The 115343-nt window shown below is 40.4% G+C and carries 107 protein-coding genes, 1 other RNA gene, 3 pseudogenes and 1 riboswitch (1 of these 112 only partly in view); of the genes and pseudogenes, 80 read left to right on the forward strand and 31 right to left on the reverse strand.

What is annotated here, in order from left to right:
• Positions 1-4: 4 nt before the first annotated feature.
• Both AMD01_RS02785 and AMD01_RS02790 read left to right on the forward strand, forming a co-directional pair.
• Positions 5-1444 (forward strand): GntP family permease, encoded by a 1440-nt coding sequence (locus AMD01_RS02785; protein WP_053399855.1) that lies wholly within the window; start codon positions 5-7, stop codon positions 1442-1444.
• 310 nt (positions 1445-1754) lie between these two features.
• Complete coding sequence (locus tag AMD01_RS02790; protein ID WP_053399856.1) at positions 1755-2201, forward strand: hypothetical protein; 447 nt, start codon at positions 1755-1757, stop codon at positions 2199-2201.
• A gap of 145 nt (positions 2202-2346) precedes the next feature.
• Here AMD01_RS02790 and AMD01_RS02795 read toward each other — a convergent pair whose 3' ends face one another.
• The 3 genes from AMD01_RS02795 to AMD01_RS02805 all read right to left on the reverse strand — a co-directional run bounded on the left by AMD01_RS02795 (position 2347) and on the right by AMD01_RS02805 (position 5061).
• The gene (locus tag AMD01_RS02795) at positions 2347-2766 is read right to left on the reverse strand and encodes a hypothetical protein (RefSeq protein ID WP_053399857.1); all 420 of its coding nucleotides are present in this window, start codon (positions 2764-2766) and stop codon (positions 2347-2349) included.
• 109 nt (positions 2767-2875) lie between these two features.
• Positions 2876-3937 (reverse strand): FUSC family protein, encoded by a 1062-nt coding sequence (locus AMD01_RS02800; protein ID WP_245638867.1) that lies wholly within the window; start codon positions 3935-3937, stop codon positions 2876-2878.
• A 137-nt stretch (positions 3938-4074) separates the two neighbouring features.
• Positions 4075-5061, reverse strand: a complete 987-nt coding sequence (locus tag AMD01_RS02805; RefSeq protein ID WP_053399859.1) for a Gfo/Idh/MocA family protein — start codon at positions 5059-5061, stop codon at positions 4075-4077.
• Between the two features lie 274 nt (positions 5062-5335).
• On the opposite strand from AMD01_RS02805, the gene AMD01_RS02810 reads away from it, so the two are divergent.
• A complete protein-coding gene (locus tag AMD01_RS02810; RefSeq protein WP_053399860.1) occupies positions 5336-5563 on the forward strand; it encodes a hypothetical protein in 228 nt (75 codons plus the stop codon).
• A gap of 152 nt (positions 5564-5715) precedes the next feature.
• Positions 5716-6195 (forward strand): DUF2798 domain-containing protein, encoded by a 480-nt coding sequence (locus AMD01_RS02815; protein ID WP_053399861.1) that lies wholly within the window; start codon positions 5716-5718, stop codon positions 6193-6195.
• Between the two features lie 39 nt (positions 6196-6234).
• Here AMD01_RS02815 and AMD01_RS02820 read toward each other — a convergent pair whose 3' ends face one another.
• Together AMD01_RS02820 and AMD01_RS02825 are read right to left on the reverse strand one after the other, a co-directional pair.
• Positions 6235-6777 (reverse strand): CBO0543 family protein, encoded by a 543-nt coding sequence (locus AMD01_RS02820; RefSeq protein ID WP_053399862.1) that lies wholly within the window; start codon positions 6775-6777, stop codon positions 6235-6237.
• Between the two features lie 69 nt (positions 6778-6846).
• Complete coding sequence (locus AMD01_RS02825; RefSeq protein ID WP_053399863.1) at positions 6847-7596, reverse strand: MurR/RpiR family transcriptional regulator; 750 nt, start codon at positions 7594-7596, stop codon at positions 6847-6849.
• A gap of 220 nt (positions 7597-7816) precedes the next feature.
• On the opposite strand from AMD01_RS02825, the gene AMD01_RS02830 reads away from it, so the two are divergent.
• Together AMD01_RS02830 and AMD01_RS02835 are read left to right on the forward strand one after the other, a co-directional pair.
• A complete protein-coding gene (locus AMD01_RS02830; protein ID WP_053399864.1) occupies positions 7817-9283 on the forward strand; it encodes a glycoside hydrolase family 1 protein in 1467 nt (488 codons plus the stop codon).
• Between the two features lie 75 nt (positions 9284-9358).
• The gene (locus tag AMD01_RS02835) at positions 9359-10099 is read left to right on the forward strand and encodes an alpha/beta fold hydrolase (RefSeq protein ID WP_245638868.1); all 741 of its coding nucleotides are present in this window, start codon (positions 9359-9361) and stop codon (positions 10097-10099) included.
• A 32-nt stretch (positions 10100-10131) separates the two neighbouring features.
• On the opposite strand, the gene AMD01_RS02840 is transcribed toward AMD01_RS02835, so the two are convergent.
• The 4 genes from AMD01_RS02840 to AMD01_RS02855 all read right to left on the reverse strand — a co-directional run bounded on the left by AMD01_RS02840 (position 10132) and on the right by AMD01_RS02855 (position 11988).
• Positions 10132-10632, reverse strand: a complete 501-nt coding sequence (locus AMD01_RS02840) for a hypothetical protein (RefSeq protein ID WP_157052582.1) — start codon at positions 10630-10632, stop codon at positions 10132-10134.
• Positions 10633-10715: 83 nt separating this feature from the next.
• On the reverse strand, positions 10716-11264 hold the full coding sequence (locus AMD01_RS02845; protein WP_053399867.1) for a TVP38/TMEM64 family protein: 549 nt from the start codon (positions 11262-11264) through the stop codon (positions 10716-10718).
• Positions 11265-11288: 24 nt separating this feature from the next.
• Complete coding sequence (locus AMD01_RS02850; RefSeq protein ID WP_053399868.1) at positions 11289-11504, reverse strand: helix-turn-helix domain-containing protein; 216 nt, start codon at positions 11502-11504, stop codon at positions 11289-11291.
• A gap of 10 nt (positions 11505-11514) precedes the next feature.
• Positions 11515-11988, reverse strand: a complete 474-nt coding sequence (locus AMD01_RS02855; protein ID WP_053399869.1) for a DUF2975 domain-containing protein — start codon at positions 11986-11988, stop codon at positions 11515-11517.
• A 369-nt stretch (positions 11989-12357) separates the two neighbouring features.
• Here AMD01_RS02855 and AMD01_RS02860 point away from each other — a divergent pair, with 369 nt between their 5' ends.
• The 6 genes from AMD01_RS02860 (at position 12358) to AMD01_RS02885 (ending at position 21164) form a co-directional block, all read left to right on the forward strand.
• Entirely contained in the window at positions 12358-13350 is a 993-nt protein-coding gene (locus AMD01_RS02860; protein WP_053399870.1) for a galactan degradation operon transcriptional regulator GanR, read from the forward strand.
• A gap of 206 nt (positions 13351-13556) precedes the next feature.
• The gene (gene ganS, locus AMD01_RS02865; RefSeq protein ID WP_053399871.1) at positions 13557-14831 is read left to right on the forward strand and encodes an arabinogalactan oligomer ABC transporter substrate-binding protein GanS; all 1275 of its coding nucleotides are present in this window, start codon (positions 13557-13559) and stop codon (positions 14829-14831) included.
• A gap of 132 nt (positions 14832-14963) precedes the next feature.
• Positions 14964-16220, forward strand: coding sequence for a carbohydrate ABC transporter permease (gene ganP, locus AMD01_RS02870; protein WP_053399872.1), 1257 nt, complete (start codon positions 14964-14966; stop codon positions 16218-16220).
• 3 nt (positions 16221-16223) lie between these two features.
• On the forward strand, positions 16224-17075 hold the full coding sequence (ganQ, locus tag AMD01_RS02875) for a galactooligosaccharide ABC transporter permease GanQ (RefSeq protein WP_157052583.1): 852 nt from the start codon (positions 16224-16226) through the stop codon (positions 17073-17075).
• A gap of 25 nt (positions 17076-17100) precedes the next feature.
• The gene (locus tag AMD01_RS02880) at positions 17101-19158 is read left to right on the forward strand and encodes a beta-galactosidase GanA (RefSeq protein ID WP_053399873.1); all 2058 of its coding nucleotides are present in this window, start codon (positions 17101-17103) and stop codon (positions 19156-19158) included.
• A 56-nt stretch (positions 19159-19214) separates the two neighbouring features.
• Complete coding sequence (locus AMD01_RS02885) at positions 19215-21164, forward strand: glycosyl hydrolase 53 family protein (RefSeq protein WP_053399874.1); 1950 nt, start codon at positions 19215-19217, stop codon at positions 21162-21164.
• Between the two features lie 40 nt (positions 21165-21204).
• Here the strand turns inward: AMD01_RS02885 and AMD01_RS02890 are convergent, their stop codons facing one another.
• The 4 genes from AMD01_RS02890 to AMD01_RS02905 form a co-directional block, all read right to left on the reverse strand.
• Positions 21205-21825, reverse strand: coding sequence for a DUF2238 domain-containing protein (locus AMD01_RS02890; RefSeq protein WP_053399875.1), 621 nt, complete (start codon positions 21823-21825; stop codon positions 21205-21207).
• 144 nt (positions 21826-21969) lie between these two features.
• The gene (locus AMD01_RS02895; protein ID WP_053399876.1) at positions 21970-22842 is read right to left on the reverse strand and encodes a carbohydrate ABC transporter permease; all 873 of its coding nucleotides are present in this window, start codon (positions 22840-22842) and stop codon (positions 21970-21972) included.
• Positions 22843-22862: 20 nt separating this feature from the next.
• Entirely contained in the window at positions 22863-23750 is an 888-nt protein-coding gene (locus AMD01_RS02900; protein ID WP_053399877.1) for a carbohydrate ABC transporter permease, read from the reverse strand.
• Positions 23751-23811: 61 nt separating this feature from the next.
• Positions 23812-25056 (reverse strand): sugar ABC transporter substrate-binding protein, encoded by a 1245-nt coding sequence (locus AMD01_RS02905; protein ID WP_053399878.1) that lies wholly within the window; start codon positions 25054-25056, stop codon positions 23812-23814.
• A gap of 444 nt (positions 25057-25500) precedes the next feature.
• On the opposite strand from AMD01_RS02905, the gene bglX reads away from it, so the two are divergent.
• The 5 genes from bglX (at position 25501) to AMD01_RS02930 (ending at position 34034) form a co-directional block, all read left to right on the forward strand.
• Complete coding sequence (gene bglX / locus AMD01_RS02910) at positions 25501-27663, forward strand: beta-glucosidase BglX (RefSeq protein ID WP_053399879.1); 2163 nt, start codon at positions 25501-25503, stop codon at positions 27661-27663.
• Between the two features lie 18 nt (positions 27664-27681).
• Complete coding sequence (locus tag AMD01_RS02915) at positions 27682-31014, forward strand: GH36-type glycosyl hydrolase domain-containing protein (RefSeq protein WP_053399880.1); 3333 nt, start codon at positions 27682-27684, stop codon at positions 31012-31014.
• Positions 31015-31057: 43 nt separating this feature from the next.
• Positions 31058-32023 (forward strand): LacI family DNA-binding transcriptional regulator, encoded by a 966-nt coding sequence (locus tag AMD01_RS02920; RefSeq protein WP_053399881.1) that lies wholly within the window; start codon positions 31058-31060, stop codon positions 32021-32023.
• A gap of 287 nt (positions 32024-32310) precedes the next feature.
• Complete coding sequence (locus tag AMD01_RS02925) at positions 32311-33225, forward strand: oxidoreductase (RefSeq protein ID WP_053399882.1); 915 nt, start codon at positions 32311-32313, stop codon at positions 33223-33225.
• An 80-nt stretch (positions 33226-33305) separates the two neighbouring features.
• Positions 33306-34034, forward strand: a complete 729-nt coding sequence (locus AMD01_RS02930) for an esterase/lipase family protein (RefSeq protein WP_425415104.1) — start codon at positions 33306-33308, stop codon at positions 34032-34034.
• On the opposite strand, the gene AMD01_RS02935 is transcribed toward AMD01_RS02930, so the two are convergent.
• Positions 34024-34776, reverse strand: a complete 753-nt coding sequence (locus AMD01_RS02935) for a TrmB family transcriptional regulator (protein WP_053400105.1) — start codon at positions 34774-34776, stop codon at positions 34024-34026. The two genes, AMD01_RS02930 and AMD01_RS02935, sit on opposite strands and share 11 nt — an antisense overlap.
• Before the next feature lie 142 nt (positions 34777-34918).
• Here AMD01_RS02935 and AMD01_RS02940 point away from each other — a divergent pair, with 142 nt between their 5' ends.
• From AMD01_RS02940 to AMD01_RS02970, 8 genes and pseudogenes are all read left to right on the forward strand, one after another.
• Positions 34919-35680, forward strand: a complete 762-nt coding sequence (locus tag AMD01_RS02940) for a TSUP family transporter (protein WP_053399883.1) — start codon at positions 34919-34921, stop codon at positions 35678-35680.
• Positions 35681-35782: 102 nt separating this feature from the next.
• Complete coding sequence (locus AMD01_RS02945; protein ID WP_053399884.1) at positions 35783-36958, forward strand: oxalate decarboxylase family bicupin; 1176 nt, start codon at positions 35783-35785, stop codon at positions 36956-36958.
• Between the two features lie 57 nt (positions 36959-37015).
• Complete coding sequence (locus tag AMD01_RS24405; RefSeq protein WP_169775923.1) at positions 37016-37165, forward strand: hypothetical protein; 150 nt, start codon at positions 37016-37018, stop codon at positions 37163-37165.
• Between the two features lie 103 nt (positions 37166-37268).
• The gene (locus tag AMD01_RS02950) at positions 37269-37736 is read left to right on the forward strand and encodes an 8-oxo-dGTP diphosphatase (RefSeq protein ID WP_053399885.1); all 468 of its coding nucleotides are present in this window, start codon (positions 37269-37271) and stop codon (positions 37734-37736) included.
• Positions 37737-37789: 53 nt separating this feature from the next.
• A complete protein-coding gene (locus tag AMD01_RS02955) occupies positions 37790-38443 on the forward strand; it encodes an MOSC domain-containing protein (protein ID WP_425415105.1) in 654 nt (217 codons plus the stop codon).
• Positions 38444-39013: 570 nt separating this feature from the next.
• Complete coding sequence (locus tag AMD01_RS02960; protein WP_169775924.1) at positions 39014-39448, forward strand: STAS domain-containing protein; 435 nt, start codon at positions 39014-39016, stop codon at positions 39446-39448.
• A 329-nt stretch (positions 39449-39777) separates the two neighbouring features.
• A complete protein-coding gene (locus AMD01_RS02965; protein ID WP_053399888.1) occupies positions 39778-39978 on the forward strand; it encodes a cold-shock protein in 201 nt (66 codons plus the stop codon).
• A 263-nt stretch (positions 39979-40241) separates the two neighbouring features.
• Positions 40242-42338, forward strand: a pseudogene (locus AMD01_RS02970) (thioredoxin domain-containing protein).
• 36 nt (positions 42339-42374) lie between these two features.
• Here AMD01_RS02970 and AMD01_RS02975 read toward each other — a convergent pair.
• A complete protein-coding gene (locus AMD01_RS02975) occupies positions 42375-42626 on the reverse strand; it encodes a hypothetical protein (protein ID WP_053399890.1) in 252 nt (83 codons plus the stop codon).
• Between the two features lie 128 nt (positions 42627-42754).
• On the opposite strand from AMD01_RS02975, the gene AMD01_RS02980 reads away from it, so the two are divergent.
• The 6 genes from AMD01_RS02980 to rnpB all read left to right on the forward strand — a co-directional run bounded on the left by AMD01_RS02980 (position 42755) and on the right by rnpB (position 48793).
• On the forward strand, positions 42755-45034 hold the full coding sequence (locus AMD01_RS02980; protein ID WP_053399891.1) for a DEAD/DEAH box helicase: 2280 nt from the start codon (positions 42755-42757) through the stop codon (positions 45032-45034).
• Between the two features lie 138 nt (positions 45035-45172).
• Entirely contained in the window at positions 45173-46390 is a 1218-nt protein-coding gene (locus AMD01_RS02985) for a ribonuclease H-like domain-containing protein (RefSeq protein WP_245638869.1), read from the forward strand.
• A 343-nt stretch (positions 46391-46733) separates the two neighbouring features.
• Positions 46734-47027: a CotD family spore coat protein gene (locus tag AMD01_RS02990; protein ID WP_053399893.1), complete on the forward strand. Its 294-nt coding sequence runs from the start codon at positions 46734-46736 to the stop codon at positions 47025-47027.
• 97 nt (positions 47028-47124) lie between these two features.
• Positions 47125-47679, forward strand: a complete 555-nt coding sequence (locus AMD01_RS02995) for an SLOG family protein (RefSeq protein WP_053400106.1) — start codon at positions 47125-47127, stop codon at positions 47677-47679.
• A 270-nt stretch (positions 47680-47949) separates the two neighbouring features.
• Entirely contained in the window at positions 47950-48267 is a 318-nt protein-coding gene (gpsB, locus tag AMD01_RS03000; RefSeq protein ID WP_053399894.1) for a cell division regulator GpsB, read from the forward strand.
• Positions 48268-48404: 137 nt separating this feature from the next.
• Positions 48405-48793, forward strand: an RNA gene (gene rnpB / locus AMD01_RS23315) — RNase P RNA component class B.
• A gap of 123 nt (positions 48794-48916) precedes the next feature.
• On the opposite strand, the gene AMD01_RS03005 is transcribed toward rnpB, so the two are convergent.
• Together AMD01_RS03005 and AMD01_RS23855 are read right to left on the reverse strand one after the other, a co-directional pair.
• The gene (locus AMD01_RS03005; RefSeq protein ID WP_053399895.1) at positions 48917-49822 is read right to left on the reverse strand and encodes a TetR/AcrR family transcriptional regulator; all 906 of its coding nucleotides are present in this window, start codon (positions 49820-49822) and stop codon (positions 48917-48919) included.
• Positions 49823-49894: 72 nt separating this feature from the next.
• On the reverse strand, positions 49895-50059 hold the full coding sequence (locus tag AMD01_RS23855) for a hypothetical protein (protein ID WP_157052585.1): 165 nt from the start codon (positions 50057-50059) through the stop codon (positions 49895-49897).
• A 324-nt stretch (positions 50060-50383) separates the two neighbouring features.
• Between AMD01_RS23855 and AMD01_RS03010 the strand changes: the two genes are divergently transcribed.
• The 8 genes from AMD01_RS03010 to AMD01_RS03040 all read left to right on the forward strand — a co-directional run bounded on the left by AMD01_RS03010 (position 50384) and on the right by AMD01_RS03040 (position 60422).
• Complete coding sequence (locus AMD01_RS03010) at positions 50384-51973, forward strand: MDR family MFS transporter (protein ID WP_053399896.1); 1590 nt, start codon at positions 50384-50386, stop codon at positions 51971-51973.
• Between the two features lie 182 nt (positions 51974-52155).
• Positions 52156-53826 (forward strand): glycoside hydrolase family 13 protein, encoded by a 1671-nt coding sequence (locus AMD01_RS03015; RefSeq protein ID WP_053399897.1) that lies wholly within the window; start codon positions 52156-52158, stop codon positions 53824-53826.
• Positions 53827-54001: 175 nt separating this feature from the next.
• Complete coding sequence (locus AMD01_RS03020; protein WP_053399898.1) at positions 54002-55147, forward strand: THUMP domain-containing class I SAM-dependent RNA methyltransferase; 1146 nt, start codon at positions 54002-54004, stop codon at positions 55145-55147.
• Between the two features lie 285 nt (positions 55148-55432).
• Positions 55433-55609: a DUF3934 family protein gene (locus AMD01_RS23320; RefSeq protein ID WP_083446396.1), complete on the forward strand. Its 177-nt coding sequence runs from the start codon at positions 55433-55435 to the stop codon at positions 55607-55609.
• A 378-nt stretch (positions 55610-55987) separates the two neighbouring features.
• A complete protein-coding gene (locus AMD01_RS03025; protein ID WP_053399899.1) occupies positions 55988-56179 on the forward strand; it encodes a hypothetical protein in 192 nt (63 codons plus the stop codon).
• A gap of 202 nt (positions 56180-56381) precedes the next feature.
• Entirely contained in the window at positions 56382-58310 is a 1929-nt protein-coding gene (locus AMD01_RS03030; RefSeq protein ID WP_053399900.1) for an ATP-dependent DNA helicase, read from the forward strand.
• 117 nt (positions 58311-58427) lie between these two features.
• On the forward strand, positions 58428-58613 hold the full coding sequence (locus AMD01_RS03035; protein ID WP_053399901.1) for a hypothetical protein: 186 nt from the start codon (positions 58428-58430) through the stop codon (positions 58611-58613).
• 288 nt (positions 58614-58901) lie between these two features.
• Positions 58902-60422 carry a carboxypeptidase M32 gene (locus AMD01_RS03040; RefSeq protein ID WP_053399902.1) on the forward strand — a complete coding sequence of 507 codons (1521 nt, stop codon included), beginning with the start codon at positions 58902-58904 and terminating at the stop codon, positions 60420-60422.
• A 155-nt stretch (positions 60423-60577) separates the two neighbouring features.
• Here AMD01_RS03040 and AMD01_RS23325 read toward each other — a convergent pair.
• The 3 genes and pseudogenes from AMD01_RS23325 to AMD01_RS03050 form a co-directional block, all read right to left on the reverse strand.
• A pseudogene (locus AMD01_RS23325) lies at positions 60578-60730 on the reverse strand (IS5/IS1182 family transposase); the annotation flags it as partial.
• A gap of 305 nt (positions 60731-61035) precedes the next feature.
• Positions 61036-62007 carry a sugar phosphate isomerase/epimerase family protein gene (locus tag AMD01_RS03045; protein ID WP_053399903.1) on the reverse strand — a complete coding sequence of 324 codons (972 nt, stop codon included), beginning with the start codon at positions 62005-62007 and terminating at the stop codon, positions 61036-61038.
• Positions 62008-62051: 44 nt separating this feature from the next.
• Entirely contained in the window at positions 62052-63131 is a 1080-nt protein-coding gene (locus tag AMD01_RS03050; RefSeq protein ID WP_053399904.1) for a Gfo/Idh/MocA family protein, read from the reverse strand.
• Positions 63132-63432: 301 nt separating this feature from the next.
• Here AMD01_RS03050 and AMD01_RS03055 point away from each other — a divergent pair, with 301 nt between their 5' ends.
• Positions 63433-64152: a ThuA domain-containing protein gene (locus AMD01_RS03055; protein ID WP_053399905.1), complete on the forward strand. Its 720-nt coding sequence runs from the start codon at positions 63433-63435 to the stop codon at positions 64150-64152.
• Positions 64153-64302: 150 nt separating this feature from the next.
• On the opposite strand, the pseudogene AMD01_RS03060 reads toward AMD01_RS03055, so the two are convergent.
• Positions 64303-64533, reverse strand: a pseudogene (locus tag AMD01_RS03060) (transposase); the annotation flags it as partial.
• 118 nt (positions 64534-64651) lie between these two features.
• On the opposite strand from AMD01_RS03060, the gene AMD01_RS23860 reads away from it, so the two are divergent.
• From AMD01_RS23860 to AMD01_RS03120, 14 genes are all read left to right on the forward strand, one after another.
• The gene (locus AMD01_RS23860; RefSeq protein WP_157052586.1) at positions 64652-64798 is read left to right on the forward strand and encodes a hypothetical protein; all 147 of its coding nucleotides are present in this window, start codon (positions 64652-64654) and stop codon (positions 64796-64798) included.
• A gap of 143 nt (positions 64799-64941) precedes the next feature.
• A riboswitch (purine riboswitch) is annotated at positions 64942-65043 on the forward strand.
• A gap of 97 nt (positions 65044-65140) precedes the next feature.
• Positions 65141-65737: a xanthine phosphoribosyltransferase gene (locus tag AMD01_RS03065; protein ID WP_053399907.1), complete on the forward strand. Its 597-nt coding sequence runs from the start codon at positions 65141-65143 to the stop codon at positions 65735-65737.
• Positions 65734-67047 (forward strand): nucleobase:cation symporter-2 family protein, encoded by a 1314-nt coding sequence (locus AMD01_RS03070; protein WP_053399908.1) that lies wholly within the window; start codon positions 65734-65736, stop codon positions 67045-67047. The genes AMD01_RS03065 and AMD01_RS03070 overlap by 4 nt, the downstream gene beginning before the upstream one ends.
• 204 nt (positions 67048-67251) lie before the next feature.
• Entirely contained in the window at positions 67252-67674 is a 423-nt protein-coding gene (locus AMD01_RS03075; protein WP_053399909.1) for an RDD family protein, read from the forward strand.
• 394 nt (positions 67675-68068) lie between these two features.
• The gene (locus AMD01_RS03080) at positions 68069-68611 is read left to right on the forward strand and encodes a GNAT family N-acetyltransferase (protein WP_053399910.1); all 543 of its coding nucleotides are present in this window, start codon (positions 68069-68071) and stop codon (positions 68609-68611) included.
• A 210-nt stretch (positions 68612-68821) separates the two neighbouring features.
• Entirely contained in the window at positions 68822-69913 is a 1092-nt protein-coding gene (locus AMD01_RS03085; RefSeq protein ID WP_053399911.1) for a type III polyketide synthase, read from the forward strand.
• A complete protein-coding gene (locus AMD01_RS03090) occupies positions 69910-70449 on the forward strand; it encodes an isoprenylcysteine carboxyl methyltransferase family protein (protein WP_053399912.1) in 540 nt (179 codons plus the stop codon). Before AMD01_RS03085 ends, AMD01_RS03090 begins: the two co-directional genes overlap by 4 nt.
• A 44-nt stretch (positions 70450-70493) precedes the next feature.
• Positions 70494-70634, forward strand: coding sequence for a hypothetical protein (locus AMD01_RS24570; RefSeq protein WP_211263374.1), 141 nt, complete (start codon positions 70494-70496; stop codon positions 70632-70634).
• A 146-nt stretch (positions 70635-70780) separates the two neighbouring features.
• Positions 70781-74389: a dynamin family protein gene (locus AMD01_RS03095; RefSeq protein ID WP_053399913.1), complete on the forward strand. Its 3609-nt coding sequence runs from the start codon at positions 70781-70783 to the stop codon at positions 74387-74389.
• 17 nt (positions 74390-74406) lie between these two features.
• A complete protein-coding gene (locus AMD01_RS03100) occupies positions 74407-75165 on the forward strand; it encodes a nucleotidyltransferase domain-containing protein (protein WP_053399914.1) in 759 nt (252 codons plus the stop codon).
• Positions 75166-75198: 33 nt separating this feature from the next.
• On the forward strand, positions 75199-76038 hold the full coding sequence (locus tag AMD01_RS03105) for a sulfurtransferase (protein ID WP_053399915.1): 840 nt from the start codon (positions 75199-75201) through the stop codon (positions 76036-76038).
• A gap of 82 nt (positions 76039-76120) precedes the next feature.
• The gene (locus AMD01_RS03110; protein ID WP_053399916.1) at positions 76121-76498 is read left to right on the forward strand and encodes a hypothetical protein; all 378 of its coding nucleotides are present in this window, start codon (positions 76121-76123) and stop codon (positions 76496-76498) included.
• Between the two features lie 158 nt (positions 76499-76656).
• Entirely contained in the window at positions 76657-77112 is a 456-nt protein-coding gene (locus tag AMD01_RS03115; RefSeq protein ID WP_053399917.1) for a divergent PAP2 family protein, read from the forward strand.
• A gap of 68 nt (positions 77113-77180) precedes the next feature.
• A complete protein-coding gene (locus AMD01_RS03120) occupies positions 77181-77453 on the forward strand; it encodes a DUF6123 family protein (protein WP_425415106.1) in 273 nt (90 codons plus the stop codon).
• Between the two features lie 68 nt (positions 77454-77521).
• Here AMD01_RS03120 and AMD01_RS03125 read toward each other — a convergent pair whose 3' ends face one another.
• Positions 77522-77923: a reverse transcriptase-like protein gene (locus AMD01_RS03125; protein WP_053399918.1), complete on the reverse strand. Its 402-nt coding sequence runs from the start codon at positions 77921-77923 to the stop codon at positions 77522-77524.
• A 300-nt stretch (positions 77924-78223) separates the two neighbouring features.
• Here AMD01_RS03125 and AMD01_RS03130 point away from each other — a divergent pair, with 300 nt between their 5' ends.
• Positions 78224-78877, forward strand: coding sequence for a ribonuclease H family protein (locus AMD01_RS03130; RefSeq protein WP_053399919.1), 654 nt, complete (start codon positions 78224-78226; stop codon positions 78875-78877).
• Between the two features lie 25 nt (positions 78878-78902).
• A complete protein-coding gene (locus AMD01_RS03135) occupies positions 78903-79094 on the forward strand; it encodes a zinc-finger domain-containing protein (protein WP_285846507.1) in 192 nt (63 codons plus the stop codon).
• A gap of 84 nt (positions 79095-79178) precedes the next feature.
• Here the strand turns inward: AMD01_RS03135 and AMD01_RS03140 are convergent, their stop codons facing one another.
• Positions 79179-79451 carry a DUF2564 family protein gene (locus tag AMD01_RS03140; RefSeq protein WP_053399920.1) on the reverse strand — a complete coding sequence of 91 codons (273 nt, stop codon included), beginning with the start codon at positions 79449-79451 and terminating at the stop codon, positions 79179-79181.
• 136 nt (positions 79452-79587) lie between these two features.
• A complete protein-coding gene (gene cspD / locus AMD01_RS03145) occupies positions 79588-79788 on the reverse strand; it encodes a cold-shock protein CspD (protein ID WP_041096853.1) in 201 nt (66 codons plus the stop codon).
• Between the two features lie 288 nt (positions 79789-80076).
• Here cspD and AMD01_RS03150 point away from each other — a divergent pair, with 288 nt between their 5' ends.
• From AMD01_RS03150 to AMD01_RS03215, 14 genes are all read left to right on the forward strand, one after another.
• Positions 80077-80358 carry a hypothetical protein gene (locus AMD01_RS03150; RefSeq protein ID WP_053399921.1) on the forward strand — a complete coding sequence of 94 codons (282 nt, stop codon included), beginning with the start codon at positions 80077-80079 and terminating at the stop codon, positions 80356-80358.
• 158 nt (positions 80359-80516) lie between these two features.
• A complete protein-coding gene (gene bcbE / locus AMD01_RS03155; protein WP_053399922.1) occupies positions 80517-81752 on the forward strand; it encodes a bacillibactin exporter BcbE in 1236 nt (411 codons plus the stop codon).
• Between the two features lie 213 nt (positions 81753-81965).
• A complete protein-coding gene (locus AMD01_RS03160) occupies positions 81966-86144 on the forward strand; it encodes a tetratricopeptide repeat protein (protein ID WP_053399923.1) in 4179 nt (1392 codons plus the stop codon).
• 99 nt (positions 86145-86243) lie between these two features.
• Positions 86244-86594: a DUF1033 family protein gene (locus AMD01_RS03165; protein ID WP_053399924.1), complete on the forward strand. Its 351-nt coding sequence runs from the start codon at positions 86244-86246 to the stop codon at positions 86592-86594.
• Between the two features lie 233 nt (positions 86595-86827).
• Positions 86828-87646, forward strand: a complete 819-nt coding sequence (locus AMD01_RS03170; protein WP_053399925.1) for a M55 family metallopeptidase — start codon at positions 86828-86830, stop codon at positions 87644-87646.
• Between the two features lie 15 nt (positions 87647-87661).
• Positions 87662-88591 (forward strand): ABC transporter permease, encoded by a 930-nt coding sequence (locus AMD01_RS03175; RefSeq protein ID WP_053399926.1) that lies wholly within the window; start codon positions 87662-87664, stop codon positions 88589-88591.
• 3 nt (positions 88592-88594) lie between these two features.
• Entirely contained in the window at positions 88595-89539 is a 945-nt protein-coding gene (locus AMD01_RS03180; RefSeq protein WP_053399927.1) for an ABC transporter permease, read from the forward strand.
• 3 nt (positions 89540-89542) lie between these two features.
• On the forward strand, positions 89543-90541 hold the full coding sequence (locus tag AMD01_RS03185) for an ABC transporter ATP-binding protein (RefSeq protein WP_053399928.1): 999 nt from the start codon (positions 89543-89545) through the stop codon (positions 90539-90541).
• A gap of 61 nt (positions 90542-90602) precedes the next feature.
• Positions 90603-92222 carry a peptide ABC transporter substrate-binding protein gene (locus AMD01_RS03190; protein WP_053399929.1) on the forward strand — a complete coding sequence of 540 codons (1620 nt, stop codon included), beginning with the start codon at positions 90603-90605 and terminating at the stop codon, positions 92220-92222.
• A 126-nt stretch (positions 92223-92348) separates the two neighbouring features.
• Positions 92349-93449, forward strand: coding sequence for a dipeptide epimerase (locus AMD01_RS03195; protein ID WP_053399930.1), 1101 nt, complete (start codon positions 92349-92351; stop codon positions 93447-93449).
• Positions 93442-94353: a C40 family peptidase gene (locus AMD01_RS03200; RefSeq protein ID WP_053399931.1), complete on the forward strand. Its 912-nt coding sequence runs from the start codon at positions 93442-93444 to the stop codon at positions 94351-94353. The genes AMD01_RS03195 and AMD01_RS03200 overlap by 8 nt, the downstream gene beginning before the upstream one ends.
• Positions 94354-94385: 32 nt before the next feature.
• On the forward strand, positions 94386-95390 hold the full coding sequence (locus AMD01_RS03205) for an ABC transporter ATP-binding protein (protein ID WP_053399932.1): 1005 nt from the start codon (positions 94386-94388) through the stop codon (positions 95388-95390).
• Between the two features lies 1 nt (position 95391).
• The gene (locus tag AMD01_RS03210; protein WP_053399933.1) at positions 95392-96174 is read left to right on the forward strand and encodes a serine hydrolase; all 783 of its coding nucleotides are present in this window, start codon (positions 95392-95394) and stop codon (positions 96172-96174) included.
• Between the two features lie 71 nt (positions 96175-96245).
• Positions 96246-96455 (forward strand): holin, encoded by a 210-nt coding sequence (locus tag AMD01_RS03215; RefSeq protein WP_083446399.1) that lies wholly within the window; start codon positions 96246-96248, stop codon positions 96453-96455.
• A gap of 27 nt (positions 96456-96482) precedes the next feature.
• On the opposite strand, the gene AMD01_RS03220 is transcribed toward AMD01_RS03215, so the two are convergent.
• Positions 96483-97901, reverse strand: a complete 1419-nt coding sequence (locus AMD01_RS03220; protein ID WP_053399935.1) for a sensor histidine kinase — start codon at positions 97899-97901, stop codon at positions 96483-96485.
• Positions 97898-98590, reverse strand: coding sequence for a response regulator transcription factor (locus AMD01_RS03225; protein ID WP_053399936.1), 693 nt, complete (start codon positions 98588-98590; stop codon positions 97898-97900). The genes AMD01_RS03220 and AMD01_RS03225 overlap by 4 nt, the downstream gene beginning before the upstream one ends.
• A 156-nt stretch (positions 98591-98746) precedes the next feature.
• On the opposite strand from AMD01_RS03225, the gene AMD01_RS03230 reads away from it, so the two are divergent.
• The 4 genes from AMD01_RS03230 (at position 98747) to AMD01_RS03245 (ending at position 105275) form a co-directional block, all read left to right on the forward strand.
• Positions 98747-99496 carry an ABC transporter ATP-binding protein gene (locus AMD01_RS03230; RefSeq protein ID WP_053399937.1) on the forward strand — a complete coding sequence of 250 codons (750 nt, stop codon included), beginning with the start codon at positions 98747-98749 and terminating at the stop codon, positions 99494-99496.
• A complete protein-coding gene (locus tag AMD01_RS03235) occupies positions 99493-102099 on the forward strand; it encodes an FtsX-like permease family protein (protein WP_053399938.1) in 2607 nt (868 codons plus the stop codon). The genes AMD01_RS03230 and AMD01_RS03235 overlap by 4 nt, the downstream gene beginning before the upstream one ends.
• A gap of 83 nt (positions 102100-102182) precedes the next feature.
• A complete protein-coding gene (locus tag AMD01_RS03240) occupies positions 102183-102734 on the forward strand; it encodes a YdhK family protein (RefSeq protein ID WP_053399939.1) in 552 nt (183 codons plus the stop codon).
• 384 nt (positions 102735-103118) lie between these two features.
• Entirely contained in the window at positions 103119-105275 is a 2157-nt protein-coding gene (locus AMD01_RS03245; protein WP_053399940.1) for a type IA DNA topoisomerase, read from the forward strand.
• A 39-nt stretch (positions 105276-105314) separates the two neighbouring features.
• On the opposite strand, the gene AMD01_RS03250 is transcribed toward AMD01_RS03245, so the two are convergent.
• The gene (locus AMD01_RS03250) at positions 105315-106751 is read right to left on the reverse strand and encodes an alanine/glycine:cation symporter family protein (protein ID WP_053399941.1); all 1437 of its coding nucleotides are present in this window, start codon (positions 106749-106751) and stop codon (positions 105315-105317) included.
• Positions 106752-107076: 325 nt separating this feature from the next.
• On the opposite strand from AMD01_RS03250, the gene AMD01_RS03255 reads away from it, so the two are divergent.
• The 4 genes from AMD01_RS03255 (at position 107077) to AMD01_RS03270 (ending at position 110293) form a co-directional block, all read left to right on the forward strand.
• Complete coding sequence (locus AMD01_RS03255) at positions 107077-108279, forward strand: cytochrome P450 family protein (RefSeq protein ID WP_053399942.1); 1203 nt, start codon at positions 107077-107079, stop codon at positions 108277-108279.
• 226 nt (positions 108280-108505) lie between these two features.
• Positions 108506-109024: a PCYCGC domain-containing protein gene (locus AMD01_RS03260; RefSeq protein ID WP_245638870.1), complete on the forward strand. Its 519-nt coding sequence runs from the start codon at positions 108506-108508 to the stop codon at positions 109022-109024.
• A gap of 187 nt (positions 109025-109211) precedes the next feature.
• Entirely contained in the window at positions 109212-109787 is a 576-nt protein-coding gene (locus tag AMD01_RS03265; RefSeq protein WP_053399943.1) for a DeoR family transcriptional regulator, read from the forward strand.
• A gap of 38 nt (positions 109788-109825) precedes the next feature.
• The gene (locus AMD01_RS03270; RefSeq protein ID WP_053399944.1) at positions 109826-110293 is read left to right on the forward strand and encodes a FixH family protein; all 468 of its coding nucleotides are present in this window, start codon (positions 109826-109828) and stop codon (positions 110291-110293) included.
• A gap of 179 nt (positions 110294-110472) precedes the next feature.
• Here the strand turns inward: AMD01_RS03270 and AMD01_RS03275 are convergent, their stop codons facing one another.
• The 3 genes from AMD01_RS03275 to AMD01_RS03280 form a co-directional block, all read right to left on the reverse strand.
• Positions 110473-111618, reverse strand: a complete 1146-nt coding sequence (locus tag AMD01_RS03275; protein WP_053399945.1) for an amidohydrolase — start codon at positions 111616-111618, stop codon at positions 110473-110475.
• A gap of 126 nt (positions 111619-111744) precedes the next feature.
• Positions 111745-111894, reverse strand: a complete 150-nt coding sequence (locus tag AMD01_RS24410; protein ID WP_169775925.1) for a hypothetical protein — start codon at positions 111892-111894, stop codon at positions 111745-111747.
• A gap of 12 nt (positions 111895-111906) precedes the next feature.
• The gene (locus tag AMD01_RS03280) at positions 111907-112134 is read right to left on the reverse strand and encodes a DUF3892 domain-containing protein (protein ID WP_053399946.1); all 228 of its coding nucleotides are present in this window, start codon (positions 112132-112134) and stop codon (positions 111907-111909) included.
• Between the two features lie 139 nt (positions 112135-112273).
• On the opposite strand from AMD01_RS03280, the gene AMD01_RS03285 reads away from it, so the two are divergent.
• Complete coding sequence (locus AMD01_RS03285) at positions 112274-112951, forward strand: class I SAM-dependent methyltransferase (RefSeq protein ID WP_053399947.1); 678 nt, start codon at positions 112274-112276, stop codon at positions 112949-112951.
• Between the two features lie 42 nt (positions 112952-112993).
• Here the strand turns inward: AMD01_RS03285 and metA are convergent, their stop codons facing one another.
• Positions 112994-113902 (reverse strand): homoserine O-acetyltransferase MetA, encoded by a 909-nt coding sequence (metA, locus tag AMD01_RS03290; protein WP_053399948.1) that lies wholly within the window; start codon positions 113900-113902, stop codon positions 112994-112996.
• Positions 113903-114249: 347 nt separating this feature from the next.
• On the opposite strand from metA, the gene AMD01_RS03295 reads away from it, so the two are divergent.
• On the forward strand, positions 114250-115343 hold the 5' portion of the coding sequence (locus tag AMD01_RS03295) for a formate--tetrahydrofolate ligase (RefSeq protein ID WP_053399949.1). The gene runs 595 nt beyond the window's last position; 1094 of the gene's 1689 nt are visible here — the first part of the coding sequence; it begins with the start codon at positions 114250-114252; its stop codon lies off the right edge, out of view.

Genomic DNA, 115343 nt, shown 5'->3' on the forward strand with positions numbered 1-115343 from the left:
TTATATGGATTTATTAATTATCATTCTGGCATTAGGTTTGCTGATGTTAATCGCGTATCGTGGGTTTTCTGTGATCCTTTTTGCGCCGCTTTGCGCATTATTGGCCGTTATGCTAACAGAGCCAAGCTATGTACTACCGTTTTTCTCGAATATTTTTATGGAAAAAATGGTTGGATTTATTAAGAACTATTTCCCCGTTTTCTTATTAGGGGCCGTATTTGGTAAGCTAGTTGAAACATCTGGCGTTGCTGAATCCATTGCGAAGACGATTGTCCGCTTTGTTGGTGCAAAGAGAGCGATTTTAGCGATCGTTTTACTATGTGCCATCTTAACGTATAGCGGCGTAAGCTTATTCGTTGTTGCATTTGCTGCATATCCGTTTGCTGCTAATCTATTCCGCGAAGCAAACATCCCGAAACGTTTAATTCCAGGAACAATTGCTTTAGGAGCGGTTACATTTACGATGGACGCTCTGCCTGGAACACCACAAATTCAAAACGTTATTCCAACATCATTCTTTAAAACGGATATTTACGCAGCCCCTATCTTAGGGATTATCGGCGCTATTTTTGTATTTACAATTGGCATGCTTTATTTGGAGCGTCAGCGTAAAAAAGCGCACGCGAAGGGCGAAGGTTATTTTGGTGTAGAGAGTGGAAATGCAGAGCTTGCGGCATCTGCTGAAACAGAAGCAGCACAAGCATCTCTTTCTACGTCACCACAGCCAAGTGCATTGCGCCAGTGGCTCGCTTTTGCACCGCTTATCCTCGTAGGGGTTTCGAACAAATTGTTCGTCATGTCCGTCGTCAAATGGTATCCAAACGGATTTGATTTTTCTAAAATTGGTTTAGAGTCATTTGGAGTTGTTGACTTAAATACGGTTGCAGGGATTTGGTCTGTAGAACTAGCCCTTTTAATCGGAATTATCGCCACTATGATTTACGGATGGAAGAACATTATGGTAAACTTCCAAACGGGTTTAAACGCAAGTATTGGAGGAGCTTTGTTAGCTACGATGAATACGGCGTCTGAATATGGATTTGGTGGAGTTATTGCTGCACTACCTGGTTTTAGCGTTGTACGTGACGGAATTTCTCATACGTTTACGAATCCACTCGTTAACGGAGCCGTTACGACAAACGTATTAGCTGGTTTGACGGGTTCCGCATCCGGCGGGTTAGGAATCGCGTTAAGTGCGATGGGAGATAAATACGTAGAAGCTGCTCAAAAGTTTAATATTGATCCAGAAGTTATGCACAGGGTCATTGCTATGGCATCCGGTGGTATGGATACGCTTCCTCATAACGGAGCCGTAATCACACTCCTTGCTGTTACAGGCTTAACACATAAACAATCGTACAAAGATATTTTTGCGTTAACGATCATTAAAACGCTGGCATGTTTCTTCGTCATCTTATTCTATTCATTAACAGGACTTTACTAAACCGATCAAAAAGAACACCTTTTCAGCAAAAGGTGTTCTTTTTATTTGGTTGAAAATAAAAGTTAGAATATTCCTTATTATTAGGAGAAAAGGTTTATTTTTGGCTTGTATAAGCGAAAATAGACGAATTTTTTTTTACTAAGTTTTTTTAGTATTCTATAATGTTTTTATGCGTTTTCTCTGTAGAATTTTTGGTGGGAATTAAAAGGTACTTCATACATTTATGAAGCAATGCCGTAAGCGCTGAGCGTTTGTAGACAATGGAGGGGTTGTGGCCTTTATGTGTAAAAGGCGGTAAAGAGGTGAGAGAATGTATTGTAAAAAAAATAAGAACGTATCATCGAGGGATTCAAACGACAATCTTCAGTCAAAAGAGTTGCATACATATAAAGATGAAATGACTGAAACACACGCGAATGATCCACAGTGTGAGTGCTATGAGTTTCACTTTAAATTCTATCTCTCTGGAAAGAGCAAGGGATTGGTAATTAAGAAGCATTCTTATACGTTATTAAAAGATGAAAACGAAAAAATGATTCGAATGGCAAATGGCGTATCCTTAATTGGTAGGTTCGTGCTGACGAAGGAAGTACTTCAAGACATCAATAAATATATTGCTTATTTAAACAATACGTATGCATTAGAAGTGCCGATGTTAGATGTGCGAACGATTAGACGTACCTTTGCAAGCATTACAAGCTTTCCGACGACCATGTCAAAGTCCATCACGAAAGTCTACACAAGGAAACGAGGATAATGCGTTAAACGCATTTTTTTATTGCGCTCTATTTTTACCATAATGTACCTCTTTTTGATTTTTTTTCTTATGTAACTCTTGCTGAATTAATAGAAGAGGAGCTATTTATCTTTTATAAATAGCTCCTCTTCTATCACCCTAATAGTCATGATTTAAGATCCACAAAATGGTGGTTTGTAATAATGTTTTGTAGCTGTTCAGTCGTGATTTCAATAATGCCATCATCATATAACTGAATTAGTTGTTTTAATTTTTCTACACCGTTCGCATTGAGCACGCTGCTGTAAATGTCCGCAACGAGCTGTTGATCATCATGCTGATTTAACTCTTTAATAATGCTCGGTGGAAGCACATGTGAATTTTCCTTTATGAGTTTTAAATAGTAGTTAACTTGTTCTTGAGAGAGATAATAAAACTTGTGATCTCTAATCCCCTTTAGTTCCTTCTTTTGAATCAGTTCATTAATGCTGCGGCGAAGATTATCCGAATTTCTCGCTGTTTCTTTAATATTAAGCAATTTTAAGGCCTCAACCGCTACCTTACTTGTCGAAATATAGTCATTCATAATAATTTTAAACTCCTCATACTAAAAATCAGTTTCTTAAATAAATCTTCTAGTCTATCATATAGCGTTCACGAGCGAGATGCTAGTAATTGTAAGAAGTTTGCTCTTTTTATGCTTGATAATGGCTAGTTACCACTTTTTGATGACGAACCTCATGATGATGTAACAAGTGCAAATCCTGGATTAAGTGATGAATAGAAAGAAACTCGTATAAAATGGCTGTCTCAGGTACTAATCGCTGCTCACCTGCTAGTGCATTTTCGCATTTCATATGTTCTAGCTCTAAAAACCATTGTCGCAGCTCGCTTATTTGACGATACGTGTCAGGCTGAATAGAAAATGAACGGCTATATAAGCTCTCTTTTAATTGTTGAATAATGAACGTCAGAAACTTCATATGTTGATGGTCTAGTACAAGGTGGTGAGAAGGTAGGTAAACAACATTACCAATGTGGTAAAGAAGCTGACGAAGAATCATTAATTTTTTATATTCATAATGAAAAGCGCGGATGTCCTTGCGAGCAATTCGGTGAAATCGCCATTCTTTTTTCTGGTAGGAGCAAAGCTTTTCCACATCTTCTAAGCGTCGTGAAAGTGTTTGAAAGGCTTGACGAATATCTTTGTCAAACGGTTGGTTACAAAGAAGCTCCATACTTCTTTTTGTTAATAGATCTGCTGATTCATAAAAAAGCTGTTGGATTTTACTCGCGATCATTACTGAGTATTTTGGTGGTAATAACAGCACATTGACTAAGGAAGCGACAACTAAGCCGGTCGTCGTTGTTTCTAGACGTACGAAAAACGATGAAACATAATGCTGATGAACGGTTGCAATCATTAGTACACCTGTTAAGGTTGCAACAATCATTCCGTCGTTTAGCTTTAACTTATAGCAAGTAACAATTGTTAGAACGGCTACGAACGTATACGTGAAAACGCTATCGCCGAGCCAAAATGTAAATAACATGGCAATGGCTGTTCCGATCGCCGTAGCAGGAAAGCGAATAAACGCTTTTTTGATGGAGTCAATCGCGGTAGGTTCAATCGTCACAATCGCGGTGACAACAGCGAACATAGGGGACCAGTTCATGAGGTGGCAGATGAGGGCTGTTAAAAATACGGCAACTCCTGTTTTAATCGTTCTTCTTCCAGTAAACTGAAAAATGTTCATCGTACCCATGATGCTCAAATCCTTTTTTGTGGTTTATTTCTATTATAACGCAGTTTTGCTCGTACTTAGGAAAAAATCCATAAGGTTATAAAAAAAGCCCTCTCTTTTAAGGGAAGAGGGGGCTTTGACTTAGACCATTAGAGCATATCGTTCGGATAAACAAGCCCGATCTTGCGACGAATTGCGTCCATCGTTCGCATGGTAAGAAGTGATCGTTCATGAGAATTTGTAGGAGATTCAAGCTCACCCTGTTTGACTAGACGAACAAATTCAGCTAACTCGTAGTACATCCCTGGCAGCGACTGTTCGACTGTAAGATCTTCAACCGTTCCATCGTTGTAGCGAATTTCTACTTTTTCGGCTCCGTGAATTTTATCAATCATCATGCTCCCATGTTCGCCTTGAATTTCTGTTGGGGTATAGGAGTTTGTAATTTTTGAATACATGACGACCGCATCTCGATCAACGTATTGAAGCAACACGCTTCCTTGTCCGTCAACACCCGACTCCAGCATAAAAGCTGATGCCTCTATCTTTTCTGGTTCACCGAACAATGTAATCAGTGGGTATAAGCAATAAACGCCAAGGTCCATTAGAGCACCGTTAGCTAATTCAGGCTTAAACGCATTCAAGACGATGCCTTCTTTGTATTTATCATATCGCGATGAATATTGGCAGTAGCTTGCTACATATTTACGAATGGGACCTACCTTATGTATGTGCTCCTGAATTACTTTAAAGTTTGGGAGAAGCGTTGATTTCATTGCTTCCATGAGGACAACACGGTTTTGCTTTGCACACGTAATCATTCGTGATACTTCGTGTTCATTTGCAGCCAGCGGTTTTTCGCATAGCACGTGTTTGCCATTTTCTAAAAAAAGCACCGCTTGGTCAGCGTGGAAGGCATTCGGGGTTGCGATGTATACGGCATCGATGACATCGCTCTTCGCCATTTCCTCTAGGCTTGTAAACAAATGAGTGGCACGATATTTTTCTCTAACTTCTTTCGCACGTTCCTCTGTTCTTGAATAAACAGCCGTGAGCTGAAAATCTTCTACAAAACTAGCTGCTTCTAGTAAACGATCGGTAATCCAGTTCGTCCCTACAATTCCAAAACGAATCATTCCATCAACCTCTTTTCTAGCATTTTCTCCATTATAGCGCTTTTTTTCTTTTAGTTAAAATGCGGTAGTGATGAGTAAAAAGAGGTCAGCATTTGCTGATCTTTTTTATTTGGAAACAGTAAGTAGGTTAAAACACCTATCTTTAAAAAACAGAAATCTGCAAATTAAGACATATGAACTGGAAAATAAAAGGGTGATGTGCGTTATAATAGCAGGTAGATTGTAAAATGAACTGATTCAGTAAGCGTTTTGATTTCGTGGGAGGTGGTTTTGTATGAAAAAATACTTAGGAATCATTTCAGTCTTTATTTTACTCCTTGCTTTATTGGCCTCAAGTGGAGTACTTATACATACATCGGATTATGTTTCTAATACTATTTTAATAGCGGGTATTGTTCTCTCTTTTATTGCGATGTTGTTTAGTAAAAGAGGCGTGTGGAAAATTATTTCAATCGTTTTATTGGTCATTGTGTCTTTGTTTGCAGTAGCTTTTCTATCTTAACTAGACGCTTTAAAGAAAAACAAGTCATGCCGGTCAGGGATGACTTGTTTTTTATTGTCTTTAAATAGAAAAACGTTCACAAAATTGTCACTTACGAGGAGATTTTCTTCCTTGCTATACTAAGCTTCTATTCAAAAAAGGAGAGAGTATAGATGCCAAAAACAAAAAAAGAAGGACTTTATTTTGGTTTAATGATGTGTTTCGGAATGGCTGTTGTGATGGGAATGTACAACATGATTCGAAGTGGTCAATACGAACAGTTAACATTTGGACAGCTTGTTTTAGGACTTTTACTAGCATTTGTCGTTGCGTTTGTTGTGGAGCTAGTCATTGTAGGACCGTTTGCGAGAAAGCTTGCCTTTAAGCTACCGTTTACAAAAAAGAAAAAGGTAATCATGATCTTAACAATTTCGACGCTTATGGTCATTGGGATGGTGCTTTGCATGTCTGCCTTTGGTTTGATTATGTCACATTCTGCATTAGGCGGGGCGAGTTGGTCGGAGTATGGTGAAAACGTGTGGAAAAATTTCGTTGTTGCTTATCCACTACAGCTACTTATTATGGGACCTGTCGTTCGATTCTTGTTTGTGAAATTCGTTCAAAAAACAGCTCCTGTTTCACTTGGGTCATAATAAAAAGGAGAGATCTTTGAACAGATTTCTCCTTTTTGATTAATACGTTTTGTTATGTTTATACTGATCGATGGCATCACTAATGAGTTTTACTATCATTCCAAGTGCTAAAACGGTTAAAAATGAGTTCCAATACGACCATTGATTTAATTGGTACAAATCAAAGTGAACGAAAAGAGGAACGCCGATAAAGCCAATAATAGCCGACACGATAATGTGAGCAATTAAGAAAAAGCTCCATTTGCTAAAGAACTGGTATACCAACGTAATGGTGACCGGAATAATGGAAAAATCAACGGTATTAAAACGACTCGTGAAGATTAAAAGCTGATGAGGGTAGCTCCATAACCCAAAATATGTGCCGAATTCATCGACAAGTCCGGCTAACAAAAAGCTTATAAAAAACACGAGCCAAATAAAAACAACCCGCTGCCGATCAATAAGTAAACAAAGGAGAAGGACAAATAGGGCACTGATAATTAAAATAACCCACCAGTGCGGGCTGAATACATCTTGTTCGTACCAATAGCGAAGCTCTAAATTGTTAATTTGTGTTTTTAGTTGCTGAATCACTTCAAACATGCTTGATCACCTCTTCATGAGTATTGACGTAACAATAGAAGTTCATTCCATCATGAAGAAAAGCATGTTTTATTTCTGCTCATCAAGCTTGTACACGTTACGAGCAAGCGTCTCTAAAATATACATCACCGGAAGCTGGGTAGTAATGTTAATGGGCATATTCGCAATCGAAGTATGCTCCTCTGTTACATAGTAGGGAATGTTCACATCAGACATTTGTGCTAAGGTGCAGTTCGCATTGTTCGTAATACTAATTAACTGATTTCCTTGTTCTTTTAATCTTCTAGCTTGCTCAATCGTATGACTTGTTTCACCAGATACGGAGAGTGCGACGGTGATACTGTTATGCAAGTGATGCGATTGAATAGGAAAATAAGGATCGTTGATGTAAAGTGCAAATCTCCCAAGACTTGAAAAATAGCGAGCGCCATATTGAGCAAGAATGCCAGAGCTCCCAATCCCCACAAACAGCAAATTATCCTTCTTGTGAAGGGTCATCGCTGCTTTTTCCATATGAGTATGAAAATCTCCGTTTAACGTACGATCCATAAATTCTGATAGAAAATAGTTCATCTCTTTTAAAGGCTTTGAACGATCGTGCTGCTCAGAAAGATACATTTTCAGCTTTACTTTGAACTCGGTAAATCCATCACAGTTTAATTTTCGGCAAAAACGTAAAATCGTAGACGTAGATACATGGGACTCAGTCGCTAGGTCCCGAATTCTCATATAAACGACTTGCTCGGCATGTGCTAAAACGTATTTATATAAAGCATGCTCTAATTCATTAAAGGTCGAAATAATGTGAGTTGGAAACATTCTCATTCTCCTAGCTGTCGTTTATTTTTAATTATTGTATCAATGTTTTTGTTTGAAAGAAACACAGTGTTTTTTAATAGAAACAAATCCCTTTTCTAGACACCTGTTTCTAAATGGCTTTTCTTCATATATTTTCTTACGATAACGATTTAAACTGTTTTATAAGCAGAGGGGCTAAGGACCCATTCCAACTATTTATATAGATAAGGGGATACAGATTATGACAAAGCAGTTCACGCGTTTTCCAGAAGGATTTCTATGGGGTGGTGCAACAGCGGCTAACCAAATTGAAGGAGCATACAATATCGGTGGAAAAGGCCTATCAAACAATGACGTAATTGAGCGAATTAAGCCGGAGAATCGTAAAAAGCTAGAGCTTCCTTTTCCATCAACAGAAGAAGTTAGAGAAGCATTACGAGATGAAGATAACCGACATTTTCCAAAACGCCATGGAATTGATTTTTACCATCGCTTTAAGGAAGATATTGCGCTTTTTAAAGAGTTGGGGTTTAAAACTTTCCGTATATCGATTGCATGGACACGAATCTTCCCAAGTGGGGATGAGCAAGTACCGAACGAACAGGGGCTTGCCTACTATGACGAATTACTAGACGAGTTAGTAAAAAATGATATCGAGCCAATTGTCACACTCTCTCACTATGAAATGCCGCTTCATTTATCCGTAGAATACGGTGGGTGGTTAAATCGTAAAGTGGTGGATTATTTTGCACATTACGCTGAGACAGTGATTACTCGATATCGTCATAAGGTAAAGTATTGGGTTACATTTAATGAAATTAACTCCATTATTATGAGCCCTTTTATTAGCGGAGGGATTTTACGTGATAAGGTGAAGGATGGGAATGTGCTACAGGCTACTTATCAAGCTGCTCATCATCAGCTAGTAGCGAGTGCGAAAGCGGTAGAGGCTTGTCATCGCCTTGCACCTCAAGCTCAGATCGGCTGCATGGTGCTTGGAATGATTAATTACCCAAATACCCCGCATCCAGAAGATGTGCGATCTGCGCTTATGGATCAGCATAAAACCTTTTTCTTCACCGATGTTCAAGTGAGGGGACACTATCCGTTTTATATGAACCGTTTCTTTAGCGAGCATAATATCCGTGTAGAGATGTTGCCAGAAGACGCCCATCTTTTAAAAGAGAATCTCGTGGATTTTGTTTCTCTGAGCTACTACATGTCGACGGTGGCAGCGAGAACAGAAAGTGCTGGAGAGAAGGCCGCGGGCAACATCTTAACGAACTTGAAAAATCCGTATTTAGAGGCTTCTGACTGGGGATGGCAAATTGATCCTGTTGGCCTTCGTACGCTTTTAAATATGTTATATGAACGCTATGAAAAACCGCTTTTTGTTGTAGAGAACGGGTTAGGTGCATTTGATCAGGTTGAAGAGGATGGAAGCATTCATGATTCCTACAGAATTGATTATCTCAAACAACACATTGAACAAATGGGTGAAGCAATTCGTGATGGCGTAGATCTAATGGGATACACGGCATGGGGCCCGATCGATTTAGTGAGTTTTTCAACCTCCGAAATGTCTAAACGATATGGATTTATTTACGTAGATTTAGATGATGAAGGCAATGGAACGCTAAAGAGAAGCAAAAAAGATAGTTTCTATTGGTATCAGCGTGTCATTGAAACAAATGGAGAAGAACTGTAAAAAAAAGGAGCCTTTGTGGCTCCTTTTGTAGTATGGTAAAGAGAATACATGAAATCAAAGGGGGGCGTGGTAAGAGTGAGGGAAAATAAAGAAGGCCGTGAACGGTTTGTTGAAATAGATGGCTGCATTCTCTATGCACATATTGTAGGTGAAAAAGGTAACCATCCGACAGTAATTATGGATGCAGGATACGGTGATTACTCAAAAGCGTGGAAGAAAATTATTCCTGAGCTTTCAGAGCTCACTGAAGTCGTGATGTACGACCGAGCGGGCTTGGGGGGTAGTGAAAGCAGCTCTAACGAAAGAACGAGTGAGAAAATGATGATAGAGCTAAAAGAAATGCTTGTGAAACTTAACGTGAAGCCTCCGTATGTGCTAGTGGGCCATTCGTTTGGTGGAGTCAACATGAGATTGTTTGCAACAGAGTATGAAGATGAAGTAGCGGGGTTAATTTTAATCGATTCAACGCATGAAGACTATAGAGAACGATTTCTTCCGACGATGTCACTGGAATTCCGAGATGCTTATCAAAAGCAGTTTATTCACGAAGGAAGTTACGATGAATTCATGGAGAGTTTAAAACAGATGAAACAAAAAAGAAGAAAGTTGACTATACCATTAGTTGTTTTATGCGCAGGAAACAAAGCGCATTATTCGGCTGATTCACAATTGCTTTGGAATGAGATGCAGCGTGAGCTTCTCGCACTCTCTGAAGACAGTACTTTTACACTCGCGACTAATAGTGCACATTATATTCAACACGATGAACCAGAAGTCGTCATCCATACGATAAAGAAAATGGTACGAAGTTTTTGAAGTCCCTATTCCCAAAGAGGGAAAGGGAGTGTTTATGGCAACACGATTCGCTTTTTCCAAAAGGTCAAAGGGTCCATTGGATCTTCTCGAACGTGAATGTAGTAGATTTTTAATGAGCTAGGATCGATGCCTTGAGGAAGAGTGAAAGAAAATTGCATGCTTCTACTAGCCCTTACATCGAATAGTGTTAGAGAGGGCGTATTGATCTTTTGTTCATTCAGCCAATGACGAACTTCTGAGTCTAAAAAGGAGCGATGAAGGCTCTTATGGTTATGAATTCTTGGGCGTTTCATTGTAATAGGTACACCTTGTTTACCCGTATCAATTGCAATGAAATCAGTCGGAAAACGGTAGAAATCAAGAGGTTTTGACCAGTGACCCTTGACGGTATAAGTTTGGTTTTGTTGTTGAATCTCGAACGATACATCTTTCGGCGAAACATGATACCAAGAGTTGAAGAAGACAAACCCCACGAATGACATAACAATGAACACGGGTGAAAAAAGAAGAAGTGAGATCCAGCGCTTTTTCAACCTCCAAAAGGAAATACTTGAAATGATACAGAGAAATAAAACCAAAAGTACGATGATCATCATAAGATCCGTAATCCTTTCTATTAACGTAATCGTTTTAGTAACAGCACGAAGCCAGTGACAGCAAAAAGCGCCATCAATAGTTTTCCGGTTGTCGTGACATTCATCATTTCATTGACCGAAAATCCTTCGATTAAAATTGCTGGTATTTTTCCAAGAGAGCTAGCCGTTGCAAAAATCATGAGAGTCGTTTTACCAATTGAAGCAATAAAAGTAACAAGGCCAGACGGAACAAAGGGCATGAGGCGCAAACTTAAAGTAAGGAGAAATGACTCGCTTTTTGTAGCATGTAACAACCGTTGAATTTTAGGATGGGAAAATCCCTTTCGATCTTGAAGACTAGAAAGCCCTTTGCGGTACAGAAGGAAAGCTAAAATTGCGCCAATGCTTTCTCCTAAAAATGAAATCCACATGCCCTGTGCAAAGCCGAATACCGCCAAGTTTGCGGCGGTTAGAAAAACGCTTGGAACAACCCCGAGTATACTAATGACGATATTAAATGCAATGCTAAGTAAAACAGCAAGGTGTTTGTAGGTGTGAAAAAGTTCAATCGTATCATGTGTAAAATCCATTTCATACATCCTTTTGTTTAATCGTTAACACTCTTCATCGGAAACGTACTCCAAAATATCACCCGGCTGACAATTGAGTGCCTGACAAATAGCATCTAACGTCTGAATACGTATAGCCTTTGCTTTTCCATTTTTTAAAATCGAGATATTGGCCATCGTAATACCTACTCGCTCAGACAGCTCTGTGACGCTCATTTTTCGTTTGGCAAGCATCACATCAATGTTCACTACAATACTCATCGTAACCACCTCAAATCGTTAACTCATTTTCTGTTTTTAAGTTTAGTCCGCTCCGTAGCAGTTCGTGTAGTAGCATTGAAAGGAGCGCGATGGAAATACACGCAAATAAAATGATGGCACCCATAACGGCGATTCCAGGATGTAAGGCATTTGAAAAAGCTAAGTAGCTCATTCCTGCTATGTATAAAACGACGATGGCAACTGCACAGTTTTTAATAACGCACAGTGAGTAGAGCGATGCTGCTGAAAAAGCATACTGTTTCTCAATAAAATGTAAAAGTCGAAACGCTTGGTACAGGGCAATGTAAAATGGAATAAGCGTTATGTACAAGCCAAGCAGTAAGGGTAAGCGCAGGTGTGCGTAGTCAGGGTTTGATGTAGCTAATTCTTTTGAGACAGTAGGTAACCAAAACACAGATAAAACCAAAATAAGAATGCCAATAAAAAAGAGCGCGCCTTTCAAGAAGCCGGTTTTAAATTTCATATATTTTCCTCCTTTTTCTGTATAATAGCTTAAAATTTATCGTTTTACAATAAAAAATTATTGTTAATATCTATATTGACCTTAATATTAGAAGAACTGAAAGGGAAAATCAGTGTCTCTTATTTTAGCCATCTATATAAACATGGTATGTAAATGAATAAAAGCGCACCTTTAGCGAAGTGGTTTTTCTATTCTATCGAGGAGTATCACATGAATGAAATAGGAGAGGTTGATACTTAGATTTAGAAAGTAAAGTAGTTTCATTTATACTATTGACTTCTGTCTATCGATAAGTAAAAATAAGTAAAAGGAAGTAAAAAAATTTACTTATATAGATTAGTTAAACGAAAAATAAGGTGGAGAGTAGCTATGGCAACGATTAAAGATATCGCTGAAGCAGCGGGATATTCGATTTCCACGGTTTCACGTGTGTTAAATAATGACCCAAGTTTGTCCGTGCCTGATGAAACAAGAGAGAAAGTATATGAAGTGGCAGAAAGGTTGAATTACCGGAGAAAAACGGTTCGGCTGTTGGTGAAGAATATTGCTTTTTTGTACTGGTTAACAGATAAGGAAGAGCTCGAAGACGTGTATTTTAAGGAAATGCGTTTGGAAATTGAGAAGCTCGCTCGAAAATACAATGTTGAATTAACGACGTATAAGATAGCAGACGGAATTGAAAAAATTCCAGACAATATCGAAGGTTTTATTGCGGTGGGAATTTTCTCTGATCAAGAGTTAGCACACTTACATAGTCTGACCCCGAATGGCGTATTCGTCGATTCAACGCCTGACGCGTATTCATTTGATTCTGTTCGACCGGATTTGGCGCAAACGACGATTCGAACAATTAAGTATTTAATGGAAAAGGGGCACACAGAGATTGGTTTTATTGGAGGAACGTATCATAACCCTAATACAGATCTTGATGAGATGGATATACGAGAACGCACATTTCGTACGTATATGAGTAGTAAGGATAAGTTGAACGATGCGTATATTTTTTGTCGAAGAGGATTTTCTGTTGAGAACGGCGTGTACTTAATGAATCAAGCGTTGGACACACTAGGAGATAAACTTCCTACCGCTTTTTTTATTGCTGCGGATCCGATTGCAGTGGGATGTTTGCAAGCGCTGAACGAAAAAAGAGTTTCAATTCCAGATCGTGTAAGTATAATTAGTGTCAACAATATTAGTATCGCAAAATATGTTTCCCCACCGTTAACTACGTTTAATATTGATATGAAAGAAATTTGTAAAAATGCGATGGAAATGCTTATTGAACGCGTAATGGAAAAAAGAAAAAGTAGTAAAACGCTTTATATAGGAACGGAACTTGTTACAAGAAAAAGTACAAACTAAAGAAGTGTGTACGCTATATATTACTCTTCAAGACGTCTATTAACAAATAGGCGTTTTTATTTTTTTAGTATAAAAAACGAATTGATTAGTAAAATATTTTACTAAATTTAGTTAAAAAATTTATTTACATGTTTTTCTTACGGTGCTATATTTAGTTTTAGAAAGCGGTTTCAAATTATTGGATGTAAATGAAAGGATGAGGTGGCATGAAAAAGTCCAAAAAGTATCTAGGGCTTATAGGTGGATTGGCGTTGAGTCTTTCTTTAACAGCTTGTGGACCGAAAGATGATGGGAAAGTAAACTCCGTGTCAAAAGAAGATTCAAAGAATAAGACACTTCTAGTTTGGGAAGATCAGCAAAAGTCTTCAGGAATTAAGGAGGCAATTGCTCAATTTGAGAAAGAGCATCATGTAAAAGTGAATGTCATGGAAAAGCCGTATGCAAAGCAAATTGAAGGGTTACGATTAGATGGCCCGGCAGGAACGGGTCCTGACGTTCTTACGATGCCTGGTGACCAAATTGGAACAGCGGTAACAGAGGGGCTTATTAAAAAGTTGGATGTAGGTGATGATATTCAATCTCTGTATACAGATGTGGCAATGGATGCTGAAAAGGTCGACGGATCGGTATATGGATTACCAAAAGCAGTTGAGACGACTATGCTCTATTACAATAAAGATCTCATAAAAGAAGAGGAACTACCGAAAACACTTGATGAATGGTATCAATACGATAAAAAAGTAACAAAAAACGGGAATTATGGATTTCTAGCTCTCTTTGATCAGATCTATTACGCACAAAGCGTAATGGGTGGGTACGGAGGTTATATTTTTTCAAAAGATAGCAAAGGAACATACGACCCAACAGACATTGGAATTAATAATGAGGGAGCGATACAAGGAGCAGAAGTTATTCAAAAGTTTTATAAAGAAAAGTTATTTCCTGCCGGTATTGTAGGTGCACAAGGAATTAACGTACTTGAATCACTCTTTACGTCAGGAAAAGCAGCAGCCATTATCTCTGGGCCTTGGAATATCGAGCCGTTTACAAAAGCAGGAATTAATTTTGGGGTGGCTAAACTCCCTCAACTTGAAAATGGGCAAAACATGAGCTCATTTGTCGGTGTGAAAAGCTACAACGTTAGCACGTATTCGAAAGAGCCAGAGCTTGCTCAGCAGCTTGTTGAGTTTCTAGCAAACAAAGAAAATTCGAAAAAACGCTATGAAGTAACGCAAGAAGTACCTGCGGTCAAAGAATTAGCTGATGACCCAGTCGTTACTAAGAGCGAAGCAGCTCAGGCAGTAGCTCAGCAGTCACAGTTCTCGGAATTAACCCCTAATATTCCAGAGATGAATGAAGTATGGACGCCAACAGATGCTGCTCTACAGACAATTGCAACTGGAAAAGCGAATCCAAAAGAAGCACTGAATCAAGCAGCGAAAACGATTAAAGGTCAAATTAAGGCAAAGCACGGAAAATAATAAAACGTTAGGGGCCCCCTTATTATAGCCCCTGCTAGACTCTTATCACACGCATTATACAATTCTTCCGTAAAGAATGAGAGCGTGTGATAAAGAGTATTAGAAACGGTATTCGTAAAGAGGTGAAAGGTTGTGCAACATCGTCAGAAAGCTACTTTATTATCAATCATTCCAGGTGTTGGTCAGCTTTACAACAGGCAATGGATCAAGGGAAGCTTATTTTTACTCTTAACAGTATCCTTTATCATTGTCTTTAAAGACTTATTCAATATGGGCTTTTGGGGATTAATAACTCTTGGTACTCAAGTTCCCCGCGATAACTCTATTTTTTTATTAGCAGAAGGAATTATTGCGCTCATTGTCACCGGATTTGGAGTTAGTTTTTATTATATAAATTTACGTGATGCGTATCAAAATGGACAAAAACGAGAAAGGAATGGAAAGGCTAGTTCGCTAAAAGAAGATTATCATAATTTAATTGAACAAGGTTATCCTTATCTCATTAGTGGTCCGTCTTTTCTTCTATTAATTTTTGCTGTCATTTTTCCTATTTTATTTAGTTTTGCTCTTGCGTTTACAAACTATGACTTGTATCATTCCCCACCTGCTCATTTAGCAGATTGGGTAGGATTAGATACCTTTAAGCAAATCTTCACGGTAGACATATGGCGCTCAACCTTTTTTGATGTTCTCGGTTGGACTGTGATATGGACCCTTGTTGCATCTACCGTTCAAATAGCAGTGGGAATATTTTTAGCTGTGCTGGTCAATCAAAAGGATTTAAAGTTTAAGCGATTTTACCGAACGATACTTGTTCTTCCGTGGGCAGTACCAGGATTTGTGACAATTTTGATTTTCGCTGGATTGTTCAATGACAGCTTTGGGGCAGTAAATAACACAATTTTAGCAGTATTTGGCATTGATCCAGTTCCTTGGATGACCAATGCAGCTTGGTCAAAGCTAGCGCTTATTCTAATGCAAGGGTGGCTAGGCTTCCCCTATATTTTTCTTGTCACAACAGGTGTATTGCAGTCAATACCAGAGGACTTGTATGAAGCAGCGACTATTGATGGTGCGTCCATTACAGCAAAGTTTCGCCACATTACGATGCCAATGATTTTATTAGCAATGGCTCCTATTCTTATTACGCAATACACATTTAACTTTAATAATTTTAACATTATTTATCTGTTCAATGGTGGGGGACCAGCAGTACCAGGGTCAACCGCTGGTGGAACGGACATTCTCGTTTCGTGGATTTATAAATTAACGATGCAGTCTAGTCAGTATTCACTTGCGGCAGCTTTAACCATTTTACTATCCGTTTTTGTTATTGCCATTGCTTTATGGCAATTTAGACGCACAAGTTCGTTTAAGGAGGGAGCTTAACAGATGTTAAAAGGGATGAAGAGCAAGCGTTTCTCGCGACTTGTCATATCATATCTAATTTTGACGTTCGTTGTAGTGGTCATCATTTATCCACTGCTTTGGACAATAGGAGCAAGTTTTAATCCTGGCAATAGTCTAGTGAGCACCTCCATTATTCCGAAAAACCCGACGTTGGATCACTATAAGGAACTATTTTCAGGAAATAAAAGTCTCCAATATGTTCATTGGTATCTTAACTCATTGAAGATAAGTGTGTTTACAATGATTGGATCAGTTATTAGCGTGTCCTTTACCGCTTATGCGTTTTCCCGATTTCGTTTTAGAGGAAGAAAAAATGCCTTAACGCTTTTTTTACTCCTGCAAATGATTCCGCAGTTTTCAGCGCTAATTGCCCTTTTTGTACTAGCTCAAATGCTAGGAATGATCAATAGTCATTGGTTATTAATTCTTCTGTATATTGGCGGGACAATTCCAATGAACACGTATTTAATGAAAGGGTATATGGACTCCATTCCAATGGAACTGGATGAGAGTGCGAAGATGGATGGTGCAAGCAACACGAGAATTTTCATGCAGATTTTAATGCCGCTATCAAAGCCAATGATTGCAGTTGTGGCGATGAATGGTTTTACAGGTCCTTTAGGTGATTTTGTCATGGCCTCTACTATTCTCCGAACTCCTGATTCATACACGCTACCTATTGGACTATATAACCTTGTCAACGAGGTAATGGGAGCAAGTTATACGACATTTGCTGCGGGAGCTATTCTCATCAGCATTCCGATTGCGATTATTTTCTTAGTGCTACAACGAAATTTCGTTTCAGGGTTAACCGCCGGCGGAACGAAAGGATAAAACAGCTTGTATAAAGGAGAAGAATATGTCAAACCGTCAAAAAACCTATACAACAGATGCTAGATTTATGCTCCATGGTGGTGATTACAATCCAGACCAGTGGCTCGATCATCCGGATATTTTAGCTGAAGATTTAAAATTAATGAAGCTTTCACATACCAATACATTTTCCGTGGGTATTTTTGCATGGAGTGCGTTAGAGCCAGAAGAAGGTGTGTATCAGTTTGAGTGGCTCGATGAAATTTTTCGAACGATTGATGAGAATGGCGGGAGAATTATTTTAGCAACTCCAAGCGGTGCAAGACCTGCTTGGTTATCGCAAGCGTACCCTGAAGTCCTTCGAGTGAATGACTCTCGAGTGAAACAGCTTCACGGGGGAAGGCATAATCATTGTTTTACGTCACCCGTCTATCGTGAAAAGACAAGAAAGATCAATGAGCTGTTAGCAGCGCGATACGGAAATCACCCGGCTTTACTCATGTGGCATATTTCAAATGAATACAGCGGTGATTGCCATTGTTCTCTTTGCCAAGCGGCATTTCGAAGCTGGCTACACGAAAAATATAAGGATTTAAAATCGTTGAATGATGCATGGTGGGGTCCTTTCTGGAGCCATACGTATACAAATTGGTCACAGATCGAGTCGCCGTCTTCTATCGGGGAAAGTGCGGTTCATGGTCTGAATTTAGATTGGAAGCGATTTGTAACGGACCAAACCATCTCATTTTTTGAAAATGAAATTGTTCCGATTAAAGCCATTACACCCAATATCCCTATTACAACGAACTTCATGGCGGATACACATGACTTAATCCCGTTTCAATCCCTTGATTACAGCAAATTTGCGAAGCATATGGACGTAATTAGCTGGGATGCTTATCCTGCTTGGCATAACGACTGGGAAACAACGGCAGATCTAGCGATGAAGGTAGGGTTTATTAATGACTTGTATCGCAGTCTAAAGCAGCAACCTTTTTTATTAATGGAATCAACGCCAAGTGCCGTAAATTGGCATAGCGTAAATAAAGCAAAGCGACCAGGTATGCATCTGCTTTCTGCGATGCAAATGGTTGCACATGGTTCGGATAGCATTCTGTATTTTCAATGGCGGAAATCTAGGGGATCATCAGAGAAATTTCATGGTGCTGTCGTAGATCACGACAATAGCCCAAACAACCGTGTTTTTCAAGACGTAGCAACCGTTGGGAAGGCGCTAGAGAAGCTGTCAGAAGTTGTGGGGACAAATCGTAGCAGTAATGTAGCGATTTTATACGATTGGGAAAGTCAGTGGGCGCTAGACGATGCACAAGGGTTCGGTTTAGAAACAAAAAGATATCCGCAAACGTTACAACAGCATTACCGCACTTTTTGGGAGAGAGATATTCCGGTAGATGTCATTACAAAAGAGCAAGATTTTACCTCTTATAAACTTCTTATCGTTCCTATGCTTTATTTAGCAAGTGAGCAGACGATTTCACGATTAAAAGCATTTGTTGAACAAGGAGGAACGCTTGTAATGACCTACATGAGTGGGGTTGTTAATGAGTCTGATCTTGCTTATTTAGGTGGATGGCATAAGGATCTACAAGACATTTTTGGCATGCAGCCACTTGAAACAGATACGTTTTATCCGGCGGATGAGAATGCTGTGGAATATGACGGAAAGTCTTATAGAGTGAAGGATTACGCTACCATTCTCAACCTTCAAACAGCTACTGAAGAAGGTCAATACAAACAGGATTTTTATGCCGATACCTCAGCGGTTACAAAACATAGTTATGGTAAAGGATGTGCGTACTATATAGGCGCCCGTCTTGAAGATACTTTCCATGAAGCGTTTTATGAAAAGATCATAGAAGAATTATCCTTGAAATTAGAAGCAGTGATTGATCATGGTAAGGGCGTATCCGTTCAATGCCGATATGACGATGAACATGAGTATATCTTCATTATGAACTTTACAGAAGAAAAACAGGTTGCCACGATTCCAAATTCGATGAAGAACGTACTCTCCGGGGAAAATGAAGAGGGAGAAATCATCTTAAACGTTTATGAGACACGTGTTCTGAAACGAGAGCGTTGAATAAATCTATGTGCTAAATTCATGTTGTTCTAAATAATGAATGAAGGTGAGAAAAAATGAAGAAAAAAATCGGGCTGTCGGCAGTCGTACTTATGGCTTCATTATTAACAGCTTCTATTAGCTCATCAGCAGAAACAACATCAAGCCGCCCTGTTAGCGCAGATATTTTTGTTGAAAAAGTAAAAAATCTGAAATCGGATTTTATAAATGGTGTTGATATTTCAAGTATTGTGTCACTCGAGCAGAGCGGAGTGAAATTTTATAGCAATTCTGGGAAAAAGCAGGATATCATGAAAACGCTCCGCCAGTCAGGCGTCAATTATGTTCGTGTTCGCGTTTGGAATAATCCGTACGATACGAAAGGGAATGGCTATGGCGGTGGAAATAGCGATTTGAAAAAAGCAATTGAAATTGGTAAAAGGGCGACAGCGAATGGAATGAAGGTACTCGTTGATTTCCACTATTCCGATTTTTGGGCCGATCCTGCAAAGCAGCAAGTTCCTAAAGCATGGAAGAGCTTCAACTTTGAGAAGAAGAAACAGGCTCTTTACTCCTATACGAAAAAGAGTCTAAAAACGTTAATTGATCAGGGAGTTAACGTCGGCATGGTTCAGATCGGCAATGAAACGAACGGAGCCTTTGTTGGTGAAAAAGATTGGACAAAAATAAGCTCATTATTTAATGAAGGCAGCAGGGCGGTGCGATCGTTCAATCAACATATTCTCGTTGCCCTTCACTTCACGAACCCTGAAACAGAAGGAAGATATCGGAATATTGCTCTTATGTTAAAAGAGAACAAAGTAGATTATGACGTATTTGCAAGTTCTTATTATCCGTTTTGGCACGGAACGCTGTCTAATTTAACAGCGGTATTAAAAGACGTGGCGAACATTTCTGGAAAAAAAGTGATGGTGGCGGAAACGTCCTATGCATATACCGCTAGTGACGGAGATGGCCATGAGAATACGGCTCCTAAGAAGAGTGGGCAGACGCTGTCATATCCTATTACGGTTCAAGGACAAGCGCATTCTGTGCGTGACGTTATTCAAGCCGTTTCAGATGTCGGTACACCGGGAATTGGGGTCTTTTATTGGGAGCCGGCTTGGCTTCCAGTTGGAAAGCCTGGTCATTTAAAGCAAAATAAAATGAAGTGGGAGAAATATGGATCTGGATGGGCATCTAGTTATGCCAAGGAATACGATCCAGAAGATGCAGGAAAATGGTTTGGTGGAAGTGCAGTCGATAACCAGGCACTATTTGATTTTTCGGGTCATCCACTTTCGTCATTGAACGTATTTAAGTACGTTCGTACAGGTGCGGTCGCGCCCCTAAAGATCGATGAAATAAAAGAAGTTTCTGTAAGTATAATTGAGGGGAAAGAACTGGTGTTGCCAAGTTCCATAATGGCTACATACAATGACGGAACTCAGAAAAATGTAGCAGTGAACTGGGATCAACAAATGGTGCAACAAGCTCTAAAAGGTGGTGCGGGTCAGTACGACATTACGGGCACTGTGCAAGGTGGAATGATTGCTAAAATGATGTTGAACATACATCCTCGCAATCTTGTTGCCAACTCAAGTTTTGAAGAGGAAGATCGCACGAAGTGGAACATTACGTATGATCCAGGAACGTTACCTCATACAGATTTTCAATGGAAAGAAAGTGATGCGAAAACAGGTAACTATTCTCTACATTTTTATTCGGATCAGCGCGTTGGTTTTAACGTCGAACAAACCATTACGAATCTAGAGTCTGGGTATTATGACCTTTCAATGTTTTTACAGGGAGGAAATCCAGGCGTATCTGAGATGTATCTGTATGCGATAGTAGATGGAAAAGAATATAAAGCAATGACAGAAGTAAATGGTTGGCTTAATTGGAGTAATCCGAAGTTAAGTCACATTCCTGTTGCAAATAGAAAGATTACAATCGGAGCACGTATAAAGGCAGATGCAGGAGCATGGGGAACGTTAGATGATTTTGAATTGTATAAGGAAAAGTAAACTAAAGCTGTAATAATAGAAAAACACGCCCACAATGGAATTAAAACCATCGATAGCGTGTTTTTTTGTTTAATTGCTTTGTATGAACATAGCTTAATAGAATGAGTGACACAATCGCCCCGATAAGAGCAAAAAGCATATCCCACTGGGTGTCCCACACATCTCCCTGTGTACCAAGAAAAGCCTCGGCTGCTTTTCCAGTCATTAAAGCAACACCGAATTCAATTAACTCGTACATGGCGCTGATCGCAAGGCAAATACTGACGACGATAAAAGAAAGCCATCTGCTTCCTTTAAGCGGAGAGTTACGCCATAAAATTTCCCGAATAATAATCGCCGGAATAAATCCTTGCGCAATGTGACCAAGTCGATCATAGTAATTTCGGTCTAAATCCATTACGTCCTGTAGCCATGTGAATAGCGGCATTCGCGCGTACGTGTAGTGCCCACCAACAAATAAAATCACGCAGTGGATGAAAATTAACACATAGGCGAGCGTGGTGAATTGAAAACGATCATATGTAACGAGTAATAAAAGGAGTGCAATGAGTGCGGGAGTGACCTCAAGCCACCATGTAAACCGATCGACGGGTGAGATGGCCGACCAAATAAGCGCGGCTGCATATAAAATAAGTAAAAATAATTCCTTTTTTCGATTCATGGTTTGTCATCCTCTCGGTAAAATAGCTTTGCGTGATCTATTTATCTTAGCATAAATTACCATTTTTATGTGTGGAAGTATGACAGATATTGGAGGGGAAATAAAATGCCCAGCTGTTTTGTCGTAAAGCAGCTGGGCGAGCGATTATTTCATGCCTGACATGTTATAGCCATCGATGATGTGTTTTTGGAAGAACATAAAAATAATAATGATCGGCACGACCATGAATGTGGAACCTGCCATTTGAAGAGCAAAGTTCCCTCCATATTGACCCTTTAGCAAGGACAATCCAACAGAAAGCGTATAGAGACTTTCATCGTTAGCGATAATTAATGGCCATAGGAAGCTATTCCAGCCAGCGATAAAGGTTAAAATCCCTTGTACGGCAAAAATAGGTTTACACATTGGAATAACGATACGAACAAAAATTCGAAATTCGCTTGCACCATCAATTCTTGCTGCCTCAATTAATTCATCTGGAATTGTGGACATGAATTGGCGAAACAAGAAAATACCAAAGGCACCAACGAGACCAGGAAGCACAATCCCTGCCATCGTGTTTGTTAAATGCATTTCGTTTAATAATAAATACACCGGAATCATTGTAACTTGACCTGGAATCATCATGGTTGCGAGTACGAGATAAAAAAGCTTGTCTTTACCTTTAAATTTATACTTAGCAAACGCATAGCCAGCCATTGCGTTTAAAAATAGCCCGAAAAACGAGCAAAGAACAATAATAATCGTATTTTTCAAGTAACCTGCAAAGTTCATGCTCTCAAATAGCATTTGAAAGTTCTCAAGCGTAAATTCTTTTGGGAGCAGGGTAGGAGTAAGCTTCATCACTTCGTTCTCAGGCTTAAAAGCAGATAAAATCATCCAAATAAATGGAATCAAGAATAGTAAGCCAGCAATACTTAAAATAATTCCAACAATCCATTGTGACACGCTGCGCTTTGGTCGCTGGTTTCGTTCTTTTGTACGAACGATTTGGGCTTTCAGTAGTTTCGTTTCCATCTAGTAGTTCACCGTCCTTCTTACAGGCTAGTTTTTCGATTTTGTAGTTTGAATTGAACAAGGGTAATAATAATAATGGCGATAAATAAGATAAAGGAGCCCGCTGCAGCATATCCAAAGTTGCTTAATTGGAAACCATTTCGATAGATAAACAACGCAACAGATGTTGTACTATCTAATGGTCCGCCATCGGTCATGACAAATGGTTCCTCAAAAAATTGCAACCAGCCAATCATCGTCGTAATCGAAACGAAAAAGATGGCGTAGCGAAGTAAAGGCACCGTAATTTTTGTCAATTGTTTCCAATGATTAGCACCGTCAAGCTGTGCTGCTTCATAATACATTTTTGGTATCCCTTGAAGCGCCGCAAGAAATATAATCATGTTAACTCCAATCGCTCGCCATAGAGCTAATAAAATGAGCGAAATCTTAGCGACAAGGGGATCTTGTAGCCATGGAATAGAGGGGATGTGTAGCAAGTTCAGTATGTAATTGAACAATCCAAATTGTGGATTGTATAAGTAGCTCCATACGACGGCTACAGCCACTACATTTGTAATAGAAGGCATGTAAAATACCGCTCGAAACAGTTGGAAGATACGAGATTTTCCAAAGTTAATTAAAAGAGCAATACTTAATGAACAAATAATGACTAGGGGAACACCAAATACAACATAAAACAAGGTATTCAAAATGGATTTAACAAATAGAGGATCAGTTAACACATCTTTGTAGTTTTGAAAGCCAATAAATTTAATCGTTGACCAATCAGCAAGGCCTGCTAAATTAATATCAGTAAAACTAATAATGAGAGCAATAAAAATGGGAAAGATTGAAAATAGGGCTAACAAAATAATTGTTGGTGCAATAAAGAAATACGGTGCTTTCATGTTCATAAAGCTTTTCATCGTGAGCTCCTTTCCGTTGTGCAGGAGACAAGGGATACCCACTTGTCTCCGCACCCGCATGTTATTTTTCTAGTAGCTTTTCAGCCGTTTTATTAAAGCTATCCATTTCTTTTTGGACACTCGTTTGACCACGATAGATTTTCTCAAAACTCTTAATGTAAGCTTGTGCAATAGATTCATACTGTTTAATAACAGGAACGGGTTTTGCCGCATCCATTTGTTCCCCAATTACCTTATAAATCGGATCGTCTTTAAGTGAAGGATCTTCCCACGCTTTTTTCGTTGAAGGCAAGGTGTTAGTCATCTCTTTCCACTTCAACTGTGTTTCAGGTTTGTTCATGTACGCAATAAATTTTAAAGAAGCATCTTTTTTCTTTGTATATTGAAAGACTGATAGGTTAGAGCCGCCTAAAACAGACAAATTATTTTCTTTTGCTGGAAGAACAGCCGTTGCCCATTTTCCTTTTAGTTCAGGAGCTTGATCATTAATTAACTTAATCATCCATGGACCGCTGATAAACATTGGAACAATAGCGTCGCCACGGAACGACTGAACAGCATCCATGCCCAAATCAGTTGGAGCTAAATCGTCTTTATAGAAGCTATTTAAATAAGATACCGCATCGACAAATTCCTTTTGATTAAACAGCGGTTTGTTTTTATCGCTGATCAGTTCGGAGCCATTCTGACGTGCAAACATAAAGGATAATGATTGTTCTTTTGGGTCAAGGCTAATGCCATATTTTCCTTTTCCGCGATCACGCAGCTTTTTGGCAGCGTCATATAGTTCGTCCCACGTTTTTGGTGGTTGATCATAACCTACTTTCTTTAACAAATCTTTTCGGTAAAAGAGTACACGAGTGTCAATATACCAAGGAACTCCCACAACTTTCTCGTCAAACTTTGTCGTTTCAATAGCCCCATCAAAGTAATTAGCAGCATCAAGTTCAGGGTGCTTTTTTAAATATGGCGTTAAATCCATGAGTGCATTCGCAGATGCGAATTCAGGCATCCATGTGGTTCCCATTTGTACGACATCAGGACCACTTTTAGAGGCTACCGCTGTTAAGAGCTTATCGTGAGCAGTTCCCCAAGGAATGGCTTGTACTTTAACGTCAATTTTAGGGTTTTCTTTTTCAAATTGAGCGGCGATTTTCGGCAATGACTTTGCTTCTTCACCCATTCCCCAAACGGTAATCGTATTTTGATCACTTGCGTCGGACGACGAACTTGATGAACATCCAGATAATGCACTAGACACGAGCACTGTACCTAGTAAAGCAGCTGCCATGAATTTCTTTTTCATATAAACCCCTCCGAATTGAATAATGAAAATTAATTTTGCTGCAGGTTTAAGCTCTTATTCCTTCACATCCTTTTGGTGAAACGTTTCGAAAAAAAAGATAAAAAAATATACAAAAACGTTTCACCATTAAAATAACAAAAACCTATTTTGAAGCAAGAAACGTTTCGATAGAGTCATTATAAGTGAATTTGAAATCGTTTTCAATGATATTTTTTAAATGTTTAAAGAGTTTAACCCTCTAATTATATTTAAAACGAGGAAATTATAATTGTAATAATCTAGAAATAGATAAAAATTCATATTTTTAGATACAAAAATAAAAACGTTTCTATTTGACGTTGACTCTAAAAATGTAAGCGTTTATAATTTTGGTATAACAGTTTTCGAAACGTTTCACTAAATGAAACAATGTAGCGTAAGGAAAATTCAGTGGGAGGGGTTTATATGAGTAAACAGCATCAGCTTGAGGAACTTTTACAACAAATGACGCTTGATGAGAAAATTGGTCAGCTTATTCAGCTTGCAACGCCTTTTTTCAAGGGAGCTGGCAATGATGGACAAATTACGGGGCCAATGGAAGAGATGGGAATTAGTGAAGAAACGGTGCGCAACAGTGGATCCGTACTAGGTGCTGCAGGAGCAAATCAAACCATCCATATTCAAAAAACACATTTGGAAGAAAATCGACTACATATTCCCTTGCTTTTTATGGCTGATGTTGTCCACGGATATAAAACCATCTTTCCTGTTCCTTTAGCAGTGGGTTGTTCGTGGAATCTCGAGCTAGCGGAAAGAAGTGCTGAAATTGCAGCGAAAGAAGCAGCCGTTTCAGGCATACACGTAACGTTTGCTCCAATGGTAGATTTGGTACGAGATCCTAGATGGGGACGTGTAATGGAATCAACGGGCGAGGATCCGTATTTAAATAGTCAGTTTAGCAGAGCGCTTGTCAGAGGGTTCCAAGGAAGTAATTTAAAAAACGATACGCTAAGTGTTGCTGCATGTGTAAAGCATTTTGCTGGGTACGGTGCTGCAGAAGGCGGACGTGATTACAACACGGTAAATATGTCGGAAAGACAATTGCGTGAATCATATCTTCCAGCCTATAAGGCAGCATTGGATGAAGGTTGCGAAATGGTTATGACCGCTTTTAATACGATTGATGGGGTGCCAGCAACAGGAAACGAATGGCTCATGAGAGAGCTCTTGCGAAGTGAATGGGGATTTAATGGTGTTTTGATCTCAGACTGGGGAGCAGTGAAAGAACTGATTCCTCATGGCATAGCCGAAAATGAAAAAGAAGCAGCTTCTAAAGCGCTTCGCGCGGGCGTTGATATCGAAATGATGACCGCTTGCTATGATCGTTACTTAAAAGAGCTAATTGAAGAGGGTGTTGTAGAAGAGTGTATTTTAGATGAAGCTGTCATGCGTATTTTAACACTAAAAGAAAAATTAGGACTGTTTGATAATCCTTACAGAGGAGCTTCTGAACGATTAGAGAAAGAGGTTATTATGTGTGAGGAACATCGTAGACAAGCACGAGAGCTAGCTGAAAAATCATGCGTGTTACTAAAAAATAACGGTATTCTTCCACTGGATAAAGAGAAAAGAGTTGCGGTTATTGGTCCATTTGCAAACAGTGACGATATTCTAGGACCTTGGTCTTGGCTAGGGGACAGAAAACAGGCAGTCACTCTTTATAATGGAATGCAGAAGAACAGTGCTCACCTTACATTTGCGCAAGGGTGCGAGATTGAGAGAGTTACTAAGGAACAGTTGAAGGAAGCCATACGTGTAGCAGAGCAAGCAGATGTAGTCGTCTTAGCGCTTGGTGAGCATTCGGAAATGAGTGGAGAAGCAGGATGTCGAGCAGACATTCAGTTGCCACTTGCTCAGCTTGAGCTCATAAAAGAGATGCAAAAAATAAAGAGGCCTATTGTAACGGTATTGTTTAACGGACGACCGCTAGACCTACATGGGGTAATGGAAGAGTCTGATGCAATACTTGAAGCCTGGTATCCCGGGACTGAAGGTGGTGCGGCTATTGCAAATTTACTATTTGGAATGTGCACACCTTCTGGAAAACTGACGATGTCGTTTCCATACTCGGCTGGGCAAATACCCGTGTATTACAACGCATTTAATACAGGAAGACCAAAAGATGCACCTGATGCACAGGAGCGCTACGTATCACAATATTTAGATATTCCAAATGAACCGCTTCTTCCATTCGGTTTTGGATTAAGCTATACGACATTTCGCTATCGAAATGGCACGTTATCTGAACAAAAGCTGAAAAAAGGGGAGACCATCTCGCTATCTGTTGAAATTACCAATATCGGTGAACGAGAAGGCGATGAAATCGTTCAGCTTTACATTCGTGATGTATCAGGAGATGTAGTAAGACCATTGAAAGAACTAAAGGGATTCAAAACGATTCATTTGCAACCAGGAGAAACAAAAACAGTATCCTTTACAATTTCAGAGGAACAGCTACGCTATTATCACCGTAATTTACAGTTTAAAAGCGACAATGGAGCATTCATTGCATACGTGGGAGGCAACAGTCAGCAGGTTGAGGGATTTTACTTTGAATTAATTGACTAACAGACGAGGGGAAATGAGATGCAAACACAACGAACGGCACACTTTCAGATTCAAGCAGGATCATATCAATTTACATTTTTAAATACCGGGGATATCTATGAAATTGCGCACGGAGACATAATGATTAACCAGTGGCTATCTAATCCAATAGACGGCTCATTTAACAACATTTATTTGCGGCTATTTAAAGGTGATCAGTCCGTTTGGTATCCATTAGTTGGTCGGAAATCAAACAGTCACGTTTCCTATACTAATTCGCAGGTCATATTTGTTGGTGAGGTAGAGGACATTCAATACAAGGTCGTTTTTACGCTTACAGAAAAAGGCATATGGTTTTGGGATGTTACGTTAGAAGGGTATGATGGGGAGACAGATGCAGAAGTCATCTATGGTCAGGATGTTGGTTTAGCTCATAAAGGAGCGGTGCGAACGAATGAAGCCTTTGTTTCTCAATATATCGATCATCAAGTGTTTCAGGATGAAGCATATGGATATGTCGTATGTTCAAGACAAAATCAGCCTCAGGTAACAGCGTTTCCGTATTTGCAGCAAGGTTCTTTAACAGGAGCAGTTGCGTATAGCACCGATGGTTTTCAATTTTTTGGTCATGACTACAAAGAAACACATATACCAGTATCACTTGTAGCACCTTCATTAGCGAACAAAAATTATCAATACGAATTTGCTTATACTGCACTTCAATCACAGCGAAAACGACTAGATGGAAATCTTCGTTTTGTTTTCTACGGCTGCTTTTCCCCAGATCATCCAGAAGCGGTGACAGAGATAGCGTATAAAGAAGAGATTAAAAGAGCGTGGGAGGAAATTACTCCATCCCAGAATGAGAACGTCCCTTCATCATTTTCTAGTAGCGATAAGCTAGGGGAACCATTACGTTCACAATCCTTAACGCGAGATGAAATTCATTACTATTTTCCCTCTCGTCATCAAGAAGAATACAAGGATGAGACGCTTCTATCATTTTTCACCGACAAGCATGAGCATGTTGTGCTAAGGGAAAAGGAGCTGTTAGTTGAGCGCCCTCATGGTCATATTTTAATGACGGGTCAAAATGATGCATTGAATTCGAGCGTGCTCACTACAACTTCCTATATGTACGGTGTTTTTAATTCACAGGTCGTTCTAGGAAATACATCATTCAATAAAATGATGACGAATACCCGCAATGCACTTAATATCTCTAAAACTTCCGGACAACGTATTTATATTGAAAAAAACGGGGCTTATCATTTATTAGCGATGCCCTCCTTGTTTGAAATGGGATTTAATTATGTACGCTGGTTTTATAAAACGGAGGATGACCTTATTCTCATTACAAACTATACGGTACTTGATCGCCCGGAGATTCATCTGAAAGTGCAATCCGTGTTGGGACGACCTTATCGTTATGTGGTGACAAATCAGATTTCAATGAATAACAACGAATATGATGTGCCGTTTCACGTTAAGGAAAAAGGGCAGAAGAGATTTTTCTATGCGGATGCTCATGCTGATAGTGGAGAAACGCATCCGAAACTTTGCTACACAATGGAAGTAAGCGGAGCAGAAGTTACGAACAGCGATCTATTTACAGAAGACGAAATGGCGGCGACGTCACTAGTTTCATTAGAAATTGAAAAAACATCTGCATGGACGCTCTCTCTGCAAGGAAGTCTCGACGGTGAGGAAAAATTATTAGTTGAGCATGATGAAGAACAAGAGAAAGAACGTTATCGTACTTTTTATAAAGAAGTGATGAATGAGTTCTCTCTTTCTCATCCCCACTTAGATGTTGAGGTAGAAAAAGTCAATGACGTTGTCTGGTGGTATACGCACAATATGCTTGTTCATTACTCTGTTCCCCACGGATTAGAGCAATATGGAGGTGCAGCATGGGGAACGAGAGATGTTTGCCAAGGACCAACCGAGTACTTCTTAGCAACACATCATTATGAATCTGTGAAAGAAATTATCAAAACGGTTTATAGTCATCAGTACGAAGGAGAGGGAAATTGGCCGCAGTGGTTTATGTTTGACCAATACGCTTCTATTCAGCAACAGGAAAGTCATGGTGATGTGATTGTATGGCCGTTAAAAATCGTGAGTGATTATTTAAATGCGACAAATGATTATGCGCTTCTTCAAGAAACGATTCCTTATACGAGAGAGGATACGTTCGGATTTACCGATCAAGAAGCAACTATTCTAGATCATATTCATAAGCAAGTTGCTTATATTGAACGGAATTTTCTGCATGGAACAGCCCTATCATCATATGGTGACGGAGATTGGGATGATACGCTACAACCAGCCAACGCACAGCTAAAGAAATACATGATCAGCAGCTGGACAGTTGCCTTAACGTATCAAGTTTTTGATCAGTTTTCTAAAGCGCTAAAAGGTAAGTATGAGAAAGAGTCGACGATATTTGCCGATCTAGCCTCACGCATTCAAACGGACTACAACCGGTATATATTAACCTCATCCGTTATTCCTGGTTTTATCTATATGGAAGAAGAAGGGGTTAGTAAGAAGATGCTTCATCCAGAAGATGAAAAAACGGGTATTCACTATCGATTGCTTCCGATGACAAGAAGTATGATTAGTGAACTTTTAACACCTGAACAAGCTCAATCGCACTATGAAGTGATTAAGCGAGAATTAGACTGTCCGGACGGTGTCCGGCTCATGAATCGTCCTGCTCAATATAAAGGCGGGGTAAGCACAAACTTTAAGCGTGCAGAGCAAGCAGCAAATTTTGGACGAGAAGTCGGTTTGCAGTATGTTCATGCGCATATTCGCTTTGTAGAAGCGATGGCAAAAATCGGAAAAGAAGAGGAAGTATGGAGCGGCTTGGCGAAAATTAATCCAGTAGGAATACAGCAGGTAGTGTTAAATGCGGATTATCGTCAAAGCAATGCCTATTTCAGCAGTTCAGACGGCAACTTCTCCGATCGCTACGAGGCACAGGCGCGATTTGATGAGCTTCGTAACGGAGAAGTTAAAGTAAAAGGTGGCTGGCGCATTTATTCAAGCGGTCCAGGAATTTATATTAACCAGCTTATTTCAAACTGCTTAGGAACTCGGCAAGAAGGTGGGGATTTGATTCTTGATCCAGTGCTTCCAAAAAAGCTAGACGGATTAAGTTTTAGCTTTACATTTAATCGTAAGCCTGTTACGATTTTGTACCACTTAACAGGCAATGATGACAAGCGAGTGGATGTGAACGGAGTTTCGGTCAAAATAACAAACCTGCACAATTCTTATAGAGCGGGCGGTTTGCGTATTTCAAAAGAAGAATTAGCAAAGTACTTAAAAGGTGATCAAAACACAATTGACCTGTTTCTTTAACGAAAGAGTAATGAAGTAATAGACAAAGATAGGAGAGAATGTATTGGTTAGCATAAAAGATATTGCGAAACAGGCGGGAGTTTCTATTTCGACTGTTTCATATGCATTAAATGGCAGTACAAAGGTGACAGAAGAGACGTCTGCACGTATTTTAGCCATTGCGAAAGAATTGAATTATATTCCAAACGCGGCGGCACGCTCGTTAAAGAAGCGTGAAACGAAAATTATTGGCGTGTTCTTAACGAATTATAGCGGTGCGTTTTATGGAGAGCTTCTTCAAGGAATGTCCGAGGCGCTAGGTGCTCACGGATATGAACTGATCGTGTGCAGTGGAAAAGAGTCTCACCGTTTCTTGCCAGAAGGAATGATTGATGGTGCTGTTGTATTGGATCAAACGTTTTCAAGCACTGATTTGCTAACTTTTGCAGAACGTGGTCACAAATTAGTTGTGATGGACCGAGAGCTTGCACATGACAACATTAAGCAAGTTCTTCTTGATAACAAAGCAGGGGCTACGCTTGCCATTGAGCACTTTGTAGAGAACCGACATAAAAAGTTGTACGCCGTAACAGGACCAAACGGTTCATATGATTCACAGCAGCGACTTGAAGCGGTTAGGCAGGAAGTACAGCGTTATCCTCATGTCTCATATCATGAAATTCAAGGCGGATTTGATAAACAATCGGGTGAAAAAGCAGCCAAAAGAATTATTGAAGAGTATACAGAACCGGTCGGTGTTTTTTGTTTGAATGATGAAATGGCGATTGGGATGTACAATTATTTAGCTAAAACTGATTATCAGGTTGGCGAACATATTCATATAATGGGCTTTGACAACATCGAGCTAACCCAATATACAAGTCCACGATTAGCTACGATCAATTATTCCAAGCGAAAATGGGGAGCTCTTGCAGCTGTCCAGCTCTTGCAGCTTATTCAACAGAAAGAAGTACATAATGAGCGAATCTACGTCACGCTTGTTGAAGGTGAGTCTGTTAGCGGAAAATAACGCTTTTAAAGCATAAAACCCTTAAAGTAAACTTTAAGGGTTTTATGCATGGGAACGAACCTAATGATAGTGTGAGCAATCACATCTTCCACTTATCTTGACTTAGTATTTACTAGCTTACTCGTTGCATTTTATTATATTGTTACAATATTTCTCTTGCAAACGTAAGTTAATAACACTTTCGCTTCATATAACAAAATCTATTAGACATACAGTTTTGCTTTCTACCATAATGATCAGTAATATAGAGGTTAAGATAAATGATGAAAAGTAGGAGTGGATTAAGAATGAGTCAAGGGTGGACAGTGGATAAGATAGGAGATTTGGCAGGGAAAGTCGTGATCGTGACAGGGGCAAGCAGTGGACTCGGTCTTGAAACAGCGTCTGCACTAGCAGCCAAGGGTGCGACGCTCATTATGGCGGTGCGAAACACAACAAAAGGTGAAGAGGCGGCAAATGTCATAAGAGAAACGCATCCGCACGCTGATTTGCAGGTCATGAAGCTTGATCTTAGTGATCTTGTAAGCGTTCGTACGTTTGCGGAAGAATTTAAAAATCAGTATAACACGTTGTCTATTCTCATTAACAATGCAGGCATTATGGTTCCACCGTTAAGTCTTACAAAAGACGGATTTGAGTCACAGTTCGGTACGAATCATTTAGGGCATTTTGCGCTTACTGGTTTGCTGCTAGAGAGATTAATTCAAACACCAGGCTCAAGAGTTGTCGCATTAAGTAGCTTAGCAGCGGACAGCGGCAAAATTCACTTTGACAATCTTGATGGTGCCAACGGCTATCGTGCTTTCCAGTTTTATGCGCAAAGTAAGCTTGCCAATTTATTGTTCTCACGTGAGTTGGATTATAAGCTAAAAGAACATGGAGTGGACGCTATAAGCGTAGCCGCTCACCCAGGCGTTTCCTTTACAAACTTAGCATCACGAAATTCAGGAAAGCAAACGAACAAAGTAGTGGGCTTTTTATTTAAGCTAGTGGCACAGCCAGCGAGTATGGGGGCACTTCCAACCCTATACGCAGCAACAGAGCCTCTGAACGGCGGGGAATTTATAGGTCCAGATGGTAAAGGACGACGAAAAGGCTATCCGACGATCGATCAGACGATTGAAAAGCTATATAATCAGGATGTTTCAAAGCAATTATGGACGCTTTCAGAGGAATTGACGGGTGTCACATATACGTTTTAATGGAGATATGTGTATATATTTACCATATTCCTACTTTTCGATATAATAATAGAAATGGATTCCAACAAAAGGGGAATACAATGATGAAAAAATACGTTGTCGCTTTGTGTATAAGCATAGCATTATGCCTCAGTTCCATTTCTATTGCGGCAAAAGCAGAAAGCGTTCATAATCCTGTTGTATTTGCTCATGGAATAAGCGGGGCTTCGTACGACTTTACGTATATTCAAGCCTATTTAGTTGATCATGGCTGGAATGCTGAAAATATGTTTGCGATTGATTTTTCTGATACCGTTCTTGGAAGGAATTCAACTAACGGCCCTGAACTTGCTCAGTTCGTTGATGATGTATTAAAGGAAACGGGTGCTAATAAAGTTGACATTGTTGCACACAGTATGGGCGGGGCAAATACGCTGTTTTACCTAAAAAATCTAGGTGGTAACGGTAAGGTGGAACATGTTGTTACGCTAGGCGGAGCCAATCGCTTAGGAGCCACAGATATTATACAGGGATTTGATCCGTATCACCCTATTTTATATACGTCCATTTACAGCACAGGTGATCAAATTGTAGCCAATGGTCTATCAAAGCTAAAGGGTGCAGAAAACGTGGAGCTGCAAGGAATTGGTCACGTGAGCCTTTTGAATAACGAAGAGGTTAATCAACGCATTGTAGCAAGTTTAAATCGTGAGGTAACAAAAGAGCAAGTTGCTCGTGCAGAAGATAAGGAGCGGATGTTTCGTAAATTCCTTATCTTATGCAAGCAAGTTGTTGTTGATTTTACGCACCGATGGAAGGTTAATGAATAAAAAACGCTTTTCGTTCTTTCGTTATCCAAGCATCTAATTCATCCTGGTTTCGTTTAGCAAGACGATTTACTAATACATCATGCCAAACATAATCTTCTAATAGATGAATATGAATGGGATCATCGGTATAAAAGGCGAGATCCCGGTCGTTAACCGAAGGACCGTAAATCATTTCGTTTGAATCAATGGATAAGATAAACCAGCGCTCAGTGGAAGGAGCCTCCGTAAAGGTTGTAATGCGGTGAGGCTCTAAGTTTCCAGTGGGCTCTTCCACATGTAGCGTAATGCCTTGAATGGAAACGTCTTTACTCACTGCCTCTAATTCTGCTTTTAATAACTCATACATGTCATCCCAAACGGAAAGCACGATTCGCTTTGTTGCTTTTTGAATGAGGGAGGCACAGTAGCTAACAATACTTTGTTTCTCCTTCAGCGTCACAATTCGGTTATCGTCCCGACTCGTTTCTGTTTCAAGCTGCTTTAACGAATCCTCTAACACAACGTAGGTGGACTCCCAATCAGAGCGTGCTTTTTCTAAAAAAATAGCGACAGGTAGTGGTGAATAGCGAGTTTGTGCTTCAATTTCTTCGACCATCACAATTCCTTTTTCGCTTAAATTTCCTAACACGTCATAAATTCTTGAGCGCGGAATACCAGAGTCTTTGCTTACTTGATACGCACTTACGGGTCCTTGTTTTACAAGCGAAAGGTAAGCTTTGGATTCATATTCATTAAAGCCCATCTTTTTAAGCTGTTCAATTGTTTGTTTCACCGAATCCCTCCATATAGGATATTTTCTTCTTCCATTATGACAAAAAGCATTTACAGTTTGCAAATATTTAGTTACTATTTTAGTAGTGACTATAAAAGGAGGCTGTAAAACAATGCATCTAGATGCGTCTATGGTATTATTTTTGCTGTTCTTTGGCTTTTTAGCTGCTTTTATCGACTCAGTCGTCGGCGGAGGAGGATTAATTACGATTCCTGCTTTGCTTTTTACGGGAATGAGTCCCGCGACAACGGTTGCGACGAATAAGCTTGCAGGAAGTATGGGATCTCTGACAAGCACAATTATGTTTTATCGTTCAGGTACCATTGAATTAAAATCGGTATACAAATACTTTCCTCTTTCATTTATCGGTTCGATGATCGGCGCATGGGTCGTACATTTAATGAACCCCGAAGTGTTAAAACCGCTTATGCTTGTTATGTTGGTAGCTGTCGCCGTTTATACGATTATCAAAAAAGACTGGGGGAGTATCTCAGCTCCGAAACAGCTATCAACTTTCTATGTTCTTTTATTTACCTTCTTACTTTTCCTTATTGGCTTTTACGATGGTTTTTTGGGACCTGGAACAGGATCCTTTTTAATCTTTGCTTTTTTGCTTGTTGGGTTTGATTTTCTAAAAGCAGCTGGCAACGCGAAGTTTCTGAATTTTTCAAGTAATATTGCAGGTCTCCTAATGTTCATGTATTTAGGACAGGTGAATTATACATACGGTCTTATTATGGGAATTGCGCAAATTTTCGGCTCCATTGTCGGTTCTAAATTTGCCATTAAAAGGGGAAGTGGCTACGTTCGTACGTTGTTTATCGTTGTGACGGTCGTGTTATTTGCTAAAAACATTTATGATTACTTGTACTAAGTGAGTGAGATGCGTAGTGTGCTAGAAAAGGAGATAATTTAGGAAAAAGATTCATATATAAAAGAGAATCGCCTAACGAATGGTACAGAAGGGAGTAGCAGAATGAAAGACGATCAACATTCTTCTCATGATATACCTCAGCCAATTCGAAAAGACGGAGCAGGTGCAACAGATTTTGGTCCTCGTGATGTGATGCGAGACATGGAAAATCCGGATATGTTTGTCCCACCTGAAACGGATGAAGGGTTAATTCCTAATTTAAAATTTTCGTTTTCTGATACGCACATGCATTTAAATCAAGGCGGCTGGTCTCGTGAAGTGACGGCAAGAGAGCTTCCGATTTCGACTACGCTTGCGGCTGTAAACATGCGCTTAACGCCTGGTGGGGTTCGTGAGCTGCATTGGCACAAGCAGTCGGAATGGGCGTACATGATTTTAGGTCGAGCCCGCATCACGTCTGTTGACCAAGATGGACGAAATTTTATCGAGGATGTGGAAGCAGGAGATCTATGGTTTTTCCCGGCGGGCATTCCTCACTCGATTCAAGGATTAGAAGAGGGCTGTGAGTTTCTTCTTATATTTGATGACGGCCAGTTTTCTGAGTTTGACACGTTCTCCATTACGGATTGGTTTGCGCATATCCCAAAAGACGTCTTAGCGGCAAATTTTGGCGTTTCAGAAAGTGCATTTGCTTCTCTGCCCAAAAAAGAGCGCTATATTTTTCAAGCAACGGTCCCAGGGTCCATTGACAGCCAAAAAGTATCTGATCCGTATGGAACCGTTCCAAAAAGCTTTACATATCGACTTCTTGCGCAAAAACCGCTTGTGTTTTCGGGAGGAACGGTTCGAATTGTCGATTCCAAAAGCTTTCCCGTCTCTACCACTACAGCCGCCGCGCTAGTAGAAATAAAGCCTGGAGGAATTAGAGAGCTTCACTGGCATCCAAACAATGATGAATGGCAGTATTATTTAACGGGAACCGCTCGTATGACCGTATTTGCGGCGAACGGAGCAGCACGCACGTTCAATTATCGAGCCGGAGACGTTGGGTACGTTCCGTTTGCGATGGGTCATTATGTTCAAAATACAGGTAAAAAAAGCGTGTGGTTTTTAGAGGTGTTCAAAAGCGACCGTTTTGAAGACATTTCACTGAACCAGTGGATGGCGCTTACGCCGAAAGAACTGGTTCAGGAACATTTACACGCAAGTCCAGAGCTGATGAGAGCACTACGGAAAGAAAAATGGCCTGTTGTAAAGGAGAATGACAAGCTTCTTTAATAAGTAGGTGTTTTATTGTATAATATGGTAATTCTAGCTGTGAAGGAGCTTATAAACATGTTCGTTTTCAACATTATCCCGCTACTCATTTATTTTATTCCGATTGTTTTTATCGCATGGTTTTTAGTGAAATTTCTTAAGGCACAGCAGGAACGAAATGTGTTGTTAAAGAGAATTTCGGAAAAGCTAGATAGGCTTGACGGATAGACGAGGATTTCTCGTCTTTTTTGTTTTTATTAAAAAGCATTACGCTAAAGTGTAAGATTGCTATAATATGAGACGTACAGTGAAATCGAGAGAAGGGGTAAAAATGACGAAAGTAGATCTATACACGATGTGTTTAGTACAAGACGGTGATCATGTGTTGCTCATCAATCGGCCAAGTGAGCGAGGGTTTCCGGGTTACATTGGACCAGGAGGCAAAGTGGATTTCCCAGAAAGCCCAGCAGAGGCAGCTATTCGCGAGGTTTTTGAAGAGACAGGTCTTAAAGTGAAAAAGCTTATATACAAAGGACTGGACGAATATGTAGATCCAAATAAGGACTACAGGTATATGGTGTTTAATTATATTGCAACATCATTCCAAGGGGAGCTTCTTCAACATCCTCCTGAAGGCGAATTACATTGGGTGCCGATTACAAAAGCGAAACATTTGCCGATGCAGGATTGGTTTAAGAAACGGTTCCCGCTCTTTTTCAACGAGGGAACGTTTGAGGTTCATGTCGAATGGAGTGAAGAGAAGCAAGGGCCAGTGAAGGAGCTTCTTCAGCAACTATAAGTACATAGGGAATTAGAATAATAGTAGAGAGATCGTATAAAGGAGAGAGTATAGTGAAGATCAAACATTTAGCAATCGGAACAGCAAAAAGCTTTACGTGTGCGGATGGAAAAGAAATCAAAACAGGTATATGCAAGGAGCGTGTGTCAACGAGCTTTCTAGCAAAAGAGGGATTTAGAGGAGACGGAGTAGCCGATTTAAAACATCACGGCGGGGCTGACCGAGCTGTTTGCATCTATCCATATGAGCATTATGAACAGTGGCAGAAAGAGTTTTCAACAACGCTTGCTTCTGCAGCATTTGGAGAAAATATAACAGTCACAAATATGCTGGAAAAAGACATCTACATTGGAGACGTCTTTCAAATAGGTGATGCGGTCGTTCAAGTAACGCAGCCACGTGTCCCTTGTTCGACCATTACGAAGCGAACAAACGTAGATGGATTGCTAAAACGAATTGTTGAAACTGGTTACACTGGCTACTTGTGTCGAGTGTTGCAAGAAGGCGAAATCTCAGAAGATGCGACGATTCATCTCGTACAAGCTCATCCAGCTAAGATATCTGTCGCTTATTGCAACGACATCTATTTTCACCAGCCTAAGAATACAGAAGGAATGGAGAAAATTCTAGCTGTAGGAGAGCTTGCGGAGAAATGGAGAAAGCCGGTAGCAGAGCGTTTGGACAAGCTTCGAATTGTGATTTCGTAAAATGAGTGGAGAAATCAAAAAGAGTGATTGACCGCTAGTGAACATTAAAAAGATAGGTAGTTTATTAAAAAGCTAAATACTCAAGGCTGCTATGAATTAGATTTCGGTTATATCATTCTTCTATAAAATGAAGGAAATATGTTAATAATTGCTGGTTAATCACTTTAAATTGAACGTTTAATAGATCAACTTCGTGAAAGGCCCGATTTGAATACGTTTGTTCCTAATCCTAAAGCTATAATGAGCAACTTCAATTTTTGGCAAGGTCTATTTTGTATTCTAGCTCAATCATTGCTGCACAACTACTGGCTTAGTGTGATAATTGGCAAATGAAGATGTGATCTGCTCGTCATTAGATAGATAAACAAGCTCTCTTTTAAAGCTAATTTTTCTCCCTAGGTAAAGGAAATTGTTCAAAATGTTACGTATCACGATACTCCTCTCCACCTCATCATGAGCGAGTTTATGAAAAATCGAGAACTTTATTTTATCTTTCTTGATACATACTTTTCCCGACATGCAGACATTACCCCATCATTAGAAATGAAATATCAACGGTTAGTTACTAAGATGTTTGATATCGTCATCTGTACCATTGCCAAAGAATCTCATGAAGCTATGCAGCTAAGCTTAAAAACACAACGAAAAACTATTGATGAGTTAAGTGCTCCCGTTATTAGTCTGAAAGAGTGCGATATTGCACTGTTACCGCTCATAGGAACGATTGATGAAAGACGAGCTCAGGTTATTTTAGAATCTACATTAGAACGTTGTACCAGAATGCAAGTGAAGAAACTGTATATTGATCTGTCGGGAACAATCATTGTAAGTAGCGTAGTTGGTCACCATCTTTCGCAATTAATTGGTGCGCTAAAAATGATCGGAATTGAACCAATCCTTTGCGGAATACGAGTAGAGGTAGCAAGAAATGCGATACAGCTTGGATTTGTATTTAAAGGAATTAAAATAAAATCGAGTCTTTCTCAAGCCATTACTATTTATTAATTAGGACCTTTAAAAAAGAGCTCTTACTAATTTTATTATTGGGATAGATCAAATGGAGTTACTGTTCTTCAACGTTCGAGGCGTTAGTACCTGTTCTATATGTGTCGTGTATAGGTGTTTGGGCAGAAGATGAACAGATGAAGATTTTTGAGTTATTAAATTTTCCAGTATTGCTATTCATCCCACTATAGGTTACGCTAAAGATAACTTATTCTTGTTCGGTATATTGTGAAAAGAAAAAACGAATTAAATGGTTTGATCTTGAAATGGTGTGCTTGAACAATAGTGGTAATATATTTGTGGAATATTCCACAGCAGGAGGAAACAGTATGGCACAAGGTACAGTAAAATGGTTTAATGCAGAAAAAGGATTCGGTTTTATCGAAGTTGAAGGCGGAGAAGATGTATTCGTTCATTTCAGCGCTATTCAAGGTGAAGGTTATAAATCATTAGACGAAGGTCAAAAAGTGACGTTTGACATCGAGCAAGGTCAACGTGGAGCACAAGCTGCTAACGTTCAAAAAGCATAATTGAAAAGACTCCTGTATAGGAGTCTTTTTTTTTTAGAGATTATAATAAGCGATTTGTTGCAGACGTTGTGATTGTAATTTTTTGATTTTCCAATTCGGTATCACCTCTGAAAGATTTCAAAGATGATACGAAGGGATTTTGTATATTCTAAGTATCTTCCAGAAGTTTATATCTTTTGATTAATAAAAATTAGTGTTCTAACATTAGAAGGGGTAATATTTAATTAGGTAGCTACACAATAAAACTAAAGGAAGTGATAGATATGTTTGAAAATAAACATAAATATACAAATCGATTAATACATGAAAAGTCACCTTATCTTTTACAACATGCTCATAATCCTGTTGACTGGTTTGCGTGGGGACCTGAAGCGTTTCAAAAGGCTAAAAGGGAAGGCAAGCCGGTATTAGTGTCAATTGGCTATTCCTAGCCTTCGGGCTATACGATGAAATAGAGGATGATTATATCTACATGTCATTGGTGTCACGTCATGGCGCACGAAAGCTTTGAAGATGAAGAAGTAGCAACGCTCCTTAATGACCATTTTATTGCTGTTAAAGTAGATCGAGAAGAACGACCGGACGTTGATTCGATTTATATGAAAGTATGCCAGATGATTACTCAACAGGGGGGATGGCCGCTTAATGTGTTTTTAACACCTGATCAAAAGCCTTTTTTCGCCGGTACATATTTCCCTAAAACAAGCATGATGAATCGCCCTAGGTTTATGGATGTTCTTCAACAATTATCAACGCGTTTTGAGGACGATCGTGATCATGTCGAGAACGTTGCAAACAATATTATGCGAGGCTTGAAGCAGAACTTGCACGTTTCATCGGATCAAACCTTGTCACCTTCCATTTTACATAAGACGTTTCAGCAGCTTGCGGGAAGCTTTGACACCGTATACGGCGGATTTGGACAAGCACCGAAGTTTCCGACACCTCATATGCTCACATTTTTACTTCGTTATTACAGATGGAGTGAAAATGAAAATGCTCTCTACATGGTTAGAAAAACGCTCGGAAGTTTAGCGAACGGTGGGATTTACGACCACATCGGGTCTGGGTTTTCACGCTATTCGACAGATCCACAGTGGCTCGTTCCTCATTTTGAGAAAATGCTTTATGACAATGCCTTGCTTATTCATGCTTATACAGAAGGTTATCAAATGGTAAAAGATATGCGCTACAGGGATATTGTAGAGGGTATGGTGACGTTTTTAGACCGTGAGATGACGGGAGAGCAAGGGGCTTTTTACTCGGCCATTGATGCAGATTCTGAAGGAGTGGAAGGAAAGTATTACGTGTGGAGCAAGGAAGAGATTGAGCGAATTTTGCCTGAACGAGAAGCAAAAATGTTCATCGATGTGTACAACATTCGTGATGAAGGAAACTTTGAGGGAGCGAATATTCCACACCTCATTTACACCGAGATCGAGAAAAAAGTAGAGCGCTACGGAGACAACTTGTTTTCTAGACTAGAAGATGCCAAAAGCTTACTGTTAGCAGAACGAGAAAAGCGGATCTATCCGCATGTGGACGATAAAATCTTAACGTCTTGGAACGGATTAATGATTAGTGCACTAGCAAAGGCAGGTCGCGTCTTTGAACGGAATGACTACATTGCACGGGCGGAACGTGCTCTAGCATTTATTGAAGACAAGATGATTCTAAACGATCGCTTAATGGTACGCTACCGAGACGGTGAGGTAAAAGAAAAGGGATTTGTTGATGACTATGCCTATTTGCTGTGGGCTTATATGGAGCTTTATCAAGCAACGCTGTCAGTGGATTATTTAGAAAAAGCACAAAAATTGAGCAACGAGCTATTTCATCTCTTTTGGGATAAAGAGCACGGTGGTTTTTATTTTAGTGCGAAAGACGGCGAGGAGCTCATTGCCCGTGAGAAGGAAAGTTATGACGGAGCGCTTCCATCAGGAAATGGTGTAGCGGTTACCCAGCTGCTTAAGCTAGCGAAGCTAACAGGCGATCAAGAAACATTGAAAGCCGTCCACAGAATGTTTCAAACGTTTGAGCGTGAAGTAACAAGTTATGGAAGTGGACATGCTCAGTTTTTACATGCGTTTCTCGAGCTGCAAATGGATCATCGTGAAATTATTATACGCGGCTCAAAGGACGACCAGGGTGTTCGAGATCTTGTTTCAATTTTACAAAAGGAATTTCTCCCAGAAGTGGCGTATCTTGTAGTAGAAGAAGGAGACGAGAATCGCTTACCTCTTCTAGAAGACTATCCGTTTGTCAAAGGGAAAACGACGATCTACAACTGTGCTAATTTTGCATGTGAGCGACCGACGCATGATGCGAACGTAGTTATTAGTCAGCTACTGCAAAAATAAAAGAAAACCAGGCCCATCTGTGAGCCTGGTTTTCTTTTACGTAAGCTTATGATGCTCAGCGAAAGCTTGAAACATTTGTTCATCTTCAACCAATCCACAAGCCGCACATTGAATTCTGCGCTGTGGTCCTTGATATGGTTTATGAAAAGGGTGCACGTTGTCGCTCGTATATGTTTCTTCTACATCTCCTGTACGGGGATCGAGTTTCACGGAAGTCGCGACTTGTTCGATCACGTTGAATCTCGTTCGGTTGGTTTTGCAGCTTGGGCATAAATACGCCGTTGCCATATCGATTCACTCCTTACATAATGATTTCATTATTACCTTATCCAATTGTAGGAAGTTCATCCACGTTCGTAAAAACTAGTGGTTTTATTCAGAACGCATATTCGGTAAAATAGAAGCAGGTGATGAAAATGAGAGTAAAAAAAGAGTTGCATGAAATTATTGACCTTTTAAAAGAAAATCCTGACTATAAAGATCAGGTTATTCATTGGGAAACCATTGAGCCAACGGAAGCCAAAACGACTCCGTTTCCTGATTTTATGGATGAACGATTAAAGATCGCCTTAGAAAATCGTGGTATTGGCGCTCTTTATACCCACCAAGAAACGGCCTTTCATAAGGCTTATCATAAACAGCACTTTGTGGCGGTTACGCCAACAGCATCTGGTAAAACGCTGTGCTATAACCTTCCTGTTTTACAAAGCGTGCTAGAAGATGAACAGTCGAGAGCTCTTTATTTGTTTCCAACAAAAGCACTCGCACAGGACCAAAAGAGCGAGATTAACGAGATGATCGAGGAAATGGGTGTGCCGATTAATAGCTATACGTATGACGGCGATACACCTGCAAACATTCGTCAAAAGGTACGAAAAGCAGGTCACGTCGTTATTACAAATCCAGATATGCTGCATTCTGCTATTTTGCCACATCATACAAAATGGGTGTCTTTATTTGAAAACTTAAAGTATATCGTTATTGACGAACTGCACACGTATCGCGGCGTATTTGGAAGTCATGTTGCGAATGTAATTCGTCGATTAAAGCGCATTTGTGCGTATTACGGTAGCAATCCAACATTCATCTGTACGTCTGCTACCATTGCCAATCCAAATGAGCTTGCTTCGCAGCTAACAGGAGAACAGGTTACCTTGATTAATAACAACGGTGCTCCGACCGGACGAAAGCATTTTATTTTTTATAATCCACCGATCGTAAATAAGCCACTTAATATTCGACGCAGCGCTACCCTTGAGGTGCGGAAGCTTGCGGGAGAATTTTTGAAAAATAAAATTCAAACAATCGTGTTTGCGCGCAGTCGTGTCCGAGTGGAGATCATTTTAACGTATCTTCAGGAGCTAGTGAAAAACGAGCTGAGCGCGAAATCCATTCAAGGTTATCGGGGTGGATATTTACCGAAACAGCGCCGTGAAATTGAGCGAGGACTACGAAACGGTGAAATATACGGAGTCGTCAGCACGAATGCGCTTGAGCTAGGAGTTGATATTGGTCAGCTTCAAGTATGTATTATGACCGGATATCCTGGAACGATTGCAAGTGCCTGGCAGCAGGCAGGACGAGCAGGTCGTCGTCACGGAGAGGCGGTTATTGTGATGGTAGCAAGCTCTAGTCCACTCGATCAGTATATTATCCAAAATCCTGCGTATTTCTTTGAGCAAAATCCAGAAACAGCCCGAATCAATCCAGATAACTTGGTGATCTTAGTTGATCATGTAAAGTGTGCATCCTATGAGCTGCCGTTTAGACAAGGAGAGCAGTTCGGCGGGGTGGATATTGAAGACGTGCTCGAATTTTTAGGTGAAGAGCGCGTCGTGCATTTAAACGGTGACAAGTGGTATTGGATGAATGATTCATTTCCTGCTCACAACATCAGTCTGCGTTCTGCATCCCAAGAAAACGTGGTGATTATTGATATTTCCGACGTAGCGAACGTCAAAGTCATTGGAGAAATGGATACGTTCAGTGCGATGACGCTGTTACATGACGAAGCTATTTATCTTCATCAAGGTACGCAGTTTCAAGTAGAGGAACTAGATTGGGACGAGAAGAAGGCGTATGTTCGGGAAGTGGACGTCGACTACTTTACGGATGCAAATCTAGCGGTTAATTTAAAGGTGCTAGAAGAAGACAAGCATTTTGAACACGCACCTTATGAGGTGGGCTATGGCGACGTAATGGTAAGCGCGATGGCAACGATTTTTAAGAAGATTAAGTTTGAAACACATGAAAACATCGGATCAGGTCCCATTCATCTCCCGGAAGAGGAGCTGCATACGAATGCTGTTTGGATTAGCTTTGAGCCTGATGCGTTGTTCGGAGGATCAACGGAGCGTGTGGAACAAGCGCTTATTTCCGTGTCACACTCTCTTCAATCCATTGCGCCGCTTATGGTCATGTGCGATCCGTCTGATTTGCACACCGTTCCGCAGTTAAAAGCAGTGCATAATGAAAAGCCTACGATCTTTTTATACGACCGCTATCCAGGTGGCGTCGGTCTCAGTGACAAGGTGTATACGATGATGGATCAGCTTCTAGAAGAGGCATATGGGATGATTGGAGACTGTTCGTGTGAGTCAGGATGTCCTTCTTGCATCGGAATGGAAGCGACGGGTGACACGGCGAAACAAGACGCGCTAAAGCTATTGCGTCTTCTGCAATCAACTTCTGAATAAATGCTAAACACTAGGGAACCTCCTTAGTGTTTTTCTTTGTGCGGAAAATGAAAAAGGATTCGAAAACGTGATATAGTAAACGAAACAATATGAGAATAAAAGGTGATGAAGGTGTCCCTAAAATCAAAATTGAACCGGATGAAAAAGCATATTTCAAAAGAAGAAAACAAGCCCGTGGAAAAACCTGCACAGCACATTATAGAGGGAAACATCCCCTTTTTAGCAGAATGGCAGGCGTTTAATGCTGTCCCGCATTATGTGGAGAAAGAGTACATTTTTGTGCGAAAACAGCGCTATTCATTGAACCATCAGCACGGCCTGTATGCATTTGGTGAATTGTTTGAGGTGAAAAATCAGTGGGTAAACAGTGATGTGAGACACCCTTTGTCGTTAAAATCGACAGAGGTAGAAGAACTGTTTTTCTTTGATACGGAAACAACAGGTCTTAGTCATGGAACAGGTACAACCGTGTTTTTACTAGGAGTAGGAAAGGTGACATCACAAGAGGTCGAGGTGACACAATATTTACTGCCGAGCCCTAGTGCTGAAGCCGCTCTTTATTATTCCTTTCTTCAGGACTTAGAGCAAAGTAAGCTAAGCGTCCATTATAATGGAAAATCCTTTGACTGGCCGCAAGTGCGCACCCGCCATACGCTTTTAAGAAATCACTTACCGGCGCTTCCGAGCTTTGAGCATTTTGACTTACTTCACCCCGCTAGAAGGCTGTGGAAACATCGGATGGAATCTGTGAAATTAACAAAAGTAGAGCAGGACATTTTACAAGTACAGCAGCGCGAGGATGATATACCAGGGTTTTTGGCCCCAATGATTTATTTTGACTACATAGAGTCAAAGGATCCAAAGGGGATCTTTGAAGTTATGAAGCATAACGAGCGAGATATTTTATCGTTAATTACCCTCTACATTCATATTTCCAAAGGTCTGCTTGGAGTGGAAACGAAAAGTCAGCGGGAAACGTTTGAAATAGCCAAGTGGTATGACAAACTAGGTGATCAGTCTACGGCACAGCATTTCTATGAGACGATTACAGCCGACTCGGTGAAATACAGCGAGGCACAAATGGCACTTGCAAAACAATACAAAAAACAAAAGCAGTGGGATGAAGCTGTTGAAATTTGGGAAAGTCTTGTGGGAGAAGATGATGAAGTGTCGCTTGAGGCGGGAATTGAGCTTGCGAAAGTGTACGAGCATCAGAAAAAGGATGTGGAAAAAGCGCTTCGGTATGCTGAAGCATCCTATGAGAAATGGGTACAAAACGAAGCGGGAACTGACCGTGAAGAAGACGCGTTTCAAAAGCGAATTGGGCGGCTTATAAAGAAGCTCGGTAGGCAGTAAGTATTTAGCATCAATCTCCTGTATAAAATAGAAAATTAGCAAAATTACGACATTTTCTATTTTTACACTTTTGTATTGTCCTATTTTTCAGTCATTGTTAAAATATTGCATTGTAATGATTGAATTATAGAAAATACTACACTCATTGGAGATGGTTACATGAAAAACATCATTTTAGTCTCATTTTTTGCAGTAATTTGCTTAACGGTTATTGTATTATCAGGAATGAAAAATACAGGTTTTACTTTTTAACATAAATTAGGTGTTTATATCAGTACAGGTATCATCGTTCTTTCATACTGTATTAATGTAAGTAAAATACAATATGAAAGGGGAATGCTTTATGTTTGGTAGACCACCAATCGTTATGCCACCTGTTGTTCACCCAACGAAATGTTGCGTGCAGTTTAACTGTCAAGAGGTTATCGTGCCTCATGTTCATCCGACTCACACAACGTTTGTAAATCAAACAAATTTCAAGCACAATCATTATTTCCCACAAACTCAATCAGCACTTGACCCGACAACTAGCCAGCACTTCAGCTGCGGTCAGCCGCCTTGTTGTCCACAAGGACCAATGGGAGGTCCACAGGGCCCATGGGGACCTAGACCACCTCACGGGTATGGCGGATATTAATGATTTTTTAGGAACTGACACTGTTCAGTTCCTCTTTTATTTATCGGCAGCTTTCGTCTATACTAAAGGAAACATGTATAAAAAAGAGGTGATAATCATGCCGAAAGTAGTAGCTGTCACAGGGTATAAGCCATTTGAGCTAGGTATTTTCAAACAAGATCATGAAGGCGTGGGATATATTAAAAAAGCCATCCATAAAAAGCTCGTACCGCTTATAGAAGAAGGGCTAGAGTGGGTCATTATTAGTGGTCAATTAGGGGTAGAATTATGGGCGGCAGAAGTCGTATTTGACCTTCAGCTCGAATATCCTCAGCTTCAGTTAGGTATTTTAACGCCTTTTCTAGAGCAGGAAGAAAAGTGGAATGAACAAAATAAAGAGTTGTACGAATTTATTTGCAGTCAAGCTGATTTTATGGATAGCATTACGAAGCGAAAATATGAAAGCCCCGAACAATTTCGTATGAAAAATCAATTTTTCATACAAAAGAGTGATGCGCTATTAGTTATGTTTGATGAGGAGCACGGTGGAAGTCCCAAATTTATGTACGAAACCGCTAAAAAATACGCCGAACGCTATCCGTATGATATTTGGACGATTACCTCGTATGATTTACAGGATATTGTAGAGGAAGAAAAATACAATCAGTTTTAACCGTCTTGTCGAAAAAAACGTTTGAAAGAAAATTGACATTTCACTTTATTTTTGAAAAAATAGAGGAGAAACATTTGGACAAAGATAGCTTTGGTTTCTCTAGGTAATTGTAAGCTTTCTTCGTTGAGTTTGTTTACATATCTAATCATACCGAGTATAACTAGCGCTAAATTTCGCATAAAGTTAGGGTTGTACATATTGCGTTGGGTATACTAATATGTATAAAATAAAAAGAAATAATAAGGGTTATTGTACCGAGGTGAGAAAAGAATGTTATCTGATAAAATTAAATTTAGTGCCAAAGAGATTTTAGAAAAAGATTTTAAAACGACGATGCGTGGTTACAGCCAAGAAGAAGTAGATAAGTTTTTAGATGGAATCATTAAAGACTATGAAGTGTTTTATCATGAAATTGAGGAACTGCAGCAGGAAAATCTACGCTTGCGCAAGCAGCTAGAAGACAGCAGTAGAAGACAGCAGTCATATTCAGCACCGTCCTCTACACAAGCAGGAACAACAAATTTCGATATTTTAAAACGTTTATCGAACCTAGAGAAGCATGTATTTGGTAGCAAGTTATACGAATAAACCATCGGATTGGGGCGTCGTAAAGTCTGCCCTCTAATCCAAATGTTGGACGAAAAAAACAGTTTTTAAAAAAGATGCAAAAAATCATTTGCATCTTTGTTCATTTTTTATTATACTATGATTTGTCGTTGACAATAACGTTCGAGCAATCGCTGTACTGCTTGACAGTGCAGAGGAAAGTCCATGCTCGCACAGGCTGAGATGCTTGTAGTGTTCGTGCCTAGCCAATTCATAAGCTAGGGTAGTCTGGTCTTTGACTGGGCTAACGGCAGGGAAAAAGCCTAAGTTCATCTGAATATGGCTTGAATACCTATAACGTGCCACAGTGACGTAGTCTTATCAGAAATGATGAGAGTGGAACGCGGTAAACCCCTCGAGCGAGAAACCCAAATAATGGTAGGGGCACTTTTCGGAAGGAACTAAACGGATGAAAGGACAGATACCAATCTGTAGATAGATGATTGCTACCGGAGTACGAGGTTGCGGACCGCTTGCAGTACAAAGGTACAAAACATGGCTTACAGAACGTTATTGATAAGCATCACGATCACAATAAATATTCATTGATTATTTTAATCAATCCACACCAGCTCTCCAAAGCACATTGGAGGGTTTTTTTATGCAAAAAAAAAGCGAGGACTTCTCGCTTTTAGTGGGCGTTTGTTAACATTGGTAAGGACATTCGAAATTCCGCTATTAATGGCTGAAGTGCTTCGATGTTAAACTGTTCGATCATGAGAATCAGCCCTTCAATAATAATCATTCGAGGCTCGCTGTGATCTTGTTCTAATTCTTCTATGAGCGCATCAATAGAGGAGGATGCTTTTTCAAAGTAAGGCTCGTTTATCGTAAACTCATGACAAATTTTTTTCATGTCCTTGCACAGGGAGAGAAGTCGTATCTTTGTGCTCTGTCCGGCGCATGAAGTTTTCATATATTCGTTCATTAACGTTTTATTTAAAATCGTTGTCGCACTCACATCAAAGCTTTTTACAATCCCATCAATGCGATGGACTAAAAACTGCGCTAGTTCGTCCACTTTTATCGCAATGTTTTCGGAAATGATGTAAAACATGTATTCACGAATCATGCCGCTTAAAATGGCAATACAATCATAAATATGCGGTTCAATTTTCGGTCCGTACATTTGGCGTAAGCGAACTTCATACCAGTTGTGAAGCTGAGCACGCATTTTGAAAAAATATTCACGCATGCCTTCTTTCATCTCACCTGCCTGTTCACGCATATGCATATGAAAATAATCTTTGTACTTCACAAATTCCTCTAACTGAATTTGGATTTGTTTCACAAACATTTCTCGTGGTGGAAGACTCGGATCTTTATCTAAATGAACAATTTTTTCAAATAAAATGTCGTGATAATATTTTAAAATGGAAAACAGTAAATCTTCTTTGGATGAAAAATAGTTGTAAACAGAGCCCTTGGCAATGCCACTTTTTTCTGCAATTTCTTGAATAGATGTCGCGTGATACCCCTTTTTGGAAAAAAGTTTCATCGCTACTTCTAAAATACTTTTTTGTTTTTCGTTTATCATTCTTTACACGTCCTCTTGCAAAATCCTTGATCAAAAATTACTAATGAATTACCTCTAGTATAACGTACATCATCACTTTTGTGGAATCGATTCAGTAGCGGGATACAAATGCTTCAGCAGAGGAAGTGAAAGAGCAGCTCGCGGTTTAATAAATTCAATCTGAATACCCTGTAATTTAAATTTTTCGACCATGTTTTTTAAACGTGTTTGTCGCTTTGTAAGTGCAGCATTGTTCAACTCTTTCCTCTCCTTTTTGTAAAGCTCAAACGAAAGTGCCTATATACTGTTCGTTCAAATCCTTTTATTTTTGGGATGACCAGTCGGTCATGATAAAACCTTTGACTTATAAATAACTATGTCTTATAATCTGACTGAACGGTCATTTTACATTCATCATACCTTTACCGAAGAAAATAAGCAACACTTGAGGTGGTAAGCGAAGAGGATTATTTATCGCTCTTTGTAAGAGGTTAAGCAATGAATAAAAATGCCGATACATTGGATAGCCTTACGCAATAGGGCAAACGTATAAACACATAGAATGAAATGGGGAGTCATCATATGGAACAACAAGTTCAACCGGGAATTAATAAACGTCTCGTAATTATTGGTCTAATTATAGGGATGTTTTTTAGTGCGCTTGAGCAAACCATTGTCGGAACAGCAATGCCAACAATTATTGGTGAATTAAACGGGTTCTCAATTTTTGCTTGGGTCACAACAGCGTACATGATCACATCAACCGTCGTTATTCCGATTGTCGGGAAGATGTCCGATTTGTACGGTCGACGATTTTTATACTTACTTGGAACGATTATCTTTATTATCGGTTCCGCGCTTTGTGGAACCGCTCATAGCATGGAGCAGTTAGTACTGTACCGTGCGCTTCAAGGTATTGGGGGCGGGATGATTATGCCGCTATCTCAAACAATTATTGGTGATATTTTTACAGCGGAACAGCGTGCAAAATGGCAAGGGATCTTCGGAGCACTGTTTGGATTAAGTTCTGTAATCGGTCCGTTTATTGGTGGGTTCATTGTTGATACAATTAGCTGGCACTGGATTTTCTTAATTAACGTACCGTTTGGTTTATTATCTGCCATCCTAATCTTTATTGGAATGAAGCATGAAGTGGTAGGCACAAAAGAAAAAGTATACATTGACTACTGGGGAATACTTGCCCTTGTACCTGGGTTAGTTCTATTGCTTATCTGGCTCACGTTCGGAGGCGATAAATTTGCTTGGGGATCTACCCAAAGTATTGTCATGATTGTAGTTGCGGTTGTCCTACTAATCGCATTCGGTATTATTGAAACGAAAGTCAAAGAACCGATTTTAGATATGAGCTTGTTTAAAAACCGTGTGTTTGCGACGGTGAATGGTTTAGGCTTCTTAATTGGTTTGGGAATGTTCGGAGCAATTATGTTCGTACCTCTATTTATGCAAGGAATTTTAGGTGTAACTCCAACACAAGCGGGGTCTACGATGACGCCGATGATGATTTCACTGATCATTGCGAGCATTATTGGAGGACGTTTGCTACTCAAATTCACGTTCCGCACCGTGCTAACAGTCGGAATGCTGATTACAACAGGCGGCTTTTACTTAATGAGTACGATGGGTCTTGAATCAAGTACAATGACGGCTTATGCATATATGGTGATTATGGGATTCGGAATGGGTCTAGTGATGCCAACGCTTATGATTGCGATTCAAAACGAATTCCCAAAAAGCCGTCTAGGTGCGGTAACGTCTGCTTCTACATTCTTCCGATCCATTGGAGGAACGATTGGTGTGACGGTGTTAAACGTTGTCATGAATCAATCGCTAAAAGATAAGATGGTGGATGCAGCAGCAGATGAGAAAAATCCAATGATTCAAGGTGTTCTTGAGAAGCTTAGTGACAAAACAGATGCGTTGTTTGGTCTATTAGTAAAGCCAGACGCGCTTAAAATGCCTGATCAAGTGAAAGCACCAATCATTCATACGATTGAAAACGTCTGGACGTCTTCGTTTACAACGGTCTTCTTAACAGGACTTGTATTTGTGGGACTTGGTATCTTCGTTGCGCTATCCGTAGGAAACGGACGCATTAAGCGTGATAAAGAAAAAGAAGCGGAAGTACAGGCGCAAGAGCAGCCAATAAGCTAAAGGTGTAGATGAGAGAAGGAGAGATCCTTCTCTTTTTTTAGTTGTAAAAGAAGTCATCATTTATGTTGAATAGAAGGAAATTTTGCTAAAAGTCTATTTTTTTATGCGTTTTCATTATAGAATAGGGGAAGATGCATACGCATCATAAACATTGATTTTGTTTTTGTGAGGGGTTGAACATATTGGAAAAGAAATGGTGGAAAGAAGCGGTCGCTTATCAAATATATCCACGAAGCTTTATGGATTCTAATGGAGATGGAATTGGCGATATTCAAGGGGTTATTTCAAAGCTCGACTATTTAAAGGACTTAGGAATTGACGTAATTTGGATTTGTCCAATTTACAAATCGCCAAATGATGATAACGGTTACGATATTAGTGACTACAAAGATATTATGAAGGATTTCGGCACGATGGCTGATTTTGATCAGCTGCTTGACGAAGTGCATCGCCGAGATATGAAGCTAATTATGGATCTGGTCATTAACCATACGTCAGATGAGCATCCGTGGTTTGTAGAATCTCGCTCATCAAAAGATAATCCGTACCGTGATTATTACATGTGGAAAGAAGGAAAAGAAGGCAAGGAGCCAAATAACTGGGAGTCAATTTTCAGTGGTTCTGCATGGGAATATGATGAAGCAACAGACGAATACTACCTGCACGTCTTCTCTCGCAAACAGCCAGATTTAAACTGGGAAAATGAATTGGTTCGAAACGAGCTTTATGAAATGGTGAACTGGTGGTTAGACAAAGGAATTGACGGTTTCCGCGTCGATGCGATTTCACACATTAAAAAGGTAGAGGGACTACCTGACTTACCAAATCCAGAAGAGCTTGATTATGTACCATCTTATGAAGGACATATGAACCGACCGGGGATTCAAGAATTTTTAAAAGAGCTAAAAAATAGCACGTTTGATAAATATGACATTATGACGGTTGGAGAAGCTAATGGAGTAAAATGGGACGGTGCTAGTCAGTGGGTTGGTTCTGAAGAAGGAAAGTTCAATATGATTTTTCAGTTTGAGCACATGGGGCTTTGGTCAAAGGGAACAGACGAACCGCTTGATTTACTGCAACTGAAGATGATTTTAACGAACTGGCAGCGCGGATTAGCAGAAGTAAATGGCTGGAATGCGCTCTACTTAGAAAATCACGACCAAATTCGTTCTATTAATAAATTTGGTAGCATGGAATTTCGTGAAGAGAGTGCGAAGTGTTTAGCGGCGATGTACTTTTTAATGAAGGGCACACCATTTATTTATCAAGGCCAAGAAATTGGAATGACGAACGTGAAGTTCGCAACAATTGATCAGTATGATGATGTGGGCATGATTAACTACTACCGCATTGAAACGGAAAAGGGTCGTCCACATGAAGAAATTATGAAGGTTATTTGGGAAGAAGGACGTGATAATTCACGTACACCAATGCAATGGTCTTCAGAAGAAAATGCGGGCTTTACAACTGGTACACCGTGGTTCGGTATTAATCCAAACTTTATCGAGGTTAACGTAAAAACACAAACAGACGATCCGCAGTCTATTTTAAACTTTTACAAATCGCTCATCCATATTCGCAAAACAAACGACGTGTTAGTCTACGGAGAATACGATTTACTTCATCCGGATCATACACAGCTTTTCGCTTATACTCGTACACTAGGCGACGAACAAGCGTTAATTGTGTGTAACATGTCTGATCAAGAAGCGAAATTTGAGCTTCCTGAGGAAATGAACGTAACGAATCAAAAGCTGTTGCTTCATAACTATCCAGTGGAAACAATTGAATCGGTTTATTCATTTAACCTAAAGCCATATGAGACTCGTGTGTATCTTTTAACGAACTAATCTAGGCAAACGGTTGCATATTTTACAAAAGCTCAGCTTTTTAACTAGCTGAGCTTTTTGTATGGGGAAAATTTAAGTGTTTTGACACCGTATATTCTCATATAGGACATTGAAACATGATGCCCGTTATGGTAATTTAACAGAAGGTAAATAACTAAAAGAACGAGGTTTAAGGATGAAAAAAGAGTATACATTAATTGCAACAGCCGCAATGGGCTTAGAAGCTCTTGTTGGACAAGAAGTTCGAGATCTTGGCTATGATGCACAAGTCTCAAACGGCAAAGTAACGTACCGCGGAGATGCTCTAGCGATTGCTAGAAGTAACATTTGGCTTCGTACGGCTGACCGTGTTCGTGTAAAAGTGGGCGAATTCCGTGCCACTACGTTTGATGAGTTATTTGAAAAGACAAAAGCGCTTAATTGGGGAGATTTTCTGCCAGAAGACGCAAACTTTCCTGTTAGCGGAAAATCTGTTAAGTCAAAGCTATTTAGCGTATCTGATTGTCAGGGGATCGTAAAAAAAGCGATCGTTGAAAAAATGAAGTCTCACTACAAAAAAACAACAAGCTGGCTAGAAGAAACAGGCCCGACGTTTAAGATTGAAGTGGCACTTTTAAAAGACGTGGCAACCATTACCATTGATGCAAGTGGAGCGGGGCTTCATAAGCGTGGTTATCGTGTTGGACAAGGGGAAGCACCTCTAAAAGAAACGCTTGCGGCAGCGCTTGTGAAGCTTACAAACTGGCATCCAGATCGTCCGTTTGTTGATCCTTTCTGTGGGTCAGGTACAATTGCGATTGAAGCAGCGCTTATTGGTCAAAATATTGCACCCGGTTTTAACCGTGAGTTCATTTCTGAGGATTGGCCTTGGGTACCAGAAGATGTGTGGGAAAAAGCACGTGATGAAGCGGAGGAGCTAGCAAACTACGATCAGCCCCTGGATATTACCGGTCTTGATATTGATCATCGCATGGTCGAAATTGCTCGCCAAAACGCATTTGAAGCAGGTCTTGGGGATCTCATTACATTCAAACAAATGCAAGTATCTGACTTTACCACGAGAAAAGAATCTGGAGTAATTGTTGGAAACCCACCATACGGGGAACGTCTAAGTGACCGTCCGTCAGTCGAGCATATGTACAAAGGGATGGGAGAAGCGCTTCTTCCTCTTGAAACATGGTCGATCTACATGCTGACGTCACACAAAGGCTTCGAGCAAGTCTACGGAAAGCCTGCGACTAAAAAGCGCAAGCTCTTTAACGGATTTATTGAAACGGATTATTACCAGTATTGGGGCAAACGTCCTTCTAAAACGAATTGATATATCGATGGTTTGAAGGCTGTCAAATATAGTAATCAAAAGCTTATTGAATTATTTTTGATGACACAACGTGATGTGAATCTCTAGAGAACGGCATTGAAACAGCAAAATGATCAGGATAATCTGTTGAATAATATTGATAGAGGGTCATTTAAAAAGAAGCAGGATTTCTGCTTCTTTTTTAGGCTCTGGTGTTGATTACCTTATAAAACGGACATGTCAGTTAAGTTGCAGGTGCAAATCAACGACGATTGGCTCAACATAGAAAAATAATGGAGTGATGATATGAGTAAAGCTAAGGGTAAAGGCGGAACGGGTAGAGGAACAGGTAAGAAGGGCTGGACGCGTTGGCAATCTAGTGCCAACAAAGCAAAGAGTGCCAAACCTTATACAAGCAAAGGTGTCAAAAAACGTGATGGTGCAAAGGCGACCAATAATAAAGGTGATACATCCGAGATGTAGTGACTGCTGAAAAACCACCATTTCGTTAATGCGGCTGCGATCCTTCCATAAGGATATCGATTATTCTTCGTTCTATTAACTGTTTAGTTAAATTAGGCAGTGAAAGTAACGCGAATGCGTTTGCAGGAATCGTTTAACGGATTTATTGAAACGGTACTACTAACAGTACTGGGATGAACGTCCGTGGAGAAAAGAAAACTAAAATGTAAAGCACCTCAAGCAGATGAGGTGCTTTTTTCTATTTAAAGCGATAAGTGCCACTTTCGTTTGACACAAGAGTAGAGGATTAGCTATCTAAAAGATGCATAAAATTCCTTTTCTCGTCATATACTAACAGTATTTACTAAATCTAGCGTTATAGTAAGGAGGAGTTTAGTTATGGCTAGAGACGGAGTTAATTTTGCACTTATTAATCAGGCGCTTTCGCGCAGTTATCATTTATTAGCTGAAAACGGAGGCGTAGCGCAAGAAAGCTTAGCTGAATTAGAACAAGCAAAGGGTGATCTAGAAAAGGCATTAGAGTACGCTTCCTCAAATGAACGAATGTATTGGTCATCGTTCGATTCGTAATAAATTTCTTTTTAACATAGAAGGAGAACGAGTATTCTCCTCGAATATAGTAGGATAAGAAGAAAGGTGCCTACCAAAAAAGAGCATGTGCAGAATAACGCTTCTACACGTGCTCTTTTTTTCTGTTTGTATTGACTTTTTGATAAATATAATGGATAATCAGAGATTGTCTAATTTAGATTTTGAAGGAGTATTAATAACCATGATCAGAGAGCGTTTACCCTTTGAAATGAACCCGAAAGAGAACTTTTTTGAAAAGCTTAATGAATGGATCGGGGATGTATTTTACGATATTTTACCTGAAGCAGGATTAGAGCTTCGTGATGAACAAATTTTTATGGCGTTTCAAGTGGAACGCGCCTTTAAAGAAAAAAATATTATGTTTGCAGAAGCAGGGGTAGGAACGGGAAAAACGATTGTATACCTACTTTACGCGCTATGTTACGCACGATATACAGGAAAGCCAGCAATCATTGCTTGTGCGGATGAAACGCTTATCGAACAGCTTGTGAAAGATGAGGGCGATATTGCAAAGTTATCGAAAATCCTTGATTTGAACATTGATGTTCGTCTTGCAAAATCACAAGATCAATATCTATGCCTGAAAAAACTTGAGAATGTGATGGTCGCATCAGAAGACGAAAACATCGATGGAGTCTACGATACGCTTCCTGATTTTGTGCATGATCGAAGTGGTATGCAGTCTTTTTATCATTACGGAGATCGTAAGGAATACCCGAACTTAACAGATGATCAGTGGAGTAAAATTAACTGGGATACGTTCCAGGACTGTTTCTCTTGTGATCAACGTCATCGCTGTGGATTAACGTTGTCTCGTGAACATTACCGTAAGTCAACGGACTTAATTATTTGCTCACATGACTTCTATATGGAGCATGTTTGGACATACGATGCGAGAAAACGAGAAGGTCAGCTTCCGTTATTACCTGAAAGCAGTGCCGTTGTATTTGATGAAGGACATTTGCTTGAGTTTGCAGCACAAAAAGCATTAACGTACCGCGTGCAAGAAGATACGCTTGAAAACTTGCTTACGCGTCTGCTAGAAAATGATGTGCGTGAAGAGTTTGCGTTTAAAATTGAGCGTGCATTAAAACAGTATTCAGCCTTTTTTGATACGTTATTTGAATCAAGTGTAGAAGTAAGTGGATCAGACCGAAAAGAAGTCAAACTGACGAAAGAGCTTCAAACGGTCGCGCAAGATTTGCTTGATTTACTAGAGGAAATCGGAAATGATCTTGTGTTTGAAAGTGAAACGTATACGATTGATGAGTATGCGCTTCGTATTGTAGATGAATACTTGGATCAAATTGATTATTCACTTCGCCTATTTATGAAAGATGATCAAGCGATTTACTGGGTAGAAGAGCTTCACGGTGAATTAACGCTTGTGATTATGCCACAAGCGGTGAAAGATATCTTAAAAGATCAGGTCTTCTCACAGAAGAAGCCGTTCCTATTTACTTCTGCTACCCTTTCCGATAATGAAACGTTTGATTATTTAGCGTATAGCTTAGGAATTAGCGACTACTTGTCCTTTACGATTGCTTCTCCGTTTGATTATGATGAGCAAATGAAGATTAACGTAAAGAAAGTATCGAGTGAAGATTCGTTCCAACAAAAGCTTCAAGATAGCATGAAAGAAGTCGAAAAAACAGGTGGACGAGCTCTCTTCTTATTTACGAATAAAGAGGAATTAGCCCGCTTTAAAGCGTCTGTTAAAGACTATGGACAATATGAATTCCTATTTGAAGGTGATCAGGAGATTAGTAAGCTTGTCGCGCGTTTCCAGCGTGAAGAAGAAACCATTCTTTGTGCCGTTCACCTTTGGGAAGGTCTTGATATTCCAGGTCCTGCTTTATCGAATGTCATTATTTGGTCACTACCGTTCCCACCGAACGATCCTGTTTTCCAGGCGAAACGAAACCAAGTAGCTGACCCATTCTTAGATGCGGATCTTCCGTACATGCTGCTGCGTTTAAAGCAGGGAGTAGGTCGCTTAATTCGTTCGCATGAAGACAACGGATTTATTACGATTTACGTGGATGAGAACATTGAGGACGAGCTTTTAACAACGGTGAAAAAGAATTTACCAACAGCCGCTCAAGGATAAAAAGCGGAGACTCTAGTAAAAGCTAGAGTCTCTATTTTTTATGTGCTTTCTGAAATTAACTTCAATTAACAAACTATGAATACGTTGAATGGTTATTTTTAATAAAGGAGTTTTAATGTGAAAACACTCATATGGAAGTCTATGCTAGTCTTTCTACTCACATTTGTTTCTCTATTAATTGCAGGAAAAATATTTTTTCCTTCAGAAGTAAATACGGCTGGAGTAGTTCGAGCTTTATTTATTTCTTTAGGTTCAACCATTGGTTGGGGAACGATTAAATACTCAGAAAGAAAAAAAGTTTAATACCAGCTAGGTAGTGAAAGATTAAATGCATCAAAAAAAGTAATTTTCTCATTTAAAAGGACGCTATAAATGAGTTGTATCGGAATTTTATCGCCTTTATCGCAAAAAAGATTGAGAGACGTACTACCACGAGAAAGCGTCCTTCTAATTATTGAGACAGAGTCATAGAAGCCTTCTATGAACTATTTTAGGACCAGACATATGAATTCTTTGAAATCGACTTCATTTAATAGATATGATAAAATTATTCAGAAAGTTCCGTTTTTATATATGGAGGGGGAAAAGAGAATGGAAACAAACATTCAGCAAGTAGAAAAAGATTTTTTGCAGTATGTCGGTAAAATCCGTAGCTACGGGGAAGCCATTGGCGTTATGTATTGGGACTTACGTACAGGAGCACCGAAAAAGGGCGTTGAACAGCGCTCAGAAGTAATTGGTGTGTTATCATCTGAGACGTTTGCGATGTCAACATCAGATGAAATGGCAGGCTATATTGCACAATTAAGTACACCAGAAGCACATACATACATATCAGAAGTAACGAAAAAAGCGGTAGAAGAATGTAAAAAAGAGTACGACTTGAACAAAAAAATTCCTGCTGACGAATACCGTGAGTACGTAATCTTAACGTCAAAAGCAGAAGCAGCGTGGGAAGAAGCGAAAGAAAAAGCCGATTTTTCAATGTTTCAGCCGTATCTTGAAAAGATCGTTGAGTTCAATCGTCGTTTCGTTGAGTATTGGGGCTATGAAGGAAACAAATACAACACGCTTCTTGACTTATATGAGCCAGGGGTGACGGTAGAAGTAGTCGATCGCGTTTTCGGTCAAGTTCGTGATCGTATCGTGCCACTTGTTCAACAAATTATGTCTTCTACTCATAAGCCAGATACATCGTTTTTACACCGTCATTTCCCGAAAGACAAGCAGCGTGAGTTCAGTCTTGCGATTTTACAAGAGCTTGGGTATGACTTTGAAGCAGGTCGTCTAGATGAGACGGTTCACCCGTTTGCAACTGGTTTAAATCCTGGAGATGTTCGTGTAACAACACGCTATGATGAAAAAGATTTCCGTACGGCTATTTTTGGAACCATTCATGAGTGTGGTCATGCGGTCTATGAACAAAATATTTCAAAAGAGCTTGTGGGTACGAACCTTTGTGATGGTACCTCAATGGGCATTCATGAGTCACAATCGTTATTCTTTGAAAAATTCATCGGGAAGAACTATTCGTTCTGGAAGCGCAATTATGATGTATTGAAACAATATGCACCAGGCCAATTTGATGACGTAGCGCTAGATGATTTTTACCGAGGGGTAAACGAATCAAAGCCGTCACTTATTCGTATTGAGGCAGATGAGCTAACATATCCACTTCATATTATGATTCGTTATGAAATTGAGAAGGGCCTTATTAACGGAGATATCGAAGTGAAAGATTTACCACAAGTTTGGAATGATAAATACGAAGAGTATTTAGGCGTTCGTCCAAGCCACGATGGTGAGGGAGTTCTTCAAGATGTTCACTGGTCAGGTGGAAGCTTCGGTTACTTCCCGTCTTATGCACTAGGATATATGTATGCAGCGCAATTTAAAGCAGCAATGCTGAAAGATCTTCCACAGTTTGATGAGCTTTTAGCGGAAGGCAAATTCTCTGTCATTCGCGAATGGTTAACAGAAAACATTCACCAATACGGTAAAATGAAGAAACCATTAGAAATTCTTCACGATGTAACGGGTGAAGGACTTAACGCTCAGTATTTAATCGACTATTTAGAAGAGAAGTATAGCCGCGTTTATCAACTAGTATAAGAAAAAAACAAGGAGCCGTAATGAGGCCACTGACAAACCTCGGCTTTTTTAGATGATCAGTAGTACGTAAGACAGAAAAGCTGGATCTATTCCGTTTTTTGGAATAGATCCAGTTTTTTCTTCATTCTTCTTTTCATGTTTTCCTTCATTAGATTTCACATTCTTTTTAGGTTGACGGTGAGAATGGCTATTGCCCCTTGCATCTCCATGACAACGAGACCCATGGATGTGGCGACATCATATCCGTGTCTGTGCTTGAATTCGCTATTCTTCGCTTCAATTTTAGACCGTTCCTTGGATTTCTCTTCTTGAAGTATGCTTCCTTTTAAATAAATAGATTTTCTTTAGTATCAAGCAAAAAACGGCCAACTTCCTTTCAAAATGGAAACTTGGTGACTACATCTGATGCAGTCGCTCTAGGTGGTTTGGAACGGAAGGTGCGAGACTCCTGCGGGATTAGCGTGACAGGTGAGACCCCGCAGAGCAGCGAGGAGGCTCACCGCACGCCCCGCGGAAAGCGAAGCGACCTGGAGTGGAAATCAACCGACTCCGTTATGAATGCAATCCTTTACAGACTTTTTCAGTGGCCTCGCCGTAATGACCCCTTGTTTTTTTATGCCCACCAAATCTCAGATTGTTTTTCAAAGAATAGGGCACGCTTAAGCGTATCAACAGCTTTTGAAAACCCTTCTTCTACAGAAGCGAGGCCGTCTTCGTGCTCAATGCTGATTGCACCATCATATCCAATCATACGCAGCGTAGAAACGATGTCCTTCCATTTCTTTTCGTCCATTCCATATCCGACGCTTCTAAATGACCAGGAGCGGTCCATAAATTGATCATATGCTTTTGTATCGAGCACACCATTTTTGGCTGTGTTCGTTTGATCCACATATGTATCTTTTGCATGAACGTGGAAAATCGCACCCGCTTTTCCGAGAAGCTTAATCGTTTCAACAGGGTCCATTCCTTGCCACACAAGGTGACTAGGGTCATAGTTTGCGCCAATTTCTGGACCGACCGCTTCACGAAGACGCAGAAGTGTTTCAGGATTATATACCATAAACCCTGGGTGCATCTCAAACGCGATTTTAGTTACGCCATGTTCACGAGCAAAAGCCGCTTCCTCTTTCCAATAAGGGATGAGCTGTTCGTTCCACTGCCAGTCTAAAATCTCTAGGTAATCAGGTGGCCATGCGCAAGTAACCCAGTTTGGATGTTTTGAATGCACGGAATCGCCTGGACATCCTGAAAACAAGTTGATTGTATCGAGTCCTAACTTCTCAGCAAGCAGAACCGTCTCGCGCCACGTGTCATGCGCACTCTTAGCCGTTTCTTGATTGGGATGGAGCGGATTCCCATGGCAGCTTAAAGCGCTAATTTCAAGGCCTCGGTCTTGAATTTGTTGCTGAAACGTCTTTAATGCTTCTGCTTCTTCCAATAAAATAGAAGGGTTGCAATGATGATTTCCCGGGTAGTTTCCTGTACCAAGTTCAATCGTTTGAAGCCCTTTTTCCTTGATTCGGTTCAACGCTTCCTCAAACGGAAGGTTTTGATACAATACCGTTAGCACGCCTAATTTCATTTCTCCCTCACTCCTTGTTGGTTGTCATAATCTTTGCGTTCGTTTTATGCGGTTACTTCAGATGTATCTTCATTTCCTTGCAGAGACACTTCTTTGCCATTTTCACTAGATACATAGATCGCGTCTAAAATTCGATTAATACGCTGTCCAGCTTCTCCACTTGAGATCGGCTCTTTGCCTGTTTTAATACACTCGATAAAGTGAGCCCACATTTCGCGACGAGCCTTTGGATCATCAAACATCACTTTTGGCTCGGTATCTTCTAAGATGCCATTCTGCTCGCTAAAAATCTTTAATGGCTTTCCGTTTTCAAGCTGAATGCCGGCTTTTTCACCGTAAAGCTGCATAAATACCCTTTCCTCTTCCACGTTCGCTGCCCAGCTAACGTCAAGCGTAATAGTGGACCCATTTTCAAGACGAATAAAGGCGCTCGCAAAATCTTCTACATCAAATGTGCCGCTTGCATTTGCAACGCCCCAAGCACGAGAGGTGCTCTTATCACCAAATGCGCGGTAGGTTTGACCTGTAACGCTTGTAATCTCAAGGTCACCTAACAAATAGAGCGTAATGTCTAGCATATGAACTCCTAGATCAATAAGAGGACCGCCACCAGACAACGCTTTATTTGTAAACCATCCGCCCCAGCCAGGAATGCCTGATCGTCTGATCCAACCGCATTTTGCGTGATAGATTGGACCGGTTTTTCCTTCGCTGATGAACGATTTTAAGTACTGAATATCATCGCGGTAACGGTTATTAAAAGCGGTCATTAAAATTTTCCCCTGCTGTTTTGCAAGCTGAACCATCTGAGCCGCTTCGTCTTCATTTAATGCAAGCGGCTTTTCACATAGCACGTGCTTGCCTGCTTCTAAGGCCGCTTTTGCCATTGAGAAGTGAAGAAAATTAGGGGTTGTTACAACGACCGCATCAAGGTCTTCATTTAATAAATCATGAAAATCCGTAAACGTTTTCGCTTCAGGGAATAATAAAGAAAGTTCTTCGGTTGCCGCTTCATTCAAGTCTGAAATTGCGACGACCTTCACTCCATCCGCCAATGCTTTTAGTGCAGGTGCATGAGCACCCCTGGCAATTCCACCGGCACCGATCATTCCTAGTTTAATCATATGGTCATCTCCTTTTACCTGCTAAAAAACGGGATAGTACTTGTCAAGTTGTATAAGTCATGAGAGAATGCAGGTATAACCTTCTTTAATCTGAAAATTCGATCTTGAAAGCCCTTTCTATAACTCTATGATATAATTATACACAGTTGCTTTTCAAGGGGAAAATTTCCTGCCTGTTACTAAAACGTTTACTCAAACGTTTTTACAAGGGAAATCTTTCACTGTAGGATAGGTAAATTGAGCGGTTTTAATAGGTTAAAAGAAGAATTTACTTTTACTAAACAATCAAGGGGATGAAGAAATGAACGTAACAATTTGGAACGAATATCGTCATGAAAAGAAGAATGAAAAGGTACGTGAAATTTATCCAGAAGGTATTCACGCGGCGATTGCGTCTTACCTAGGGGAACAGGGTATTTCTACTAAAACAGCAACTCTTGATGAACCAGAACACGGCTTAACAGATGAAGTGCTAGAAAAGACGGATGTGCTTGTATGGTGGGGTCATATTGCACACGATGAAGTAGAAGAAGAGATTGTTCAAAAAGTCGTACAGCGTGTATTAGACGGAATGGGGCTTATTGTTCTTCACTCAGGACATTTCTCAAAAGTGTTCAAACGTCTAATGGGAACAAGCTGTGATTTGAAATGGCGTGAAGCAGATGATAAGGAACGTTTGTGGGTCGTTAATCCTTCTCATCCAATTGTTGAAGGAATTGGCGAATACATTGAGCTTCCTCAGGAAGAAATGTACGGCGAGTTCTTTGATATTCCAGCTCCTGATGAAGTGGTACTTGTAAGCTGGTTCACCGGTGGAGAAGTATTCAGAAGTGGCTGTACGTTCAAGCGTGGTAACGGTAAAATCTTTTACTTCCGTCCAGGTCATGAAACATACCCAACTTATCACAATAAAGACGTTTTAAAAGTGATTGAAAACGCGGTGAAATGGGCAGCACCATCAACAAACAAACGCCCGGTTTTCGGAAATGCAAAGCCTTTAGAAGCGGTACCTCAACGATAATAACAAGGAACAAAAAAGGAAGCTGAGCAACGAGGCCACTGAAAAACTTCGGATTTTTCAGATGATCAGTAGAACGTAAGACAAAAAAGTTGGATATATTCCTTTTTTTTGGAATTTATCCAACTTTTTCTTCATTCTTCTTCCCTTGTTTTACTTCATTAGCTTTAAAATTCTTTTTAGGTTGACGGTGAAAATGACCATTGCCCCTTGCATTTCCATGCCAACGAGACCCGTGGATGTGGCTACATCATACCCATGTCTATGCTTGAATTCGCTATTCTTCCCTTCAATTTTAGACCGTTCCTTGGATTTCTCCTTGAAGTATGCTCCTCTTTGAAAAGTTGCTTGTTCAGTATGTTCCGTTGACTTCAATGAAACGGAATCATTGGAACCACCCTTTTGAATAAATGGATTTTCTTCATTATAAAGTTAAAAACGGCCAAGTTCCTTTCAAAATGGAAACTTGGCCGTTCTATCTGATGTAGTCGCTCTAGGCTGATTGGAACGGAAGATGCGAGACTCCTGCGGGATTAGCGTGACAGGTGAGACCCCGCAGAGCAACGAGGAGGCTCACCGCACGCCCCGCGGAAAGCGAAGCGACCTAGAGTGGAAATCAACCGACTCCGTTATGAACGCAATCCTTTAAGGACTTTTTCAGTGGCCTCTGAGCAACGCTTCCTTTTTTTACGGGTCTAAAAACAAATATTTCCCATAAACATATTCTATATTGTTCGGTATTTGTTTGAAAATGTCTTTCCAAGTTTCGTCTTAGGTGATATAATGCAACTAATTCAATAAACAATTTGTACTCATATAATAGCGGGAATATGGCCCGCAAGTTTCTACCAAATCACCGTAAACGATTTGACTATGAGTAAACGATGCATATCGCTATTTTATTGATCACAAATAGTCGAGGGCGTTGTTTTACTCATGTTTGAGTAAAACAACGCCCTTTTTGTATGGGATGAAAGGTAAGGTGACGAAAATGGAATTACTAAAAAATAAAATCGTTGAAGAAGGAATTGTGTTGTCTGATACTGTTTTAAAAGTGGATACGTTTTTAAATCATCAAATGGATCCATTCTTAATGCAGGAGATGGGAAAAGAGTTCGCCGCTTACTTTGCGGACGCGGGTATTACAAAGGTAGTAACAATTGAATCTTCTGGAATTGCTCCAGCTATTATGGCGGCACTTCACCTTGAAGTACCAATGATTTTTGCCAGAAAGCGCAAATCGTTAACGCTTCAAGACGGGCTTTTAACAGCAAAGGTATACTCGTTTACGAAGCAAGAGGAAAACGAAATATCAATTGCCGATAAATTTATTTCAGAAGACGATACGGTCCTCATCATTGATGATTTTTTAGCAAACGGTCAGGCAGCCTTTGGATTAATGGAATTAGTGAAGCAAGCGAATGCCAAAGTGGCTGGAATTGGGATTGTCATTGAGAAAGCGTTCCAAGATGGTGGTAAGCAGCTGCGTGAGCAAGGAGTAAATGTCTACTCGCTAGCACGTGTTTCATCACTTGCAGACAATAAAGTGACATTTGCAACCGAACAAATCGAGGAGGTTGGCGTATGAACGGAAAAACGCTATCGCTAAGTTTTCAGCATGTTCTTGCGATGTACGGAGGTGCAGTTATTGTTCCCCTGATTGTGGGTGGAGCAATCGGGTTAACGTCTCTCCAGCTTACGTACCTTGTAGCCATTGATTTGATGATGTGTGGTGTCGCAACGCTTCTTCAAGTAATGAGAAACAAATTTTTCGGAATCGGACTTCCGGTTGTATTAGGCTGTACGTTCACAGCAGTGGGACCGATGATTTCAATTGGACAGTCGTACGGTGTATCTGCCATTTACGGCTCGATCATTACAGCAGGTATTTTGGTCACGATTTTTGCTAAATTCTTTGGAAAACTTGTTCGATTTTTCCCTCCTGTTGTAACGGGATCCGTTGTCACAATTATCGGGATCACACTTATTCCAGTTGCGATGAAAGACATGGCTGGTGGCGAAGGCGCAAGTGATTTTGGAAGCTTAAGCAACATCGGACTTGCGTTTGGCGTGCTTTTGTTCATCATTTTACTGTTTCGTTTTTTAAAAGGATTTGTTCGCTCCGTTGCCATTTTGATTGGGTTAGTAGGTGGAACGATTGTAGGAGCCTTTATGGGGAAGGTTGATATTACACCTGTGAAAGAGGCGTCTTGGCTTCATCTCCCTGAAGTCTTTCATTTTGGCTTTCCGACGTTTAACGTTACGGCCATTTTAACGATGGTGCTCGTTGCCATTGTAAGCTTAGTAGAATCAACAGGCGTTTATTTTGCTTTAAGTGATATATGTGAGGAAGAAATCAATGAAGATGATTTAGCAAGAGGCTATCGTGCAGAAGGCTTAGCGATTTTGTTTGGAGGTCTGTTTAATGCTTTTCCATACACGACCTACTCACAAAACGTTGGATTGCTTCAACTCTCAGGTGTAAAATCACGTAAAGTTATTGCAACAGCAGGTGGTATGCTGATTGTATTAGGCTTTTTACCGAAGCTTGCGGCGATTACTACGATTATTCCCCATCCTGTTCTTGGTGGTGCGATGGTCGCAATGTTTGGAATGGTTGTAGCGTACGGGATTAAAATGCTTAGTGAGGTCAACTTTGCCTCACAAGAAAATTTATTAATTATTGCTTGTTCTGTTGGAATGGGCTTAGGTGTAACGGTTGTTCCCGATCTATTCGCTAAGTTTCCAACGGCTCTCCAAATCCTTACGGGAAATGGAATCGTTGCTGGAAGTATCACGGCGATCGTGCTGAATTTAATTTTTAATGTTTCAGTGAGCAAAAAGAGCGAACGTGAAAAAGTTCGTGTTCTCTCATCATCGACTCAGCGTATTTCGTAAAGTACTTTCTAATTCTATATGTATGTCAGAAGCCACCTGTATCTCTTCTTGTTCAACAAGAAGAGATACAGGTGGCTCTTTTTGTATAGCCAGTTCTACGTCACATTCTCTGTAACATTTTCAACGGGATTTCTAAATGACTTGTCATAGGAATATGTTACATATATACGCTGATTTTAAACATATAAAAGGGGGACGTATAAGATGGATGTTCATAACCCAGCTGGTTTTTGGATTCGATTGGGGGCTGCTCTTTTAGACGGGCTCGTGATTGGAATTCCACTGAGCATTTTGTCATTCGTCATTACAGGAGATATTGACAATTCGTCTGGAGATGGGTGGATTAATCTCCTCAGTGCTTTATACGGAATTTTTCTACCTGTTTATTGGAGAGGGTACGTGGTAGGAAAGAGAGTATGCGGCATTCGTATTGTGAAAATAGATGGTGAAGATGTAAGAATTGGTACGATGGTCATCAGGGTATTATGTGGTGCATTTATTTATGCCATTACGTTAGGGATTGCGGCCATTGTGAGCGGGATTATGGTAGGAATTCGAGAAGATAAACGGAGCATTCATGATCTAATTGCAGGCACGTATGTAACATATAACCGACCGGGTGAATGAATGGGCAAGAAACAATCGATTCCTTTTACGCTGCTTTAAAGCGCTAGACAAAAATAAATGAGGAAAAGCCTTTACTAAAAGCTTTTTTAGTGGGGCTTTTTTTGTTGAAGAGTGCTCCATTCTTCGTTTCTTTTTGATGTTGCTTTCTGGATAGGTTCAAGTTTTCTTTGATTCATAACGGGTTCGATATCATGTTAAATTGTACAAATCGTGTAAAAATATACGATGGGAAGATAACATTTGAAATTCTGTGCAATGTATGTGAGAATAGTGCTTTCCGTCTAACATTTTAGCATGCTTATAAAGTAAGTAGATTCATGATTTATCGGATAAAAACAAGCACACGGAAAAAACTAAATATACAACATGAATGTACGTCAAAGGAGTGAAAGGGATGACCATTACAACAAAAAATCCAACTGTTACATTTGAAGCGAAAAATGGAAAACGCGTTACGATTCGTCCAGCAATTGAACGTGACGCTCAATATATAACAGAAGCAGTAAGGGAAATTATTAGCGCAGGTGAATTTATTCAAAAGGATCACCCGCGTACGCTTGAAGAAGAAATAAACTTTATTGAAAAAGTGATTGAAGAAGGTCACATGTATGTGGTCGCGGAAGTAGAAGGAGAAATTGTCGGCATTGCGCGTGTGTTACGCGGAGAAATCAAAATGAAGCGCCGCACAGGTCTTTTCCGTACGTGGCTTGTCTCGAAAGCGCAAGGAATGGGCATTGGCAAACAATTTATGGAATATACGCTTAACTGGTGCCGTGCAAACGACCTCCATAAGCTGAGTCTAACAGTGTTTGCGTCTAACCCTGTAGCTAAAACGCTTTATGAAAAAGTAGGTTTTGAAGAAGAAGGCGTATTCAAAGAACAGGCATATATCAACGGTCAGTACGTAGATGAAATTTATATGTCCGTCTTTTTTTGATTCCAGATTTTGTTGATTTAAAAAGAAGAAAGATGCGTTATAATAAAGGTGCACAACAAACATACTCCTTCAAAACATAGACTTTCCCGAAAACGGGAAAGTTTTTTTATTGTGTTCATTGCATAACCTCCGAAAAAATAACAAACGATATAACCATTAAATTCCTATAGTTTGGAAATAGAACAAGGATTTCCTTTTGAGGTGATGAAGATGTCGAAAGTTATGTCAGTTGGAACGGCGTTTCCCCAATTTTTACTCACTCAGGATCAAACCGTTGAATTTGCACAAGAACTGTTCAGTGAAAGCTTCCGAGATATTAACCGTTTATTAACGGTGTTTGCGAATGGACAAATTAAGCAGCGTCACTTCGCAAAAGGCATGTCTTGGTTTCAAAACGATCATTCTTTTGCCGAAAAAAACGATGCGTATATTGAACAGGCTGTTCAGTTAGGCAGTCAGGCCATTGTCTCTTGTTTAACAAGTCATACATATTTAATGGAAAACGTACCTTATGAAGAAATAGAGGCTATTTTTTTTATTTCCACATCGGGGCTTTCAACGCCTAGCATTGAGGCGAGAATCATGAATGAGCTGCCTTTTTCACCCCACACCAAACGTATACCCATTTGGGGATTAGGGTGTGCAGGTGGAGCTTCTGGCTTGGCACGTGCACATGAATATTGCACCGCATTTCCAACAGCGAAGGTACTTGTTTTATCCGTGGAACTTTGCAGCCTCACCTTTCAAAGAAACGACCGCTCAAAAAGTAATTTGATTGGCACCTCTCTATTTGCCGATGGCGTGGCGTGTGCGCTCGTAGTCGGGGAGGAAGTTGATACGCGTATGTGGGGGAAATTATCGACTGTACCACGTATGGTGGATACACAATCTACTCTAATGCCACACTCCGAGGATGTAATGGGGTGGGATGTGAAGGATGAGGGGCTTTACGTTGTCTTTTCAAAAGATATTCCAACCATTATAGGAAGCTGGCTCCCGGTGCAGGTTGACACCTTTTTGAGCAAGCATTCGTTGCATACGTCAGATATGAAACATTTTATTGCTCATCCTGGTGGAAAAAAAGTTCTTGATGCCTATGTCGATTCACTCGGTTTTACCGCGCATATGATTGAGCATTCAGCAAATGTTTTACAGGAACATGGAAATATGTCGTCTGCGACTGTTTTATATGTGTTGGATCGTTTTATGCAAGATGACATCAAAGAAAATGAGTACGGTTTATTAACAGCATTAGGGCCAGGCTTTAGCTCTGAGCTTGTGTTAATGAGGTGGGAAGCATGATTTTTTATCTGTTTTTAGTACTTGTTATAGTGCAGCGTCTAAGTGAGTTGGTTGTAGCGAAGCGAAATGAAAAATGGATGAAGTCTAAGGGCGCAATTGAGGCGGGAAAAGAGCACTACAAATGGCTTGTTCTATTACATGGTGGCTTTTTTCTTTGTTTAATTGGTGAGGTGGACTATTTTCAACGTGATCTTTTTTCTACATGGAAATGGTTGTTAGGAGCGTTCATTCTCACACAGCTTTTGCGAATATGGGTCATCTCGTCGCTCGGGAAGTATTGGAATACAAAAATTATCGTGTTACCACAAGCATCGATTGAAATGAAGGGTCCATATAAATACGTGAAGCACCCTAATTATATTATCGTGGCAGTCGAGTTCATTCTCATTCCGCTTCTTTTTCAAGCCTACGCAACACTCATTTTATTTACGTTGTTAAACTTATTTGTGCTCTCTATTCGCATTCCTGCTGAGGAAGAGGCACTAAAGATGCACACGAATTATGAAGATGCAGTGAATGGAATGAAAAAAATCTAAAATTCTAATTGAAAATGATTATCTTTCGTGATAACATAAAGTCAATGATAAAGATTCTCACTATCAATGAGAAGAACGGGGTGACAATGATGGTCAGTTTATTTGTAGGCGGTACGATCGTTGCGTGTACGGCGGTTATGACGTACGTATTAAAAAACATTGAAAAAGTCCAAAAAGCATCTTAATATACACGTAAATTCAAAAGGATCTAGCGGAATAGCCGTTAGATCCTTTTTCTGTTCGCACTTAATAATTTTTGTACTTTTCAGTGAAAAAGCGCACACAATCAAGTAGAATAGAACTATCATCGGGATATAAAGGGGAATACGTCATGGTAGAGACAAAAAATCAGCAACTTACAGGTCTTCTGACAGCGCTTTACGAGCGCTTTGAACAAGAGGGAGATTATGAGAACGCACAAAAAGTTCTTCAGTTATTGAGAAAGTGGATAAAAAATCAATTTGTTATGGCTTTTTGCGGCCATTTTTCAGCAGGGAAATCAAGCATGATCAATGAGCTTGTGGGGCATTCTTTATTGCCTGCAAGTCCAATTCCGACGAGTGCAAATCTCGTTTCTGTGCAAGGCGGAGAGGAGCATGCAACGATTCATTATACAAACGGAGAAGCTGTTCGCTATCCGGCTCCGTATGATTTTGAGAAGATTAAGCAATTTTGCAAACTAGGAGATGAAATTAGCGAGGTTCATCTTTCCGTATCCGGCAATTTGCTTCCAAAAGATGTGGTGGTCATGGATACACCGGGAATCGATTCAACAGATGATGCTCACCGTATCGCGACAGAATCTGCCCTACATCTAGCAGACGTTATTTTTTATGTGATGGACTATAATCATGTACAGTCTGAACTGAACTTTCAATTTACCAAACGTTTGAAAGAGCAAGGGAAACGCGTGTATTTGATTATTAACCAAATTGATAAACATCGTGATAGCGAGCTAAGCTTCCCTTCGTTTCAACATGCGGTTAGTTCCTCCTTCGCTAATTGGAATGTCTATCCTGACGGCATTTTTTATACGTCGATTAAAAAGCCGGAGTATCCGGGAAATCAGCTTGCTGACGTTAAACGTTTTATAAGCGGTGTTGTACAAGAACACCAAAACGGTGCGGAGAGTAGCATACGCGCAGCTCTTCGTACCCTCATTGATGATCATGTTCAATTCGTCGAGCGAAAGTCGGACTCGTATATTGAACAAATGACAGAAGAATTAGCAAATACGAATGAGACAGCGTTCATTATTGAACGTTTAAAAGCAATAGAAGAAACAAAAAAAAGTGGCGCAGAGCAAAAAGACGTGATGGAAAAAGTGTTTCGCACAGAGTCCAAAAAGATTATTGAGAATGCTAATATTATGACGTATCCAATCCGTGAGCTTGCGCGTGCTTTTGTTGAAAGCATGCAGCCTGGGTTTAAAGTAGGGCTTTTGTTTTCAAAGAAAAAAACAGAGCAAGAACGGATAGAGCGTTTGGATGCCTTCTACGCTTCTCTACAAGAGCAGGTAACCGCTCAGCTTGATTGGCATGTCCGACAGTACTTAACAGGATGGCTCAAGAAATTCGACATTCAAAGCGGTGACTTAAAAGACCGAGCAGAGGCCTTTTCGGTTTCTTTCTCAAAAGAAATGCTTGCACAGCTCGTTAAAACGGGAGCGGTCTTATCAGGTGATTACGTTCTTGTCTATACAAATGATGTGATGACAGAGATTCGAAAGCAAGCAGAACGTGAGAGTACAGCCTTTTTAACAGATGCGCTTGTAAAATGGTCGTCTAACGAAGAAGAACGTTTAGCGAGTGAGCGTACAGAGCTGCAGGCAAAACGAGATTATAACCGAGCAAATCAGTTGCTAGAGCAACAGCGGAAAGAGTTACGTGAAGCAGAGCAGGCGCTCGGCATCCTAATGAAAGAACATCCGAAAGTGCCATCGGATGAGCGAATTTATCAGATGATTCAAGAGCAGTTTCAGTGGGCTTCTGCCGAACAGCAGGAGCAGGTTCAATCAATTGATCTAAATGGGGAAACGTTTGAAGTGAGTGAAGCCCACATTGAGGTCAATAGGACTGAACGTACCGTCGAACAAACGATATGCGCCCTTGATCAAGCAATTGAGGTAACAGGTGTTTTAGAACAACTTTCTTCCATTCAAAAGCAAATGAAAAAGCGGAAGGAAAACCTGCAAAATCAGTCCTTTACCGTTGCTTTATTCGGTGCTTTTAGTGCCGGTAAATCGTCGTTTGCAAATGCGTTAATCGGAGAGTCTGTGCTTCCTGTATCGCCAAACCCAACGACCGCAACCATTAATAAAATCGTCCCACCAACATCTGATCACCCGCATCAAACGGTTCAGGTGACGTTAAAAACGGAAGAGGCTTTGTTAACAGAACTAAAGCTGTCGCTACGCTTTTTCCAATATGACGTCTCAACGATGGAAGAGGCGCTAAAAGCCATTGCAGAAGTGGAAAGAACGAATCCAAACGTCGATGCGAAGAAAAAGTTGCATTTATCTTTCCTTCAGGCCGTTCAAAAAGGGTATAAAGCCGTTGCTTCACACCTTGGCAGTCGTCTTCAAATTACGTTAGCTGAATTCGGTGACTATGTGGCCGAAGAATATAAAGCGTGTTTTGTCGAAATGATTGAGCTGTTTTATGACTGTGCGATCACCCAAAAAGGAATCACTCTTGTGGATACACCAGGGGCAGATTCAATTAATGCGCGACATACAGGGGTAGCGTTTAACTACATTAAGAGCGCAGATGCGGTATTGTTTGTTACATATTACAATCATGCATTCTCAAAAGCTGACCGGGAATTTTTAATTCAGCTAGGTCGTGTGAAGGATCTGTTCTCACTCGATAAAATGTTTTTCTTAATAAATGCCGCAGATCTTGCGTCTTCAAAGGAAGAATTAAATACGGTTATCCGCTATGTGCACGATCAGCTAACGCAATACGGTATTCGTTTTCCGCGTCTTTTTCCAATCTCAAGCTTAGAGGCGCTTCAAGACGAGATGAATCCTAAGTTTGTTGACTTTAAGCAACATTTTTATCATTTTATCGAAAATGAACTGCGCGAAATTGTCATGAAAGCAGCCTACGAGGACATGAAGACTGCTCATGATATGATACATGAAATAGAAGAGCTACAAACCGCTGCACAGCGAGATGAAAAAGGGTATTTGCAGCACCTTTCTCAAAAAGAAGAGCAATCGCTTCGTAACTTAGAGGGAGTGCGTCAAGAAATAAAAGAGGACGTCATTCACCAGGAAATTAAAGAGCTTTTATATTATGTGAATCAACGCGTATTCTTGCGTTATGCAGACTTCTTTAGAGAGTCCTTTAATCCAGCTACGATTAAAGAAGAGAAAGGGAAAATTAAAGAACAGCTTGCACGTAATCTACGTGAGCTGCTTGAGGCGATGTCGTTTGATACAATGCAGGAGCTTCGTGCCACGACGCTTCGGATGGAGCAATTTTTAACGAAAAAAGCGTTTGATCGACACCGCGTCTTTTTACAACAGTTAGTGAGCAGCGAGATGCCGCTTCAACCGGATGGCTTAACGATTGCATCTTTCCCAGCTTTCGAACTTTCACCGCCAATTGCGGATGACGACATACCGTTATTTGAACCATCTCTTCAATTATATAAAAACAGCAAGCGCTTTTTTGCGAAAAATGAAAAAGAGAAAATGAAAATGGCGATTCAAGAAAAAGCGGAGCCTCTGCTAAAAACGTATCTTCAACAAGAAGAACAAGTGTTTGTGAAAGATTATAGTCAAACGTGGCATACGTATAGTGATGCGTACTTTATGGAGATGCGTGAAGAGCTTGCACAGTACTTTGATGGGTTACGAAACATTGTTAGACAGCCAATTGATCAAGATCATTTGAAAAAGTGGAAGCAGGATTTGCTACAGCTTCTGCAATAGTTTGTGAAAGGACACGTATGAAAAAGACCATCATAACGAAGCTTCAACAGTTAGAAAAGGAACACGGCGTTACAATTTTATATGCATGTGAAGCAGGCAGTCGGGCATATGGCCTTCAAACAAATGAGAGCGATTATGACGTGCGCTTTATTTTTAAATACGAAACGAGCGAGTACTTGAAGCTGCGCCGACCAGCAGAAGTGCTCACACATCATGAAGGATTAGTAGAGTATCACGGGTGGGATTTATACAAAGCGATGGAGCTGTTAAATAAATCAAATCCATCTCTATATGAGTGGCTCTTTTCAAGCGAGGTGTACATCAAAAATACCTCTTTTGCTGTGACGATGCGAGAGCTTATTCAAAAAAATTACTCATTAAAATCGCTCGGGTATCATTATCTGCAGCTGCTACGTACGAACATGAAAAAACGAGTGAAAGAACCTTCGTATAAGCATACGAAGATTCTTCTTCATATCGTGAGGTCTTATTCCTATCTTCATTATATGAAGACATATAAACAGCTTCCGCCCGTAGAGTTTTCTAGAGGAATTTCAATGCTGACCTTAAATAAGGAACAGCAAGAAGCGGTGAATGAACTACAAAGCTGTAAAAAAACAGGTCAACCAGTTCGTCAGTCAACGTATGAATGCTTACATGAACGAATCCATTCCCAAATGGAGAATCTACAGAGGATTGTAGAGGAGCTTCCAGAAGGAAAACGTATGCGTAGTGACATTGATCTACTCTTATTAAAGCAGCACAAATTAATGTAAAAGTCGGGGATTTCCCTAAAAGGAGTGGTAAAGATGCATTCTTTTATTTTAGAGCCAAGTGAAGTTAAATCTGCTTTATCAGATCCATCTGTGCGCGTAGTGGACTGTCGTTTTGATTTAGGAAATCGTTCAACGGGGGCTCATGTTTACAAGGAAGCGCATATTCCTGGCGCTGTGTATGCACATTTGGAGGAGGTGTTATCTTCTCCTGTTCTTGAGCATGGTGGGAGACATCCACTTCCTAGTGTGGACAATTTCGTATCGTATTTAGAAGCGCAAGGAATTACAAATGATACGAAGGTTATTGCGTATGATGATCAAGGTGGAGCGATGGCCTCAAGGTTTTTCTGGCTTATGAAATATGTGGGGAATCAGGAGACGTATATTTTAAATGGAGGATTTCAAGCTTGGAAAGAAGCGGGATATGACGTAACAAAAGACGTTACATCGTATCCAAAAGCATCCTACACACCAATGGTTCAGCATGACATGAAAGTGGATATGGAACAGCTGAAAAATAAGCTATTGACGGAAGACGTACTCGTTATTGATTCACGTGAGGAAAAGCGTTACAAAGGGCTAGAAGAGCCAATTGATGCAAAAGCAGGCCATATTCCAGGAGCACAGAATAAGTTTTGGAAAGGCATTTTGAAAAGTGAGCAACGCTGGGCAAGCGCTGAAGAATTGCGGGCGCACTTTTCGGATATCGACCGAACGAAAGAAATCATTGTCTACTGCGGATCAGGTGTGACCGCTTGTCCGAATATCGTTGCACTTTTAGAAGCGGGGTTTACGAACGTGAAGCTTTATCCCGGTAGCTGGAGCGATTGGATTACATATGAAGGAAACCTAATTGATACCGACCTTAGCTAATTTTACAAAACATACTTATCGCCTCTTAACTCATACTAACAATGTACTCAAAAAAGAGTGCAAGTTGAAGGAGGAGATTGCGATGGGTAGAACAAAAAAAGCAAATGCAAATGCACAAAGTAAAAACAATGAAAAATTGAATCAGTACAAAAATGAATTTGCATCTGAACACAGCGCACACAATCCCCAACAGCTAGAAAATAAAAAGAACCAATACAATCAAGAATTTGGTTCAGAAGCTCACGTCTCAAAGGCGAAAAAAGCGTCAAAGGCAAAGGGAAAAACGCAGTACCAATATACGCAGGAATTTGGTTCTGCTTTTGACACCAATCAAGTGAGCAGCAAACAAGCATCAAAGCAGCAAAGCGGTAGCAAGTACGGTCAAGAATTTGGTACGTATGCGGATGTTGAAGCTGCGAAATTAAATAATCAAATGCAAAAGAAGAAGAAAAAACGCTAACATCGTCTTACTCGCTTCTTTTGTTCCAACGATGGCTCTAGCATATGCTAGAGCCATCGTTATATCTAGGCTTTTGTGAGCGAATCGAAGCACGTAGTGGGGGTGTAAAAGCACTTGTTCGTGTTGAAAAAGATACAGACTAGAAAGAGGTGAGGATAGTGAACAATGGAATACTAATTGGACTATCATCCATTACCATCGCTCAGTTATTAAAAATACCGATAAAAAAGCAGCAAACCGGTAAATGGATTTGGTCAGAAGCAATTGCTACAGGAGGAATGCCTAGCTCACACTCAGCAGGTGTTGCTTCACTTGCGACTTACACTGCGCTCAAAAAAGGTGTATCGTCCATTGAGTTTGCGTTAGCAACGATTTTTGGTTCAATTGTTATGTATGATGCACAAGGAATCAGAAGGCAAACGGGGGAGATTACGATCAAAGTAAATACCCTTGATGAGGAAATTGAGCGACTAGCGGGAGAGCCAGATCACGGTGTTCATGACCTAACAGAGCAACGATTAAAGGAAATGCTCGGCCATCAGCCAGCAGAAGTATTGGCAGGCGCTTTGCTTGGCATTGGAATTGGTGCACTCGGTTACTTTTTAGAGGATTAGTCGTAGCCAAATGTCGAAATATGCGCTAAGATAAAGAAGGAATGCTCAAAAAAGGATGGGTCGACACGGTGAAAGCGATACGAACAATTGAGGAGTATCTTCTTTATCTTGAAGAAAAAGGCTTTCATTTAAGGGAAGACGCTAGAGGCTTTATTGCATTTGGTCAGCAGTATGCAGGAGCTTCTGAAGAGGTTGTCATCTATGCGATTGAGTGGACGCTTAAAATGCAAAGAGAATTTGACGGCAGCTTTTTTATGTCTCTCGTTGAAAGCTTAACAGCAGAAAAGATTCAAACACGTAGACAGGCAACAATGTTTTTCGAGCAAAAAGGTATGATATGAATCTGAGCTATTGAATGGTTCAGTAAAGTAGGGAGCCCACTTTTTTTGAGTGGGCTTTTCAATGATGTTTACTCTGATACTTCTTTGCTTTTTTGTACAGCTAAGCGTGCGAGTTCATCTGCTACGGAGTTTTGGCTGCTCGGAATCCACTTCATAAAAAATAGATCAAATTCTTTTGACAAAGTTAAAGCTCGCTCAAGAAAGGGTTTAAAAGTAGCATTTTTTACGTATTCCTTCTCGATGGCTCGGTCTACAAGCTGTGAATCCGTTCGAAATGATACTGTCCGATATCCTTCTTCTAAACAAATTTCTAGCGCCTTCACAAGCGCATGATATTCCGCCTCGTGATTCGACATAATTCCAAGGGGAATCGAAAATTTCTTAGCTCCCCCGTCTCCCTTAATGAAGATGCCAATTCCGGATGGTCCAGGGTTACCGGCGCTAGCACCATCAATGTATACTTCAATCATTTTTGTTCCTCCTCTAAATTACCTTGTTACCATTATACAAAATGAACAGGAAAAACGCAGGAAACAAAGAATATATTATCAATCCCTGATCGATGGTGAGACAAGATCGGTTAAAGTACTGAAAAAAACGTATAATAAGTGTCATAGCAATTGTTGCTTCTACGTATATTTCAAAAAACTTGCTTGAAGATTTAACTAGTGGTAAGATAATGCAACATGTGACAAAGAGCGAAGATGAGCGTGCTAGACATGACGTATTGCAACAGCGAGTAATTCATTTGAACAAATGGAGGAAACGAGATGCAATTTCAAATTATTTGGCACTACCAGCCTCCAAAGGGAAAGAGTTGTTCTTTTACTTCGGAATGGCTAGAAGCAAATGCTGCTCTACTGTTAGCTGCCGATCTTGAGCGAACCGGAAGAGTGAAAGAGATTCAATTTGTGGATGAGCAGCAGCAAAGCTGGACGTTGAAAGAAGCTAAAAAACTTTTAAAAGAAGTCGAAACAGAGCCGCATGATATTATCGCGTATTTTGACGGTGGATATAATAAGACAGAGAAGCTTGCAGGATTGGGAATTGTGGTTTACTACAAGAAAAATGGCAAGCATTTTCGCATTCGACAAAACGAATTGCTTCAGGAAATTACATCAAATAACGAAGCAGAGTATGTAGCCTTTTTGTATGTTGTCGATCAATTGGAGCTTTTAGGTGCTCATCACTTAAAAGTCGTTTTTCGCGGAGATTCGCAGGTCGTACTTAATCAGCTTTCAGGGGAATGGCCGTGCTTTGAGGACCAATTCAACCGCTATTTAGATCGAATCGAAGAAAAACTACAAAAACTCGGGATTTCCCCTATTTATGAAGCCATTTCGCGCAAGCAAAATCAAGAAGCAGATCAATTGGCTACACAGGCACTTCAAGGAATTGATATTTCCAGTCATGCAGAACGTTAAACTTTTTATGAGAATAATGCAGGAGATGAACAAGGTGAATCGAAAACAACTATTGCAAGAAGTAACAGAACTCCTCGATTATTACTGCGAGGATTGCTTCGTGAAAAAAACGTTTAATAAAGAAAAAGGAAAAAACTATGCGCAGTCATTTTGCATTAATCAATGTACAATCGGCGAAAAGATTAAAGAATATGGTGAAATGCTCGTTAAAAAATGAACAGGCTGAAAAAGACCGATTTCTCGCTTTCAACAGTAGATCATGTGTTGAGTAAAGCAGAAGCGGTCTTTTTCAGTTTAAGGCTTATTGTTTAGCTTGTGTTAACTGTGTTTCACATTGCGATAATAGCTGCTCACATTGCTGAAGAAATTCTGTATCGACACCTGTTGCTTGATTTTGCGCAGCGGTAAGTTGTTGCTTTGCTTGGCTAAGCGCTTCAGTTGCCGATTGCAATTGTTCTTCATCCATGCTCATTGTTGCAGCGCCAATCATTTTTTGAGCTGATTTGATTGATACTTGGGCCTGCTGTAATTCATTATAGCCCGTTGTCACGTCTTGATTTGGAAGTCTGTCCATTTTTCCACCTCCTATCTTTTAGAGTGGTTTTCTTTTTGGAATCTATACGCGGATGTGTGGAGTAAAATAAAAAAGAAGCCCACTATAAATAGTGAGCTTCCTATATGTGTGTATCGTTAATCATACGATTTTGTGATTAAAGTTTTACTACGTTAGCAGCTTGAGGGCCACGGTTTCCTTCAACGATTTCAAAAGAAACTTCTTGACCTTCTTCTAAAGATTTGTAACCGTCACCTTCGATAGCTGTGAAGTGAACGAATACATCGTCTCCGCCTTCAACTTCGATAAAACCAAAACCTTTTTCATTGTTGAACCATTTTACTTTACCGTTTTGCATAATACTTAATCCTCCTATTACCTTGTAGACAAACGCTACTGGAAACTTTTTAATCACTTACTAAATAAAAAAGGAAATTCAGCAAATCTCCACATATATTTTGGTAAATGATTGTCTTAAATATACAATAACGGTCAATAGTAGTCAAGATACCTTCCGCATTTATATATTAAATATTAAAAATAATGAGTTAAGTAAGCGCTTTATTAGAGATGTGATACTTACGCTTTTCCATCTTTTATAGTAAAATAAGAAGAAAATGATGAGATCCATAAGGGGCTGTTCATAATGTATCGAACTTCGATTAATGATCAAGAAATTATTGTGCTCTTTTCGTCACCGTATGTTTCCTTATCACCTGACACCACGAAGCATGTGTATGAGCGGGTGTTGTCACTAGGTGAAAAACTGTTGCAATTTCAGGATGGACAAAGCTTTACCATTGGTGATCCTAAAGGTTTGATCGTAGCGCAAGTGAAGAAGCGAGATTTAACAACCGTTTATGTTGAACACGTTATTACCAAACAATTTATGTATAATGAGCAAGGAGAAAGTAACCAAATAATGTGAGAAGAACCTAAGATGATCCCGTCTTAGGTTTTTTTGTTTGAAAACAATTTGATGAAGAAAAGGAATAGTAGAAGGACGACTGCACAAACTAACAGCAGGGCTTTTGACAGAAAAAAGTAAGGAAAAGAAACGAACGTTTCTGTGAGGCGGAGGATCATATGGAAGAAAAGAAAACTCTTGATTTGTTTGCGCTAGCATCTGTTCCGCTGATCATGACACTTGGAAATTCTATGCTTATCCCAGTATTACCTGTTATTGAAAAGACGCTTAATATTAGCTCTTTTCAAGTGTCTATGATTATTACGGTGTATTCAATTGTCGCAATCCTGCTTATTCCGATCGCAGGCTATTTATCGGATCGATTTGGTCGAAAAAAAGTAATCATTCCAAGTTTATTGTTGGCTGCAATCGGAGGCGCCATAACAGGATTTGCTTCTTGGAAAATGGAGAACCCGTATCTTTTTATTTTAGTTGGGCGCGTGATTCAAGGCATTGGATCCGCAGGTGCTATGCCCGTTGTTATTCCCTGTGTAGGGGACTTGTTCAAAAATGAAGATGAAGTGACAAAAGGGTTAGGACTTATCGAAACGGCCAATACGTTTGGGAAAGTTTTAAGTCCTATTTTAGGCGCTTTTCTAGCTTCATTTATTTGGTTCCTTCCTTTTTGGTTTATTCCTCTCTTATGTGCGATTTCGATTGTACTTGTGTTATTTTTCGTCAAAACACCGAAGAAAAAAGATCAAGAAGTACAGGAGTTTGCCGAATTCGCTCGCAATGTAAAAGCGACGTTGAAAAAAAATCTTCGCTGGCTTCTTGCTATCTTCCTATTAGGTGGCATCATCATGTTTGTCCTTTTTGGCATTTTATTTTACTTATCGACAATATTAGAGGAGCGTCATGGAATTTATGGTACGAAAAAAGGACTCGTCATGGCGATCCCGCTTTTAGCTTTATCAATTTCGTCTTTTGTAGCAGGGAAAAAGCTAGGGGAAAACAAACAAGTGATGAAATGGACGATTTTTGTTGGTTTTCTTTTATTAGCTGGAGCATTTATCTTCCTATTTTTCAATATGTCCCTCGTATTCCTTTTATCTGCTTTAGTAGTAGGAGGAATTGGAATTGGAGCTGCATTGCCTAGCTTGGACGCTCTTATAACAGAAGGAATTGAGAAAGAGGAGAGAGGAACCATTACGTCTCTTTACAGTTCCATGCGGTTTGTGGGTGTTGCAGCTGGTCCACCTGTATATGCGCTTCTCATCAAAATGTCAGATCAAGCTGTATTCCATACGTCTATATATAGTAGCCTAGTTGGTGTTATTGTTGTATGGTTTGCTGTAAAACCTGGAAAGGAAACGAAAAAGGTTGCGCCAAAAGTGAAAAAAGCACCTGTTTGAGTAGTGAATAATTTACCGATAAAATCCATGTCGTGAAGACATGGATTTTTTTGTGAAATAAAATCAGAATCGCCGAGTTGGATTACCTTTATTTTTATGTGGAAAGTTTTGTGTTTTTTGTCTATGATAGAGGTCAGCTACTTTGTGGCAAAGACTTCTTTGAAAAGAGGGAGTCTCGTGAAAATGACGTTACAGGAAAGATAGAGGTGGAGAATGGATATAGTTAAAATTCGTACGTGGATCAAGGAGAATAGATTTTCCCCTGCGCTGCAGGAAATATATGAAGAAATTCGATCCATACAGAAACAAAATTCAGTCTCATTTTTAAAACAGCGACTATCATCACTTCAATCAGTAGATGATTTTTACTATATATTACGATTGCTTGACCAAGGTCATATGTATCATTACACAGGATTCGTTGCCAGATACGCCCATCGACGCTTTGATACGATTCGGACGCTTATATGGGTATGTGACGAATGGATTGATGAGGGAAAAGCATTAGATGCTATGGAAACTCTTGAAGAAGCGCTTGAAACAAAAGCCTACTCTTCATCTGATGAAGAAAGAGCACGTTTTACGATCGTTCGTGCACTTCTTGAAATGCGTCGGTATGACGAGGCGCTGCTTCTTATGCAAGTAATCGAGAAAGAGAAAACGGGCCCTGTCTTTGATAAATGGGGTTATTTTTATTTACAGCTCGGAGAAGTAGACAAAGCAGAAGCCGCGTTAAAACAAGGGATGGATGAACGTACAAGAGGATATATGTGCAGGCTTTTACTAATTGATTTAAAGGCCGCAGCAGGAAACGAGGAAGAAGCACTGCAACTTGCGGAAGAAGGAGAGCACCTTTTTCCTGATATCCCGTCTTTCTCTTTAGAGCGAGTGAGAAGGTTAAGAGGAGCAAAGCGATTTGCTGATCTTCCTAAAGCCATTGAGCGAGTCGAGGAACTTCTTCCTTTTCACGTTTATAAGGGATATGTCGCACATTTACGAGTAGAGGCCCTGTACCGCTTAAATAAAATCGAGGAAGCCCGCCAGTTTTTATCACAAACAAAACGTTTGCAAAAATCTCCGTATAGAAGGTTGACAACTCATCCAATAGGCAACTCACATATTTTACCTATCAAACCAGTCGTTCAACAGCATAACTATTGTGTACCTGCTAGTATGGAAATGATGCTCACGCTGTTTGGTGTTCGCAAATCTCAGGTGGAAATTGCGTCTGCGATCTTTGATGTCACAGGATCTAAGCTTTCGACGACGGCTGCTTATTTGCGTTCGTTAGGGTTTTCCACACGCTTTTTTGTTGGATCTGTGGATCGTTTGAAAAAGTTGCTCGATATGAACGTGCCGGTATTAATTTCGATTGATATGGAGCACACGGCACACGTTCAGGTTGTGTTCGGCTATGACGATACCCTTGCTGTACTATACGTGCAAGATCCGAATAGCTTAGAGCCAAACTTAGTGTCTTACGAAGAGTTTCAAGGAACATATGCCAATACGTATTATATGTGTTTGGCGTTTACTCCGAGTGATAGCGAATCGCTCGACGCTCTGCCACAAAGTGAGAACGTGTATTTCGAACAAATGTATGAGTTTGCTGAAAAAATGGAGGAGGATGCGAGCAAGCATCTCCAACAATTTGTTGCTTTTTTACAGAATCATCCCGACACCCTCTATACACCTTTGTACGTAGTGAAGCATTTTCATTTACCGGAAAAGAAGGAGTTTATTCTAGAGTGTGCGGAGCGCTTAAAGGAAAGTGCGAGTCATCACAAAGATATTCAGCTACAAATCGCCTACAGCCTCGTACAGTTAAATGAGCTAGAAGAGGCCAACAATTGGCTAACGAAAGTAACAAAGAAACGACAAAGCCCGATGTACAACTATTTAAAAGGGCGCATTGCTTTTCAGTATGATCGGTATGATGAGGCCATTCAGTACTTCAGACGTTCTTTAGAAGGAGATTGGGATCAGCCATACGTTTGGAGTTATATGGCGCTAAGTTCGCTCTATGAAGAAGAGGGAGAAAGAGCACTTCATTACTCTGAAATTGCCGTTGTGACGGGACATGAGGAAGTATTTGTACATATGAACCATGCCCTCATTTTGCGGGAACAAGAACGTGTGGAAGAAGCCCGCATGATGCTTGATCAGCTCATTCGACATCATAAAACCGATTCTTATCTTTGGTATGAACGTGCAAAATGCGATGAGATCCTTGGAAAGAATGCAAAAGCCATTCGTGGATATTGCACAGCAAAAGCGCTTGATAGAACGATTGTTCCGATTTATGAGTCCCTAGTAGAGCTATACGAACAGACCGGGAAAATGGAGCTTGTCGAGCCCCTTTTAACAGAAGGAATTCGAAACGTGGTTGAACCTGACGCTCTTTATTTAAAATTCGGTGATTTTTATCATGATCAAGAACAATATGAGAACGCATTGGAAATGTATCAAGGATGCTTAGAGCGAAATTCAGAGGAAGTGTTCGCTCACATCGGAACCGCACACGTATGGATTCGTCAACAGCAGTATGATCAAGCCTTTGTGTATTTACAATCACTAGAGAGTCAATTCTCAGACAGAAGCGACTTTTTAATTAACGCTGGTCAGCTACTGTTTGCAGAGGGAGTGGAGTCGAAGAAGGATCATTCAGCACTGATGCGTGCGCTGGATTTATTCGAGGCAGGTCTTATTCACATGACGTATAAGGAAGAAACCGCGCTAGAGCTGTATGTCCAGGCGCTTGATAAAACTATGTTTCTTCAGCGTGGATACGAATTTGTCGGAAAGCTAAAAGAAATGAAAAATGGAAGCGACATGTATGATTATTATCAAGCCTTTTTTGCTGAAAAAATGGGGAATGTACAAGAGGCCATTTCGACATATGAGCGGATTTTTGAACAAGTACCCAAAGCGCTGTCTAGACTTGGGGAACTATATAAGGAATTAGGCGCTTTAAACAAAGCAAAAAGTTATTATGAACGGAGCATACAAGTAGAGGAAGCAAGTGTTGAGGACTACTTGTCCCTAGCAGAAATCGCATTCTTTGAAGAAGATAAGAAAGCAGAGCGCTACTACTTGCTACAAGCTTTTGATCAAAATCCAATGGATGTCAATATGGCAGCACTTGCCGCTTTGTCCACGACTAATGAGGATTATGAACAGCTCCTACATTTGTTGCAAAACCTTCAAGGAAAGGTTTTGGAGGAATGGCGCTTAGATAGTTTGGCTTATGTTTATGAGGCTGTTGGAAAAGACGAGCATGCAATAGAAAGTCTGAGGAGCGCGTTGGAGATAAATGAAAATCATCTAGAGCTTCAAAAGCATTACGCAGCTCATCTCTTGCAGACGAATCCAACGGAGACCTTGAAACGAATGAGGCGTTTGATTCAACAAAATCATCATCGTGAGGACTTTTATTCTCTATTGGTCATGGCTGCTGACCGTTTAAATGAGACAATGGAGATTCCAAAATGGCTAAAGGACATGTCTTTTACGAACGAAGAACGAAGCTTAGTCAATGTGTATATGGCGATGTCTGTCGGAGAAAATGAAGAAGCTGCTGAACAAAGGAAAGGGTCCTTTTTCACTCGTGCTTTCTCTAAAATTAAGGGGAAATCCCGGCAGTTTATGAGGATTGGGCTACAAATCGATTTATATGAAAAAGCGATGAAGCTAAATCCAGATAACGAGCTCGCGTATGAGCAGCTAGCACATTTATATGAGAAAGTGGAGCTCATAAAGGATGCCGCAAAAGCATTGAAAAAAGGGTTGAATCATTCATTTAGCCTATCACTAGCTGATCAGCTTCTTATTCTGCATTTAACATATTCACAGGAGTTAGATCCTCATGAAGCGATTCCCTTTGCTGAGCAAATGATGCAGGAAGCACCAGACGAAGAAGAAATTTGGGTGAAAAAAGCCTTTTTATTAGAACTGATGTCCTATGATCAAGAAGCCGAGCAGTTATTCCTGCGTGCAATCGAGAAAAATCCTTATACTCGAAACGTACATCAGGGACTTGGCGCACTCTATCATAAAATGGGGCGATATACAGATGCGGTTCGAGTATTAGAAGAGGGAACAAACATTCATTCTTCACTTGCGCTACAAAACGAGTTAAGTCGAGCTTATTATGCCACTCATCAAGTGGACAAAGCGCTCGTATTAACAGAGAACGTATTGCGTGAAGAGGATTCATTTCTAGAAGCAAGGTACAATCAGGCATGTTATTTAGCAAAGCTACATCGTTACGAAGAGGCGAATGAGCAGCTGAAACGTGTCCTAAAAGAAGATGAGAGTGGCTTTTTTAAGGAGCAGGCGCTTATAGACGAAGATCTAGAGCCGCTTCGATTACAGGGGTTGTTAAAAGCATAAAAGGTTCCTCTTTTTTCCACTTATAGGTATATTCTTTGGGTAATAGGAAGAAAACGTATATACTAGATGTAAGGGGTCAAGTTAAAAGAGGTGTTTAAGATGGAAAAAGGCTGGACGATTTATGTAGCAAAAGAAGATTGTGAGCCTTGGTATTTTTTAAGCGATTGGCAAGATCAAATTACAAGTGAGCTTTCCTTTGATGAAAAAGAAGCCGCTCTTGCCCGCTACGTAGAGCTTGTAAATGAGTACAAAGCACAATATCCGGAATCAAAGCATAAGAACTATTCTCTATATAGCTTTTGGAATAAGGATGAAGAAGTCTATTGCGAGGCTTGTGAGGACTATTTGCAGGTCTTCCACAGTATTCGCCTGCAGCATGACGGGGAACTATATGATGTTCAAGGTGATGATCAGGCTCTTCAGTACATCATGCAATCAGTAAAAAACTAATCGGTTAAAAAACCAACCAAAAAGACGAAGTTCGAACAATTTGTTCGGGCTTCGTCTTTTTTAAAGGGATTTCATTCTTTGAAAGAAGTCCAATTTACGCAAAAAATGAAGAATTCGTCAATAACCAATATTTTTTTTATTTTCTGACATCTAATTGCAATCTCGAATCATATGATCTATAATTTTAAGAAAATTTAAAAAAGTATAAAAGAAAAAATCAGGGGGACAGCAGAATGAAATTGTACGTTTCTGTCGACATGGAAGGGATTACAGGACTTGTTGATGCATCGCACGTCGATTCTTCTAGACACAATTATGAACGTGGGCGACTGATTATGACGAATGAAACCAATGCCGTCGTAAATACCGCCTTTGCGTCTGGATGCGAGGAAGTGGTGGTGAATGACAGTCATTCCAAAATGAACAACTTGCTTATTGAACATCTACACCCAGATACGCAGTTAATTACGGGTGATGTAAAGCCATTTTCCATGGTTCAAGGATTAGATGACAGCTTTAAAGGAGCAATGTTTCTTGGCTATCACGCTCGTGCTTCCGTTCCAGGAGTAATGACACATAGCATGATTTTTGGCGTTCGCCGTATGTACATAAATGAGGTTGAAGTAGGAGAATTAGGATTCAATGCATACGTAGCAGGTTACTACGGAGTACCTGTTTTACTCGTTGCAGGTGATGATCAAGCGGCCGCTGAAGCAGAGGCGCTTATCCCGAATGTAACGACAGCGGTAGTCAAAGAAGCGATTTCGCGTTCGGCGTCCAAGAGCTTAACACCCGCAAAAGCGGCAGAGCTGCTAAAGGCGAAGACAGAAGAAGCGCTAAAAAAAGAAGTGAAACCACTCGTTCCGCCTGAAAAACCAGTTCTTCGAATTGAATTTGCCAATTATGGACAAGCCGAATGGGCTCACTTAATGCCTAAAACAGAAATTGAAAAAGGAACAACGATTGTACGTTACGAAGCTGATAACATACTAGAAGCTTATCAAGCGATGCTCGTCATGACTGAGCTTGCAATGCGAACAACATTCTGTTAAGAAAGTGTGATGACAATGGGAAAATATATAGTTAAGCGATTTGTCGCGATGATTGCTACGCTGTGGATTATTACCACACTTACGTTCTTTCTCATGCATATGATTCCAGGTTCACCATTTAACCAAGAGCGTAACACAAGCGACGTCGTTCAAAAGAACTTAGAGGCACATTATCATTTAGATCAACCGCTCTATACGCAGTATTTTCTTTACCTGAAATCGATCGCCACGTTCGATTTTGGTCCTTCAATTAAACAACCAGATTCAACGGTAAATGACTTGCTATCACGCGGTTTTCCAGTATCACTCGAACTTGGAACCGTAACGCTTATTGTTGCTATTATCTCCGGAATTATTTTAGGAATTATCGCCGCCTTATTTCACAACGGAATTGTCGATTATGTCGCTATGACCCTAGCTGTTTTAGGAATTTCTATCCCAAACTTTGTCATGGCTCCCCTGCTCATTCAGCAACTTGCTGTTAACTGGGAGATTCTACCTGGTGCCATGTGGACAAGCTGGAAGCACATGATTTTGCCAACTGTGGCCCTCGCTACAGGGCCGATGGCGATTATTGCACGTCTGACTAGGTCTAGTATGCTTGAGGTTCTTACACAGGATTATATCCGAACAGCGACAGCGAAAGGACTTACGCCGTTTAAAATCGTTGTAAAACATGCGCTTAGAAATGCGTTGTTACCTGTCGTGACGATCATTGGAGCGCTAGCTGCAGGTATTTTAACAGGAAGCTTTGTCATTGAAAAGATCTTCGCTATTCCTGGGATGGGGAAATATTTCGTCCAGAGTATTAACGATCGTGACTACCCGGTAATCATGGGGACGACCGTATTTTATAGCGCATTTTTGATTTTTATGCTCTTTGTGGTTGATTTAGCTTATGGATTTTTAGATCCTCGAATTAAGCTTCATAAGAAGGAGGGGTAAGGTATGGGACTTCCTACACAACAAGACCCGAATACGGTTTTAGATGAATGGTTTGTACCAAAGAAAAAAGATGCAAACGAAGCAGAAGCAGTAGTAAGACCAAGTCTCTCCTATTGGCAGGATGCTTGGCGAAGGCTGCGCAAAAATAAGCTGGCGATGACGGGGCTTGTAATGCTAATTGTTCTCATTATCATGGCAATCATTGGTCCCATCATTTCTCCTCATAGCGTGACAAAGCAGACGTTGACAGATCAAAACTTAGCGCCGTCCTCTACGCACTGGTTTGGAACCGATGATATGGGCCGAGATGTGTTCACACGAACATGGTATGGAGCTAGAATCTCGCTGTTTGTTGGATTTATGGCGGCCTTAATTGACTTTATTATTGGTGTGTTGTATGGAGGGATTTCAGGTTATAAAGGTGGGAGAACCGATAACATCATGATGCGTATCGTAGAGGTTTTATATGGTCTACCGTACCTTCTAGTCGTTATTCTTCTAATGGTTGTAATGGGCCCAGGTATGGGAACGATCATTGTGGCTCTTACTGTTACCGGATGGGTAGGAATGGCGCGAATTGTTCGCGGACAGGTGCTCCAAATTAAAAACTATGAATTCGTGTTAGCATCTCAGACGTTTGGAACGAAAGTATTTCGAATTATTCGTAAAAACTTACTTCCGAACACAATGGGCGCGATTATCGTTCAAATGACGTTGACGGTTCCTTCCGCCATTTTTGCTGAAGCCTTCCTGAGCTTTTTAGGTCTTGGCATTCAGGCTCCGTATGCGAGTTGGGGAGTAATGGCAAGTGACGGAGTAACAAGTATTTTAGCTGGCTACTGGTGGCGTTTGTTTTTCCCAGCTTTCTTTATTTCGATCACGATGTATGCATTTAACGTACTCGGAGATGGACTTCAAGACGCATTAGATCCGAAGTTAAGGAGGTAAAGCATGGAAAAAGTACTTGAAATAAAAAACTTACACGTCTCCTTTGATACATACGGGGGCACTGTAAAAGCAGTACGAGGAGTCGGATTTGATCTCCATAAGGGCGAGACAATTGCGATTGTAGGGGAATCAGGATGTGGAAAAAGTGTTACCTCTCAAAGCATTATGCGCCTTATTCCAAAAGCAACGGGACGTATTGCAGACGGCTCTATTTTATTTAAAGGAAACGATTTAACAAAATTAAAAGAATCAGAGATGCGTAAAATCAGAGGATCAGAGATCTCAATGATTTTCCAAGATCCAATGACTGCCCTGAATCCAACGATTACCGTTGGGGAGCAAATTACAGAAGGAATTATGCAACATACGAAAGCAACGAAGCAACAAGCAAAACAAAAGGCTGTTGAAATGCTAGAGCTAGTAGGAATTTCAAGTCCTAAGGAGCGCTTAAAGCAATATCCTCATCAATTTAGTGGTGGAATGAGGCAACGCATTGTTATTGCAATGTCATTGGTCTGCGAGCCGGAAGTCATTATTGCGGATGAGCCAACGACCGCTCTTGATGTCACGATTCAAGCTCAAATTCTCGAATTATTCCGAGATATTCAGCGTAAAACAAACGTTTCGATCATTCTCATTACGCATGACTTAGGCGTGGTTGCTCAAGTGACTGATCGAGTGGTCGTCATGTATGCAGGAAAAGTAGTAGAAGCAGGAACGAGACGAGAAATCTTTTATAACCCGCAGCATCCGTACACCAAAGGACTGCTAAATTCTGTTCCGAGGTTAGATTTGCAAGGTGGAGATTTAATTCCAATTCCAGGGTCACCGCCTGATTTATTCTCTCCGCCTACAGGGTGTGCGTTTGCACCAAGATGTCCGTATGCGATGGAAGTGTGTGACCGTGTCCATCCAAATGACACGATCATTAGCGAGGGACATCATACGAGCTGCTGGCTGCAGGATGAGAGAGCGAAAAAGCTTGTCAGTACGTTAGCATAAACGAAGGGGTTTTATCTGTTTTACAGATTACAATAGATGACTAGACTGAGGGGGATTTCGAATGAAAAAAGTGTTTTCGCTATGCGTAATGGTCATGCTTGTATTTGCACTTGCAGCCTGTACGGCAACAAGTGATCAAGCAAATGACTCAGAGAAAAGCGGTGGTAAAAAAGGATCAAAGGTTCTGTATTTAAACAATGGTCAGGAGCCTACTTCACTGGATCCGCCAATCGGATTTGATTCGGTTTCTTGGAATGCGCTAAACAACCTTATGGAAGGGATGACGCGTTTAGGGAAAGATCACAATCCTGAAGCTGCTACTGCAAAGGACTGGGATGTATCAGAGGATGGAACAAAATATACGTTCCATATTCGTGACAATGCGAAGTGGTCAAACGGTGATCCTGTAACAGCGGGAGACTTTGAATTTGCTTGGAAACGATTATTAGACCCAAAAACAGCTTCTTCTGCTGCGTTTTTAGGTTACTTCATTAAAGGCGGCGAAGAATTTAACACGGGTAAAGGAACAGCAGACAACGTACAAGTAAAAGCAACAGATGATAAAACACTAGAAGTAACGTTAACAAGTCCACAAGCGTATTTCCTAAGCGTTATTGCAAACCCAGCATTTTTCCCAATCAATCAAAAAGTGGCGGAGAAAAATCCGAAATGGTATGCAGAGGCTGACACATTTGTTGCCAATGGGCCATTCAAGTTAACAGAGTGGAAGCATGACAGCAATTTTGTTATGAAGAAAAACGATCAATATTGGGATGCGAAAAATGTAAAGCTTGATCAAGTAAATTGGGCTGAAGTGAGCGATACAACGACTGAATATCAGCTTTTCCAAACAGGAGAACTTGATACATCGGGCGTACCATCTGATTTAAGCGATAAGCTTTTCAAAGATGGTGAAGTAAAAGTAGATGACCAAGCAGGTGAATATTTCTACCGCTTCAACGTAAACATGGAGCCATTCCAAAATGCGAATATTCGTAAAGCGTTCGCAATGGCGGTTGATCAACAAAAGATCGTGGATTACGTAACAAAAAGAAAACAAAAGCCAGCTACTGCATTCGTTTCACCAGGCTTTAATGAACCTTCAGGAGATGACTTCCGTAAAACAGGCGGAGATCTTGTGAAATTTGATAACAAGGAAGCAAAATCATTGTTAGAAAAAGGGATGAAAGAAGAAGGATACAGCAAGTTACCAGCTGTTACATTAACGTACAGCACAAGTGAAGATCACAAAAAAATTGCAGAAGCAATGCAAGATATGCTGAAAGAAAATTTAGGCGTTGATGTGAAGCTTGCGAATATGGAGTGGAACGTGTTCCAAGATGAGCAAAAGAAGCTTAAATTCCAATTCTCACGTAGCTCATTCTTAGCTGATTACGCTGATCCAATTAACTTCTTAGAAAATTTCCAAACGGGTCATTCAATGAACCGTACAGGGTGGAGCAATCCGAAATATGATGAGCTAATCAAACAAGCGAAGAGCGAAGCCGATGAAGAAAAACGTTTTAAAATTATGCACGAAGCAGAACAAATTTTATTTGATGATATGCCAATCTTACCGATTCATTTCTACAACCAAGTGTACTTGCAAAATAAAGACGTAACAGGAATTGTCCGTCATCCTGTTGGGTACTTAGAACTTAAGTGGGCAGACAAGAAATAAAACAGCACAGCTAGGAAGGTGTCCATGGGCAACACGCCTGGGCACCTTCTTGCATATAGTGAGTAGATGATGAATTAAAACGATAGGCTTTTTCAAGCACGATAGATAGACGGGGAGGGACTAGAAATGAAGATTACAGACTTACATACGTACCGAGTCGCAGTACCATTACATAAACCATTTAAAACAGCGCTTCGCACGGTTCACTTAGCCGAAGCGATTATCGTAAAGGTGATGTGTGATGACGGAACAATTGGCTGGGGAGAAGCGCCCCCAACAGTAGTAATTACAGGTGATAGCTTAGATAGCATTGAAGCAGCGATTCAGCAGGTGATTAAACCAAAGCTAATCGGAAGGAATCTCTTACACTATGAAGCTCTTTTTCATGATATAGCCTCTAGCATCGTTCGAAACTCAAGTGCAAAAGCAGCTGTGGATATGGCCCTATACGACTGCTTGGCACAGCATAGCGGTTTGCCGCTGTATCAGTATCTTGGTGGGTACAGAGAAGGTCTTGAAACAGACTACACGGTAAGCGTAAATGAGCCAGAAGAAATGGCGGATGATGCTGTGCAGTACATAAAGGATGGATTTGACGTTCTGAAAATCAAGGTTGGAAAAGATGACATTCAAACCGATATTGAGCGCATAAAACGAATACGCCAGGTGGTTGGCAATGAGCCCAAAATACGTCTAGACGCCAATCAAGGATGGAGCGTAAAAGAATCTATTTACGCGATTTGTCAAATGGAAGATTTGGGACTCAATATTGAGCTAGTAGAGCAACCCGTGGTCGCGTCAGACATCGCAGGTCTAAAAAGAGTAACGGATCACGTCAACACGCTCATTATGGCAGACGAAAGTGTATTTACACCTAATCAAGCGCTAGAGGTAGTAGCGACGAGAAGTGCGGATTTAATTAACATTAAGCTTATGAAAGCAGGCGGCATTTATCAAGCTGAAAAAATTAACGCCCTTGCTGAATTAAACGGCATTCAATGTATGGTCGGAAGCATGATTGAAACAAAGATAGGCATTACGGCTGCAGCCCACTTTGCCGCTAGTAAAAAGAACATTACGCGTTTTGATTTTGATGCACCGCTCATGCTTGCAGAAGATATCGTCACAGGCGGTATTCACTACAGTGGACGCCACATTTCATTCGCTCAAAAAACGGGCCTTGGCATTACGGATGTGAATTTAAAAGGAGGCATACAAATTGGGTAAATCATTTGTTATAAACGTACCGGTCGCAACGATTTGGACATCTCATGACTCACCAAGAGAGTTGGATCAACAAGCGGTGAGCTATCCTGCAAATATTGAAGGATGGATTAAAAGCTTAAGTCATGATCAGCTTCTTGATCTATGCAATCACAATCTTGTTCAAACACAGGTGCTTCTTGGTCAAAAAGTTGAGATCATCAGTGAGCACGGTGAGTGGGTGGAAGTGGTCATTCCTGAACAGCCGTCTTCAAAGCAGGAACGAGGCTATCCTGGGTGGATGCCAAAAAGGCAGCTGTCAGAAGTGGATGAGTGGAACGTTGAGCAATCTCCGCTTATCAGCGTTATTAAGCAAACAGCATGGCTATATGATGAGGAAGATCAGCCGCTTCTTCACGTAAGTTTTCAAACGAGGCTACCGGTCGTAGAGGAATTAGGGACATACATCCGCGTTCGAATACCTCAAGGAACAGCACGTGTAAAAAAAGAAGATATTACGTTCTTGCATTCGGTGAACGAACTTCCAAGAGGAAACGGGGAAGGAATTGTCGGAGCCGGAAAAGCGTTTATTGGTCTTCCTTACTTATGGGGTGGAATGAGTGGATTTGGGTTTGATTGTTCAGGGTTTAGTTACACAATGTGCAAAGCAAATGGAATCATGATCGCACGTGATGCGCATGACCAAGCAGCCGCAGGTGAGAGCGTACCGTTTCATCAATTGAAGCCCGGCGATCTCCTATTCTTCGCATATGAAGAAGGGAAAGGAAAGCTTCATCATGTGGGGATTTATTATGGAAACGGAGAAATGATTCATGCTCCTCAAACAGGAAAAGGTATTGAGGTCATTGAATTAAAAGGCACCATCTATGAAAAAGAGCTCTGTCATGCGAGCCGATATTGGAAATAAGATAGCTTTTTGAAAAAATGGAGGGGTTAGGCATGGAGAAGGAACGTCTATTGATGATTCAAAACTTACAAAAATATTTCCCAGCAGATAAAAATCAAGTCGTCAAGGCGGTCGATGGTATTTCGTTTGATATCTACAAAGGAGAAACGTTTGGTTTAGTAGGTGAGTCTGGATGTGGAAAATCGACAACGGGAAGAACGATTATGCGGCTGTACAATCGCACGGACGGAAAGGTTCTCTATGAAGGACGCGATATGGACGAGTTATCTGAAAAGGAGCGCACCAAGTATCAGCGCAAAATTCAAATGATTTTTCAAGACCCATATGCATCGTTAAATCCTCGTTCAACCGTGCGAGATATTATCGCAGAACCGATGGAAGTACATCGATTGTATCCGAACAAGAAGAAACAAAATGAGCGCATCTATGAACTTCTAGAACTTGTCGGGCTTAATCGTGAGCATGCCAACCGCTATCCGCATGAATTTAGCGGCGGGCAGCGTCAGCGAATTGGAATCGCTCGTGCACTAGCGCTAGAACCAGAGTTTATTATTGCAGATGAACCGATATCCGCTTTAGATGTGTCTGTTCAGGCGCAAGTAGTCAATCTATTAAAAAAGCTTCAAGTAGAACAAGGACTTACGTATTTATTCATTGCGCATGACCTTTCAATGGTAAAGCATATTAGTGACCGAATTGGCGTCATGTATTTGGGAAATATGATGGAGCTTACGACAAGCGATGAGCTCTATAAAAATCCTCTTCATCCATATACGCAGGCGCTTCTATCAGCCATCCCAATTCCTGACCCTGACGTAGAGGACAAGCGTCAGCGTATTATTTTAAAAGGGGAAATACCAAGTCCAATTAACCCGCCGAGTGGCTGCACGTTCCGCACGCGCTGTCCTCATGCCATGGACGTTTGCGCAGCGAAAAAACCAGTTTGGCAAGAAGCTGAGAGCGGTCATTTTGTAGCGTGTCATCTGTATAATCAGGAAATAATGGACAAGCAAAAACAAGAAGTGACAACAAGTTAAGATGAACAAGGTTCAAGATTTACAGAATACAATCGAGAACATTGTGAATGGGATCAGTGGACGTATGGGTGTCTATGTCCAGCTAGGAAACGAACATATTAATGTGAACGGCGATCTGTCTATGCCATCTGCAAGCCTCATTAAAATTCCTATTTTGCTCGAACTCTTTCATCAAGTAGAACAGGGTCTCATTCATTTACGTGAGATAAACGAAATAAAGGATTTTAAGAGAGTCGGCGGAGCAGGAGTTCTTCAGTCCCTTACGAACGATGTGAAGCTCACGTGGTACGATTTGGCCGTGTTAATGATCACTGTTTCAGACAACATGGCGACAAATGCGCTTATTCATCGTTTGAACATGAATGCCGTTAATGATTATTGTCACGCCTTCACAGAAGCGACCGTGCTGCAACGAGAAATGATGGATTATGAGGCGATCAAAAAAGGGAAGGATAATTGGACGTCTGCGCGCGACATGGTGAAGCTTTTAACATTGATAGAAAATGAACAGTTTTTGTCACGTGAAAGCAGGCAAGAGATTTATTCAATCTTAACCAAACAGCAATTTCAAGATAAGCTCCCAGCGAGAATGGATGATACCGTTACAATTGCCAACAAAACAGGAGAGTTAGAAGGCGTTGAGCATGATGTCGCGATTATTGATGGCTATGGACAGCGTATATATGTAGCGGTTCTAACTCATCAGCTCGTCAATTCCTATAAGGGACGATCCGCTATTTCAGCCATTGGGTATGAACTATATCAGTATTTGAAAAAAGCGTAAACGCGTCTATCACCTTATTCTAGCAACTGCATATGCTAATAGAGAAGTTGCTAAAATAAGGAGTGATGACGATGGGACGCTGGAAAAACTACGGACTGTGGGTGTCGTTAGCATCTTTACTACTTATGATTCTTCAATTATTTGGGGTGCAAATTTCCACTGAAAAGTACGACATGGTCGTTAACGCTGCATTAACTTTTCTTGTTGCAGCAGGAGTCATCAGCAATCCTGCTACTGTAAGCAAATGGTTTACAGATGATAAAAACGATCAAGTAAAATAAATATTTATAGGAAAAAGCCGATTTCAGCTATGAGATCGGCTTTTTGTATATATAAGGAAGTGAAATGGTCACCGTCGTTCCTTCCTCTAGCTTGCTATCTATGAAAATAGTTCCTTCATGTCGCAAAATGACCTGCTTGGCAATAGAAAGTCCTAATCCGCTTCCACCTGTTTTTCGATTGCGTGATTTTTCTCCTCGATACAAAGGTTCAAAAATGTAAGGAAGCTCGGTTGATGAAATTCCTATTCCGTTATCCATAATGATTATATGAACAAAATCTGGGTCTGCCGTTGAAACAGCGATCGTGACCTGACCATGTGTTTCCGTATAGCGAATAGCGTTTCCAATTATATTTTCCAAGGCTCGTGATAAGAGAAGGTAATCACCGTTTATGTGAATGCTATTGTCGCACTTGGAATAGATAAGCTCAATATCTTTCTCTCTCGCCATTGATGAAAATCCCATGATCATGTCAGAAAGGAAAGGATGAAGCAAAATTTCCTGCTTTTGAAGAGGAGCTTCTATGTAGTTCGTAGTGGTATACGTATGTAAATCATCAATTAATTGATTAAGTAAGCTCGCTTTTTGATAGCTAATCTCAATGTATTTATTTAGTTTTTCAGGTGTTTGCGCAATTCCTTGTTTGATCCCTTCTAATGAACCTCTAATCGTGAACAAGGGTGTTCGCAAATCGTGAATGATGGACGAGATAAATAGCTTTCGTTCCTTTTCCATTGTTGCCTGTTTTTGCAATGATAATTCTAGCTCTACTTGCATCGTTTGAATGGCCATAGACAGCTCGTTAATTTCTTTTACAGGCGTAGTAGGAACGGGGAAGCTAAAATGTTGGTTGCTAATCAAGGCAGTCGCATGTTGAAACTCCTTTAACGGATAGAGAATTTTTTGTTTAACGAAACGAAGGCTTACCGCTAAAATGAAAGAAAAAAAGAAAAGCCATACAAATAATCCGCCCCACTCAGTGATGAGGTAATGAGTCCAAGAAGTTTTTCGCGGTATGAAAGAGCGCTGGTCCTGCACATATACGGTCCCAATTAGCCGATTGTTTTCAAAGATAGGATAGTGCTCAAGAGTTGTTCCCGCTTCCTCTATTTGAACTGCTGACGTTGAATGAAGCTGATAACTATTTGTGTGAGACAGGTTAGAGAAAACTGTTTGTTTAGCGCTATTTAACAGCTCCAAACGAATTCCTAGCTTACGTGAAGAGTGATTTAGCGATTGCTGATAAGATGGTTGATCCCATCTGTGTACTTCTTCTAAAACATGACTCTGTAACCACGGGGTTGTACTTTCTAATTCATCTTGATATGGAGAAGAAAAGTAATCATAGAAATAAACCGTTACCCTAGTCATTACAATCGGAACGATTAAGAATAGTAGTAGAAAAAGGAGAGCCCATTTTTTAATCGAGAGCTGAAGTCCGTTCATCCTATTCTCTCCTCTGCTTTGTATCCAACTCCCCACACAGTCGAAATCTGAAATGAGCTTGTTTTTGTTTCTATTTTTTCGCGTAGCTTTGCGATGTATACACGAACCGTATGAGAGTCCCCGTCTTCATATCCCCAAATTCGTTGAATAATTTGTTCATGCGTAAACACTTGATTGAGGTGAGATAAAAATAACTTCATTAACTCAAATTCCTTTGCAGTTAGAACTACTTCCTGCTCGTTAACCTGTAGCCGTCTTGTGGAAAGCTGCAATTCCACATCGCCACATCTCACCACCTCTGAGCGTAGAGAAGTAGATTGATCACGATAGACTCTTCGGTTAACAGCTTTGATACGAGCGATAATTTCTAACGGCGTCGCATTTTTGACGATGTAATCATCTGCTCCGATCGAGAGCCCGCGAATTTTATCCGTATCGTTTTGCAAGGCGCTTAAAAAAAGAATAGGTGTATTATAGCGCTCTCGAATTTGCTTGCAGAGAGTGAACCCTGATTCACCTGGCATCATAATATCAAGCAAAATAAAATGAATGGTCGTTTGAGCGAGAATTTTTTTTGCATCGTCTCCAGTCGTAGCTTGGTAGACCTCGTATCCTTCTACTAGTAAAAAGTCTTCTAGCAATTCCGCAATTTCTTCTTCGTCATCAATAAGTAAAATTCGTTGCTTCATATTTGATCCCTCACAGTTGTCTTATTCGACCTCATTATACCAAATAAATCCTTTTTGCATTGTTTTACTCCCGAAAATTGATACTTTTTTGATATTTCATGAACAGTATGTTGAGACTTTTCTTCTAAAGTTACATGTACAAGGAGGTTTTACATAATGAACCAAATAGTAAAAGTAGAAAACGTAAGCAAAGTTTATGAAGAGGGAAACCGATCGTTTTATGCATTAAAGGGTGTAAGCATGGAAGTGAAAAAAGGTGAGTTCCTCGCAATTATGGGAAGAAGCGGCTCGGGAAAATCAACCTTGTTAAATATGCTCTCTGGATTAGATCAACCATCAAAAGGTAGCGTCTTTTTAAATGGTCGTTCACTCTACTCGCTAGGGGATAAACAGTTAACTAACATTCGGCGTCGAGAGGTGGGGTTTATCTTTCAATTTTTTAATCTTCTCCCGGTCTTAACCGTGTTTGAAAACGTCGTATTACCATTAGAATTAGCAGGTCAAAAGCGTACTCGAAAATCGGGAGAGGAGCTTTTAAAACGGTTAGGAATCGATCATTTAAAGGATCAATATCCTTCGCAATTATCAGGTGGTCAGCAGCAGCGTGTTGCTATCGCAAGATCTTTAATTACCAAGCCAAGTATTATCCTCGCTGATGAACCAACAGGAAGTCTAGATTCTAAGACTGGAAAAGAAACACTCGCTATTTTGCGGGAGTTTTGTGATCACCTTGGTCATTCTCTCGTCATGGTGACTCATGATGCAACCGTTGCGTCCTACGCGCATCGTGTGTTGTTTTTGCAAGATGGCAGGGTGAAGGATGAACTAACCTTACTAAATGAGGGATACAGTAGAAAAGAGTACATTGCTCAAATCACTGAACGAGTAGAAGGAATGATGGTATGAAGACGATCCTCAAGTTAGCCGTTCGCTTAATGACCGCTAGAAAAAGCCGGACGATTTTATCTATTGCCGGCGTTTCCATTGGTTTTTCTCTTTTAATTGCAGCAACCGTTTTGATAGCAACATTAGAACATGCCAATACATCAATTGTTAAGGAGAAGTATGGTGATTATGATTTAGTAGTAGGGTACCAAAGTGCAGAGTCTTTCATCACGCCGCATATTGTACATAAAATTCAGCATTTAGATGACGTGGAGAAAACAACGCCCTTTTTATATCCGTATATCGGAAAAGAACATTCGTTTCAAGATGAAATGGCGCTTCAGCCGATGTATATTGGCGTAAAAGATGAGCAGCTAGCAAGAGAACATCAGCTGACGAAACTATCATCCGGAAGGTTGCCAAAACGTGGTGAGGTCGTGATTCCATACAGCCTTTCTAAAGCTGAAAATCTACATATTGGCTCAAAGCTTCAGTTCCCCTTTCCGCCTCAGCGTCCACAGGAGGTACGCGTTTCAGGGATTTTGAAGAAAGATCAAGCACTACAATCCATCGTGCTTTTTGATTTTAGATGGTTAGGTGATGCGACGGGGCAAATCAATCATACAACGACGCTACTCATTAAATTAACAGATGCTAAACAGAAGCAGCACATTATTAAACAATTAAAAGAGATCGATTCGGACTTTTACATCGATCCACAGTCAATGAAGGATAAAGAACAAGATCAAATGGGTGGTTTAAAGCCTGTCGTGTCAGGACTCGGAGTCGTTATTGTGTTTGGAAGTATGCTGTTATTTCTCAGCACGCTGCAAATGTCCATTCAAGAACGTAAACGAGAGTTTTCAGTACTTCGATTAATAGGCGCACAGAAAAAACAGCTCATATGGATCATTTTATATCAATCTGTCATCATGAATGTGATATCAGGAATGATTGGATTGCTAGGGGGAATGGTTTTATCCATTGTCTTAAAAAGTACGGTCGCGCAAATAAGTGGAATAATGATTCAGAAGCTAGCTATACACTGGGGAGCTGTTTTTGGAAACACGCTACTAGCTATTGCCTTGACGATTATGGTGAGTGTACTACCAGCAGTTGGGGCAGGAAACCAATCTCCGCTTCAAGCCTACCGGGCGTCTTATGATATTAGAAAACAACGGTTATTATCCGTGATCACAAGCGGTGTTGCTCTCGCACTATCGATGAGTATAACCTTTTGCAACTATGTGTATATTCATAGTCCAAAGCTATACCTATTAGCGGTAGGGTTACTCATTCTTTCTGTGTTACTAGGTTTATCCTTATTTATAAAAAATACGATTCTCGTCTTGATGAACGTTTTTTCTGCATTGTTTTCTTCATACGGAAAATTGATAGGAAGAAACGCTGTTCGGCAATTAAGGAGAAGTACGCAAATCGTAGGCATCGTGTTACTAGGAATTATGGTTTGCATAGTAGGTACAGGAATTCTAACTGTCGTAAAGAATGGAACGGAGAAATCCATTCAAGATCAGTATCCTCTAAGTCATGTCATTAGTTCAAATTCAGCGTATGATGAACGAGGTCTTTCACCCGAATTCTACGACCGCATTGACTCTATTCCTCATGTAGAGGCTGTTCCTGTTTTTAAAAGTATCGCGGCTTATACACAAGGATTAGATATGAATAGAGTAAAAAAAGATGACAAGCTCATGACCTATACAATCAACGGACGTCAAGAAGTGATGATAGGAGTAGAGGGGGTAGATTTTCAGAGAATGAGTCAGTCATTACCATTACACGTAGTAGAAGGCACGACGGATCTTAACGATAATCATGTGGTTATCACACAGTACACAGCAAAGCTTTTAGGCTACAAAATAGGTTCTATGATAAATGTTATTGAGGATACAGCTGTTTCGTTTACGAAAAATGAACTGACTGTAAACGAGAAGCAGAAAATGAAGAAATCTGCACGTTTTAAAGTAGTCGGCATTATTAAAACATTGCCATTAAGTGATCCAGAAGACATGGGAGTGTATGTGTCACCTTCCTTTATGAAAAAGCGGTTTAGTGTTGATACGTTAGATGAAGTTCATTATAAGGTAACATCAAAGGCGTTTGAGGACCAAGTCGAAAAAACGGTACAAGATGTTACGACAAACGAGCCATCTTCTAAAATCATTCTTTTTAATCTGCAGGAGGAACTGAATCAGTTATCTAGGCAATTTAATCAGCGCTTTTCAATTTTGATTGTCACCGTTTCACTAATATGCTTCTTATCTTTTATTGGGTTAATGAATAGTATGGCTAGCAGCTTACGAGAACGAGTGAGCGAATTTGCAACGCTTCGAGCGCTTGGGACAAATGCGAGACGAATTGTACAAATAACCGTTGCAGAGGGAATGGTGCTTACGTTCACAGGTGGGCTTTTAGGAGCGGTCTTCGGTACGATTATTCTTAATCAGCTCTTACTAGCACTTGATTATCACAAACTAACTATCTCATGGCCATTCGTTTCACTAGCGTTACTCGTATCACCCGTAATTGGTTTTTTGGCAACCCTTTCCCCTGCGTTATCGCTGCGCAAGCGACCTATTTTACAAGACCTTTCAAAAGAATAAAATTCCTTATCTTCACAATATCTACACAAGCGCTGGTTACAATAGAACCAAACAACTACATTGTGAGAAGGTGAGGAATAAAGATGAAGAAAACATGGCTAGCGATAGGGGCTGCTGCAATAATTGCGTTAAGTGGTTGCAGTAGTTCTGGACACGATGAGAAGTCAGATGGTCAATCTCATGAGATGAACCATGAGGGAATGAATCATTCGAGTAGTGGAGAGGTTCCAAAAAATCTTCAAGCGTCTCAAAACCCAACGTTTAAAATTGGAAGTGAGGCAATCATGAAGGCTGATCATATGAAGGGAATGGACGGAGCAAAAGCGACGATTGTTGGCGCCTACGACACAACTGCGTATACCGTTTCGTATACACCAACAACCGGTGGAGAGAAAGTAGAAAATCATAAATGGGTCATTCAAGAAGAGGTAAAAGGAGCTGGGAAAAAGGAGTTAAAACCTGGAAAGGAAGTAACTCTTGAAGCCGATCATATGAAAGGGATGAAGGGTGCTGAGGCAACCGTTGATTCAGCTGAAAAAACGACGGTGTACATGGTGGACTACAATCCAACAACGGGTGGTAAAAAAGTTCGCAATCATAAATGGGTAACGGAAAGCGAGCTTTCAAAGCCGTAAAGAACAGATCGATTTGATCTGTTCTTTTTTTATGTGTGTGAATATACTAACCTTCACCTTGCTAGGAAATAAGGGTTTGCAGTTGTTACAGGCGTCTTTTTCTTCTTTCAGCCGCTCGTTGGCGCTATTCTTGGCTGGCTTTTGCTACATGAACAGCTTGGAATCGGCTTTATTTTCGGTGCAAGTCTTATTTTAGCGAGTGTGATGCTTGTATTAAAAGCAGAAGCATAAATCTTTTGAACCCTCTTCAAGCGGCTATTCCACTGAGAGGGTTTTTATTTTTAGCGAACGCTCGTTTTGGTTTTAAGTAGGGTAACGGGTATTTCTATGGTAAAATAAATCAATCAGAGCTAGAAATTCGAACGAATACAAGGTGATTAAAAGATGAAATTAATTATTGCAGAAAAGCCGTCTGTCTCACGCAATATTGCAGATGCGCTTAAGATAAAAGGAAAGCAGGACGGTTACTTTGAAGGAAACGGCTATATCGTGACGTGGGCGTTTGGTCATCTTCTTCAATTATATGATGCAAAAGATTACGATGAAAAAATGTCAACGTGGAAGATGGAAAACTTTCCGTTTATTCCGCAAGCCTTCAAATACAAAGTAAAAAGCGATCCGAAAAACCGCGAAAAACCGGATAGAGGAGCACAAAAGCAGCTGAAGATCATCCACGGATTAATGAAAAGACCTGACGTAGACGGAATTATTTCAGCCTGTGACTATGACCGCGAAGGACAGGTTATTGGCGATAGCATTATTTATAATCTGCGAACGGATAAACAAGTCTATCGTTTACTTTTAAACGAATGGACGCCCGCTGAAGTGATGAACGGTCTGCAAAATGTGAAGCCCAATACAGAGCTTCGTCCTCTGCAGGATGCGGGGGTAAGCAGACAGTGGGCTGACTGGGTCATTGGCATTAATTTAACGTCTGTTGCGACGCTGAAGTATCAAAAGGGAAAAGGAAAAGCGCTGAATATTGGGCGTGTCTTACTACCGACGCTAAAAATTATTTACGATCGCGACCGAGAGATTGAGACGTTTGTACCCGAGAATTACTACAAGCTTCAAGGGACGTTTAAAACGCAGCAAGGAGACGAATACGACGGCACGTACACAGAAGGTAAGGACGACAAATTTAAAGCAAAAGAAACGCTTGATGAAATAAAGGCGATGCTTGAAGATAAGTCGGGCGTAATTCATGATAAGCAGGTTCAAAAGAAAAAGGAATACCCGCCGTTTTTATTTAACTTGTCGAATCTACAAGGTCATATTACAAGTAAATACAAAGGATGGACGTCAGATAAAGTGTTAAAAGTAGCACAGTCCCTCTACGAGAAAAAGTTCATCACGTATCCAAGGACTGCGAGCATTGCACTTGAGGAGAGTCTAGTTGGGAAAACCGCAAAAGTACTTGAAACGCTGTCAGAGGGGCTGCCTTATAAGGACGAAATTAAGTTTGTAAAATCAAAGCGCGTGTTTGATAATGCCAAGGTAGATAGCCATAGCGCTATTATTCCAACTTATGTGAAGCCGAAAAAGCTGTCACCAGATGAGCAACATGTGTATGATGCGATTAAGAATCGCTTTATCATGCAGTTTATGCCGGTTGCAGAGTATGAAGAAACGCGGATTGAAACGAAAATTAAAGATGTTGCGTTAAAAGGTCTGTTCATCTCAAAAGGGAAAGTGCAGCTAGTAGAGGGATGGAAAAAGGTTGAGAAGGTGCAGTCAAAAGATACGATCTTACCGCTCGTTCAAGCGAATGATCCCGTGGACTTAGTGAAAAGTGAGGTAACAACTCACACAACAAAGCCGCCAAAGCAGCATACAGAAAAAACGCTTCTTCGCGTCATGGAAACGTGCGGGAAAAACTTCGAAGGAGACGGAGACGATGAAGAGAGCGTTCATGCCATTTTAAGTGGTTTTAGCATCGGAACACCGGCAACGAGAGCAGAAACGATCAAAAAGCTAAAGGATGTTGGATATATCGAATCAGAAAACAAAAACCTGTTCTGTACAAAGCTTGGTCGCGATTTGGTTGACACATTCCCGATTAAAGACCTGTTTAATCTCGAGTTTACCGGTCGATTGGAAAAATCACTTCACGATATCGAAAAACGCACCGTTACAAAACAGGAGTTTTTACAGCTTATTTTTGACTTTACCTCACATTCGGTTGAAACGATTAAAGGAGAAAAAGACGTGACGATCAATGAGGTAACGTCACAGCGTCGTACGAATGAGGTCATGGGCAAATGTCCGCTTTGTGGCCATGCCGTCATTGAGGGGCAAAAAGGATTTGGCTGCAGCAATTGGAAAAATGGCTGTAAATTTGTGATTTGGAAAAACGATAAGTTTTTAGCAACGATGAAAAAGAAGCCAACAAAAACGATGGTCAAAGCCCTGTTAAAAAACGGAGTTACGACTGTAAAGGGGCTAACGAGTAAAAAAGGAAACAAATTCGATGCGAAAATGCGCTACGAAAAAAATCCTGATAATGACTATTTCAGTTGGAAGATGGAGTTTGATAAATAACAAAAGGAGAAATGCACGGTGCATTTCTCCTTTTGTTATTTAAGCATTATGTTTTTCTAAATTTCTTTTTGATGGTGAGTCTTCCCATCCTTCAATGCCATCAAGTCCTGGAATGCTATCACGATAAAACACAGGATCTTTTCCTTGTTTACGCTGACGCATATAATCTTTCAGTGCCGCAAAGGCAATTTTTGATAAGAACAAGATCGATAGAAGGTTAACCACAACCATTAGACCCATAAACAAGTCCGCTAAGTTCCACACTAGACTAATTTTTGCTACGGAGCCGAATAAAATCATGATTAGAACGGCTACTCGGTAGACACTTAACCAAACTTTTCCACCATTTAAAAATTCAATATTTGTTTCGCCGTAGTAGTAGTTCCCGATAAGCGTACTAAAGGCAAACAAGAAAATCATAATGGCTAGCAGTGCACTTGCCCAAGAGCCAATGTGCGTATTAAGAGAAGCTTGTGTTAACTCAATCCCGCTTAGATTCGTCGTTTTGTACACGTTCGAGAATAAAACGATAAACGCCGTACTTGAACAAATGATCAGCGTATCTGTTAATACACCGAAAGCTTGAATAAGACCTTGTTTTGCAGGGTGACTAGTAACAGCAGTAGCGGCAGCATTTGGTGCACTACCCATACCAGCTTCATTTGAGAAGAGACCACGTTTGATTCCGTTCATTACGATGGCACCTAACGTTCCTCCTGCTACTTGTTCAAATCCAAAGGCATTTTTCACGATGAGAGAAATAACGCCCGGTAGCTGTGTGATGTTCATTACGACAACAAGAACAGCGATAGCAATATAAAGAACAGCTAAGATTACGACAATATATTCGGACATTTTGGCAATCCGTTTAATCCCACCGAAAATGATAAAGGCAAAACAAACTACCATAATGATACCTACAACAAAGCGGTTTGTATCAAATGCTTGTTCGAATGCGAGCGTGATGGTATTGGATTGCACGGCATTAAAGATAAGCGCGAATGATAAAGTAATGAGGATAGCGAACAGAATTCCGAGCCAGCGTTTCTTTAACCCTTTTTCCATGTAGTACGCAGGGCCACCGCGGAAACCGTCACCGTCTTTAATTTTATAAATTTGTGCGAGCGTGCTCTCAATAAATGCAGACACGGAGCTAATGATTGCGAGAATCCACATCCAGAAAATAGAACCAGGTCCACCTAAGTGAATAGCGATGGCGATCCCTGTAATATTTCCTGTTCCAACACGTGCCGCCATACTAATACAAAATGCTTGGAAGGGAGTAATTCCTTTTTTGGATGATCTTCCTTCCATCAACACGCGCAGCATTTCAGGAATTAATCGAACTTGAAGGAATTTTGAGCGGAACGTAAAATACAATCCAACTCCGATTAGTAAGACAATTAATAGCTTGGACCAAAAAAAGTCGTTCACGTCCAGCACCCATAGCTCAAAAGGGCTTGGAGTATTGTTCATTTCATCACCTCATAAAAATGGAATTTAAGTAACCAGGTGTATACATATGTATGTTTACCCATTGCTACGAGAAAGAATCTTTCTCCAAAAAAATACTTATGTTAGAAAACATGACATTAAAAATTGATTATATACTAGGAACATCATGATGTAAATTCCAAATGTAACAAATTTTAAAAGGGAATTCCTTCTTGTAGAAAATTTTTCGTTTGTGGAAAACGCTATCACACAAGCCCGTAAAGAGTTTCAGAACATTTGTAAAAATAATCTCTCTTAATTATACTGAATATACTGATATATTTGATAAGTTCAGAGGAGGAAGACGATGGAAACAGAGACAAACATATTTTCGCCTGATTTTCGAAAAAATGACTATGAATTTTATAAACGTCTACGTGCGGACGAACCGGCTCATTCCTTTTCACTTCAAGGAGGGAGAACGGGATGGTTAATTAGTCGCTATGACGATGTGGTAGAACTCTTAAAATCGAGTAGCTTCATCAAAGATCAGTCAAAGGTTTTTGGTGCAATTTCTTCTGCAGATGCACACTCCAACGAAGCTAAGCTTTTTCATAACATGATGTTGAACGTAGACCCTCCTGATCATACAAGACTTCGACGCCTCATGCAGCCTAGCTTTAATCCAAAAGAAATGTTGAAACTAGCACCTCGTATCGAGCAAATTGCCGATAGTCTTCTTAAAGATATGGAACATATGGAAGGTTCTTTTGATTTAATTGATGAGTTTGCCTTTCCGCTTCCTATTATCGTCATCAGTGAATTACTAGGCGTTCCTGTTGAAGATCGCCATAAATTCCGAAAGTGGTCCAATACGATTGTTTCAGCGTCAGAAAATGAACATAGCAAATTTGCAGAAGATGTGAAAGCTTTTGTAGAGTACTTAGATTACTTAATTAAAGAGAGACGAGAGAATCCACAAAATGACCTAATTACAGGGCTTATTCATGCCGAAGAAGAAGGAGACAAGCTCCAAGGGAATGAGCTTTACTCGATGATTTTTCTTTTAATTATTGCGGGCCATGAGACAACGGTGAATTTGATTGGGAACGGTATGTATGCGTTATTTGAACATCCGAAACAACTAGAGCTTTTGAAAAGTGATCCTAATTTAACCGAAACAGCCATTGAAGAGATGTTACGCTTTCATAGTCCAGTCGATTCATCAACAGCTCGCTGGGCAGATGAAAATATTGTTCTTCACGGTAAAACGATTCAAAAAGGAGATATGGTCATCGCATCTATCTCTTCTGCAAACCGAGATGAGCGGAAATTTAAAAATCCACACCTGCTTGACATTACCCGGAAGCCAAATCCACACATGGCGTTTGGATATGGCATTCACTTTTGTTTAGGTGCACCTTTAGCGAGGCTGGAGGGAAGTATTGCGTTTCGGAAATTACTTCGTGCTTTTCCTCATATTACGCCTGCGGGATCACTATCAGACTTGGAATGGCGGTCTGTATTTTTATTGCGTGGTTTGAAAGAATTGCCTGTACTACGAGCTTAATGATGAAAAAGGTTGCGTCTATTTGGATGTGATCTTTTTTGCTTCCCGTTCTTAACATGCGCTTTATCCGCCTCGAACGCTCTCTTCACAGCGAAGAACCTGCCGAGATACATTTCATTGTACATCCATAAGGATCTTACGAAAGTTATAGAATGCATGAATTTGGTAAATAGTAAAACATACGCGTTGTTCAAGTACGTTATATTATAAAAAGGGATGATGAAACATGAAAAAATCCGTATTGACTCTTCTCATCGGTCTCGGAACGATGACGACAGGCTGTGCACAACAGCAGCCGCATACTATTCTTTCAAATGACAAAATGGAAAGTCATGCTGCGGAACATAAACATCATGCAGAACACACCGTGGCTGATATTCGTGAGCAGACGCAGAATTCAAATGACTTGCCAAGCTTTTTAAATAAGCAACCAGACGACATGAAGCGATTATACAGTGAAGTAGCGAAACATCGAGCACTTCTCGAGAACATTCCGTGCTTTTGCGGATGCGGAACAACGGCTGGTCATAAAAACAACTATGATTGCTTTATCTATGAAAATAAGGACGACGGAGCTGTCGTTTGGGATGATCATGCTACGCGCTGTGGGGTATGCTTGAAAATTGCCGATGAAGCGATTCAGCAATATGATAGCGGTGCTTCTATTAAAGAGATTCGAGCGATGATTGATAAAAAATATGAAAAGGGCTATGCGACGCCAACACCAACACCTCCTGTGAAGTAAGCAGTGAAGCGAAAGAGCCTGTTCGTATGAACGGGCTCTTTGTTGTGTCTGCAGATGTGGAATTCTCACAAATAATCACAGAAAGTACCAGGAAAATGCTTGATTCGTGAATGAGGATAAAATATTCTTAAGATAAGAGACTTTTATAGGGGACGTCAAAATAAGCGAAAAGGAGGATGTAACCACAGTGTTACCCATTGATCGACAACATCAAATACTAGAATGGCTACAGCAAGAAGAAACGCTTCGTGTCTCTGATATTAGCAACCGTTTAGATGTTTCGGAGATGACCGTCTACCGGGACCTTAAACCGTTAATTGACTCAAATCAAGTGATTAAAACTTCCAATGGAATCGCTCTACGGAAAGAAGAGCCTGTTTTTGCAAATCGATGCTCATACTGTGCAAAAGAAGGAACAGGTCGTCTGTCAATTCAAATCATTACGCACCAACAGCAAATCGAGCATACGTGCTGTGCTCACTGTGGGCTGATGAGATACGAGCAGATGAAAGAGCAAGTAGCTCAAGTAATTGGTCGAGATTTTCTGTTAGATACAACGGTAAGTGCTAAGATGGCAACTTTTCTTATTGGTAGTGAATTAGCTGTACAGTGCTGCGATCCTCAAGTGTTGGTATTTGCATCAGCCAATGATGCAAAAAGGTTTCAAGCCGGGTTTGGTGGTCAAATTTGTTCGTTTGATGAAGCAATTAAAATCATCCATGACAAAATGAATGGAACCGGCTGTTGTTCATCAAACGAATAGACAGAAAACAGACGATTGACTAGTGAGGGGCTGGGAGAATGAAACGAATAGGGGTAAGTGTACTTGTAAGTGTCGGGATTTTATTGGCGTCGGGCTGTTCAAACGATACGGCAACAGAAGCAACCGTGCCAAAGCCAATTGAGGTTAAGTTTGAGATTCCAAAAGAAGTCGATACAAATAAAGAGGAACAGTTGATGATTCACGTCACGCAAGGAACCAAAAATGTGAATGATGCAGACGAAGTAAAGTTTGAAATTTGGAAAGCAGGAGCAGATGAAAAAAGCGAACTGATTAAGGCGACTGCTGCAAAAAAAGGGATGTATGCGATTCAACATCGTTTTTCGGAAGCAGGCGTGTATTTTGTCCAAACACACGTGACGGCTCATGATATGCACAATATGCCGAAGACATATGTCGTGGCGGGAGATGTACCAAAAGCAGAAGTAGAGAAACTGACAAAAGACATGGATAAAGAGAAATCACAGCATATGCCAGGACATCACTAATGGAGATGGAGATGGAGATGGAAAAAGCATTCTACTATGCGATTTAACACAGTCAAAAACCGTCTGATGTTGACGGCTTAAAGGTAGATACCTTACAACCTGTTTAGGCGTATGTTCTTCGTGTACTGCCATACGTAGGTGGAAAATAAAAAGGCTCATTTGGAGCCTTTTTTATTTTTTTACGAACGCTGATAGACGACGTTTCCACCAATAATGGTTGTCAGGACGTTCTCACGAAGATCAAATGGATCACCTGACCAAATAACGAGATCCGCATCCTTGTCTATCTCAATCGATCCGACGCGATCTTCTACGCCTAAATGTTTAGCGGCGTTACTCGTCACGGCTTGGAGAGCCGTTTCTTCGTCTAGACCGTTTTTGACAGCTAAAATCACGCTCGTCATTAAGTATTGAATGCCGACAACTGGATGGTCCGTCGTAATAGAGAACGGAACGCCTGCTTTCTTTAATGCAAGAAGAGTGGACCAGCTACGGTTGGATGTTTCAACTTTTGTCCCGCTCGACATTGTTGGACCAACTGAAACGCGCATTCCCGTTTTAGCGATATAATCGGCAATCTCGTTGCTGTCTGTACAATGCTCGATCGTGAAATCAAAGTCGAATTCTTTTGCGATACGAATAAGAGTCATAATATCATCTGCACGATGAGCATGAACACGCAGTGGAATTTCTCCTTTTAATACTTTGGCAAACTGTTCAAGACCTAGATCACGGTCAACCTCTGATTCACCATCAATTCGATGAAGATAGTTTTGCGCTTTAATAAACTGTTCGCGTAAAAGAGAGGCAACACCCATTCGTGTTGTAGGAAGTACGCCTTTTCCTCCGTATACACGCTTTGGATTTTCGCCAAGTGCAGATTTCATCCCAGACGGAGATCTTAGAATCATCTCATCAATGACGCGTCCGTGCGTTTTTACCACAGACATTTCACCGCCCACGACGTTTGCGCTTCCAGGCATGATCTGCACGGTGGTAATTCCTGCCTCGCGTGCGAAAGTAAAGGCACGATCATTTGGATTAATTCCGTCAATAGCACGTACATAAGGCGTTGTTGGAGAGCTTACTTCATTTCCGTCCTGTCCTTCTCTGCCGACTCCGTGCTCTGAAATTCCTACGTGCGTATGTACATCAATTAACCCTGGTGTAACGAAGGTTCCTGTCCCGTCAATCACAGTATAATTGCTTGGTACGGAAAGATCAGGTCCAAAGCCCTCAATTTTTCCTTCCTTTACTAGGATCGTTGCGTTATGTATCGTTTCTCCTAATCCCGTTAAAATAGTCGCATGTTGAATGGCAAGCAAACTAATTCCCCCTTTTTTAAAATAAATTACAGATAATAGTTTATATTCTAACAATTTAACTGTCTACTAATTAACCTTTGTATACATGAAAGAAGTCAGCAGCGACTTACCGCTGCTGACCTCGAATTAATGAGCCGTTTTATCGTTTTGATCTTTGTTGCGCTTATTGCCTTTGCTGTTATCTCCGCTAGCAATTTCTTGTCCCATTTCAACAAGCTCATGCTGTCTTTTCGGATTGCTTTGATTTGCACTGCCGTTATTATGTTTTTTAGTCATCGTTATTCTCCTTTAAAAAGTAGGTAATGAATCTAAGTTGTTTGACTTGTCACCGTCAGGATTACTTCTAATGTAGGTGCCGCCATCTTTTCCTTTAAATGCACTCACATTCTCAACGTTGCCCGCTTGAACAAGTTGGAGAGCATCTTGATAAGAGAGTATTTGTCCAGACGCTGTTTGAAATTCGTCCAGATCACCATCACTGTTTTTGCGAACGGCAACAAATTGTTCTTTTGCCACTAGGCTTCACTCCTTTCGGCAAAGAATAAAAGGAGTTGTGTTTCTCCCTTATATGTATAGCGTAGCTTTTTAGATGAAAATTATGTATGAAAGCGCTATGATAATAGTGAAGAAACAATTTATTCGTGGAGGGGATTACATGTTTAACTGGCACGAGGAAGCAAAGAAAAAATGGGACGAAGGAGTAACGTTTTGGAATCAAAAAAGTGAAAACATGTGGACGGAAGGAAGCCGAAAAGATATTGTGCCTCTCATCCAAGAGCATATAAAAGAAGGTAGTCAATTACTAGATATTGGCTGTGGTGATGGATACGGTTCATCTCTTTTACATAGAGCAGGATACAAAGTAACGGGTGTAGATTTATCAAGTGAAATGGTCCAAAAAGCAAGAGAGCTAGGGGAAAGCGAAGAATTTTCGTTTTACGAGGCCGATATTATGGCACTTCCTTTTAAAGATGAATCACAGGATGCCGTTATGGCCATCAATGTACTTGAATGGACGTCTTCTCCCCTTCAGGCATTGACGGAAATTAAGCGTGTGCTAAAGGCAGAAGGAAAGGCATGCATTGGTATTTTAGGACCAACCGCTCAGCCTAGGTCAAATAGCTATGCGCGTTTGTACGGAAAAGATGTCATATGCAATACGATGATGCCGTGGGAGTTCGAGCAGCTAGCAAATGAGAACGGCCTGCACACGATCGGTGGTTACGGTGTATATAAAAGAGGCGTCACAAATGAAATGAAAAAGTCTCTTTCAAGAGAGCTACAGCAGGCGCTTACTTTCTTATGGGTGTTTATGTTAGAAAAGCACGCGTAATGTAAGGAAGGTAGCCAGTAAGTCGGCTACCTTCTTTTTGTGTTATTGCCACTCAAACGGTGTTTCTTGATACACGTAGTAGTTGAGCCAGTTCATAAACAATAAGTTTGCGTGCGAACGCCACGTTTTTCTTGGCTGACCGCTTGGGTCATTGTTCGGAAAATAATTAGTCGGAACGTAAATATCGAGGCCTTTTGCTACGTCCCGTTCATATTCCTCCTGCAGCGTTTGGGCATCGTATTCAGGATGACCTGTAATAAATACAAATCGTTCATCGCGAGACATGACAAGGTAGACGCCTGCTTCATCTGAATAAGATAAAAGCTGAAGTTCTGGATGATGAACAACTTCTTGCAGGTCAACGTCCGTATAGCGTGAATGAGGAGAGAAAAAAATGTCATCAAACCCTCTTAACAATTTAACGGGCTCTTGAATAATTTGGTGCGTGAACACCCCAGAACATTTTTTCGAAAGCTCCCGCTTGTCAATTCCGAAGTGATGGTAAAGTCCTGCTTGTGCGCCCCAGCAAATATGCAACGTTGATGTGACGTGACTTTTTGACCAATCCATGATTTCCTGTAATTCAGGCCAGTAATCAACTGCTTCAAAATGCAATAGTTCAACAGGAGCACCTGTAATGATCATACCGTCGAACTTTAAATGTTTGATTTCACGAAACGTTTTATAAAATTCATCTAGATGGTTTTTACTCGTTGTTTTTGTTTCATGTGTGACGGGATACAGTAGCGTAATATGTACTTGAAGCGGTGAGTTTCCTAATAGACGAAGCAGCTGTGCCTCCGATTTTTCCTTTTCTGGCATTAAGTTTAAAATCACAATATTTAATGGACGGATATCCTGAGATGACGCCCGTGTTTCATCCATAATAAAAATACGTTCGCTTTCTAAAATCTCCTTGGCGGGAAGATTGCGCGGAATATTAATAGGCAATGAACGGTACCTCCTAGTAGAAGTATTCTACACGTCGAGATGACGCGTATCTGTATTATATGAATATACAGATAATTTATCAACCTGCATGTTTCCTTGGATCGAATGAATGATCAAGCTAGTTTTTAAGAAACAACCAATGTTGATAACGCCTTTTTTGTTTTAACCATTCAGCAAAGTAGAGAAAACCGTCGGATAGAAGAACACGTTGCGGGGAAAATAGCTCAAAAGGATGATTTTCATAAATGTGAACATTTCAGCTAAAATTTTTTTAATCATTCGTATTTTATAAAAAAGATGTTAAAATGACAGTGAACAATAAATGAGATAGAAGTGAGGTTTTTTTTATGGATTTAACTTCAAAAGTCAAAAGTGATTTAGAGATTGCACAAGAAGCCAAAATGAAGCCGATTAAGGACATAGCGACGCAGTTGGATATTCAAGAGCATGAGCTAGAGCCTTATGGACATTACAAAGCCAAGCTGTCTCTTGAGATCATGAATCGTTTACATACGAAAAAGGATGGAAAAGTAATTTTAGTTACGGCGATTAATCCTACAGCAGCAGGAGAGGGGAAATCAACGGTAACGGTTGGACTTGGTCAAGCGTTGAATCGTTTGGACAAAAAGGCGATTATTGCGATGCGTGAACCATCATTAGGTCCTGTGATGGGAATTAAAGGTGGAGCAGCCGGCGGTGGATATTCACAGGTTATTCCAATGGAAGATATCAATTTGCATTTCACTGGGGATCTTCACGCAATCACAACTGCAAACAACGCGCTAGCAGCGCTTCTTGATAATCATATTCACCAGGGCAATGCACTTCGCATTGACACGCGTAAAATTACGTGGAAACGTGTGCTAGATATGAACGATCGTGCTCTTCGACAAGTGGTGGTCGGATTGGGTGGGCCGACACAAGGTGTTCCAAGGGAAGACGGATTTGACATTACGGTGGCATCCGAAATTATGGCGATTTTCTGTTTAGCAACGGATACGCAGGATTTAAAGCGCCGTCTTGCTCGAATCGTTGTGGCTTACAACATGGACAATGAGCCTGTAACGGTGCAAGATCTAGGTGCAGAAGGTGCGCTTACGCTCCTCTTAAAAGATGCGATCAAGCCGAACCTTGTGCAAACACTTGAACATACGCCAGCTATTATTCATGGTGGTCCGTTCGCGAATATTGCGCACGGTTGTAACAGCGTGATTGCGACAAAAATGGCTGCTAAACTTGGGGATTACGTTGTAACAGAAGCAGGATTTGGGGCTGATTTAGGTGCTGAAAAATTCTTGAACATTAAAGCAAGAATGGCTGATTTTACTCCGGAAGCTGTCGTTGTCGTAGCAACAATTCGTGCCTTGAAAATGCACGGGGGATTAGCAAAAGATCAGTTAAAAGAAGAAAACGTTCAAGCGCTTTTGGGTGGAATCGAAAA

Source organism: Priestia koreensis, assembly GCF_001274935.1.
Classification (GTDB): domain Bacteria; phylum Bacillota; class Bacilli; order Bacillales; family Bacillaceae_H; genus Bacillus_AG; species Bacillus_AG koreensis.

Excerpts from the sequence above, each read along its gene's own strand:
- AMD01_RS03185 (WP_053399928.1), top strand. The coding sequence starts at position 89,543 with ATGGAAAAAGTACTTGAAATAAAAAACTTACACGTCTCCTTTGATACA.
- ganS (WP_053399871.1), top strand. The coding sequence starts at position 13,557 with ATGAAAAAGTCCAAAAAGTATCTAGGGCTTATAGGTGGATTGGCGTTG.
- AMD01_RS03075 (WP_053399909.1), top strand. The coding sequence starts at position 67,252 with ATGGATGTTCATAACCCAGCTGGTTTTTGGATTCGATTGGGGGCTGCT.
- AMD01_RS03225 (WP_053399936.1), bottom strand. The coding sequence starts at position 98,590 with ATGAAGCAACGAATTTTACTTATTGATGACGAAGAAGAAATTGCGGAA.
- AMD01_RS02980 (WP_053399891.1), top strand. The coding sequence starts at position 42,755 with ATGAGAGTAAAAAAAGAGTTGCATGAAATTATTGACCTTTTAAAAGAA.
- AMD01_RS03100 (WP_053399914.1), top strand. The coding sequence starts at position 74,407 with ATGAAAAAGACCATCATAACGAAGCTTCAACAGTTAGAAAAGGAACAC.
- AMD01_RS03190 (WP_053399929.1), top strand. The coding sequence starts at position 90,603 with ATGAAAAAAGTGTTTTCGCTATGCGTAATGGTCATGCTTGTATTTGCA.
- AMD01_RS03160 (WP_053399923.1), top strand. The coding sequence starts at position 81,966 with ATGGATATAGTTAAAATTCGTACGTGGATCAAGGAGAATAGATTTTCC.
- AMD01_RS03195 (WP_053399930.1), top strand. The coding sequence starts at position 92,349 with ATGAAGATTACAGACTTACATACGTACCGAGTCGCAGTACCATTACAT.
- AMD01_RS03010 (WP_053399896.1), top strand. The coding sequence starts at position 50,384 with ATGGAACAACAAGTTCAACCGGGAATTAATAAACGTCTCGTAATTATT.
- AMD01_RS02880 (WP_053399873.1), top strand. The coding sequence starts at position 17,101 with ATGTCAAACCGTCAAAAAACCTATACAACAGATGCTAGATTTATGCTC.
- AMD01_RS02805 (WP_053399859.1), bottom strand. The coding sequence starts at position 5,061 with ATGATTCGTTTTGGAATTGTAGGGACGAACTGGATTACCGATCGTTTA.
- AMD01_RS03255 (WP_053399942.1), top strand. The coding sequence starts at position 107,077 with ATGGAAACAGAGACAAACATATTTTCGCCTGATTTTCGAAAAAATGAC.
- AMD01_RS03030 (WP_053399900.1), top strand. The coding sequence starts at position 56,382 with ATGATCAGAGAGCGTTTACCCTTTGAAATGAACCCGAAAGAGAACTTT.
- AMD01_RS02935 (WP_053400105.1), bottom strand. The coding sequence starts at position 34,776 with ATGGGCTTTAATGAATATGAATCCAAAGCTTACCTTTCGCTTGTAAAA.
- AMD01_RS03165 (WP_053399924.1), top strand. The coding sequence starts at position 86,244 with ATGGAAAAAGGCTGGACGATTTATGTAGCAAAAGAAGATTGTGAGCCT.
- AMD01_RS03080 (WP_053399910.1), top strand. The coding sequence starts at position 68,069 with ATGACCATTACAACAAAAAATCCAACTGTTACATTTGAAGCGAAAAAT.
- AMD01_RS02810 (WP_053399860.1), top strand. The coding sequence starts at position 5,336 with ATGAAAAAATACTTAGGAATCATTTCAGTCTTTATTTTACTCCTTGCT.
- AMD01_RS03180 (WP_053399927.1), top strand. The coding sequence starts at position 88,595 with ATGGGACTTCCTACACAACAAGACCCGAATACGGTTTTAGATGAATGG.
- AMD01_RS02900 (WP_053399877.1), bottom strand. The coding sequence starts at position 23,750 with ATGAAAAGCTTTATGAACATGAAAGCACCGTATTTCTTTATTGCACCA.
- AMD01_RS03005 (WP_053399895.1), bottom strand. The coding sequence starts at position 49,822 with ATGATAAACGAAAAACAAAAAAGTATTTTAGAAGTAGCGATGAAACTT.
- AMD01_RS03025 (WP_053399899.1), top strand. The coding sequence starts at position 55,988 with ATGGCTAGAGACGGAGTTAATTTTGCACTTATTAATCAGGCGCTTTCG.
- AMD01_RS03150 (WP_053399921.1), top strand. The coding sequence starts at position 80,077 with ATGTATCGAACTTCGATTAATGATCAAGAAATTATTGTGCTCTTTTCG.
- AMD01_RS02940 (WP_053399883.1), top strand. The coding sequence starts at position 34,919 with ATGCATCTAGATGCGTCTATGGTATTATTTTTGCTGTTCTTTGGCTTT.
- AMD01_RS02990 (WP_053399893.1), top strand. The coding sequence starts at position 46,734 with ATGTTTGGTAGACCACCAATCGTTATGCCACCTGTTGTTCACCCAACG.
- AMD01_RS24410 (WP_169775925.1), bottom strand. The coding sequence starts at position 111,894 with ATGACTAAAAAACATAATAACGGCAGTGCAAATCAAAGCAATCCGAAA.
- AMD01_RS03090 (WP_053399912.1), top strand. The coding sequence starts at position 69,910 with ATGATTTTTTATCTGTTTTTAGTACTTGTTATAGTGCAGCGTCTAAGT.
- AMD01_RS03270 (WP_053399944.1), top strand. The coding sequence starts at position 109,826 with ATGAAACGAATAGGGGTAAGTGTACTTGTAAGTGTCGGGATTTTATTG.
- AMD01_RS03210 (WP_053399933.1), top strand. The coding sequence starts at position 95,392 with ATGAACAAGGTTCAAGATTTACAGAATACAATCGAGAACATTGTGAAT.
- AMD01_RS03140 (WP_053399920.1), bottom strand. The coding sequence starts at position 79,451 with ATGGACAGACTTCCAAATCAAGACGTGACAACGGGCTATAATGAATTA.
- AMD01_RS02845 (WP_053399867.1), bottom strand. The coding sequence starts at position 11,264 with ATGGATTTTACACATGATACGATTGAACTTTTTCACACCTACAAACAC.
- AMD01_RS02800 (WP_245638867.1), bottom strand. The coding sequence starts at position 3,937 with ATGAACATTTTTCAGTTTACTGGAAGAAGAACGATTAAAACAGGAGTT.
- AMD01_RS02895 (WP_053399876.1), bottom strand. The coding sequence starts at position 22,842 with ATGGAAACGAAACTACTGAAAGCCCAAATCGTTCGTACAAAAGAACGA.
- AMD01_RS02855 (WP_053399869.1), bottom strand. The coding sequence starts at position 11,988 with ATGAAATTTAAAACCGGCTTCTTGAAAGGCGCGCTCTTTTTTATTGGC.
- AMD01_RS02975 (WP_053399890.1), bottom strand. The coding sequence starts at position 42,626 with ATGGCAACGGCGTATTTATGCCCAAGCTGCAAAACCAACCGAACGAGA.
- AMD01_RS02965 (WP_053399888.1), top strand. The coding sequence starts at position 39,778 with ATGGCACAAGGTACAGTAAAATGGTTTAATGCAGAAAAAGGATTCGGT.
- gpsB (WP_053399894.1), top strand. The coding sequence starts at position 47,950 with ATGTTATCTGATAAAATTAAATTTAGTGCCAAAGAGATTTTAGAAAAA.
- AMD01_RS03065 (WP_053399907.1), top strand. The coding sequence starts at position 65,141 with ATGGAATTACTAAAAAATAAAATCGTTGAAGAAGGAATTGTGTTGTCT.
- AMD01_RS02985 (WP_245638869.1), top strand. The coding sequence starts at position 45,173 with ATGAAAAAGCATATTTCAAAAGAAGAAAACAAGCCCGTGGAAAAACCT.
- AMD01_RS02815 (WP_053399861.1), top strand. The coding sequence starts at position 5,716 with ATGCCAAAAACAAAAAAAGAAGGACTTTATTTTGGTTTAATGATGTGT.
- AMD01_RS03175 (WP_053399926.1), top strand. The coding sequence starts at position 87,662 with ATGGGAAAATATATAGTTAAGCGATTTGTCGCGATGATTGCTACGCTG.
- AMD01_RS02790 (WP_053399856.1), top strand. The coding sequence starts at position 1,755 with ATGTATTGTAAAAAAAATAAGAACGTATCATCGAGGGATTCAAACGAC.
- bglX (WP_053399879.1), top strand. The coding sequence starts at position 25,501 with ATGAGTAAACAGCATCAGCTTGAGGAACTTTTACAACAAATGACGCTT.
- AMD01_RS03125 (WP_053399918.1), bottom strand. The coding sequence starts at position 77,923 with ATGATTGAAGTATACATTGATGGTGCTAGCGCCGGTAACCCTGGACCA.
- AMD01_RS03135 (WP_285846507.1), top strand. The coding sequence starts at position 78,903 with ATGAACAAGGTGAATCGAAAACAACTATTGCAAGAAGTAACAGAACTC.
- AMD01_RS03050 (WP_053399904.1), bottom strand. The coding sequence starts at position 63,131 with ATGATTAAACTAGGAATGATCGGTGCCGGTGGAATTGCCAGGGGTGCT.
- AMD01_RS03055 (WP_053399905.1), top strand. The coding sequence starts at position 63,433 with ATGAACGTAACAATTTGGAACGAATATCGTCATGAAAAGAAGAATGAA.
- AMD01_RS02925 (WP_053399882.1), top strand. The coding sequence starts at position 32,311 with ATGAGTCAAGGGTGGACAGTGGATAAGATAGGAGATTTGGCAGGGAAA.
- AMD01_RS03045 (WP_053399903.1), bottom strand. The coding sequence starts at position 62,007 with ATGAAATTAGGCGTGCTAACGGTATTGTATCAAAACCTTCCGTTTGAG.
- AMD01_RS02945 (WP_053399884.1), top strand. The coding sequence starts at position 35,783 with ATGAAAGACGATCAACATTCTTCTCATGATATACCTCAGCCAATTCGA.
- AMD01_RS03170 (WP_053399925.1), top strand. The coding sequence starts at position 86,828 with ATGAAATTGTACGTTTCTGTCGACATGGAAGGGATTACAGGACTTGTT.
- AMD01_RS03020 (WP_053399898.1), top strand. The coding sequence starts at position 54,002 with ATGAAAAAAGAGTATACATTAATTGCAACAGCCGCAATGGGCTTAGAA.
- AMD01_RS03220 (WP_053399935.1), bottom strand. The coding sequence starts at position 97,901 with ATGAACGGACTTCAGCTCTCGATTAAAAAATGGGCTCTCCTTTTTCTA.
- AMD01_RS02860 (WP_053399870.1), top strand. The coding sequence starts at position 12,358 with ATGGCAACGATTAAAGATATCGCTGAAGCAGCGGGATATTCGATTTCC.
- AMD01_RS02830 (WP_053399864.1), top strand. The coding sequence starts at position 7,817 with ATGACAAAGCAGTTCACGCGTTTTCCAGAAGGATTTCTATGGGGTGGT.
- AMD01_RS02930 (WP_425415104.1), top strand. The coding sequence starts at position 33,306 with ATGATGAAAAAATACGTTGTCGCTTTGTGTATAAGCATAGCATTATGC.
- AMD01_RS24570 (WP_211263374.1), top strand. The coding sequence starts at position 70,494 with ATGATAAAGATTCTCACTATCAATGAGAAGAACGGGGTGACAATGATG.
- AMD01_RS03260 (WP_245638870.1), top strand. The coding sequence starts at position 108,506 with ATGAAAAAATCCGTATTGACTCTTCTCATCGGTCTCGGAACGATGACG.
- AMD01_RS03205 (WP_053399932.1), top strand. The coding sequence starts at position 94,386 with ATGGAGAAGGAACGTCTATTGATGATTCAAAACTTACAAAAATATTTC.
- AMD01_RS03215 (WP_083446399.1), top strand. The coding sequence starts at position 96,246 with ATGGGACGCTGGAAAAACTACGGACTGTGGGTGTCGTTAGCATCTTTA.
- AMD01_RS02850 (WP_053399868.1), bottom strand. The coding sequence starts at position 11,504 with ATGAGTATTGTAGTGAACATTGATGTGATGCTTGCCAAACGAAAAATG.
- AMD01_RS02785 (WP_053399855.1), top strand. The coding sequence starts at position 5 with ATGGATTTATTAATTATCATTCTGGCATTAGGTTTGCTGATGTTAATC.
- AMD01_RS02820 (WP_053399862.1), bottom strand. The coding sequence starts at position 6,777 with ATGTTTGAAGTGATTCAGCAACTAAAAACACAAATTAACAATTTAGAG.
- AMD01_RS03070 (WP_053399908.1), top strand. The coding sequence starts at position 65,734 with ATGAACGGAAAAACGCTATCGCTAAGTTTTCAGCATGTTCTTGCGATG.
- AMD01_RS02885 (WP_053399874.1), top strand. The coding sequence starts at position 19,215 with ATGAAGAAAAAAATCGGGCTGTCGGCAGTCGTACTTATGGCTTCATTA.
- AMD01_RS03235 (WP_053399938.1), top strand. The coding sequence starts at position 99,493 with ATGAAGACGATCCTCAAGTTAGCCGTTCGCTTAATGACCGCTAGAAAA.
- AMD01_RS03110 (WP_053399916.1), top strand. The coding sequence starts at position 76,121 with ATGGGTAGAACAAAAAAAGCAAATGCAAATGCACAAAGTAAAAACAAT.
- bcbE (WP_053399922.1), top strand. The coding sequence starts at position 80,517 with ATGGAAGAAAAGAAAACTCTTGATTTGTTTGCGCTAGCATCTGTTCCG.
- AMD01_RS23320 (WP_083446396.1), top strand. The coding sequence starts at position 55,433 with ATGAGTAAAGCTAAGGGTAAAGGCGGAACGGGTAGAGGAACAGGTAAG.
- AMD01_RS02905 (WP_053399878.1), bottom strand. The coding sequence starts at position 25,056 with ATGAAAAAGAAATTCATGGCAGCTGCTTTACTAGGTACAGTGCTCGTG.
- AMD01_RS02795 (WP_053399857.1), bottom strand. The coding sequence starts at position 2,766 with ATGAATGACTATATTTCGACAAGTAAGGTAGCGGTTGAGGCCTTAAAA.
- AMD01_RS24405 (WP_169775923.1), top strand. The coding sequence starts at position 37,016 with ATGTTCGTTTTCAACATTATCCCGCTACTCATTTATTTTATTCCGATT.
- AMD01_RS03085 (WP_053399911.1), top strand. The coding sequence starts at position 68,822 with ATGTCGAAAGTTATGTCAGTTGGAACGGCGTTTCCCCAATTTTTACTC.
- AMD01_RS02950 (WP_053399885.1), top strand. The coding sequence starts at position 37,269 with ATGACGAAAGTAGATCTATACACGATGTGTTTAGTACAAGACGGTGAT.
- AMD01_RS02995 (WP_053400106.1), top strand. The coding sequence starts at position 47,125 with ATGCCGAAAGTAGTAGCTGTCACAGGGTATAAGCCATTTGAGCTAGGT.
- AMD01_RS03230 (WP_053399937.1), top strand. The coding sequence starts at position 98,747 with ATGAACCAAATAGTAAAAGTAGAAAACGTAAGCAAAGTTTATGAAGAG.
- AMD01_RS02960 (WP_169775924.1), top strand. The coding sequence starts at position 39,014 with ATGTTTGATATCGTCATCTGTACCATTGCCAAAGAATCTCATGAAGCT.
- AMD01_RS02825 (WP_053399863.1), bottom strand. The coding sequence starts at position 7,596 with ATGTTTCCAACTCACATTATTTCGACCTTTAATGAATTAGAGCATGCT.
- ganQ (WP_157052583.1), top strand. The coding sequence starts at position 16,224 with ATGTTAAAAGGGATGAAGAGCAAGCGTTTCTCGCGACTTGTCATATCA.
- AMD01_RS03240 (WP_053399939.1), top strand. The coding sequence starts at position 102,183 with ATGAAGAAAACATGGCTAGCGATAGGGGCTGCTGCAATAATTGCGTTA.
- AMD01_RS03095 (WP_053399913.1), top strand. The coding sequence starts at position 70,781 with ATGGTAGAGACAAAAAATCAGCAACTTACAGGTCTTCTGACAGCGCTT.
- AMD01_RS02915 (WP_053399880.1), top strand. The coding sequence starts at position 27,682 with ATGCAAACACAACGAACGGCACACTTTCAGATTCAAGCAGGATCATAT.
- AMD01_RS03040 (WP_053399902.1), top strand. The coding sequence starts at position 58,902 with ATGGAAACAAACATTCAGCAAGTAGAAAAAGATTTTTTGCAGTATGTC.
- AMD01_RS03130 (WP_053399919.1), top strand. The coding sequence starts at position 78,224 with ATGCAATTTCAAATTATTTGGCACTACCAGCCTCCAAAGGGAAAGAGT.
- AMD01_RS03245 (WP_053399940.1), top strand. The coding sequence starts at position 103,119 with ATGAAATTAATTATTGCAGAAAAGCCGTCTGTCTCACGCAATATTGCA.
- AMD01_RS02890 (WP_053399875.1), bottom strand. The coding sequence starts at position 21,825 with ATGAATCGAAAAAAGGAATTATTTTTACTTATTTTATATGCAGCCGCG.
- AMD01_RS03250 (WP_053399941.1), bottom strand. The coding sequence starts at position 106,751 with ATGAACAATACTCCAAGCCCTTTTGAGCTATGGGTGCTGGACGTGAAC.
- AMD01_RS03105 (WP_053399915.1), top strand. The coding sequence starts at position 75,199 with ATGCATTCTTTTATTTTAGAGCCAAGTGAAGTTAAATCTGCTTTATCA.
- AMD01_RS03285 (WP_053399947.1), top strand. The coding sequence starts at position 112,274 with ATGTTTAACTGGCACGAGGAAGCAAAGAAAAAATGGGACGAAGGAGTA.
- cspD (WP_041096853.1), bottom strand. The coding sequence starts at position 79,788 with ATGCAAAACGGTAAAGTAAAATGGTTCAACAATGAAAAAGGTTTTGGT.